This window comes from Litoreibacter halocynthiae, assembly GCF_004365635.1.
Lineage (GTDB): Bacteria > Pseudomonadota > Alphaproteobacteria > Rhodobacterales > Rhodobacteraceae > Litoreibacter > Litoreibacter halocynthiae.
Window position 1 is genome coordinate 1 of sequence record NZ_SOBH01000002.1, and the last position, 113131, is coordinate 113131.

The window sequence follows — 113131 nt, forward strand, 5'->3', positions numbered from 1 at the left end:
AGGACGTGGAGGCCGCTAATGGCAGGGAAACCCTACAAGGGCCACAAGAAGGGGGCTGGGCGTCATGTCCAGCTTCCTGAGTGGCTTCAGGCGTCTGAGGCGTGGGCAACGCTTAGGCCCGGGCCTAGGGCGCTCTACATTGAGCTAAAGCGCCGCTTCAACGGATCGAACAACGGGCGCATCGTTCTGAGTCACAGGGATGGCGCAAACGCTCTCAATGTGAACCGCAACACCGTCGGACCTTGGTTTCAGGAATTAGAGCAGCGTGGCCTAATTCACATGACGCGAGCGCCGCACCTTGGCCCGTCCGGTATCGGCAAGGCGTCCGTTTGGGCGCTCGATGAATTGCCAACGGATAGCATGAAGCCAGCTCGAAAGGCGTTCATGGCGTGGAGGCAAAAACAAAACCCCCGCACAAAAAACAGGACACCCCGTCCTAGTGACTATGACAGTGGGCAGTCCAAACAGGGGCAAGCAGGAGTAACCGTCCTAAAAATTGTGACGCGTTAGGCGAAATCTCGTTTCAGCGCGTCCCAAAAAACAGGACATATATACATCTAGCCATAGGCAGGACCGAATGAGCAAAGAACCAACGAAGTCAAACAGAGAGGCAAGTGTCTCCCTTGTTTGGAATGAAGACCAACGCAGCCTCTCAATTGAAGAGGTCGAAGGCTCAAGGGTCATATCAAAAGCCGTCGGCCACACTCAAACGGTGGCTGGTCTAATCAAACAGCTCGCCACCCTTGGCTCATATGGCAAAGCCGTGGACGAAGACGCGACCAACTTTGTTCTTGGCTATGTCGAAGCGATGAAGCCAAGGGACGCGACCGAGGCGTTATTGCTGGCACAGATGGGTGCAGCCCACCAAGCAACAATGATGATGGCGCGACGATTGAACCACGTCGAGAATATACCCCAACAGGATGCAGCAGAGCGCGCCTTGAACAAGCTGGCACGGACCTTCTCAACACAGGTCGAGACTTTGAAGCGATATCGCAGTACCGGGAAGCAAGTTGTGCGTGTCGAGCGTGTGAACGTCGAAAGCGGCGGACAGGCCATTGTGGGCGACGTGAGCCACGGGGGGAGGGCTGAACATGAAAAGTGACGGTAACCCCACAGACCCCACTCAGAGGCTCAGAGAAGCGCCCAGATGCCGCGCCATGGCCAAGAGTACCCGCCAACGCTGCAAGTGTCCTTCTAAGCGAGGGTGGAACGTCTGCCGCCTGCATGGCGCTGGCGGTGGTGCGCCTTCGGGTTCAAAGCATCCAAACTATCGGCACGGGATGCGCACGAAAGAGATGGATACTGTACGAAGCTTAACCGCAATTCTTGGCAAGTGTGCGCGGGACATGGTAGATGGCGTGAAATCGTCGACAATATCCTAGTAAAAGGCTGGGATTGTGAGAGAGAGCCAATGAAACGTATGCTAATCTTGGCAGCCATCGTCTCGATCTATGTCACCTCTGCATGTGCAGAAACTGTCTGCCTGAAGACAAAGCTGATCTACGATGGTAACGAGTACAAACGGGTCGAAGACATCTGTACGAGCGGTGAGCTTGTGGAGGTGCCGCGAGATTCCGCAGGAATGAGGCGGGCATTAGAAACCGACGCATCCAAAGAAAACAAAGCCAAGCGAAACAAGGCGCGCTGGGAGGAGTTCTTGTCTACTATGGATGACAAACCCGAAGATTGAACACTTCGTAACTTTAGCCGCCCTCTATACCGACTCTAACACGGGAATGAAGCCGCTAATGCGTACTGAATGAGTGTTCTTGCAGTTTCATGTCGTGTTGCTGGGTTCTCGTCTAGGTAGTTAACAACTACGTCGAGAATTTGCCCGTTTTCCGCGTTCGGAGGGATGCAAAACCCTAATGCAACGCTGGACTTTAGATCAAACTCTGATTGCGGGATTTTGTCAGGTGAAGTAGCGACCACCCCAACCAATGCTCCCCACTTCATAGCTTCGACCGAGCCGAAAATGAAGCCATAGCAAAACCCTTGCTGCACCTGTCCGGTCTGGTTGGTGCAAGCTGAGTAAATATCGTTACCTGTGAACGGTGCTGCGACAACGGGAGAACCTAAGGCAAGGCCTCCCAAAAATGCCACTGAGAGAATAATTCTCAATACACCCCCCTTTCCTGAATTTCGAAGCTAGAGCCTGCTAACCTACGCTGACACAGTCATTCAGTCACTGTCTAATGCATCTTTGAGAACCCCACCGCCTTCCCGAACCACCTGCATTTTCTCAGCAGGAAACGGACGAAGGAGCGCCAAGGCTTCATCAGAGGAGCCAGTCATCCAAGTCTCGTAATCTTCCGGCGCTAGGATAACGGGCATCCTATTAGGGTGAACAGGTCGGACAATCTCGTTTGCAGTGGTCGTGATAATTGTATGGGTTAGCAAGTTTAGTTTGTCTTCGGGAAGGCCCGGCTGCACTCCGCGCCACATTCCAGCAAATGCGAATGGTGGCCGCGCTTCATCGCCCTTCAATGCAAACCAATAGTTGGTAGCTGGATTCCGCCCCTTGGCTTCTCGAAAACTGGTCGCAGGGACCAAGCAACGGCGCTCCTGAAAGCTCCCCTTCCAGAACCCGCTGCTCGCTACTTTATCGGCGCGGGCGTTGTTCCAAGCGTCGGGCGAAATCGGCTTACCCGTTTTCTTGGACATCTTCGGCGTCAGGAAGCCCCAACTCATGTTTAACAATTCACGCTGGCCGTCGCCACTTAAGCGGACAACGGGGGCGTCATACTTAGGCCAAATCGCCGTGAGTGGTCGCGCGTTCCCCAGCCTATCGTTCTCTGGCTTCACATCGAACAACTGACGCATCGCCTCTGTCGCAGTCGTCGAGGAATACAGATTGCACATTCTATGCCTTCTCGTTTCGCCAAATCCACTTGGCAATTCTCTTCACAGGACGACGAACGGTCAAGTTTTCTAACTCTGAGACTAATGGGATGACGTAGGTAACGTTGAGATATTCGCTCGTTCTACATTTCGAGCAAGGGAAAGGTGGAACATGTAATTGATGGTCAGGCCCTACCACCTTCAACAAGTCATGCGCCCAATAGTTTACTGAGCGTCGGCAAAGGTTGCATCGCACAGTAAGCAACTGATTCAGATTAGCGGCATCGCGCATCCTACGGTTTCGGAATGGGTTAGACGATGGGCGGCTTGCGGGCATAGATTGCAATTTAGAACATGAAGTGAACACTCATCAAGGAAGTTCCTCGTACACCGAGGTACGTCCAAGTACACAAACCGTTTTATTAATCGCCTCTATAATATATCACCAGACAGAAAGATAAGGGTGGACTAAAGGGTGGTCTGAGATAGGGGACATCTACCTAACACTATGCAAATAATAACTTTTTTTATTTTATGTGGTGCGGTCGGAGGGACTCGAACCCTCACTCTTGTTACAGAACAGCGACCTCAACGCTGCGCGTCTACCAATTCCGCCACGACCGCAAAATCACAGGGGATGTGGGCGGCGTTCTAGCCTGCCCCCCCGCCCTTGTGAAGCGCAAAAACGCATCCATTGAAAAAGGCCGGAGATGCATCACATCTCCGGCCTCAAATTTACACTGGTAAGCGTCGCTTATGGCTCGACTTTGAAGATCGGCAAGGCCGACGCGGGCTGCACCTGGGGTAGGGCCTGCGCGTTGTTGCCACCCAACGTGAAGGACGCTTTGCGCAGCAGCGCGTTGCGCTCCGGCTGGCCCGGCGCGAAGACGGGGGTCGCCCCGTTCTCGATTGCGGTCAGCCCCATGTCATACCATGGCAGCGCCAGATCGGCGCGTTTGGATACGCCAAATCCTTGTGCCAGATGGTGGCCCATCAGCTCGCTATAGGCTTGCTCGCCCAATACCGACAGCAGCAGTGCCGATCCCAAAGCCACATCCATGTTGTCCGTACGGTATCCGACCGACAAACAGATTTTGGCGGTGCCGGACAGCTGAACCGGCGACATTCCGGAACCAAGCACAAATCCCGACACGTCTTGCAAGACAGCCGTATGTGGCTTCAACGACAGGGCTGCTACGTGCTCTTTCAACGCGGGCCCAAACCCTTCGCATTGCTGCGCGATCTGGTCTGGGGTGAAGCCTTGGATTTTGGCCGACAGTTGCTCGCCATCGGCGATGGCATAGGTCCGTGCAAGGCAGAACTGCTCGTTCAAGGCCAGATTGGCGTCCACCATTGTCGCGGTGGTCAAGAAGCCGCCATTGGTCGAGGTCAAAAGCGACACCTGATTGCAATGCGACGCCAGCGACACTGCGGTGGTTGTCCCCATAAAGCTAGGCAGTGATCCCGTCTGCGGGGTTCCCTCGGCGCCGGCAACGGCTGTGACCGTGGTTGTCGTCGTGGTTGTTCCACCCAAGACCTGCGGTTGCAGGACTTGCGGCTGCGGGGCCACGACAACCGTCGTAGCTGGCGCGGCCAAGGCGGCACCGGCGGTTGCAACGCCAGCCGCCTCGTTGCGGTAACGGGTCAAAAGACCGCGCGGGCCAGTCGGGCTTGCTGCGATCAGCTGCGTTGTTGCGACACCGCCCGCAAGCGCACGGTTGTAGCTTTGCAGCAGGAAGTTCTTTTCGTAATCGGTCAACTGTCCCGTCGCGGGGTAGCCCATATGCGCCTGATAGTTGGCGATGGCTGCGCGGGAGTTCCGGCCGAGCACACCGTCCGGCGTCCCTGCAGGGAAGCCGAAATAGTTTAGCGATGTCTGGATTTCGCGGCGTTCCTGACGCACGTAGGACGGAACCGTCGCGGTTCTCTTTTTGGTGTAGGTTTTTCTGCGGACAACCCGCTTTTGCTTGCCTGCGTTGCGCACGATCGCCGAGCCGACAACCCCTGCAACGATCCCGGCAGCGAAGTCACCACCATCCGCAGAGACGCGAGTCGCAGGCACCGTGATCAACGCCGCGGCAGCACAAGCCATTGTAATATTTTTGATAAACATGCATTTCCTCCTAATACGCAACTAAAACACTTTCCTTAGCGTAACATGCTGACCAAAGTTTGACCTAGAAAAAACGCGTTAAATCAGGCGAAAGCCTCAGGAGAAAAGCCAATACCATGGTGGAATGGATCACAAGTGACGGGTTAACGGACTATGCAGAGGCGGTTGCCTTCATGGAAAACCGTGCCAATGCGATCCATCTGGGTACAGCGTCTGAATGCATCTGGCTGGTGGAACACCCGCCACTCTACACTGCGGGCACCTCTGCAGATGTGGCCGATCTCGTGTCGCCCGACCGCTTTCCCGTGCACCAAACGCGGCGCGGCGGCCAGTACACCTATCACGGGCCCGGCCAGCGCGTGGCTTACGCCATGCTGGACCTGAACAAGCGGGGCCGTGATGTGCGGAAATACGTGCAGAATCTGGAAGCATGGGTCATCGCGACACTGGCGGAGTTCAACGTGACAGGCCATATCCGCGATGGCCGCGTCGGTGTCTGGGTCGAGCGTCCGGACAAACCGCTTCAACCGGACGGCACCTTGGCCGAGGACAAAGTGGCCGCCATCGGCGTGCGTCTGCGCAAGTGGGTCACATTTCACGGACTGTCGATCAATGTCGAGCCGGACCTTGAGCATTTCAGCGGCATCGTCCCTTGCGGGATCAGCCAGCACGGGGTGACGTCGCTGGTTGATTTGGGCCTACCCGTTACAATGGGCGATCTGGATGTCGCGTTGCGACAGCAGTTCGACACGGTATTCAACCATTAATCAGTCGACAGCTTCAGTGAAGGCGCTGGCGACCAAGCTCGCGGGAAAACAAGGCTTCCACCTCGTCGCGCGTCAGGGTTGGTCGCGCGGCGCTCGTGTCTTCGGGCAGCGCCATATGCGGGGCCGGCAGCAGGTTTGCCATCTGTTCAAGCAATTTCGTCATGCTATCTCTCCGTTTTGCTTTTCAGCCCCTGACTAAACACACGGAAGAAACGCGCCGAGAGTTTCATAAGAATGCGCATTTCTACGAAACTTCCATTAAGTCATTGTTGTAAAATGATTAAATCAGTAAGGCACACGGTGTCTCTGTAGGTTCACTTCGCTTTTGGGTTTGCTACCGCTTCGATCGTCCTACTTTGAAGGCGTGACATTGAAACCTCGCATTCCCCACGGCCCATACAATCACTGGCCTTAGAATTTTCTTTATGCAATCGTCAGACACACGTAGACGATGGAACCCTTTGATATGACTTCAAACTCTGACATCGAACACATGATCTCCCGTGTCGCTTTGGGCGACCGTTCGGCGTTCTCCGACCTGTATGATGCAACCAGCGCGAAACTTTTAGGCGTCGCGTTGCGTGTGTTGAAGAACAGGGCCAGCGCCGAGGACGTCTTGCAAGAGACATTCATGAAGGTCTGGCGATACGCAGATAGATATTCATCAAACGGAATGAGCCCAATGACTTGGCTAATCACCATCGCCCGCAACACAGCCATCGACCGGCTGAGGGCCACAAAGAACGATAGTGACGTCGCTGATGTGATGGACACGATGCCTGCGTCCGGCCCGACGCCGGAGCAATCCGCCGTGGCCTCCAGCGACGCGCGCCAGATTATGGGTTGCATGGAGCAGTTAGAGGCCGACAAGCGCGACGCCGTGCGCGGGGCCTATCTAGACGGGCTAAGCTATGCCGACCTTGCCGCGCGATTTGATGTGCCACTGAACACCATGCGCACTTGGTTGCGCCGCAGTTTAATCAGTCTTCGGGAGTGCATGGCCCAATGACCTCCGATCCCGAAACCCCGGAAGAAGATCGCGCCCTTGCCGCAGAATACGCTTTGCGTCTGCTTTCCAAGGACGAAGAAGCCGCGTTCGAGGCGCGAATGCTCGACGACCGACACCTTGAAGAATTGGTCGCCGAAACTGTGAACCAGTTCGCCCCGCTCGCGGATGAAATCGCCGAAGAAACGCCATCGCGTGCGGTCAAAGCCGCTTTGCTTGCCGACCTGTTCGGCGAGGCCCCTGCTGCGACCTCCCTTTGGGAACGGGTCGGGTTGTGGCGCGCTGCAAGCTTTGCCGCAACGGCTGCGGCGGCTGTGATGGCGGTCATGTTGATCACACAATCGGCCCCCGGCCCTGCCCCACAACTCCCCGCGGCCGAGCGCGGCGCGCTCTTTGTGTCGGAAATTGCGGCGGGCGATGACAGCCTACGGGTTCTGGCGGTCTATGACGCGGACACCGGCAGTGTGCAGGTCAATCGCACCGCAGGCTCTGCGGCACCGGATCGGGCGCTGGAGCTTTGGGCCATTGCGGGCGACAATCCACCTGTGTCTTTGGGTGTTCTGCCAGTGGGCCAGAAAGGCCAGCTGGTCTTGCCTGAAAACCTGCGCGGCGACGTTTCCAGCCTTGTGCTTGCCATCTCGGACGAACCGCTGGGCGGCTCCCCGACGGGTGCGCCGACTGGTGCAGTGCTGGCGGTTGGTCAGGTCACAGACATCTAGACCTGCGCAAATGGTCGGGTTTGCATCCGGCCATTCGCATAAAATGCGACATTTTGCGCGAGTTTCAGGTGGTTGAAACATTGCCCCTCCCGCCTATCGTCTCTAAAACAGCAGGATAAACATAAGGGGCGAGTCTGCCCCGATCTTCTTGCGGGGACCAACAGCCCTGCGCAAACGAGTGGAAACGGGAGAATCGCATGGCCGACGCCGCCATCCAGGAACATGACCACGACGAGCGGGGATTCTTCACCCGCTGGTTCATGTCCACAAACCATAAAGATATCGGGATCTTGTATCTCTTCACCGCCGGCCTGATGGGCTTGGTGTCTGTCCTCTTCACCGTCTACATGCGGATGGAGCTGATGGAGCCCGGCGTTCAATACATGTGTCTCGAAGGCGCACGTCTGACAGCTGCCGCTGTTGCTGACTGTACCCCGAACGGCCACCTCTGGAACGTGTTGATCACCGGCCACGGCATCTTGATGATGTTCTTCGTCGTGATCCCTGCCCTTTTCGGCGGCTTTGGTAACTACCTGATGCCATTGCAAATTGGCGCGCCTGACATGGCGTTTCCGCGCATGAACAACCTGTCCTACTGGATGTATGTGGCTGGCTGTTCGCTGGCCGTGGCATCCCTGCTAACGCCCGGCGGCAACGACCAGTTGGGCTCTGGTGTGGGCTGGGTGCTTTATGCGCCGCTCTCCACCTCCGAGGCCGGCATGTCCATGGACTTCGCCATTTTCGCGGTTCACCTCTCCGGTGCCTCCTCGATCCTTGGTGCGATCAACATGATCACCACCTTCCTGAACATGCGCACCCCCGGCATGACGCTGCACAAAGTGCCGCTATTCTCTTGGGCCATCTTCGTGACCGCATGGCTGATCCTTCTGTCCCTGCCCGTTCTGGCCGGTGCCATCACCATGCTGCTGACAGACCGGAACTTCGGCACCACCTTCTTCCAACCTGAAGGCGGCGGCGACCCGATCCTGTATCAGCACCTGCTGTGGTTCTTTGGCCACCCCGAAGTGTATATCATCATCGTTCCGGGCTTCGGCATCATCAGCCACATCATCGCGACCTTCTCCAAGAAGCCGGTCTTCGGTTACTTGCCGATGGTCTATGCGATGGTGGCAATCGGCGCGCTTGGCTTCGTCGTGTGGGCACACCACATGTATACAGTCGGCATGAGCCTGTCGCAGCAGTCTTACTTCATGATGGCCACTATGGTGATCGCGGTGCCAACCGGCATCAAGATCTTCTCGTGGATCGCCACTATGTGGGGCGGCTCGATCGAGCTGAAAACGCCAATGCTGTGGGCCTTCGGCTTCCTGTTCCTGTTCACCGTAGGTGGCGTGACGGGCATCGTACTGTCGCAGGCTGGCATCGACCGTGCCTATCACGACACCTACTATGTTGTGGCACACTTCCACTACGTGATGAGCCTTGGTGCCGTGTTCTGTATCTTCGCAGGCATCTACTTCTATCTGCCGAAGTTTTCGGGCCGCATGTATCCTGAATGGGCTGGCAAGCTGCACTTCTGGGCAATGTTCATCGGGGCTAACCTGACGTTCTTCCCGCAGCACTTCCTGGGCCGCCAAGGCATGCCACGTCGCTACATCGACTACCCGGACGCCTTCGCCTACTGGAACTATGTGTCGAGCTGGGGCGCGTTCCTGTCCTTCGCGTCGTTCATCTTCTTCATCGGCGTTCTGTTCTACACCCTGAAATGGGGCCGCAAGGTTACCGAGAACAACCCGTGGAACGAGTACGCAGACACGCTGGAATGGACCCTGCCCTGCCCACCACCAGAGCACACGTTCGAGATCCTGCCGAAACAGTCGGACTGGGACAAAGGCCATAGCCATTAACCGGCCATGCCAATCCAACGTATAAACCTGACAAAAGGGGCCTCGGATTATCCCGAGGCCCTTTCTACTTACGACGGCAGCGCGCCTGTCTACCGCGTTGTCCTCTGGCCCCACCGCTCCCTGCCCCGTGGCGGCTTCGTATTCTTCATCGCGATCACCTGCTTCATGCTGTCGATCCCGCTGCTACCCCTGATCGGCACCGCCGCTATCTGGGTCTTGCTGCCGTTTCTGGTCCTGACGGTCACCCTGCTCTGGGTCTTCATCATGCGCAGTTACCGCTCCGGCCAACTGGTAGAGGAGTTGAGCCTCTGGCCCGACCACATCACCCTTGTGCGCCGCGAGCCGGATGGCAGGCGGCAGGACTGGTCAACCAACCCATATTGGGTCGAGGTGATATCCCATGACAAACCCGTCGCCGCCTACCTAACCCTACGCGGTGGCCCGCGTGAGGTAGAGCTGGGCGCGTTCCTGACGCCCGAGGAGCGGCTCGAGCTGAAGGAAGAACTGGAGGAGAAGTTGCGGTTCTTGGCGGTTTAAACCGCTATTAACAGACTCGGGCCCCACGAATCTTACAACTCGTAATGGCGGCATCAACTTGAGCAAAGGCCTGCTGGATCGACTTGTCATCCAGCGCTTGAAGCCGGACTTGGAATACTTTTTCGACACCATTCTTGCACTTTACCTTCACAGTCCCGTTTTGCACCGGACCTTTGAATGAAAGCGTGACATCTACGGCTGGTGGGTTGGCAAGATTCCACGCGGTGCGCTTTGCAGAGGCTTGTCCGGCGGCATTCAAATGACCCTCCTTACCAAGGTTGACTTCGGCTTGGCGGAAAGCAGTTACCTTGGCGCTGCGGTCATAGATGGTTGCCGCAGGGAACTTTTTCCCTGCATGGCTGGGCCATATCTGAAATAGCTGCCCGTCGCCGGTGATCGCAATCGAAAGTCCAATCATAATAAAACTCCAATAAAATTTAACGATTTAATATCGGGAGTATGCCCCAAGCGGCACCAATTTCAAAACTTATCTGCACCTGCTGGCTGGCAACAATCAGCGCAGCCCCAAGCCTTCGCCTAAGCGGTTGATGTTAGAGACTTCTGCCGGATGACTGTTTGGGTTGGCTCGAACTGCCTTTACCCTGAGTAAAAGGACGCAAGTAAAAACCTGCGCCCATCCGAGCATCGCACATCTTGGAAATTAAGCCCGAACACAACGGACAACTAATCTGGGCGCATTGAGTGCCTTGACCATAAGCGTCATTGTGGAGCAGCTATGTTGAAGTCAGCTTGGCGAAGGCAGTCAGTTGGCGCGCCGATCCCGGCTAAACTTATACCAACAGGCAAACCTGAAACGTCCCTACCCCAACCGCGTCTTCACCATCGGGCCAACGGCGCCGAAATCCATCTGGCCTGTATATTTGCCCTTCAGCACGCCCATAACGCGGCCCATGTCGCGGATACTTTCGGCGCCCACGTCTTTGATCGCGGCATCAACTGCCGCTTCTGCTTCGGTGTCGGACAGTTGCGCGGGCAGGAAGTCCTCGATCACCTTGACCTCGGCCAATTCGCGCTCTGCCAGTTCCAGCCGCCCGCCCTCTTCATAGGCCCGCGCGCTTTCTTGGCGTTGCTTCACCATCTTGCCGAGAATCGCCAAAATCTCAGGGTCGCCGACGCTTTTGCCATCCACCCGCAGGGCGATATCCTGGTCTTTGATCGCCGCGTTGATCAGCCGCAAAGTGCCAAGACGCGCGGCGTCCTTGGCCTTCATAGCCTCTTTTAGCGCGTCAGTGATGCGTGTGCGCAGATCCTGAGTCATAAGGTGCCTTCCCTGAAACCTCGTAAGTCGGGTCTTTTACCCAAAACGCCTGCACATCACAACAGCGGCTTTGCGTAGTACAAAAAGGCCCTCAGCCGTGGTTGACGCCCCGCGTCGCCGCCCGTAGATATCGGCAAGTTTTACACCAGCTTTGTGGGAGAAGCCGCCATGACCGCCAAACCGACAGCCTGTCTTGTTCTGGCCGATGGCACCGTGTTTTACGGCCACGGCTTCGGGGCCACAGGACAGACCACCGCCGAGCTGTGCTTCAACACCGCGATGACCGGCTATCAGGAAATCATGACCGACCCGTCCTATGCAGGTCAGGTCGTGACCTTCACCTTCCCCCATATCGGCAACACCGGCGTGACACCCGAAGACGACGAAACCACCGATCCCGTTGCCGAAGGCATGGTTGTCAAATGGGACCCGACCCAGCCGTCCAACTGGCGCGCCACCGGAGAGCTGACCGATTGGCTGGCCAAGACAGGCCGCATCGGCCTTGGCGGCATCGACACCCGCCGCCTGACCCGCGCCATCCGCTCGCAAGGGGCTCCGCATGTGGCGATGGCCCATGATCCCGAAGGCAATTTCGACCTTGAGGCGCTGGTCGCCGCCGCCCGTGGTTTCGCGGGGTTGGAAGGTCTGGACCTCGCCAAGGACGTCACCTGCGCGCAGTCCTATACATGGGACGAGCAACGCTGGGCATGGCCCGACGGCTTCACCAAGCGCGAGGGGCCGGGTCACAAGGTCGTGGCCATCGACTATGGCGCGAAACGCAACATCCTGCGCTGCCTCGCCTCTGCCGGCTGTAACGTCACCGTTCTGCCGGCTTCGGCCACCGCGGAAGAGGTGCTGGCCCACAACCCTGACGGCGTATTCCTGTCCAACGGACCGGGCGATCCGGCCGCAACGGGCGAATATGCCGTGCCAATGATCAAAGGCGTGCTGGAAAAGGACATTCCCGTTTTCGGTATCTGTCTTGGTCACCAGATGCTGGCGCTCGCCCTAGGCGCGAAAACAATCAAAATGAACCACGGCCACCACGGCGCCAACCACCCAGTGAAGGATTTGGATACCGGCAAGGTCGAAATCACCTCGATGAACCACGGCTTTACCGTGGACAGCCAGACCCTGCCAGACGGCGTGCTGGAGACGCATATCTCGCTATTCGACGGCTCCAACTGCGGCATCCGCATGGCCGACCGTCCGGTGTTCTCTGTGCAATACCACCCCGAAGCCTCCCCCGGACCGCAAGACAGCTACTACCTGTTCGAGCGGTTCGCAGCGGCCATGGCGGACAAAGCCAGCGTCTCCGCTTAACCGACCCTTAACCTAGATCATCCAGAGTTCCGGTGTATATGCTGCGCCGGAGACCGCGAGATGAATGCGCCACTCAAAGCCCCTGTTCGGATCGACGCGCATCCCGAGCAGCGGGTCTTTCTTGACGCTCCCCTTCCTGACGGGGGTGATAGCAGTCATCCCCTGCTGGGAAAGTTGCTGGTAGATCAAGGGCTTATTACTCCTCCGCAGCTTCTCATCGCCCTTGCCCTGCAAGCGCGTCAAAACGTGCCCTTAGGCGAAATCCTGATCGCGCAAGGCCATGTCGCGGAAGAAGACATCCTGCGCATTCTAGCCAAACAGCACGGCACCCATCTGGTAAATCTCGAAGCTTCCCCACCTGATCCAAGGCTTGCGGCGCTCCTCGTTGCAGAGGATTGTTTGCGGCTGGGCTTCATGCCATGGCGACGACGCGGCGACCGCGTGGTGATCGCCACCGCCCACCCCGAACGGATCGGCAGCATTCGCGTGAAGCTGCCGCTCGAGATGAGCGATGCAAAATTCGTGCTGGCCGCCCATAGCGACGTTCAAAATGCTATCCACACCCAATACGGCGACACCCTCGCCACGCAGGCCGAGCACCGCACAGCGCCGCAAGACAGTTGCCGCAACTGGTCCACAGGTGCGATGCGGCTCGTATTGTTGACGGTGGCAGCGCTTTCGGTTGCGGGCGCGCTCTTCGCGCCCGTGTGGCTCATCTGGTCCGTCTTCGGGGCCGCAAGTCTGGCGCTGGCCCTCAACAGCACGCTGAAAGCTGCCTGTACCGTTATCGCGCTGAAAAAGCGCCCGCTCCCTGCTCCGCCGGAGCGACCGCGCCCCGCGCTCCGCCTTCCCAAAATATCGATTCTGGTGCCGCTGTTTCGCGAACGCGACATTGCCGGTGCCTTGGTCAAACGCCTCGCCCGCCTGTCATATCCGCACGAACTATTGGAAATCTGTCTGGTGGTGGAGGCATCAGACACCGTCACCGAAAACGCCCTCACCAAAGGCGGATTACCCCGCTGGATGCGGGTCGTGCGGGTGCCAAAAGGCGGCGTTCAAACCAAGCCCCGCGCGTTGAACTATGCGCTGGATTTCACCTCTGGCTCCCTTGTTGGGGTCTATGACGCAGAAGATGCGCCGGATGCCGACCAGCTTCATCAGGTCGCCCGAAAATTTGCAGAAGGCGGCGCGGATTTGGCCTGCGTTCAAGGAATCCTCAGCTTCTACAACGCCAAAACAAATTGGCTATCGCGCTGTTTTTTCTTCGAATATGCGGGCTGGTTTCGGGTCATGCTGCCAGGATTGCAAAAACTGGGCTTCGCCATCCCGCTAGGTGGCACCACGCTGTTTTTCCGCCGCGACGTATTGGTTAAACTCGGCGCATGGGACGCCCATAACGTGACCGAGGACGCCGATCTGGGCATGCGCCTCGCACGGCGCGGATACCGGTGTGAAATGATGCAGTCGGTCACTCAGGAAGAGGCAAACAGCCATGTCTGGCCATGGGTCAAACAACGCTCCCGCTGGCTCAAAGGCTACGCGGTGACGTGGTGCGTCCACATGCGCAAGCCGGTCTTGTTGTGGCGCGAGCTGGGGACGTGGAAGTTCATCGGGTTTCAAATCCTGTTTCTAAGCACGCTCATGTCGTTCTTCTTGGCCCCCGTTTTATGGTGGAGTCTTCTGACTTTCCTGTTCGACTGGCCGAACCCCGTATTCGACCCGATGCCCAAAGCCTTGGTCATCGGGGCGTCAGGATTCTTTTTATTGGCAGAACTCGTGACTTTGGCGGTCTTTGTCACAGCCACGGCAAATATCGGGAAACGGCCTCATATCGGGTGGATTCTCACCCTGCCCGCCTACTTCATCTTCGGCACGGTAGCCGCCTATAAAGGGCTGGCAGAGCTTTTGTTCAATCCGTTTTACTGGGACAAAACAGAACATGGCATGTTCGGTGGGGCCAGCGACGGCTCACTCGGCAATGATCGCCCCTGCGTCGATTCGCAACCGCGTTTGGAAGGCGATGGACAAATGGTCCCGCAGCGCTTTTGACGCCGCAGCCCCGTCCCGCGCCTCGATGGCTTGCACAATCGCCAGATGTTCCGCCAAAGCCACCTCGCCGCGCCCTTCGGCCGCCAGCGACGTCGTGGCAAGCAGCGCCATCGAGCGGTAAACAAGGTCCAGCTGCTGCACCAGAAACTGGTTATGCGACGCCAGATGGATTTGCCGGTGAAACCGCCGGTTGGCTTGCGACAGCTTTGAGGGGTCCGACAGAAAGGCGTGGTCCTCCTCGACCATGGCATACAGCACCTTAACTTCTTCCATGGCGGCATGTTGCGCGGCCAGTTCCGCCGCCAGCCCTTCCAGTGCGGTGCGCACGGTATACAGCTCTGCCATCTGGTTGTGGTCCAGTGACGCCACGATCAATGACCGTCCGTCGCGTGTCAGCATCGATTGCGTCTCCAGCCGCTGCAAGGCCTCGCGGATCGGCGTACGCGACACCCCGAACCTGTCCGCCAATTCGCTTTCCACCAAACGGCTACCCGGTTTGTATATCCCGGTGTCAATCGCGTGCAGGATCAACCCGTAAGCGTCGTTTGGGGCGGGCATTTCAATGGACATTTTTCGCAACTCTCACATTTGTTGCGCCAAGCTAGCCGCCCCCCCCATACGGTTCAACCTTTCACGGTTGCACAGCGACGCATCTGCGCTAGGTTCCCAATCATGCCAGCTGAACACTTCACACATGTCAAAACTTGGGTCTTTGACCTCGACCACACGCTATACCCGCCCGATATGCAGCTTTTCGACCAGATCGAGATTCGCATGATCGACTGGGTTATGCGAGAACTCGGCGTGGACCGTGATGAGGCCAACCATCTGCGCGCCAAATACTGGCGCGAGCACGGGACAACCTTGGCGGGCCTCATGCGCATCCACGGGGTCGCTCCAGAAGGATACCTAATTGATGTGCACGACATCGACTTCACCGTTCTGACGCCCGACCCGCATCTGCGGGACGCCATCACCAGCCTGCCAGGTCGTAAAATCATCTACACCAACGGCACGGCACCTTATGCAGAAAATGTCATAAAATCCCGCGGCTTATCAGGCATATTTGATGCAATCTATGGCGTTGAGCATGCGGATTTCCATCCCAAGCCGGACCATGCCGCCTTCCAACAGGTCTTTGCACAAGACGGGCTTGATCCGCGCACATCCGCGATGTTCGAGGACGACCCGCGCAACCTCGCCGTGCCGCATGCGTTGGGGATGCGCACGGTGCATGTGGCGCCCGACCCTCTGGCGCATGACCACATTCACCACCACACCGACGACCTGCGCGGCTTTCTGACCCAGCTGACCCGCTGACACTTGGCGAGTGCCCGCCCGAGGCATAGGTTACACCCCATGAGCACAGATATCTTCATCTCCGGTGGCGGCGTTGCCGGCCTGACTGCGGCCTGCCTGTTCGGCAGCCAAGGGTTCAACGTCACCTGCGTCGACCCTGCCCCACCGATCACTGAACGCGATGCGGATGGTGCAGACCTGCGCTCCACCGCGTTCTTGCAGCCCGCCATTCCTGTGCTGGAAATGGCAGGCGTCTGGCACCAGCTCAGCCCCCATGCGATGCCGTTGCAAACCATGCGGATCGTGGATGCAGGCGGCGAGGACGCCGAACCCCGCGCCACCCGTGATTTCAACGCCTCCGACATCTCGGAACTGCCCTTCGGATGGAACCTGCCCAACTGGCTGATCCGCCGCGAACTTGTCGCGCGGCTGGCGGAATTGCCCAACGTGGAGTTCCTCCCCGGCACCGCCTGTACCAAAATCTTCACACGCTCGGCCTCCGCCAAGCTGTGGCTCAGCGATGGGACGACGCGCGATGCACAATTGGTGATCGCCGCCGACGGTCGCAATTCCCTCATTCGCGAGAGCATGGGAATCGATGTCAAAACAACGCGCTACGGACAGAAGGCACTGGCCTTCGCCGTGACGCATCCGATCCCCCACAACAATGTTTCAACGGAAATCCACCGCACCGGCGGGCCATTCACCTTGGTGCCCTTGCCAGATCATGACGGCCAACCAAGCTCCGCCATCGTGTGGATGGAAAAGGGCCCCGAAGCCGCCCGTCTCGATGCGTTGCCCGAGGTCGCCTTCAACCAAGAGATGTCGGAGCGGTCCTGCCACCTTTTCGGGCCGCTCACCTTGGCCTCGAAGCGCACGCTCTGGCCTATTATCAGCCAAATCGCCGAGCGGTTCAGTGCCGAGCGCGTGGCCTTGATCGCCGAAGCCGCCCACGTGGCCCCGCCCATCGGGGCGCAGGGTCTGAACATGTCGCTGACCGACCTGAGCGAGTTGCTGGAGCTTGTTCGCCTTCACCCGCTTGGCAGTAAGACGATGCTGGATGCCTATGACAAAAAACGGCGTCTGGCTGTGAAGGCACGGGTGATGGGGATAGACCTGCTGAACCGCACCTCCATGTCACAAACGACATGGATCAGGGATCTGCGCTCGGCGGGTATCGGGGCGATCCATGACGCCGCCCCGATCCGCAAATCGCTTATGAAACTGGGACTTGGCGCCCGTTAAAGCACCGTGTCCATGATCTCCTGCAACGCTTTCAGCGTGCCATCGACGTCATAGAGCTTGTCGAGGCCGAACAGCCCGATGCGGAAGGTGCGGAAATCGTCCGGCTCATCGCATTGCAGCGGCACGCCAGCGGCGATCTGCACCCCGATGGCCAGAAACTTGGAGCCGTTCTGGATATCGGGATCATCGGTGTAGCTGACCACAACCCCCGGCGCGCCGAACCCATCGGCGGCGACCGAAGCGATCCCCTTGGCCTTCAGCATATCACGCACGCCGTTGCCCAGCTTCCACTGCGCCTCGCGCAGCTCCTCGAAGCCGTATTCGCGGGTTTCCAGCATGGTGTCGCGGAACGCCCGCAGCCCGTCGGTGGGCATGGTCGCGTGGTAGGCATGGCCGCCGCCCTCGTAGGTTTCCATGATCGTCAGCCACTTTTTCAGGTCGATGGAAAAGCTGTCGGATGTGGTCTCGTCGATTTTCTTGCGCGCCGCCTCAGACATGCACACAATCCCGGCGCAGGGCGTGGACGACCAGCCCTTTTGCGGCGCGGAGATCAGCACATCCACGCCCGTCGCCTTCATATCCACCCAAGCGCAGCCCGACGCGATGCAGTCCAGCACCATCAACGCGCCAACCTCGTGAGCGGCGTCGGCCATGGCCTTGATGTAGTCATCCGGCAGGATCACACCGGCGGAGGTTTCTACATGCGGCGCAAACACCACGGCAGGTTTTTCCTCAAGGATGCGCGCCACCACTTCGTCAATCGGGCACGGAGCGAAAGGTGCGCGGGTGTCGTTGCCGGTTTGGCGGGCCTTCATCACGGTCGCCTCGGACGGCAGGCCACCCGCCTCCATGATCTGGCTCCAGCGGTAGGAGAACCAGCCGTTGCGTACGACCAAGGCGCGTTGGTCGCGGGCGAATTGACGGGCTACGGCCTCCATCCCGTAGGTGCCGCCACCGGGGACAAGAGCCACGCTATGGGCGTTGTAAACCTCTTTCAGCATTTCCGAGATATCGGTCATCACCTTCTGGAAGTTCTCGGACATGGAGTTGAGCGAGCGGTCGGTGAACACCACCGAGAATTCGCGCAGACCTTCGGGATCGACGTTTTCGAGCAATGCAGACATAGGGAGACCTCCTGAGTTTCAGGAAGAAATTAGGGGGGATTGGGGGGGGATGCACGAGCTATTTTTCAGATGCGACGACTGGTCTTACTCGCCCGCCGGAGCCGAAAACCACGCCAGCCAGACTTTCATCGAAAGTCTGCACACAAATCCTCAAAGAGGATTTTCCGCCTCAAAGCGGCCCCGACAACCGCTCCTCACTCAGCAGCACGTTGGCCTCCACATCTCCGACCCCCGGCAAGGTCATAATGCGGCGGCGTAACACGCGCTCGAAGTCGGACAGGTCGCGGGCGACCACGCGCAGGCGGTAGTCGTAGAGGCCAAGGACGTGCTGCACAGTCTGCACCTCGGGGATCGCCGTCACCGCCCTCTCGAAATCCTCCAGGCTGACGCGCCCCTTGGTGGCGAGCTTCACGCCAAGGAACACGGTGACGCCAAAGCCCAACGCCTCCGCGTCCAGATCGACGCGGCGGCCCGCCAGCACGCCCTCGTCCTGCAACCGCTTGATGCGCCGCCATGTGGCGGGCTGGCTCAGACCAAGGTCACGCCCCAACGCCCCCGCGCTGAGTGTGGCATCCGCCCCAAGCGCCCGCAGGATGGCGAAATCCGTCGCATCCCAAGTCATATTGGCAAGGTCTCGGTGGTTTTGATGGTGGCCACATGCATCAGCGGCTCCAGTTCCGCGATATGCGGCAGGGTCAGGATCTGGTTGCGGTAGAGGCTTTGGTAATGCGTCATGTCGCGGGCAATCACCGACAGGCGCAGGTCGACGCGGCCCAGAAAGGTCTGGATGGCGATCACTTCGGGGATTTTCCGCGCGGCCTCTTGGAACTCGTCGAACGCGCGCGGGGCGGTCTTGTCCAAGGTGAAGCGCAACGAGACCTCCACCGCGAAGCCCAGCTTCGTCCAGTCGATCACCGCATGTTGCCCCTTGAGTATCCCCTTGGCGCTGAGCTTTTCCAACCGCCGCGCGGAGGTGGCGGGTTGCATGGCGCAGCGCTCCGCCAGTTCCGACACCGGGGCGGTCGGATCGGATTGCAAATAGCGCAACAGGCGGCGGTCAGCGTCATCAAGCATGAATTTTTACTAAATCAATATCTTGACGAATGCCAGCTAACATATTTCCGCAAAATACCGTCACTTCAACTCTGGCTCCTGCCCGCCAGACCGGTATGTTGGCGGCAATCGAAACCAAATCATAAGGACGCCCGATATGCGCGTTTACTACGATCGCGATTGCGATGTTAACCTGATAAAAGACAAAAAAGTTGCCATCCTTGGCTATGGCTCGCAAGGCCACGCCCATGCGCTGAACCTACGCGACAGCGGCGCGAAGAACCTTGTGGTTGCGCTGCGCGACGGCTCCGCCTCCAAAGCGAAAGCCGAAGGCGAAGGCCTGAAAGTCATGGAGATCGCCGAAGCCGCTGCGTGGGCCGACGTGATCATGTTCACCATGCCCGACGAATTGCAGGCCGAGACCTACAAGAAATACGTCCACGACAACATCCGCGAAGGCGCGGCTATCGCATTCGCCCACGGCCTGAATGTACATTTCGGCCTGATCGAGCCGAAAGAAGGCGTCGACGTCATCATGATGGCCCCCAAAGGCCCCGGCCACACCGTGCGCGGCGAGTTTACCAAAGGCGGCGGCGTGCCTTGCCTCGTGGCTGTCGACAAAGACGCGTCCGGCAAAGCGCTGGAAATCGGTCTGTCCTATTGCTCCGCCATCGGTGGTGGCCGCTCCGGCATCATCGAGACCAACTTCCGCGAAGAATGCGAAACCGACCTGTTCGGCGAGCAAGCCGTTCTGTGTGGCGGCTTGGTCGAGCTGATCCGCATGGGCTTCGAGACACTGGTGGAAGCCGGCTACGCGCCCGAGATGGCCTATTTCGAGTGCCTGCACGAAGTGAAGTTGATCGTGGACCTGATCTACGAAGGCGGCATCGCCAACATGAACTACTCGATCTCCAACACGGCGGAATACGGCGAATACGTCTCCGGCCCGCGCATCCTGCCTTACGACGAGACCAAGGCGAAGATGAAAGCGGTTCTGACAGACATCCAGAACGGCAAGTTCGTGCGTGACTTCATGCTGGAAAACGCGGTTGGCCAACCGTCCTTCAAGGCAACCCGTCGCATCAATGACGAGCACCAGATCGAAGCTACGGGTGAGAAACTCCGTGGCATGATGCCGTGGATTTCCGCTGGCAAAATGGTCGACAAAGCGAAGAACTAATCGTCCCACAGTTCGGCTCTGGTCGAACTATGGGCTGCAATCGGAAAAGGCGTCTCGCAAGAGGCGCCTTTTTCATTTACCGCTGGTGCCATGAGCACACCGTCCCCCGAAAATCCCGGCCTTTTCAACTGGCTTCTTGTGATCACCCTTGGTGTCATCTGGGGTGGTGCGTTCATGTCCGTGCGCCTCTCGCTCGACGGGTTCGGGCCATGGACCGTCGCCGCATGGCGCACCGGACTGGGTGGTATAGCCCTCGCCATCATCGGCGCGATGTTGGGCCAAGGCATGCACAAAATCCCATCTGTGCGGGCGTGGATATTCGCTGGCATCATCGGTGCAGGCGCGGTCGCCCTGCCCTTTGCCCTGCTCAGCTGGGGACAGCAATTCATCCCCTCGGCCTTTGCGGGCGTCGCCATGGGCGCGGTGCCTTTGCTGGTGCTACCGCTGGTCTATCTGTTTTCCAAAGAGGAAGGCATCGGCCCCCGCCGCGTGTTGGGGATGCTGCTGGGCTTCGTCGGGTTGTTCATACTGGTCGGCCCCGGCGCGGCCGCATCCACGGGTCACGAGAACGAATGGTTGGGCCGCATCGCCTGCCTTGCTGCCGCAGGATGCTATGCTGCGGGGTCGGTGGTCACCCGCCGCGCGCCCAAAATGCCACCGATTGCCTTCGCGACGGCAACGCTATTGTTGGCCGCCGTCATTCTGGTGCCGATCGCTGCCCTCACAGAAGGCTGGCCAAACGATTTCCCCGCAACCCCGACCGCAGCGCTGATCTATGTCGCGCTGTTCCCGACAGCCTTGGCAGCCGTCATCCGCGTCCGTGTGATCACCACTGCGGGGTCCCTGTTCATGAGCCTGACAAGCTACCAAGTGCCGGTCTGGTCCGTCATTCTGGGGGTGAGCTTCATGGGAGAAACCCTTCCCCCACAACTGTTTTTCGCGCTGGCGATCATTCTTGCGGGCATCGGCCTCAGCCAGTCGCGTGCACTGATGGCGATGATTAGGCGGTAGCGGATTGCACCGCAGACACGACGCCACCCACGACCTGCGCCAGCTTGCCCTCGTCCTCGCATTCGGCCATGACGCGGATCAACGGCTCGGTACCTGACTTGCGGATGAGCAAGCGGCCATTGCCAACCAAGGCGGCTTCGGCGTCAGCAATCGCGGCCTTTACGGCGGCATCTTCCAGCGGGGTTTGCCCTTCGCCATAGCGCACGTTTTCCAGCAGTTGCGGGCATCGCTCGAATTGTTTGACCAACGCGCTCGCAGGCTTGTCCAACTGCTTCATCGCCGCCAGAAATTGCAGCCCCGCGACCAAGCCGTCACCGGTGGTCGCATAGTCGGTCATCACGATATGGCCCGACTGCTCGCCCCCCAGATTGTAGCCGCCTTCGCGCATACGCTCGACGACGTAGCGGTCGCCGACATTGGTGCGTTCCAGCCGGATACCATGGCTGTCCAAGTGCCGCTCCAACCCCAGATTGCTCATCACAGTGGCCACCAAGGCACCGCCTTTCAGGCGCCCCTCCTCCGCCCAACGGGTCGCCATCAGCGCCATCAGCTGGTCGCCATCGGCGACGGCGCCGGTTTCGTCCAGCATCATCACGCGGTCGGCGTCGCCATCTAGGCAAATGCCCACATCCGCGCCATGGGCCACAACGGCCTCGGCGGCGGTGCGCACGTCGGTCGAGCCGCAGCCTTCGTTGATGTTGAACCCGTTTGGCGAGACGCCAACAGGGATCACCTCGGCTCCAAGCTCCCAAAGCACTTCAGGCGCGGTGGCGTAGGCGGCCCCGTTCGCGCAATCAATCACGACCTTTAACCCTTTCAGGGTCATGCCATTGGGCAAGGTGGATTTGACCCGCTCGTTATAGCGGAACCGCCCGTCATAGATGTGCTTGGCACGGCCGATATTGTGCGACTGGGCAGGCTGGATTTCATGCTCCAACAGTGCCTCGATGGCCATTTCATCCTCGTCGGACAGCTTAAATCCGTCGGGGCCGAAGAACTTGATGCCGTTGTCGTAATGCGGGTTGTGCGAAGCGGAAATCATCACGCCCACATCCGCGCGCATCGAAGTTGTCAGCATACCCACCGCAGGGGTCGGCACAGGCGAAAGCAGCAGCACATCCATACCGGTTGAGGTGAAGCCAGCCGTCAGCGCGTTTTCGAACATATAGCCGGACAGGCGCGTATCCTTGCCGATCACGACGCGGTGGCGGCCTTGATCCTTACGAAAGTACCGCCCTGCAGCAGCGCCCAGCTTCAGCGCCATTTCGGCGGTCATAGGATAGGTGTTTGCGCGGCCGCGCACCCCGTCGGTGCCGAAGAATTTCCGTGCCATATTGGGCGTTCCTGTCATTGGTCCCGCGATTTCCTCGCGAAGATTGTGGTTATGTGTGCATGGCCCGCCAGAGGGCGAAGGCCTGCTGATGCGCCTCTATATCATGGGCACGGATGATCTGAACACCCTGCCGGATGCCCTCCAACGCCACGGATACCGAGCCTGATGCGCGGTCTTCCGCCCGTTCCACCCCGGCAATGTTACCAATGAAGCGTTTTCGTGAAACCCCGAGCAGCACCGGACAGCCCAACATATGGAACAGGCTAAGGCCGCGGATCAGCGCCAAATTATGCGCCTGCGTCTTGCCGAAGCCCACACCGGGGTCGACGATAATGCGGTCTTTGGACACGCCAGCCGCTTCGGCGGCGGCAACCCGTTCGGCCAGATGGTCATACACATCCAGCAGGACATTCCCGTATGTCGGGTCTTTTTGCATCGTTTCAGGGTCACCCTGCGCATGCATCAGGCAAACCGGCACGCCGGACCGCGCGGCCGTGGCAGGCATCGCGGCGTCGTAGGTCATCGCGGAGACATCGTTGAGCATGGTGGCCCCCGCAGACAACGCGGCTTCGGCCACCACGGCCTTGCGCGTGTCGATGGAGATCGGCACCGCTACCCCAGCGGAGCGCAGCGCGGTGATAATCGGCGCAGTGCGCGCCACCTCTTCGACCTCGGGCACCAATGCGGCCCCCGGACGGGTGCTTTCCCCGCCAATGTCCAGAATGTCGGCACCGGCAGCGACCATGGCTCGGGCGTGGGCAATCGCGGCGTCCGGTGCGGTGAACTTTCCGCCGTCCGAAAAGCTGTCCGGCGTGACGTTGAGCACACCCATCAAGGCCGCGCGGTCTTTCGGCAGGCCGGGCAACACGCGTGGCACCCTCAGTTGATCCAGCAAGGCCGTCGGCAATTCAGCGACAGGCATCAGGGCGTGATGGGCACCGCGCTCCAGCGGCTCCACCATGTTGAACCACAACGGGCCGCCATGCAGCGGCACCGCATCCGCGGGAAGTTTCGGGTCGGTTTGGATGATCGGGCGAAAATAGACTGACATGGGCCGTACTTACCGCAGCAATGGCCCCGATGCCAACAAGTCGGGCAAGGTGATCACCTCCCCTGCTCCGCGCGCCATATCCCCGATGGAGACAGTGCGGGTTGCGGCGAACTCTCCGGCCAGCCAGTCCGCCAGAACCACTGCGTCGGTTGTGTCGGCGTCCGGCCCATCGGTCGCGTCCAGCACCAGCTTCGACGGGGCCCAAACGCTCATCTGGCCATGTTTGATGGCCCAATCCAGCTCCGTTCGGGTCGACACCACGACGCAGCGACGATCCCGCGCGGCCAAGACCCATGCGTTCTGCTCCAGCGCCAACAGGTCGATGCGGCGTTGTGCAGCCGGATGATCGGCTTGTGGCGCGGGGGTCGCGCCCATCGGAACGCACAGAATTACGGGGACCGCACTACTTTCCAACGCGTCCAAGGCAGCCGTCAGGTTATCCGACCCGATCACGTCATTGCCCAAAAACGCCACCAGCGGTGCGACATCCGTCGCGTGCTCCGCCACGCCTTTCATCATTTCGCGGTCCCGCACGATCTCGACGCCAAGCGCACCCGGTCCGCGATCAAGCTTCTCGATGCGCACGAAGACCCGCGCGGCGCGGGGGTCGGCCAGAATATCCTCGGCCACTTTGGCGGCCAGCGTTTCCAGCAGGTTAAGCCGTTCGGCCTGAAGCTCGCGGTCAATCGCTTCGGTGATGGTGTCATAGGACAGAATCTTGTCCACATCGTCATCCACCCCGCCGGCGCCGGTCAGCTCGGGCAGACGCACCTCGACCACGACGTTGAAGCAGATGCGTTGCAGGGTGCCACGTTCTTGCTGGAAGGCCCCGATCTCGACCTCGCGAATATGGTCGCGCAGGGAGATGCGGTCGCGCAATTCGCTGCCAGAGGTTGCCTCGGCACGCTCGGACGGGTGCGCGAAGGCCAGTCGGATGTCGGAACTCATAGGGCGGGCCTTCCGGTCGCAAAGCAGTGTTGCGCGTTCTCTAGCAGCCGAAGCCACATCCCGAACAGGCCAATTGCGACCTTTTTACTGCTGTCTACGAGGCTTAGGAGCGTGCGTAGAACAGGTGAACCCCATGACGCGCCGTGCGGCGGAACTTGGACGCCCAACGCGGGTTCACGGCAGTCGTGTGGTAGAACGTGGCCCCGCCAGAAAGTTTACGCGGTGCGCCGTTCAGCATCATGCGCGCAATTTTGCCCACACGGTCAAACGCGCCGGGCTCGCTGATATGTTTGGGACGCCCGTCGCAGGTATAGGTGAACTGGCAGGCGTATTTACGGCCTGTGCCTTGCTTGATCACGCCACAAACGGTGTCGGGAAAGCGCGAGGAAGATACACGGTTCAAGATTACTTCGGCCACGGCGATCTGGCCTTTCACGGTTTCCCCGCGCGCTTCGAAATACAAGGCTTCGGCCAGACAGCGCCATTGTGGTCCGCCGGTGGCGGCAGGCAAAGCGCGCAGCGTGCTGGCGTCGGTGATCAATTTGCCGGAGCCCACGCCTTGGCGCCCAAGAGGTGTAGAGATCTTAATCAGGCGTTCCGGCTGCAAAGACGCCAGACCTTCCTGATGGACACGCTCGGCATTAAGCAACGCCGAGTTGAAGGCCAGCGACGCCCCAGCAGAGGAGGATGCGACACCGTCCGCGGATGCGGACCCCATCGACAAAACAACGCACACGGCTCCAGCCGCTTTGATCACTGCACTACAAAAACCCATTACGCTCTGCCTTGGGGCCTTACCCCATTTACAACGGACGCCAGATGACCGTCAGCCGCGTGATTTAGTGCGGGAGCGTTAAAAAATCTACCCATTGGTCAAAACCCGCGTCACTTAGCCCACATTTGAACCAAATTCCTCAAGATGTAGTAGGAACATCCTAGAGCGGGACAAATCCTTCATCTTCGGGAAATTCGAACATGTCGTCTTCTTTGACCGGTTGGCGAATCGCCAGCTGGGCTGCAGCCAAGCGCGCAATCGGGACCCGATATGGCGAGCAGGACACGTAATCCATCCCCAAAGACCGGCAAAACGCGATGCTTTCGGGGTCGCCGCCATGCTCCCCGCAGACCGACAAAGTCAGCTTGGAGCGCACATGACGCCCGCGCTCGGACGCAAGTGCCAGCAACTCGCCGACCCCGTCCTGATCGAGTGCCAGAAACGGGTCTTCGGGGAAGACACCCTGGTTCACATAGTCCGACATGAAGCGCCCCGCATCATCGCGCGACAGCCCGTAGGTCATCTGGGTCATGTCATTCGTCCCGAAGCTCAGGAAGCTGGCATGGGTCGCGATGTCACCGGCGCGCAAAGCGGCGCGCGGGGTCTCCACCATCACGCCGAGGCGGTATTCCAGCTTCTGGCCGGTTTCGCTCATCACATCCGCCGCGACCGCATCGATACGGGATTTCACGATCTCCACTTCGCGCTTGGCCGAGACCAGAGGGATCATCACCTCCGGCACCACAACGGCCCCCTCCGAGGACGCCTCTATCGCCGCCTCGAAGATCGCGCGGGCCTGCATTTCGTAAATCTCCGGCACCGTGATCCCAAGGCGCACGCCGCGCATCCCCAGCATCGGGTTGACCTCGGACAGATCATCCACACGGGCTTGCACCTCACGCGCACTCATATCCAGCGCGTCAGCCAATTCCACGATGCCCGCGCGGGTCGAGGGCAAAAATTCGTGCAAGGGCGGATCGAACAGACGCAAACACACGGGGCGCGGTGCCATAATGCGGAACATATCCGCAAAGTCCGCGCGTTGCATCGGCAGCAAGCGCGACAAGGCCGCCGCGCGGTCCTCGGTGTCCTCGGCAAAGATCGCTTCGCGCAACACGGTCAGACGGTCTTCGTCAAAGAACATATGCTCCGTTCGGCACAGCCCGATGCCTTCGGCATTGAACAGGCTTGCCACTTCGGCATCCTCGGGCGTGTCGGCATTCGCTCGCACGCCAATGTCGCGCATCTCGTCGGCCCATGTCAGCAGCTCGCGGAACGCGCCGCCAATGCCGGCCTCGATCATCGGCATGGCCCCCGCCAAGACCTGCCCCTTGGTGCCGTCCAACGTCACCATATCACCTTCGGAAAACACCCGCCCGTCAGACGCGGTCAGCGTGCGGGCCTTCGTGTCGATGTCAACGTCGGTCGCTCCGGCCACACAAGGCAGCCCCAGCCCGCGCGCAATCACGGCGGCATGGCCGTTGGCCCCGCCCCGTTCCGTCAGGATACCCTTGGCGGCGTGCATGCCGCGCACATCCTCGGGGCTGGTTTCACGGCGCACCAGAATACACGCCTCGCCCTGTGCCGCAGCGGTCTGCGCGGCGAACGAGTCAAACACCAGCTTGCCCGTGGCAGCCCCCGGGCTGGCGGCAATCCCGCGCGCAATCAGGTCACGCTTCACCTTCGGGGCCACCTGTTGGTGCAACAGTTCCGAAATCGCGCGCGGCTCGATCCGCAACACCGCATCTTCGCGCGATATGATATCGTCATTGGCCAAGGCGGTGGCCACAGCCACTTCCGCGCGGGCCGACCGCGGGGTGTTCACCGCATCAAGGATGAACAGCTTGCCCCCCTCCACGGTAAACTCGATCTGCATTTCCTCGCGCAGGCCGGTACGGCCGATATCGCCCAGGCGGCACAGCTCCGCGTAGACATCCGGCTGCGACTCCTCCAGCGACGGGCCGCGCTCGTCGCGGGTCAGATACATCGTGTCGTCATGCGGCCCGCTCAACGCGTCGCGGCCTTGGCTCTGGCGCTTGTAGCGGCCCACTTCCTGCGGATCACCACTGTCGGAATTGATGAACTGGATCACACCAGAGCCGCTCTCGCCCTTGCCCATGCCAAACGCCATACGCTGCACGACCAGTCCCAGCCCTGCGTTTTCCGGCGCGCCTTTGGACATACGCAGAAGTCGGGCGGAAGTCCCCTCCCACGCCCGCGACATGGATTTCAACACGTTGAAAAGCTGGACTTCCACATCCTGCGGGAAGGCTTCCTCGGTTTCGTCTTCATAGGCGGTCAGGGCTTTGTCGACGGTCAGGTCCGGGATATCGAACATCTCGTCATCCAACCGCGCCACGTCGACAGCATAAGAACGGATAAACGTCAGATGCAGCGCCGCTGCGGCTTTGGAACCCAGCTTCGACGCAAAAAACGCCTCGTTCGTGCGATTCATGCCGATATTCAGGATCGTCCCCGGCCCGCCCCAATCGGGCTGCACGGGAGACGAACGCACGGAGAGCACCGGCCAGCTGCCGAAATGCTCCAGAAGCCGTTTCATTTCAGGTTGTTGGCCACTGGCAATCGAGCGCACTGTCGGGGTCGAGATCGCCACAGTATCCGGCACCGGCATATCCAGCCTGATAAGGCGCTGCAGGCATTTCGCCCGCGCGCCATGCAGCTTCCGGTGGATAGCAGCGGTGGGCGTAATCAGCTCAAAGTTCAAATGGTCCAGCATACTGCGGCGCAGCATAGGGAACTTAAGTGTTCAAACAAGGGCGACGCGCCGGCACACCGCAGATTTTTGGCAGATGTTACCCTTCGATCTTGGTCAGATCGGCCACCCCGCCGCAAATGGTGCGGATGCGGTGCAGCAGGCAAAGCCGGTTGCGGCGCACGATCTGGTTGTCCGAGTTCACCTGAGTGGCCTCGAAAAACGCATCAATCGGCCCGCGCAGCTTGGCCATGGCCGCCATGGCGGTGGTGAAGTCTTCCTGCGCCATCGCGGGCTTGATCGTGGCCTCGGCTTGGTCGAGCGCCGCGAACAGCGCCTTTTCCTCGTCGCTTTCGGCGAATTTCGGATCGGGGTCCAACTCGTAGGACACGCCGTCCTTCTCCTCCTCCGCCGACAAGATGTTGTTGGCGCGCTTAAACCCCTGAATCAGGTTCTCGCCATCGTCGGTTTTCAACGTCTTCGAGAGCGCCTCTGCCCGCTTCACCAGAAGGGTCAGATCCTCACTGCCCTCCATCGCGATGCATGCATCAATGATGTCGTGACGGATACCCTTGTCCTTGAGGAAGACCTTCAGACGGTCGTGGAAGAAGGAAAGGAGGTCATCACCATTGTCTTGCATCCCTGCAGTAATTTTCTCAACAGCTTCTCCCGGAGAGTCTTCACCGCGTTCCACGACGGCATGCAGCGCCGCACCAAATACGCCATGCTCGGCAATCTCGTTAAGAATGTCGCGCAAAGATTGCATATCCTGATCCGACGCATCGCCTTCGACCAGTCCCATTTCAATGCGCAATAGCTGCTCATCAATGAAACGGGTCAGCTTGAGCGAAACTTTATTCTCCAATACCAACCGAATAACCCCCAACGCGGCCCTCCGCAGCGCAAACGGGTCTTTCGAGCCTGTGGGCTTCTCGTCAATCGCCCAGAACCCCGTCAGCAGGTCGATCTTGTCGGCCAAAGCGACCGCTACAGACACCGGTGCAGTTGGAACATCATCCGATGGACCTAGCGGCGAGTAATGTTCCTCGCAGGCCGCAGCAACCTCGGCCGGAAGCCCTGCCGCCTCACTGTAATATCGCCCCATAAGCCCTTGAAGTTCTGGAAACTCATAAACCATCTCGGACGACAGATCGGCCTTGGCGACCCGCGCCGCCTGCTCTGCCAACTCGGGATCAGCCCCCACAGCCGGAGCAATCTCCCGCGCCAATGCGGCGATGCGCTCGATACGTTCTTTCTGCGACCCCAGCTTGTTGTGGAAGGTCACATTCTCCAACGCATCAATCCAAGGCTGCATCCCCGCCTTCGCTACACGCAGATCATTCTCCCAGAAGAACTTCCCGTCTGCCAAACGCGCCGACAGAACCCGCCCGTTGCCCGCCAGAATGGTCGCACCCTGATCGGCGGTTTCGATATTGGCGACGGTCACATATTGCTCGATCCGGCCCGTCTTGGGGTTCTTGACCGAGAAGAACTTCTGGTGCTCTTTCATCGAGGTTTTCAGCACCTCCGGCGGCAGGTCCAGGAACTGCTCCTCGATCTTGCCCAGCAGGACCACTGGCCATTCAACCAGCCCTGCGACCTCGGTCAAAAGCCCGCGATCCTCGACCACCTCCATGCCTTGTGCGAACGCCTGATTCGTGGCCTCCGCCCAGATGTGATCGGCCCGCTCTGAGGCATCCAGAACCACCTTGGCCCGCCTTAGCTTCGCCGCGTAATCATCGAAAGATGTTACCGAAAATGCATCCGGCGCCATGAAGCGGTGGCCGTGCGTGGTGTCGCCCGACCTGATCCCGTCGATATCCAGATCAACGACCTCTGCACCAGCCTCATCGGACAGAATGCACAGAATGGAATGCAACGGACGCACCCACCGCAAAGTACCGTCCCCCCATCGCATCGACTTCGGCCAAGGGAAATTGCGCACGGTCTGCTCCAGCACCTCCGCCACGATCTCGGACGCAGGGCGACCCGGCTTGTCGATCACGGCGAACCAGACTTGGCCCTTCTTGTCGTCGCGGGCCTCCAGCTGGTCCTGCGTCAATCCGACCCCGCGCAGGAAGCCCGCTAGCGCCTGCTCCGGTGCGCCGACCTTGGGGCCTTTGCGTTCTTCCTTGACGGCGGGCGACGCGGCCAGCAAGCCTTCCACCGACAGCGCCAAGCGGCGCGGCGTCGAGAACGCACCGGCGGAGGCATAGGTCAGCCCCGCCTCGACCAAGCCATCGGTGACCAGTTTTTTCAGATCAGCGGCGGCCTTGCCCTGCATGCGGGCGGGAATTTCCTCGGAGAAGAGTTCGATCAGAAGATCAGGCATATCAGTTGCTTTCTGTCGGTCGTGCCGGGCATTCGGGGCCGACGGCGGTGCCGTCATAGGCCTTTTGCCCGCAATCATTGAGCTGCTGCCACACATAGCCGCGCCCGTCCTCGAAGATGACCACGATGCGGTCCACCCCGTATTCGATGTTTTCCTTGCCAAGGAAGGCCAGCGCGGTGCCGTCTTCCAGCGCCGTCCCTATTTCGGTCGCGTTGAAGCAGTCAAACCAGTCGGGCGCGGTCAGGGGGATCGCCCCGTCGGCCAACTGATAGGTTTCCGTCAGCATGGAATGGGACATGGGCGTGCTGAAACACGCGCGGTAGCGGATGGGCGAAGACGTGGCGTCGATCGCTGTGATCTCGTCCGCGATGATCTCCTCCGGCTCGCCCGTGACGACGGAAACCAACTGCACCGCGTCGGGCGTCTCCACCTTCGCGTAGTAGTGGTAGACCTGCAGGTAGTAGAGGCTCGCGCCTGCAATCAATGCAATGACCATCAGCCCGATCCCGATATATTTGCCATTCATGCCGCGTTTTCCGGCGTGTAACCGCCCGCTTTTGTCTGCACGAAGGCATCCGCACAGGCCACCGCCAGCGTTCGCACCCGCCCGATATAGGCTTGGCGTTCGGTGACCGAGATCACCCCGCGCGCATCCAGCAAGTTGAACACGTGCGACGCCTTGATGGCTTGATCATAGGCGGGCTGCGCCATGACGATGCGGCGTCCAGTTTTGGGGTCGTCTGCGGGCTGGGCGAGGATGCGGGCGCACTCGGCCTCCGCGTCCTTGAAGTGTTGCAGCAGCGTGTCGGTGTCGGCCACGTCGAAGTTCCAGCGGGCATATTGCGCCTCCGCCTCGCGGAACACGTCGCCATAGGTCAGCGGGATCGGCGCGTCGGGGTCGTTGAAGGGCATCTCGTTGCCGTCGTCGAAGCCCAGAACATACATGGCGAGGCGCTCCAGCCCGTAGGTCAGCTCGCCTGACACCGGCTTGCAGTCATGCCCGCCCACCTGCTGGAAATAGGTGAACTGCGACACTTCCATGCCGTCGCACCAGACCTCCCAGCCCAAGCCCCAAGCGCCCAGCGTCGGGCTTTCCCAGTCGTCCTCGACGAAGCGGATGTCGTGCATCTTCATGTCGATGCCGATGGCCTCCAGCGAGCCGAGATACAGCGCCTGCAAATCCGGCGGCGAAGGTTTGATGATCACCTGATACTGGTAGTAGTGCTGCCAGCGGTTCGGGCTGTCGCCATAGCGCCCGTCGGTGGGGCGGCGGGACGGTTGCACATAGGCCGCAGACCACGGCATGGAGCCCAGCGCGCGCAGCGTCGTGGCGGGGTGGAACGTCCCTGCCCCCACTTCCATGTCATAAGGTTGCAGCACCGCGCAGCCCTGCGCCGCCCAGTAGCTTTGCAGACGCATAATGATCTCCTGAAAGGAGCGCGGTTTTTGCAGCTTTTCGGCCATGATGCTCGCCCTGAAGTTCGTTTGGCCTCTCAATAGGCAACCCGTGTGGGGGGGTCAATCAACAGAACCACCCAAAGAACCCCGTGAACACGACCTTTTCAGATGCGCCCGCCGCCCTAAGTGATAACTTGCGCCAGATAAGATTCGGGGCGGCACGCAGATCGCCCGTCGGACCAATGGGGATTTGAGTATGTCGCGCAGTATTTTTGCAGCCTTGTTTCTGACAGCGTCAGGCGTCGCGTTTTCCGCCGCAGCCCAGTCTTGGGTGCAGGTTGAGGCGCTACCAGACCTGCGCACCGCCGAGGAGCGTGCACGGGCGTATAGCTCGGCGCTGAAGGATGTGAACGGGTTTCGCCTGCGCTCCGGCTGGTATGCCCTGACGCTTGGCCCCTACAGCGTTGCCGAGGCGCAATCCAAGTTACGCGAATTGCGCGGCGCGGGCATCATCCCGCGCGACAGCTATATTTCCGACAACGGCCCGTACCGCCAGCGGTTCTGGCCCATTGGTGCTGGTGCAACAAACATTGCGCCCGCAACACCGGTGCAACCTGCACCAGACACGACTGCGCCAGAAGCGATCCCGACACCTGTGGTTCCGGCAGCCCCCGTTGATCTAGACGAAACCCCGCGCGAGGCCCGCGCCTCGGAAGCGCTGCTAAGCCGTGACCAGAAAAAAGAGCTGCAAGTCGCTATGCAATGGTTCGGCTTCTACAACTCCGCCATCGATGGCTCTTTCGGACGCGGCACGCGCGGCTCTATGGCGGAATGGCAAAAGAACAACGGCTATGAGGTGACAGGCATCCTGACCACCAAGCAGCGCAAGGTGCTGATGGACAATTACACCAGTGCGCTGGCCGCATTGGGTCTGGGTCAGGTCAATGAGGTAAAAGCCGGCATCGAGATCACCATGCCGATCGGCCTCGTGGAATTCGACAAATACGAATACCCGTTTGTGCAGTACCGCGAAAAAGACGGCTCCGGCATCGAGGCGTTGCTGATCTCGCAACCCGGTGACGAAAACACGCTGTTTGGCCTCTACGAGATCATGCAAACGCTGGAAATCGTACCGCTGGAAGGCGAGCGGTCCAAAGGACGGCGCTCTTTCACCCTGACGGGGCAAGGCGACGACATCCATTCCTACACCTATGCCCGTGCCGAAGGCGGCTATGTCAAAGGCTTCACGCTGGTCTACCCCCCCGCCAAGGCGGCTGACATGGCTCGGGTGATCGAAATTATGCAAGACAGCATGGTCATCACCGAAGGCACCCTGACACCTGATTTGTCGGATGCAGCTGCGCAAGGGGTGGATCTTTTGTCGGGCCTCGACGTGCGCAAGCCTGCGCTGTCACGGTCCGGATTTTATGTGGACGGGCGCGGCCATGTTCTGACCACCGCCGAGGCTGTCGCGTCTTGCGGTCGCATCACGCTCGATGACACCTACGAGGCCACCGTCAAGGCCACAGGCAACGGCTTGGCCCTGCTGGAGCCGTCGACCAGCCTTGTGCCGCTCAACTATGCCCGTTTTACGACGTCGATCGGTCGTCTGCGCGCCCCGGTTGCCGTGGCGGGATATTCCTACGAAGGGGCGCTGGACGCGCCAACACTGACCTATGGCACGCTGGAAGACCTCAAAGGTCTTGGGGGCGAAGCCGAACTGTCCCGTCTGGACCTTGACGCCCTGCCCGGTGACGTTGGCGGGCCGGTGCTGGATATGACCGGAGCTGTCTCCGGCATGTTGGTCGACCACGATCTGACCGGCAAAGCCCTGCCCAGTGCGGTGCGCTTTTCGTTGAAAGCCAGCGAGCTGGCAACCTTCCTCAGCGAAAACGGCATCACCGCCGCAGCCTCCGAGGACACAGCGCAACTGGACGCCGAAGATATCGTGGTTTTGGGCACAGATATGACCGTGCTCGTCGGCTGCTGGGAATAAGCCTTGGGCTAATCCCCTTACGTTCGGGCCTTCTCGAAGGCCTCCCACGCGGCTTCGAACTTGGCAAAGTTAAAGCCCTTCTCGCGGGCCGGACCCAGCACCAGATGCTCGGTGTCCTGCATCTTTCGGATCGCAGCTTCCAGATGGTCGATCACCTCCGGCGGCACGACCACGGCCCCGTGCCGGTCCGCATGAACCAGATCACCGGGACGCACGGTCAAACCGAACACCCTCACCGGCACGTCCAGCGCGGTCACATGCACGAAGCCGTGGCTCGGCCCGATGCTGCCCGCCACCACCGGATAGTCCGGAGCCATGTCACCCAGATCACGCATGACCCCGTTTGTTAGCGTGCCGGAAATGCCGAGCCCTTTGTGAACCTCGGTGTTGACCTCGCCCCAAAAAGCTCCGACGGCGTTCGGATAATCCTCGTCCTCAACCACGCAGACGGAGGGCTGTGGCGCCTCCGCCATTTGCTTGTAGTAGGCCATGCGCCGCGTGCGGATGACCTCTGATGGTTCAGTCGGAGGCAATACAGCGGCAATTTTCGCGGTGCTCGCATAGCCCACGACCACGCCGGTCGGCTCGTTGATCAGCATCGTGCCACGGGTGAAATCGTTAAAACCCCGTTTGCCTTGGGCAACCTCAATGGCGTTGCAAACCGTCGGCGTGTCGACGCTGCGCAGCAGAGTTAGCAAACTGTCGTTCATGATATCTCCAGCCAGCGGTTCAAGGCCGCGTTTGTCGCGTCGGGTTGTTCAAGTGTGGGTAAGTGACCTGCACCGTCGATAATCTCCAATGTCGCACTGGACACGAGCGAGCAGATCAGCTCGTGGCGATGGATCGGGCACAAAGTATCCTCCCGCCCGCACAGTGCCAGTGTCGGCACCTCGATCTGACGCAGCGTGTCTTGTTGGTCGGGCCGCGTTTGCAACGCGTGGGACTGACGCACGAACACCTCCGGCCCAAGGGCGTCCGCCATGTCCATGCACAGATCAAGGATGGCAGCACGGTTCGGCCCGTCCGCCAGATAGCGCGGCTTCATCTCGTCGCGCATGATGGTGCGCAACTCACCTGCTTTTGCCCGCGCGATCTGCGGCTCGCGGCCCTTTGCAACTGCATCGGCTTCGGCCTTGGGGTTGGTGTCCAGAAACGCGATCCGGTCGATCCGGTCGGGCGCTTGGCGAAACGCCTCCATCGCCACGATCCCGCCCATGGACAGTCCGGCCAGCGCAAAACGTGGTGGCGCATGGGCCAGCACCTCCGCCGCCAAGTCCGCCACGTTATCTGCCCCGCCAATCGGTGCTACCTGCACCGCACGGTCGACGGAGAACGCAGCGATTTGAGGCGCGAACAGTCGCGCGTCGCACATCATGCCGGGCAAAAAGACAAGCGGCGTCATCGCACCTGCGCCGCCCCTTCGGCCAATGCGCCCAGCTTGGCATAGGCAATCTCAGGGTCTACTGCGCCAAAGCCCGCAAAGGTACCAAACCCGCAATCGGATCCTGCAACGACCCTATCCGCGCCGACGATATCCACGAAGCGACGAATACGTTCTGCCACCAGATCAGGATGCTCGACGAAGTTCGTCGTCGTGTCCACCACGCCCGGCACCAGCACCTTGTTGTCCGGAATATCCGCCTTGCGGTCGCGGAACACGGCCCATTCATGGCCGTGGCGCGGGTTGGAGGTCTCGAACAACACATAGCGCGATTTGGTCGCCATCAACGTGTCGAACATCTTGGACATGGGGATGTCGCAGACATGCGGGCCCTCGTAATTGCCCCAGCAGATATGCACCCGCACCTTCTCGGCGGGCACGTCTTGCAGCGCATGGTTCAACGCCTCCACATGGCTGGCCGCGACCTTCAGGAATTCGTCATCCGACAGATCGTTAAACAGCATATGCCGCGACAGGGCCAAGTCGGGGCAATCCAGTTGCAGGTCAAGGCCCGATGCCACGATGGTCTCGTATTCCGCCTTCATGGCGTCGGCCAACGCGGCCAGATAAGCCTCCCGCGTTTTGTAGTGGTCGTTTTGCAGGAACAGCGAAATCACCCCCGGCGACGCCGCGTTCATGAAGCCCCGCTCAACGCCATGCTCCGCCATCGCAGCCTTGAGATTGCTGATGTCCTTTTCCAGCTCCCCCTGCCCCTTGGACTTCACCTCGCCCACACACATGGGCCGCGCATATTGCGGCGTGCCGCCGTCATCGGCCAGACGCTTCAGGAAACTGGGGAATTTCTTCAAATCAGCAGGCGCGTTGCGCGGGCTGTCGCCGTCAAAGCCGGTGTAGCGGTCCTTGACATAGGTGGCATAGCTGATCTTTGAGGTTTCCCCATCCGAGACGATATCCACCCCAGCGGCCTTCTGCTTGGCCACGGTGTCGCTGACCGCTTCTGTCATCGCTTTATCGAAAGCGTCTGCGTCGTAGTTCTCGCCATTCTCGCGGGCGAAAATGAAATCGACCACCTCTTGCGTGCGTGGCAGCGACCCCACGTGGGTTGTTTTGACGTTCATCTGGTTTCCTTTCAATCTTTACGCGCCATCAGAACCGAGTGGCGGTTGCAGTCCGGGTCCTCGGCGATATAGGCCGTAAGACGCAGCCCGTTTGCGTCTAGAATTTGCACATATTCCATGGGTGACAGGCTGGCGTGGTAAACCGTGTCGCCTGCCACGTCTCCCGTCGTCTCGCCTGCGTCCGGCCCGACGGTCACCATCAACGTGCCCCCCTTGTTGAGATGCGCTGCCAGACGGGGCAAGCAGGCGCGTTGTTCGTCCTGCGTCAGGTGGAAGAAGCTGTTCCACGCGATGATCGCGTCAAAGCGCTTGCCCAAATCCAGCGCACGCATGTCGCCTTCACGCCAATCCCCGTCAGGCCAGCGCGCGCGGGCGATATCAAGCATCGCGTCGGAGAAATCGACGCCTGTCAGATCAAAACCCTCGGCGATGAGCCAACTTGCGATTGGCTCACCAGCGCCGCAGCCCAGATCCAATACGCTACCTTTATGCGGCACCGCCGCCCCGAAACGCGCCAACCAGCGCGCCTCGTGAAGCGTCCGTGTTCGCGCCTTGTCATAGGCATCAGCATTGGCCTCGTAGACCGCTTGCGTTTTATCCGAGAGGGCGGTCATCCCTTCCAGGTTGCTCCGGCGGCGTCGTCAGTGGCAACCACGTGATACAGCGACGCCTCTCCGGTCATTGACGGCACGGCGGTGTGCATCAGGTTTTCAGGCACCGACATGGTGTCGCCGGGGGCCAGAGTGACCGACCCGCCGTCATAGTCGACGCGCCAGTGGCCATGCATGGGCATCAGCACCGACGGGCGGTCATGCTTGTGCTTCTCCTCGGAAGCACTTTCGCGGGTGATCAGATCGACTTCGAAACCGGGCTTGTCGCGGATCAGGCCCTTTTCGCCGATCACCTTGACCGGCTTGCCGCTGCGCCCTAGCGCCTTCATGTCGAGATAGCGCCGCACATAGCCGCCGATCACGTCCATCGGGGTGGGTTTGTCGACCTTGTCCAACTCGTCTTGCGTCAACAGCGGCATGGGCTTGATGCCGTCTGGCAGGTTTTGGCCCTTCTTGCTGTCGTAGAGCTTGCCGTTGTCGCCCAGCACCAAGCCGTGCGCCTTGGCGTCCTTGATCACATGCGGCGCCCAGATCACGCCACCGCCCGCGTCGTCACCGCCCAGAATGGCCATGATCATCCCGTAATCCGTGCCGATATTCTCGAAGCCGCGGAAGATGTTTGTGGGGATGTTGAAGATATCGCCCTCCTCCATCACCACTTCGCCCAGATCGCCATGCTCGCCCCAGAAGAAGCGCCAGCGGCCTTTGAGGATGAAGAACACCTCCGCCGTGCGGTGATTGTGAAGCGAGTTGCGGCAATGGGGCGGCTGGCCCGCGGCGCCGATGTTGAACCCGTGGGGGATGGCGATATGGACGTGCTGGTCGGGGGATTCAGAGACCCCGCCGCCGATGATGGTGAAGTTTTCCTTCTGGTCGCTGCCCGGCGTGTGGGCGTCGATGAAGGCGGTTTTGCAGGGTTGCAGATCGCCGTAGCGAACGATGCGGGCTTCCATGTCTTGAGGTGTCATGATGTGTTCCTGACTGAAATTATATAGGGATGTTTTTGACTTGCGCCCACCCTGACGGCGGGCGCAAATTCAGCCTGCGCGCCCTGCGGCTCTCCAAGAACCCGTGCACGGGCAAAAGCGAGCGGGCGCGTTGCAACATCACTGCGCGCCTTGATGCAGCAATATCTGCTTCCAGATCGCCACTTCGTCGATCAGCGTGAACTCGCGGCGCAGGCCCCATTCACCCCATTCGGCGTGGGTGATGCCCATGACGTGCACCTCGGCCCCTGACGGTGCGCCGAAATAGCCCGGCCCGCTATGCTTGCCGGTCAGTGACCAACGCACGGCGGCACGGTTGGGCGTGCCAGCGTCGGAGCGGCCGATGACATGGTGGATTTCAAACTTGGCCGTCGGGAAGCTTGAGCGCAGGCGCATCCAGTCGGTCTCGGGGAAGTCCCAAGACCAGCCGTTGCGCGCGCCCCAATGCTCGGTGCAGACCGCGCGGTCGTATTCGCTGCGGATGACGGTGAAGTCCTTGTCCATGATCCGTTGCAGGATGCCTGCCAGCTTGGCACCCCACTCGTTGTCATTGCCGCGTCCCATGTAAGGGCCGTCAACGTCATGCGACGGATGGAAAGGCCGCGTACACTTATCCGGCCCGCCTTCCTGCTCGATCTGCCACGCGGCGTAGTCTTTCGGGTCCCAGCCCAACTGCCGTGCGATGCCGCCGACGTCGCGGATCAGCCATTCGTCGTCGATGACATCATCCTTGGCCGCGCAATCGGCGATGGTGCGGACCTGAAACTTGCGCCCTGTCGGAGGCCCGAACGCCCCGTGACCCGTATGCGTGCCGCCCGTCACAATGCGGTGCGAAGACAGGTAGCGGTCGCCGTCTTGCGACCAGATCACGTCCTCGCCCAGCAGGTAGCGGTCGGGGAATTCGGCTAGCGTCGCCAGCGTCCCGTCTATCACGCTTGCGTTGCCCGTCACCAGTCCCGACGGGAACCGCATCGGGATCTCCTTGCCGTAATAGTGATGCAAGGTGGCAAGGCCGCGGTCCTCCCAAATCTCTTTGGTGATCTTGATAATGTAGTCCGGCAAGTCCTTGAACTGATTCGAGAAGCCCTTCATTCGTGCTGTCCTGTCTGGAGCAATATCTGTTTCCAGATCGCTGTTTCATCAATCAATGTGTATTCACGGCGGATGGTCGGCTCGCCGGTGCCGAAAGGGCCAAACTCGGCGTGGCTGATGCCCATGATGTAGACCTCGGCCCCCGTAGGCGTGCCGAAGCGACCCCAGCCGGAATGCCTGCCATGAAGCGACCAGCGGACCGCCGCGCGCGGGGGCATCAACGGGTCGTCGCGGCCGATGACATGGTCAATGGTGAACGCCGCATCCGGAAACGCCGCACGCAGGCTCATCCAGAACTGGTCCGCCTCGGCCCATCCCATCGCATCATGCGCGGCTGGGTAATGTAACGCACAGGCGCGGTCATAGCGTTTGGGGATCACCTGCATGTCTGCCGCCATGATCGAGCGCAACGTATCAGCGTAGCGTTCGCCCCATTCGTTGTCGTTACCCGTTCGGGTGTAGGGTCCGGGCACGTCATTGGCGGGGGTCATGGGTTTCACACAATGCTCCGGCCCACCCTCGCGGGCGATAAGGTCGCGGGTCCAGTCGACAACATCCGCCCCCATCTGCTGCACGATAGCGGACTGGTCGCGCACCAGCCATTCGTCATAGACCGCGTCATCACGGATCGCGCAGTCGGCAAGGATGCGGTAGGCAAAGCGCCGTCCGGTGGGCGCGCCATACATGCCCGGATGTGTATGCGTAGCGGTGCAATAGAGGCGGTGCGAGGACAGGAAGGCGTCGGAGGTTTCGGTGGCACCTTCGGGGTCATCGCACCAGATCACGTCCTCGCCCAGCAACTCACGGTCGGGGAACTCGGCCAGCGTCGTCATGGTCGCAGCAATGACCCGCGAATTGTCGACCACCACCGACGCCGGAGACCGCACGATCAACCCGTCCGCATATCGCTTGCGCAGGGAGCCGATTTCGCGGTCCTCCCAGATTTCCTTGGTGATACCGATGATGAAATCGGGAACGTCACGCCATTTGCTGTCAAAGCCGCGCATATCCTATCCTTTTGCCGGAGCGGTCGATCCACGCAGGATCAACGCCCCTTCCAGTTTCGCCCTGTGCGCAGGGCGCGTGGGGTCCTCTATCCGCTGCATCAGCGCCTCGACTGTCTGCGCGACCATTCGGTTGATCGGCTGGCGGTAGCTGGTCAGATCGTAAGCGGGCCACGCAGCAATCGGCACGTCGTCGAAGCCTGCGACGCTGATATCTTCGGGCACCCGCAACCCCAATTTGAAGCGCAATGCGTCCATGACGGCGAACGCCATGTGGTCGTTGCACACGAAAATGGCCTCGGGCCGGTCAGTGCCTGCGCACATCTCCAGCGCCGCGGCGCGAGCGTCGGCATAGATGAAGTTGCCGACCTCACGCGACGACAATTCCAGACCAGCGGCGGCCAAGCCGTCACGGAAGCCGTGTTCGCGGTCCCGCTGGGTGGATGCACCCTCGAATCCGGCGATGTAGCCGATGCGGGTATGACCAAGCTCCGCAAAATGGGTACCGATTGCGAAGCCGCCACCGTAGTTGTTGGTGGTGACCGCAGACATGCGCGGGTCGTCCTGCTCACGGTTGAACAGCACCACGGGGATGCCGTGTTCCGCGCAGCGGGTGCTGAGGCTGGAGGACATGGACACCGAGGCCAGCACGATCCCCTCGACCTGATGATCCAGAATTTCCTCCATGACCGACTGCACGTCATCGCCCGCTGTAGGGGACGCCATGAACATCAGCACATGATACCCTCGTTCTTGCAGGGCGTTTGACAGCCGCTCCACCGCTTCGGGGTAGAACTGGTTTTCCAGATAGGCGACCACCAACCCGATCATTCGGCTTTTGCCGGTGATCATCGCGCGGGCCATGGCATTGGGACGATATCCCAGCTCCGCCGCAGCCTTCTTCACCTTCGCTGCGGTCGCCGGCGACGCGGAGGCGCCACGGGTGAACACACGGCTGACAGCCGACTGGCTGACCCCTGCGCGTTCAGCGACCTGAAGGGAGGTGATTTTGCGTGGCATCAATCTGCCGTCCATCCGCCGTCGATCAGCATGTGGGTCCCTGTCATTAGCGCAGATGCATCCGAGGCCAGATAAACCACCGGCCCCATAATGTCGGTGACCTCGCCCACGCGGCCCAGCTTGATCTTTTCCTCGATCCATTTGACCCGTTCGGGGTTGTCGAACGTGCTTTCGGTCAGGGGCGTGCGAATGAAGGTCGGGCAGATGGTGTTGACGCGGATACCCTGCGGCCCCCACTCGATCGCCATGGCTTTGGTGAAGCCTTCCACCGCGTGTTTGGTGCCGCAATAGACCGCGCGGTCGATACCGCCGACATGGGCCATCTGGCTGGTGATGTTGATGAGCGAGCCGGGCTTTCCCTCCGCTATCAGGCCTTTGGCCACGGCGGTGGTCAGGAAATACGCGCCCTTGAAGTTCAGATCCGACACGCGGTCGAAGTCATCTTCCTGTGTTTCCAATGCGGGGCTGTGGATGGCGAGGCCGGCGGAGTTCACCAGTATGTCGAACGGGCGAGCTTGCGTCACGGCGGCTTGCATGGCCGCGATGTCCGACACGTCCAACGGCATCGTTTCCGCCTTGAAACCCGCCTCGCGCAATTCTTGCGCGGTGGTTTCCAATTTCTCAGCGGAGCGTGCTGCCAGCGTGACTTCGGCCCCCGCCTCGGCCAGTGCTACGGCACAGGCAAGACCTATGCCAGAGGACGCGCCTGTGACCAGCGCGCGTTTGCCGGAGAGGTTGAACGAGGGTGTCTTGGGAAGGCTCATTCTGCGGCGTCCTTGTAAGGCGCTGCCCCGCCATAAGGCACATTGATGCCACCATAGCGGCGCACGCGGACGTTGCATTGCTCGGCATGACCGACAAAACCTTCCAAGAGGCACAGACGCGAGCCGTAGGCACCGATCTCGGCGGCAGCTTCATCGGTCGTGATCTTCTGATAGCTATGTGTTTTCAGATACTTGCCTACCCATAAGCCACCCGTATACCGCCCCGCCTTTTTGGTGGGCAGCGTGTGGTTTGTGCCGATCACCTTGTCACCATTGGAGACATTGGTGCGCGGCCCGAGGAACAGAGCGCCGTAGCAGGTCATGTGTTCAAGGAACCAGTCGTCGCGGTCGGTCATCACCTGCACATGCTCGGATGCGATGTCGTCGGCAACGGCCAGCATCTCGTCATAGGTGTCGCAGACGATCACCTCGCCGTAGTCTTCCCAGCTTTTGCCAGCAGTGTCAGCCGTGGGGATAATTTTCAGCAGGCGTTCGATCTCGGCCAGAGTGTCTTTGGCGAGTTTCTCGGAGTTGGTCAGCAGCACGGCGGGCGAGTTGTAGCCATGCTCCGCCTGCCCCAGCAGGTCGGTGGCGCACAGCTCGCCATCTGCGGCGGTCTCGTCGGCGATCACCATGGTCTCGGTCGGGCCTGCGAACAGGTCGATACCAACGCGGCCGAACAATTGGCGTTTGGCTTCGGCGACAAATGCGTTGCCCGGGCCGACCAGCATATGGACAGGCTCTATCGTTTCGGTGCCGATGGCCATGGCTCCGACGGCTTGGATACCACCCAGCACGTAGATCTCATGCGCGCCGCCCATGTGCATCGCGGCGATCACCGCCGGATTCGGCTCGCCCTTAAAGGGTGGCGTGCAGGCCACAATGCGCGGCACTTTGGCGACGCTGGCGGTGGCGACGGACATGTGGGCGGAGGCCACCATGGGGAACTTGCCACCCGGCACGTAGCAGCCCACCGATTGCACGGGAATATTCTTGTGGCCAAGGATCACGCCCGGCATCGGCTCGACCTCGATATCAAGCATCGAGTCCCGCTGCGCCTGCGCAAAATTGCGCACTTGGTCTTGCGCAAACCGGATGTCAGCCATGTCGCGGTCGGACACCTTGGCGATAATGGACTGGATGTCTTCGTCGGACAGACGGTAGCTGGCAGGGCTATAATTATCGAACTTCTCGGCCATTTCCCGCACCGCTGCGTCGCCACGGGCTTCAATCGCCTTCAACCCGTCTTCGACGATGGCACGTACCTTGGCGTCATCTTCTGCACGGGCAGCTTCGGAGCGGGCGGTTTTCAGGTGGCGAATGGTCATTGTCTTGCGTCCTTATTTCGGATGTTGCGGCGTGACGGTGCCGTCGTCGTAATGCTCCCAACCGTGGCCATCGAATACGTCGCGGCCCAGCTGGGCTAAAACTGAGGGGAAATCGACGGAGACCCAGTTGTCCTTGATCCGCCCGTCCTCGACCTTCCAAAAATCCATGTAATGGATTTTGACCCGCTTGCCGGTCGCCTCGATCCCCATGAACGTGCCGGAATGGGTCGCTTCGATATGACCGAAGCACGACGCCCATTCGCCTTCGCAAATGAAGCGGTCGGTTTTGTAGTCCCGCTCTGTAAACGCGGCGCGAATGGGCAATTGCCAGTTGTTGCGAAACGCCTGCAAATCCGGCTTGGTGCCGCAGCCCTGGTTGCCCATCCAGCGGAAATCTTCGTGGAAATGGGCGGCCATGTCGTTGGAATTGGCCCCAAGGGCTGCCTCCATCCGCAAGATGACCTGACGGGTTGCCTCGGCCTGTTCTGTCGGTGTCATTACAGCGCAATCCTTTCGCCCGAAGCCGTGTCGAACAGGTGGCAAATGCTGGCCGGAATGCTGGCCTGCACGACGTCACCTATCTCGGCGCGGTATTCCTTGTTGGTCTTGATTGACACCAAAGCGCCGCCAAGCCGCCAAGTGATCATCGACGCCTCTCCCAGCAATTCGATCGAATACATCGGCGCGGAGATTTGCCCGCCTGTGTCGACGATCTCTGCATCCTCGGCACGAAAGCCCAGCGTGACGTTGCCGGACGGACCGGTGGGCAGGCCTTCGACCCTGATGCCCTCTCCGGTAAAGGTGCCACCCTCCAGCGCGCCTTCGACAAGGTTCATTGCGGGCGAGCCAATGAAGCTGGCCACAAAGGTGTTGGCAGGCATGTCATAGATATCCGTCGGCGTGCCGACCTGCTGGATCTTGCCTGCGTTCATCACCACCACACGGTCCGCCAAGGTCATGGCCTCGATCTGGTCGTGGGTCACGTAAACAGTCGTGGTCTTCAGTTTCGATTGCAGGTTTTTGATCTGCGCCCGCGTGCTGACACGCAACTTGGCGTCGAGGTTCGACAACGGCTCGTCCATCAGGAACACCGTGGGCTTGCGCACAATCGCGCGTCCCAAGGCGACCCGCTGGCGTTGGCCACCGGACAGCTCGGCGGGACGGCGGTGCATGAAGTCTTCCAGTTCGGTCATATGGATCGCCTTCATCACCATCTCGTCGTGCTTTTCCTTCGGCACCTTGCGCACGCGCAGCGGGAAGCGGATGTTCTCGTAGACAGTCAGGTTCGGGTAGAGACCGTAGGACTGGAACACCATGGAGATGTCGCGGTCCTTCGGCTCCAGATCGTTGACGACACGGTCGCCTAGAATGATCTCGCCATCGGTCACATCTTCCAGCCCTGCAATCATCCGCATGGTCGTGGACTTGCCGCAGCCTGATGGCCCCAGCAGCACAAGGAATTCCTCATCTGCAATGTCGAGGTTGAAGTTGTCGACACCGATGAAGGAGCCCCAACGCTTGTTGACGTTTTTGAGTTGAAGTCTGGCCATTGTGAGCCCCTTTATCCTTTGACGGCGCCAGCGGTCAGCCCGCTTACGATTTGACGTTGGAAGAACATAACCATCACGAAAAGCGGCGCCGTCGCAGAGACAACTGCCGACACGGCGAACATGACGTTACCCTTGGTTTGTGTGGTGCCAAGGAAACTTGCGATCTTGGGTATCATGGTCTGGTTCTCTTTGCTCAGCAGCATGGTGGTCACGGCAAAGTCGTTATAGGCCAGCAGGAAGCTGAACAGACCCGTCGTGATGACCCCCGGCCACATCACCGGAATGATCACGTGGCGGAAAGCCTGAAACCGCGTGCAGCCATCGACCATGGCGCTTTCGTCCAGATCCTTGGGGATGTTCTTGAAGAACGAATGCAGCATCCACAGGGTAAACGGCTGGTTGATCGCCACCAGCACGATCACGGTCGTGTAAAGATGGCCCCAAAGGTTCCATTCGAAGAACGGCAGCAGGTAGCCCGAGACCAGCGTGATCGGCGGCATGGCGCGGAACATCAGCGCGAACAGCAGGAACCAGAACGCATAGCGGTGGGTCGAGCGCGCAAGGGCGTAGCCCCCCAGCGTGCCGCAGGTCAGCGAGACGGTCACAACGAACACACATACAATCGTGGTGTTCAGCGCCGCACGCCAGAATTCTTCCTGCACCCAAGCGCCCTCATAGCCGGCACCGGTGAAGCTGCCCCCGGTTTCGGCCTGTGTCAGGGTGCCGAACAGGGCATTGGCCCAATTGGCCTTGGAGAAGAAATCCCCCTCGACCTTGAACGATCCCCACAGCGTCCACAGGAACGGGAAGGCGGCGACGAGCAGCCAGATCACCAGAAACGAGGTCGCCATGATCCGGATCGTGGGTGGTTGGCGTGTAGCTTTGCTGGACATATCTTGCCCCCCTACTTGCGGTCAAAGTCGCGCCATGTCCGAACAAGGACCGGCGAGAGAAGTATGGCAATGCCGATGATGGTCAGCACCGATGTTGCAGCGGCCGAGGACAGCAAGCGCGTCTCGCCCCCAAGGTCGTTGTAGATCGCATAGGACAGCGACGTGGCATGCGCCGAGGCCTGAAAACTGACAATCGGCTCGAACACCCTGAAGTTGTCCATTAGCTGGATCAGCGCCACGAAGGTCACCAGCGGCAACAGATGCGGCACCACGACAAATCGGATACGCTCCCAACGGGTTGCCCCGTCAACCATTGCGGATTCCAGCGTGTCGGTGTTGACCGTTTGAAGCCCCGCATAGAACACGACGAAGGCGAAAGGGGCCGCGTGCCAGACCCCGTAGACCATAAGCATGATCCACATCAGCCCCGTTGACGCCTTGACCGATAGGTTCGGGTCATCCGTCAGCCATTGCAATCCGGTCCCCAGAATACCGCGCGCATCCACCATCCAGAACAGGATCAGCGACCCCACAAGCGGTGTCACGATCATCGGCAGCAGCGAGAAAAAGATCGTCGGGCCTTTCAGGGCCTTGGCGACGGAGTTGACGGCAATGGCGACGAAGAACCCCAAAAGGATGGTCAGCGGCGTCACGATGGCCGTGTAGGTCAAGGTAAACCCCAACGCCTTGTAGAATGGCAGGTTCATCAAGCTGCGCCCGAAATCCGGCAGCCCGTCCGAGTTCACCCAAGCCGCAGCCACTTCGCCAAAGGCCAGATGGTTGCGGTCTGTGTAGATGTCCAATCCCGCGAATTTGCCCAAGGGCTCGGCTTCGCGGATAGCGGCGGTGGCCTCTTGGTCGACCGAGGTTTCCATCGTGCAGCCGAACGGCCCGCAGTTTTTGACCTGAACGACTACCTGCTCATGGGCGGAGTAAAAGGACTGGCTGACGACCGACACGATCGGAAAGGCGATAAAGGCCAACATCAACAAGGTGGACGGGAGAACGAACCAGAAGAATGAACTGTGTTTCATAGCTTGAGCTGCCTGTTGTGAATGGGGGCAGTGAAAAGGGCGCGACGCGTGACGGTGTCAGGGCGGCGCGCCCTTTTGGAAGAGACGACTTACTTGACGTAGCCCTGCTCTTTTGCGGCAGCTGTGTAGGCCGCTTCGATGTCGGCGAGCGTCTGCTCGGCGCTTTCCTTGCCAGTCAGGAAATCTGCAATGTTGTCACCGGACGCGGTGTGCAGCAGACCCATGTAAGGCAGCATCGGGTAAGGCTTCGATCCGGCTTTAACCGCGGCCAGAACACCTTCAGAAACCGGAGCGGGCTCATAGCCCTCAATCAGCCAAACTGCTTGGTCCATGGTCGTGTCGTTCAACGTCGACGGTGCCACGGCGTGGGCCAGTGCTTGGAACGTCGCAGCGGCATCTTCGTCGCTGATGTTTTTCGCAACAGTCCAGCCATCCCACCACAGGGTGGTTGCAGGAACGCCGCTGTCACCAACCATGAGCGGGCCTGCGACTTTGGTGTTCTCGTAAACCTGCGGCTCGGAGCCTTCTGTATCCATCAGGTTCTGCATCCGGCTGCCCCACATATGCATCAGCGCGACATTGCCAGCTTCCCATTCAGCCTGCGTGCCGTTGGAATCGTGGGTCAGGTAGTCGGGGTTCATGTATTCGGTCAGCGCCTTCATCATCTCCAAAGTAGCAACACCTTGCGCGTTGTTGATCGAGATGTTGGCAGTGCCCGGCTCGAAGAATTCACCGCCATGGCCAATATACATGTTGTTGAATTCCTGCGCGAGGTTCCAACCGGCCGCATATGGACCGCCGACGGGGTTTTCCATGATGCCTGCATCGCGGATGGCTTTGGCAGCGACGAGGACTTCGTCGTAAGTGGATGGAACCGCAAGGCCAACTTCTTCCAGAACGTCGGACCGGTAGGCCAATGTTTGCGCGTTTGCCATGAAGGCAACAGCCATGACTTTGCCGTCAACTGTGATCAACTGGCGCTGCGGGATGTCTTTGCCGTATTCCGCGACAAGGGCGTCCAGCGGCTGGATGACGTCTTCGTTGATCAACGCTACGATGGACGAGTTGGCAACAATCGCACTGGTGTATTCGGCTGGGTTGCCGGACATGCCAGCCACATTCAGTGTTTGGTGGTCGGCAGTCAGGTTTGCCTCGATCGTTGCACCAGTGCATTCAGCTGCGGCAGTGGCGACAGTCTGGATGGCAGGAAATTCGTTGCCGATGATGTTCACGCGGCCACTGTCGATCGTGCAAGCAGCGCTCGCAGCACCGGCAGCGACGACAAGGGCGCTCGCGGCGACCGTCGATTTGATAAAGGTTTTCATTGCGGATTCTCCCGTTGTTGGCAGTAGTTCCGTGCCTCCCGCGAAGGGGATCACCGGATTTTTTGTAATAGTTGGCCGGACCGTTAATCGGCCCTGACTTCCCCAACGGTAACGAAAGTTGAATACGCTTGCAATAATTTTAGTTTCGCCCCCGCAAACCCCATCCATCTAGACATGCGCGCTGGCATGGTTCACAAAAATTCCAACACGAAAACCGCAGTTTACTTGGGGATAGGCCGGCGCACGGGTGTCTGCATCACTGCCTTGGCAAACGGCATTCCGACGCTCTGTGTGCCTAATGCTCACCAACTCTGATTCTATCTAAAGCGCGAATCTGATGAGGCCGATTCTGCGGCGAAATCTTGCATTTTCGACTGATTACCCCACTTTTCTTCAATAAAATCCGGATTGCTGAGCTTTCAAACCGCATCGGCAACGACTCTCGCGCCAACGGGCTGATAGGTCGCACGGTCAGCGGGTTTCCAAGTGCATCCGAATAGGTGGCCCCGGCGCGCGTCAGATGCTGACCGAGGTGCCAGACCTATGGCCAAAAAGCCAATTCAACCTAGCCGGCAGGCTTTGCATGCGAATGCAACTACAAGAAGATTTCTCAAACAGAATATTTGCAGGCGGCAGATCAAAGATCAGCCGAGCGCGGTCTCCGGCGTCACATGGATCAATGTCGGCCCGTCAGTGGCTAGCGCTTCTGTTACCGCGTGCTGGAACGCCTCCAGTGAACGCGGGTCAACCGCGCGGGCGCCATAGGCTTCCGCCAGCTTGCAGAAATCAGGGTTGCGGGCGACCACCGCATTGGGCGCGATCTGCGCATGGATCATGCCGTCCTCGATCTCTTTCAGCTTGCCATTGTCCCAAACGATGATCGGCAGGCTCAAACCCAGCTCCACCGCCGTCGCCAGTTCCTGAATGTTGTACTGAAAGCCGCTGTCGCCGTTGACCGAGATGACCGGATTGTCCCCTGCCCCCACCTTGCCACCGATGGCCGCTGCCAGCGCGTAGCCCAATGTGCCGAAGCCCGACGGGTGATGCCAGTGGCCGGGGCGGTCCATGGGAAAGGTCTCATTGGCGACATAGGCGAATTGCGTCATGTCGGAGAAGATCATCGTCTCGGGGGGCAGCACCGTGCGCAGCGCGTCCACCAGCGGGACGATCCCCGGGCGGTCCGCATCCGTCTCGGCGCGCCACTTCGCCCGCATGGCGGTGATCGCAGCCGCATCCCAATCGCTGCCGGACGGCTCCATCGTCGCCAGAAGCGCCTCGCAGAAGACCGTGCAATCGGCCAGCACAGGATCGGTCACATTGTGGCGATCCATCAGCATCTGAGGGTCAAGGTCAACGCGGATCATCGGACAGTCATGGCCGAGCGGGCCGCGCCATAGGTCGCATTCGGACAGCTCGCTGCCAAGAACCAACACCAGATCAGCCTGCGCCATGATTTCGGCGCTACCCGGGCGGCTCAAACACGCGCCAAAGCTCAACGGTGCGTCGTCTCCATACAGGCCACGGCCCGCATTGGTCATGAACACGGCAGCCCCTGCACGGGTCGCAACCTCCGCAGCAAGCCCCCCCGCGCGACATGCGCCGCCGCCAAGGATCACCACCGGTCGCTTGGCTGCTGACAGCATCCCCGCAATGCGGGCGATCTGGTCAGAATTAGGGGCATCGAACGCTATCTGCACCGACCGGTCCGCTGCGGGCGCGGCCTCCGCTTCCAGCAACGCAATCGGCACATTCATCAGCTTGGGGCGCGGACGCGAGGTCTTGAACTCCAGCAGCGCGCGGTCGATCAGGTGGTACGCGGCGTTCGCGGTGCGCGGGGTTTCCGACCAGTCCGCAACGGTCGCACCTGCGCCCTCTTGGTCCAGCATCTGGTGCAACTGGCCTCGGGTCGCCACCGTCTCGTCAAGGCAGGACGCAATCACCAGCAGCGGCACGCTATCCGAATAGGCCTGCCCCACGGGGTTCATGATGTTGCACAGCCCCGGCCCCGTGATCACGTAAGCCACACCGGGTTTGCCGGTGGCCCGCGCATAGCCGTCCGCCATGAAACCTGCGCCCTGCTCGTTGCGGGCCAGCACATGGGTGATCCCCGCCTCCTCGATCCCGCGATACATTTCTTGGTTATGCACACCGGGAATGCCGAAAATGACCTCCACGCCACGGGACTTCAACATATGCGACAGCTGTGCGCCGAGCGGTTTGGTGGACATGTCAGGCTCTCCAGAAACGAATGGTGAAAATTGCGTAGACGGCCAGAAGCTCCAACCGACCGATCAACATGCCAGCAGCCAGCAGCCACTTTGCGGTGTCGTTCAACCCCGAGAAGTTGCCAGCTGGCCCGATCTGGCTGCCTAAGCCGGGGCCGATATTGGCCAAGGCGCTGGCTGCACCGGACACCGAGGTGATAAAATCCAGTCCGGTCATGCCAAGCAGGACCGACAGCATCCCCATCGAGACCACAAACATCACAAAGAACGACATCACCGAGGACAACACATCCTCGCTTACGGGCTTGCCGTCATAGCGCGGCTGGAACAGGCCGTGCGGCGAGTGGATGCGGCGCACCTGCGCCTTGATCGAGGCGAATAACAACTGGTAGCGGAAGATTTTGACCGAGCACGCGGTCGAGCCGGCGCAGCCGCCGATCAGACCCAGAAAGAAGAACACCGCCACCGCAAGGCTGCCCCAAAGCTGGTAGTCCACGCTGGCATAGCCCGTGCCGGAAATGATCGACACCACGTTGAACAGCCCCTCGCGAAACCCCTCCTCCGGATGATCACCGAAGACGAACAGGCGGAACACGGTAAACAACAAGGTAAAGCCCAGAATGGTCGCCAGATAGGCCCGCAGCTGGCTGTCCCTCAGCAATGGCTTGGCCGAACCGGAGAGCAGCTGCACGTAGCGCACAAATGGCAGCGACCCCAAGATCATGAAGAACGAGGCCACATATTCCGGTGTCCCCTGAAACGCTCCGAACGAGGCATCCGATGTCGAAAACCCGCCGGTCGACATGGTGGTCAACGCGTGGTTGATCGCCTCGAAAGGGCTCAACCCGACAATGACATAAGCAACGGCACACGCGATGGTGAGACCGATATAGAAATAGGAAATCTGCGCGGCAATCTGCACCGCCCGCGGCAGCACCTTGCCCATTGTGTCGAACGCCTCGGACCGGAAAATCTGCATCCCCCCGACCCTAAGTTCGGGCAGGAACACCATGGCGACTACGATGATACCGATGCCGCCGAACCATTGCAGCATCGACCGCCATAGCTTCAGCCCGTCCGGCAAGGCCTCCAACTGGGTAAATACCGTGGAACCGGTGGTGGTTAGCCCTGACATGGCCTCGAAAAACGCATCGACATAGCGCGCCTCGGTGGCCCCCAGAAACATCGGTAACGCGCCAAAAATCGGCAGCGCCAGCCAGACGCCTGTGGTCAGCAAAAAGGTTTGCTGGATGGACAACCGGTCGCCCACCCCGTTGGAAGATGCCAGCGCCATCAATACGCCAATCCCCGTGGTGATGATCGCGCTTTCGGCAAAAGCGGGCCAATGCCCGTTGCCCACCCACAGGTCCAAAGCCATCGGAATCAGCATCGAAGCCCCGAGGCAGGCGGTAAGCAGGCCAATCACATAGGCCACTGGGCGTGCGTCAAACATAGCGCCAAGGCTTGGAGCGGTGCTGGCAAACTGTCAAGCAGTGCCGTGACATAAGGCCAACTTCGGTGCTCTGTTGAGTAGGCATTCAGGGCTTACTTTTGCCGACACCTGTCGGCCCCTGTTGCGCTCAGTTTGCCGCGTATAGACTGCCTGTTGATGTCGCAAGGAACGCCTTGAGGCCGATCTCCTCTTGCTTCAAGAACCCCGTTGCCGGCAGTGCGCCATCACGCACCATTTCGATAATCGAGACAACCGAGCCAGCGGTCGTCCACGAAATCGCGGTGCGCTGTTTACCTGCAACTTCGACGGGGCGATACGCACGGACGAATTCGCGGCGCTGCAACTTTCCGTCGATCGTGCCCTCGGCAGAAGCATGTACATAGACAATATCGTCTTCAACGGGCGGCTTCGCATTGATCAAAATCTCGCCCGCCTCTTTGCGGCGGTCCCGCATCAAAAGCTCGTGGAAGAAGAAATTCATCAACTTCGCATGGCCCGGATATCGCATGGTTTTATAGTCGATATTCGCGACTTTACCCAGATAGGTCTCGCACATGGTGCCCAAGCCGCCCGAGGTGGTGAATGCCTCAAGCTTCATGCCGTCGATATAGATGTCTTCCATCCATTCCATCGGCGACACGAGCTTGCGCGCGCCATCCTCGATCACTTCGCAGTCATTCAGGTATTCATTCACCACGCCTTCGGGGGACCAGTTGAAGGAATAGCCCATCAAACCGGTCGGGTTCTGTGGCAATGCGCCAACACGCATCTTGCACGAACGGCATTCATCCAACTGGGCAATCAATGACGCGCCGACGATCCCGATAAAACCGGGTGCAAGTCCACATTGCGGCGCCATAAGGCCCTTTGAAGTCTTGCTCAACTCTATGACACGGTTTGTGGTCGGCACATCTTCGGTCAGGTCGAAATAGTGAATACCCGCACGATGGGCAATTTCGGCCACCGAAATGTTCAGATGGAATGGCAAACACGACAGAACGGCATCCTGTTTGGTAAAAACCGCTTCAACAGCACTTGTATTCGTCAAATCCAGCGCCACTACCGGAAACGGCAGATCACCGCGGGTCGCCAGATCAATGCCTGTTACGTCAAAGCCTGACCCATGCAACAACTCGGCCGCCAGACTGCCAACCTTGCCCAACCCCAAAACTGCAATCTTCTTCATCCAACAAATCCTTCGCGTCTTTCAGACACGATCAAATCCTATTCCACTGCCATCCAAAACGGCAATAATTGACGCAAATCGCTAAAGTTTTGACTTTTCAGCAACGACCAAAGATAACATGGAGTATGGATGATCTAGACCACCAGCTTTTGCAGCTTCTAACCAAGGACGCGCGCGCGTCAGCGACAGTTCTTGCCCGCACCCTTGGCGTCTCGCGCGGTACAATTCAAAACCGCATTGACCGGTTGCAGCATCAAAACGTGATCAAACGGTTTACCGTTGAGCTGTCAGCAGGCAAGACAGATACGCAAGTGAGCGCCTTTACCCTGATCCGGTTGAAAGCGGACGACGGGAAGGCCACCATTCAATCTTTGCGACGTATTTCTGCGATTTTGGACATCCACACCCTAAGTGGAAGCTTTGACCTTGTCGCCGAGGTGCGGGCGTCTTCGCTGTCAAACCTGGATACCGTTCTGGACTGTATCCGCGCCTTGCCCGAGGTCGCGGAAACGCAAAGCCATATCCGGCTCTCCTCCAGTAAAGCGGACAATCGGTAACAGCGCAGCATTTGCACAAAGGCTCCAGCCTACTTTGTGCAGACACCCCGCCATGGTCTTGACCCGCTTCCCCAGCAGGCGTATCCAAGCCCCCGTGGCGATTTGTTACCGGATTGCGGGCCACGTTAAATATGCTGCTAAAGAGGATGGATTGCTATGAGCCTCCCCCTTTTCCCGGTGGAGGCTTTTTATTTGGGCAATGCCCAACAGAGGATGACATGACAAAAGACTGGTCCCCCCGCACGAAATCCGTCCACAGCGGCACCCGCCGTTCCCAATATGGCGAAATGTCCGAAGCGATTTTCCTGACCCAAGGTTTCGTCTATGACAGCCCCGAGCAGGCCGAGGCCCGTTTCATCGAGAGCGGCCCCGACGAATTCATCTACGCCCGCTACGGCAACCCCACCGTGCGCATGTTCGAAGACCGCATCGCCGCGCTGGAAGGCACCGAGGACGCCTTTGCCACCGCGTCGGGGATGGCGGCGGTAAGCGGCGCGCTGACCTCCATGCTGAAGGCGGGCGATCATGTGGTGTCCGCCAAGGCGCTGTTCGGCTCGTGTCTCTATATCCTAGAGGATGTGCTGACCCGTTTCGGGGTCGAAGTTACCTTTGTCGACGGCACCGACCTTACCGCGTGGAAAGCCGCCGTGCGTGATGACACCAAGGCGGTGTTTCTGGAATCCGTCTCCAACCCGACGCTGGAAGTCATCGACGTCAAGGGCGTGGCCGAGATTGCCCATGCCAAAGGCGCAACCGTGGTGGTCGACAATGTCTTTGCAACGCCCGCGTTTTCCAAGGCAGCCGAGCTTGGCGCCGACGTCATCGTTTATTCCGCCACCAAGCATATCGACGGTCAGGGCCGCTGCCTTGGCGGCGTGATCTGCGGCACCCGCGAGTTCATCCGTAAAACTGCCGAGCCTTACATCAAGCACACCGGCGGGGCGCTATCGCCGTTCAACGCGTGGGTGATGCTGAAAGGTCTGGAAACCCTGCACCTGCGCTGCAATGCTCAAGCCGAAAGCGCGTTGTTCATTGCAGAGGCGCTGGAAGGCCACAACAAGCTGGACCGCACGCTGTATCCTTACTTGAACTCCCACCCGCAACAGGCTGTTGCCAAAGAACAAATGGGCGCTGGCGGCACGGTGATCTCGCTGGATATTCAAGGCGGCAAGGACGCGGCATTCCGTTTCCTCAATGCGCTGGATATTATCCTGATCTCCAACAATCTCGGCGACAGCAAGAGCATCGTGACCCATCCAGCCACCACCACGCATCAACGCCTGAGCGACAAGAAACGCGCCGAGTTGGGCATCACCGATGGTCTTGTGCGCATCTCTATCGGCTTGGAAGACAAGGCCGATCTGTTGGCCGATATCCGCACCGCACTAGACGCGGTCTAGGCCAAAAAGGTCGGTTTTCCTTTGTAACGTCCGCGTGCCGCCCCATATAGTGGCGCACGCCGACGCCGCATCCCGAGGAGGGAAAGCCATGAACGTCCACACCCCCGAGCCGACCCGCGAGGAGGCCGAAGCCGCCCTCGCCCTGCTGCGCCAATGGGCGGGCAAGGTCTCCCCCATCGAGGTGGCCGATCTGGACCCGCTGGTCTCCCGCTTGATCCCCGGACAGGAGTTGGCGAACTACCCCGCGCTGGCCCGCGCCTACCCCGAAGAATTCGCCGTGGACGAGGCCTACAAGGCCACCATGCCCGACCTGCAAAACGGTCCCTCCTCGCTGATCCGTGGGGCCAAACAACATATCCAGCATGTCGGCATCTCCAACTTCCGCCTGCCCATTCAGGTCCACACCCGTGACGGCGATGACCTGACGCTGGAAACTTCTGTAACAGGCACTGTGTCGCTGGAAGCCGAGAAGAAGGGCATCAACATGTCCCGCATCATGCGCAGCTTCTACCGCCATGCCGAGCAGACCTTCAGCTTCGAGGTGATCGAACAAACGCTCGACGCCTATAAAACCGATCTGGAAAGCTTCGACGCCCGCATCCAGATGCGGTTTTCCTTCCCGATGAAGGTGCAATCCTTGCGCTCGGGTCTTGAAGGGTACCAGTATTACGACATCGCTCTAGAGGTGGTCGACACCCAAGGCACCCGAAAGAAAATCCTGCATTTGGACTATGTCTATTCCTCTACCTGCCCTTGTTCGCTGGAGTTGTCTGAACATGCGCGCCAGTATCGCGGCCAACTGGCCACGCCGCACTCTCAACGCTCCGTCGCGCGGGTGTCGGTGGAGGTGGACAGCACGCAGACCTGCCTGTGGTTCGAGGACCTGATCGAGCTCTGCCGCGCCGCCGTACCCACCGAGACGCAAGTGATGGTCAAGCGCGAGGACGAGCAGGCCTTCGCCGAGTTGAACGCCGCCAACCCGATCTTCGTCGAAGACGCCGCGCGGTCCTTCTGCGAGCAATTGCAAGCCGACCCCCGCATCAAGGATTTCCGCGTGATCGCCTCACATCAGGAAAGCCTGCACAGCCACGACGCGGTGTCGGTGATGACCGAAGGCCCTACATTTGCGGCAGACAGTCTGGACCCCAAACTGTTCAACACGCTGTTTCATGTGGGCTGACGGCGTTGGGATTTGAACGACGGCTATCCGGACGAGGCGGGCATTGCCCCCAGCGTGACCAATGGCTGCTTTCGAGTGGCTGCAAATACCGCGAAAAACACCATGGGCTTTAAAAAGGGTGTGGGGTTAACCGTTTTGAGTCGGTCCATTAGGGGTTGCGGCCGGGCTTGTATAATATACCCACAAGGAAATTATATTATCCGGCATTGTATCAGGTGACCTCGTCGTGCACGCAGACGAGAAGGACGATTACTGGACGCTGCAATCCAGTCCGTTGCAAAAGCAACTTGAACCACTACTGAAGACAGAGGCTATCGACGGTGTTGAGCCGCTTGGAAATCAGTTTGCCATAGACTCGAAAGAATCCGTACCCGAACTGCTGAAGCAACCGCTATTTGGACAGCCAGCGTTGACATCCAGTGAACTTGGCAGAGCACGATCAGCTCCTACAGTGTTAGGTCCGTTGAACACTTACGCGCTGCTTGACGCGGCCCGGTTACCATTCATATTAACTGAGCTGCTTGAAGCGTCGGGGCTGACCAGCCAATCCCTGTTTGACGGCAAAGCGCAGGAAGAGATGGGGGAACAAGCTCCATATCTCGTGCAGCTTGAGGAGGCGAACAGCTTTACCAGAAAGCTTTTCACTGACGGGAGTGGTATGAACGGTCTTTGGGGATTAGGTCTAGGAATCTTTTTGCGATCACGGAGCTCATTTGCATCCGTTAGAAAGCACATGCGCAAGATGACCCGCGTTCAGATCGAAAAAGACAACACATGGAACTACTTTCGATTCTGGGAACCGAAAATGGTCCCTTATTTCCTACGCGGTACGGATGTTGCGAACCAAGAGGCATTTTTGGGTTTTGATCTTGAACTCCATACTATTGATCACGCGGGGACATGGTTAAGAATGTATCTGGTTGGAGAACCAAGGCTCACGCCGCCCGCTCGCATTATCATCAAAGATCGCGATAAGACCTCATTCCAGCGCTACGGTCGCAGGCAATATGTCCACGATCTAAAAGACTGGCTGTATGACAGCTTTGGCAACCCTTCCAAGATTGAAGATACTGAAAGGTTTTTAAGGCGCGAGATTAGGGCAGCGCATAAAGGCTTCCGCACAACTGATAAGCGCATCATTGCTCATTGTGTGGCCGCATCTTGGCTTCTGGGAGAGAGCGCCATGACTACTAAGCGCGTAAAAACTTCGGACGTTTTGGTTAACGCGCGCGGTGCTAAGCAGCTTTATGACAGAGCGTATAAGTACCGCTACATGGTCGAGGATTAGTAATGACTTATCAGCCCAGCTTTGAAGACATGCTCTACCTAACGCGGGAGAACCCAAACCTGTTTTCGAACCCCGGAAACCTCGCGGAGGTCGCCCAAAACTACGGCGGCTCAGATGCGGTGTCGGTCATAACCCGAGAGTCTGCCTCTGCAGCCGCATACCAAGATTACCTAGAACGGGGAGGTGACGTCCTGACGGAAAGCCCAGTACCTATCCCACCCGAAGTTCAGCCGACCCCTCCATTTGAGCAGGGCTCTGAAGTTTCGGAAGCATCACAAGAATGCCCGTGCAAAAAAGAAAACATCATAGTTTTGGGATCAGAACAGTATTATAATTCATTCTGGCTCAAGATGATGTTCATGTCCCCAGCATTCAGTGTAGCCGCTGGTTACAAGCTGCCCCCACGTTGGAAGGCTGCAGATAGGACCACGGTACTCTATGTCCGACACGGCTATGTACGGCCTGAATTCTTGGCGTTGGAAGCATTGCGCGACACCCATGGCATCAACCTGGTGCCGCTCAACAGCGTTGGTCAACTGACAGCATATGTAAACAACCGTATGCACGAAGGCGAAGAGTACAAGGTACAACATCTCGTGTTCTTAGCGCACGGGCTGTACGATCGGTTGGCTTTGAATTTCTGGAAGACTCCGCTAATTGATGTCAGAAAAAGAAATATCGACGCGTTCAACGCATCTGCTTTCGATCGGGGCGGCGCCATTTATTCCTATGCCTGCAGGACCGGCACATGGGTCGATCAGGAAGCATTCTCAAGCGCCGCTCAAGCCGAACCTCAAAACAGCATAGCCCAATACATGGCGGACCAATGCGGCGTAAAAGTCTATGCATTCATGACACGCACATTGTTCAAGCAGTGCATCCGCGACCCCGCCGACAGTGACTCTATTACCGTAAGTCTTGTCGAGAGGCGGGAAAGCCAGGAGGGCCAGATTATCAATATTTCCAGCGAACATGAAGGGTTGCCACATCCGGGGGTTGGCCATTCCGTTTTTGTATTGGATGCCCCTATCGATCCACCCGGACCCTTTGGCGGGGGGCAGCGCGAAGGCACGGCAGAATATGCACTTTGGCGCAAAGGCGGCGCGCGATATTTACCTGTTGGGGGGCAAACACCCACTGGATTGCCTAACTCAATGCGCGTCTTTGAGCCGGCATGAGGAAAACTTTCATTGTAGCAATTGTTGCAATAGCTGGGTTGGTTATTGTCGCAAAAATAGGTTGGGGAGTTTGGAAGGGCTATATGGGACAACTAGAAAATAACGAAAACTGCACATTCTACAATGAGGTGGACTATCAATTGCAATTGAAGTGGGTAAATGGCATCGCCGTTCCAGAGCCTGCAAACCCGTTTCCCGTGCGCGTAACATTTGAACTGAACGGGTTGCCACATAATATTAGCCGCATGATCTTCAACCATGGCACAGCGCCGATCACTCCACCGACATATGAAAGCGCCGAATATGTTGGACCGTTTCAACTGACAATGGACTTCCTTTTGTCAGACACCAGAAATGAATGGCCTTTCTCGTTTCATCCTGCGGTAGGCTTGTTTTATGATGACGAGCGAGCCGTTTGCTTTTGGGATAGTGGAGAGGTCGCCGAGTACATCCAAGATAGCCGAGGGCATCCACATTTCAAACTCGAATTACTCCCCTACCGGCGGGTCGATGTGATGTCCGGATATAATTTGCAGCTAGTCAAGTAGCCGAGCTTATCGTGGCATCAAGTGCCACATGCTGCGTTGCGGTCTTACTAGCCTTTTATGCGAATGATATTACTTGGCGTAGGCCGTAGTGTTCGTTTCGGATGAGTGTGAAATGTCATTTCAAGACCCTAGTCCCCCTTCAGTTTTTGGCTTATCCATAGCGAAGTGTTCGAATGCGGCTATGGACGGGGAACTACTAAGGTCATCTTTCAGCGTTCCCAATAGCCGACATTCGCTGCGGGACAGAAACATGTTGGTTTGGGCTCAGAGCAGTCAATTAACCGGGCCAGCCCACCGGGATATTGCCGGGACCGATCTTACTCACCAAATCTACCAGCATTCCGGATCACGGTGACTTGACCCGAATCCTACATATCGATACTTCCCGATATATGGATAACGCACAAGCCATCGACGCCTTCGCCGCCCTTAGCCAAGCCACCCGGCTTGATGTGTTCCGTTTGCTGGTCAAGGCCGGCGAGGTCGGCATGTCCGCCGGTGACATCGGCGACTCGCTGGGTGTGCGGCAGAACACCATGTCCACGCACTTGGCGGTCCTGACTCGCTCCGGCCTGATCCGGAACACCCGCGACGGGCGCTCCATCCGCTATTTCGTCGATATGGACGGAATGCGCGGACTGCTTGCCTTCCTGATGGAAGACTGCTGTGGCGGTCGGCCCGATCTGTGCCAACCCGTCATCGACGAAATCGCCTGCGCCTGCTGACGCCTGAACAGAACTCCCGAAAGGTTTACCATGACTGACACCCCCCTCCCCGCAGCGGCAGGCCTCGGCACCTTCGAGCGCTGGCTCTCCGTCTGGGTGGCCCTCGCGATCGGCGCGGGGCTGCTGCTTGGCAACCTCGTCCCCGGCGTCTTCTCTGCCCTCGCCGCGCTGGAGGTGGCCTCCGTCAACCTGCCCGTCGCGGTCCTGATCTGGGCAATGGTCTACCCGATGATGGTCGGCGTCGATTTCGGGGCACTGCGTCAGGTTGGCGACAAGCCCAAAGGGCTGGTCGTCACGCTGGTGGTAAACTGGCTGATCAAACCCTTCACCATGGCCGCCCTTGGCGTGCTGTTCTTCAACTACGTCTTCGCGGGCCTGATCCCGCCCGACGACGCGCAGGCCTATCTGGCTGGCGTCATCCTGCTGGGCGCGGCACCCTGCACCGCCATGGTCTTCGTCTGGTCCAACCTGACGCGCGGCGATGCGACCTACACGCTGGTGCAGGTCAGCGTGAACGACGTCATCATGGTCTTTGCCTTTGCGCCCATCGTGGCCTTCCTGCTGGGCGTTACGGATATCGTCGTGCCGTGGGACACGCTGCTGCTGTCGGTCGGGCTTTATGTCATGCTGCCGCTGCTGGCGGGCTATGTGACCCGCCAGAACCTTGTGCGCAAGGGCGGCGAGGCGGCGGTCGATGCGTTCAAGGCGCGAGTGCAGCCGTTCTCCATCCTCGGCTTGCTGATCACCGTCGTATTGTTGTTCGGCTTTCAGGGCGAAGTCATTCTTGAACAACCCCTCGTCATTGTTCTGATCGCCATTCCCCTGTTGATCCAGTCCTACGGCATCTTCTTCGTGGCCTACGGCGCGGCGCGGGCCTGGCGTATCCCCTTCAACGTCGCGGCCCCCTGCGCGCTGATCGGCACCTCCAACTTCTTCGAGCTGGCCGTTGCCGTGGCAATCAGCCTGTTCGGGCTTGGCTCCGGCGCCGCCTTGGCGACCGTCGTGGGCGTGTTGGTCGAGGTGCCGGTGATGTTGTCGCTGGTGGCCTTTGCCAACCGCACGCAACATTGGTTTCCGCAGGAGAAAGGCACAACATGAGCATCGTCATCCACCACAACCCCGACTGCGGCACCTCGCGCAATGTGCTGGCGATCATCGAAGCATCAGGAGAAGAGCCGACGGTTATCGAATATCTCCAAACAGGCTGGACACGCCCGCAGCTGCTGGCGCTGTTTGCCGCCGCCGATCTGACGCCGCGCACCGCCTTGCGGACGTCGAAATCACCGGCGGAGGAGTTGGGGCTGCTGGACCCGTCCGTCAGCGACGAGGCGCTGCTGTCGGCAATGCTGGAACATCCCGTCTTGGTAAACCGCCCGATCGTCTGCTCTCCGAAGGGTGTCCGGCTTTGCCGACCCAGCGAGGTCGTTCTGGACCTTCTCGACCGCCTGCCTCCCGGTCCCATGACGAAGGAGGACGGCGCGCCGCTGATCGATGCCCAAGGCAACCGCGTCAGTTAAGCCCCGAAACCCGCCCACAATATGTGCCTTCAACCGAAAAGCCTTGCCCCTATGACCGACACTCCTCAACTTGATGATACCCACTTCCGCACGCCTGAACGGCTTGAGGCGGGAAAGGTCAGCACCCACAAGCCGCGCATCGCCATGCTCTATGGCTCGTTGCGTCAGGGCAGCTTTTCGCGGTCCATGACCGAGGAAGCCGCCCGCGTGCTGACCCGCATGGGGGCCGAGGTGCGCATCTTCAATCCGACCGGCCTGCCCCTGCCCGATAGCGAGGACGCGGATCACCCCAAGGTGGCCGAATTGCGGGAGTTGGTGACGTGGTCCGAGGGCATGGTGTGGTGCTCCCCCGAGCGTCACGGGGCGATGACCGGCATCATGAAGGCCCAGATCGACTGGATACCGCTCAGCATGGGCGGTGTGCGCCCCACCCAAGGCAAAACGCTGGCTGTGATGCAGGTCAACGCGGGATCGCAGTCATTCAACACTGTCAACCAGCTGCGCATTCTGGGCCGTTGGATGCGGCTGCTGACAATCCCTAACCAGTCCTCGGTGCCCAAGGTGTTTCTGGAATTTGATGGCCGCTACCGGATGAAGCCTTCGCCGTTCTACGACCGCATGGTCGACGTGATGGAGGAGCTGATGCGCTTCACGCTGCTGACCCGCGACATCAAGGATGAATTGGTCGACCGCTATTCAGAGCGCAAGGAAAGCCATGCGGAACTGTCGAAGCGGGTAAATAAAAAGGACTAAGCCGCGTCTTCCGGCTCGTCGGAATAGCGTTGCAGCATCCCCGCCTGCGACATGAAGAACACGAACAGCGCAATGGGGAAGCCGAAGGTTTCGATCTTCACCCACGCGTCGGTGGACATGAAGCGCCAGACCAGTTCGTTGGCGATGGCAAGGGCTGCGAACATGGCGGTCAGGCGCTTGGTCAGGAGCATCCAGCCCTCGGGTTTCAGCGGCAGGAAATCGTCCATGACGTATTCAAGCCACGAGCGTTTCAGCAGCAGACCTATCCCCAGCATCGAGGCGAAGAAGCCGTAAACGATGGTGGTCTTGATCTTGAAGAATTTCTCGTCGTTGAAATAAACCGTCAGCCCGCCAAAGAAGATCACCATAAACGCCGTGAGCACCTGCATCCGGCTGAGTTTCCCTGTCAGTTTCCACAATATTCCCATGGAGAGCAGAAGCAGCGGCACGAACAACGCGGTCACCACGATGAAGCCGGAATATTCAGTGCCACCAATCAGGTACACCTCTTCCTTCATCTTCAGATAGGCCACGAAGAACAGCAGCACCGGCCCCAGTTCCAGTGCCGATTTCAGCCCTTGCGAGATTTTCTTCTCTGCCATGCTCTAGCCTCCTGCTTCCACGATCACCGCGCCAAGCGCGATCAGCGCCATCAATGTCAATCGGCGCGGCCCGACCTTTTCCCCCAGCACCAGCCAGCCGATCAGGGCGGCAAACACGGTCGAGGTCTCGCGCAATACCGCAGCCTCCCCCACATTGTCGAGCCGTGTTGCCATCATGATTGCGCCAAACGAGAAAAACGCCACGAAAGCGCCCAGCACGCCGCGCTGCATCAGCGGGCCCAATGTCGGGCGATCGGCCATGCGCCACCAGCGGTGCGCGGCGATGGGCGGGATGAAGAACAGTCCGTCAATAAAGAAGAACCACGCAAGGAAGGTAAACGGGTCCGCCGTGGCGCGGATGCCGTAGGCGTCATAGGTGGTGTAAAGGGCGACGAACATCCCCGTCGCCACTGCCAGCCACAGCGCCGAGACCAGCGTGTCGCGGTTCACCGTGATGGTGCGCAGATTATACACCGCCAGCCCGTAAATGCCCGCCAGCAAGGTGGCGACGCCGAACCACTGAACGAGGTTGAAGGTCTCGCCAAAGAAGAAATACGCGGTGATAACGGCGAAAAGCGGACCGGTCCCGCGGACGACCGGATAGACGACTGTATAGGCGCCGCGGCTATAGGTGAAGGCCTGCAACAGCTTGTAAATCGAGTGGATCACAAACGCGATGGCGAAGATCAGCCACATATGCGGCTCCGGCCACGGGACGACGAACAGCGCGAAGGGGGCGGCGATGAGGCCGTAGCTGAAATCGATGGCCCCCCGTGACAGCCACGGGTCGTGACGGCCTTTTTGCAATGCGCCGAAGATGGCGTGCAAGAGAGCTGCGGTGAGCGCGAGGATCAGCGCCAGCTGGTGTCCGGCCTCGGTGCCCTCCAGCGAGACGAGCCATGTGCTCATGATGCAGGGACCCTCCGGGGGGAATATTTAAGCCAAGATGAAACCATGGGGGCGCGTTAACCTTAATGCGGTGTTACTCGGTGGCGGCACCCGTGAGGGCTTGTGCGAATTCCTCGGGATCGAACGGCGCGAGGTCGTCGATCTGCTCCCCCACCCCGATGGCGTGGATCGGCAGGCCGAACTTGTCCGCCAGCGCCACCAGCACGCCGCCTTTGGCCGTGCCGTCGAGCTTGGTCATCACAAGGCCGGAGACGTCGCTGATCTGGCGGAACACATCGACCTGATTGAGGGCGTTCTGCCCCGTGGTCGCATCGAGAACCAATAACGTGTTGTGCGGAGCGGTGTCGTCCTTCTTGCGGATCACGCGGACGATCTTGGCCAGCTCCTCCATCAGATCGGCGCGGTTTTGCAGGCGGCCCGCGGTGTCGATCATCAACAGGTCCGCGCCATCGGCCTCGGCCTTGGTCATCGCATCATAGACCAGCGACGCGGGGTCGGAGCCCTCCGGCGCTGTCAGCACGGGAACGCCTGCGCGGCCCCCCCAGACCTGCAACTGTTCGACCGCCGCCGCGCGGAACGTATCGCCCGCGGCGATCACTACCTTCTTGCCCGCATTGGAAAACTGCAACGCCAGCTTGCCGATGGTCGTGGTCTTGCCCGAGCCGTTGACGCCCACCACCAGCACCACCTGCGGGCGCTTGGGGTAGATCGGCATGGGTTTGGCCACCGGCTCCATGATCTTGGATATCTCGGCGGCCAGCAGTTCCTTGATTTCCTGTGTCGACAGCTTTTTGCCAAAGCGGCCTTCCGCCATATTGGCCGTCACGCGCAAGGCCGTATCAACGCCCATATCGGAGGCGATCAGCAACTCTTCGAGCGCCTCCAGCATGTCGTCATCCAGCTCGCGGCGAATGACGGTCTTTTGGTCTTTTCGGCCCAGAAGGCGCCCGAACAGGCCGGGTTTCTTGGCCGGCGCATCAGATTGGGAAGGTTCCGCCAGCGCCGCAGCGGCGTCAGGGGCGTCCAGCGCCGATGCGACATTGGCTTTGGCGGTTTCCAGATCCCGGGCCGCTTGTGCTGCGGCTTCCTCTGCGGCTTTTGCGTCTTCGGCGGCTTTCTCGGTGGCAGCCTGCGCGCGGCGGTCTGCTTCTGCGGCCTGCGCCGCGGCTAAGGCTCTTTGTTCTTCGAGCTTGGCTTCTGCCTCTTTCAGCTTTCGGGCATTCTCGACGGCTTCCGCCTCAGCGGCCTCAGCGGCGAGGCGTGCGGCCTCTCTGGCGCGCGCGTCTTCAAGCTGCGCGTCCGCTGCAGCCTGTGCTGCGCGCGCGTTTGCGGCCTTCTGTGCTGCAAGGGCGTCCGCTTCTGCTTCGGCCTCGGCTTTTCGGGCAGCCTCGGCCTCCGCCAATGCCACGGCGGCGCGTTTTTCCGCCTCCGCCTCTGCCACACGCTTGGCTTCTGCCGCTTCGGCATCCCTTGCAGCTTGTGCAGCAGCCTCCGCGATGCGGGCCTCTTCCACCTGTCGGGCGGCCTCGATTTCGGCACTGTTATCAACCGGCTCCGCGACAGGTTGCGTGTCTTCCAGCTCTTCCTCGACACCGCCATCGCCAACAATCGCGTCCAGCCCCTCCTCCAGCTTGGAGGACGATTTGAACAACTTGCTCTTGAGCTTTTTGAAAAAGGACATGGGGGACTGCGAGGCCTTGAATATTCCGACTTTACCCCACCTAACCTTTCGCGCGGTCAGATGGAAGATGTGGCGCTCAAATGCCTGTCAGGTTAGGTCTGGGCATATGAGATGGATGCTTGCGTTTTTGATGCTGTCGGCCCCTGCGGCGGCCGCCCCGCCCGATCCGATGTGCACATCTGGAAAATGGGGTCAGGTGCAGTGCATCCGCGCCGAGCATTTCGTCTTTGACATGTGCCAGTTGATCGAGGCCAGCACCAAAACCCACGGGCTGAACCCGCATTTCTTTACCCGTCTGATCTGGCAGGAAAGCCGCTTCAACCCCAACGCTCTGTCGCCTGCCAACGCGATGGGGATTGCGCAGTTCATTCGCTCGACCGCCACAGAACGCGGGCTGAAAGACCCGTATAACCCTGCCGATGCGATGGATCATTCCGCGCAGTATCTGGCGGAAATGGTTGTGCGCTATGGCAATGAGGGGATGGCGGCCATTGGCTATAATGGCGGCGAGGCGCGGGCGGAGGGGTTTTTGCAGGGCAAAGGCCTCGCCCCCGAGACCATCGACTATGTACCGATCATTACCGGACTGGAGGCCGAGGCGTGGCGCGATGCGGCCCCGACATCACATGACATGCGGCTGTCCAAAGCCGGATCCTTCCGCACCGCCTGTTACGCCTTGGCTCAAAAGCGGCAGTTGACTCCGCTGCGCAAGACCCCGCGCTACAAGCCATGGGGGGTACAAATGGCCGCCGACCGCACCAAGCAGGGTGCGCGGACACAGTTCAACACCCGCACCGCTAGTTGCCGTGGCACCGTTGCGGGCGAAAAACTGGACGTGATTTACAAAAAGCACCGCGTCGCCAAGTTGAAGGGCTGGTACATGGCCCGTATCAGCCGCAACACGCGTGGTGCTGCACAATCATTGTGCAACAAGCTCCGCAAACAAGGCTGCGCCTGCGCGGTTTACAAAAACTAGTTCAGACCGGCCATCAACGCGACTTGGCCAGTATAGTAAAACGCCCAAAGCGTGATTTGGCGCGGAACGAACGGGGTCTTTGCGCGGAACAGGTGCCATGCCAAGATCACGTCAGAGGCAATGAACAGGCTCGCCCCGAGGCGCAATAGCCAGTTGTCATGGCCCCAAGCCGCCACTCCCATGCCCGTGATCAGCACCACATAGATCGCCACCGGAATGCGCAGCGCGCCGGTAAAGGGCAGCAGCCACCACAGGCTGGAGAGCGCCAAGCCCGCCAAAACGAACATGATCAGGACGGGCGGCATTCCCGCGCCTGCCAGTAGAACGATGTAGACCGCATGGGCCAGTGCGAAAGAGACGAGACCGCCGATAAACCAACGCTCACCTTTGCGAGATAGGGCGAAGTCCCCCGCAGAGGACAGGGCCAGCGCCAAGGCCAGACCGAACTGCAAGGACGCAAAGGCTGCGAGCGCCAGAATGGCGGTGGAGGCCGTCTTGACCAGCCCGCCGATCCAATGCGGGTCACGGTAGCAATAGTAGCCGCCGTAAGCAGCTGCACACAGGGCAGACACAATAAAAAGCAATGACTTAGACTTCGTCGCTAAAGTGCTTTATCACCAATCGTATCGGGTTTGGCGCGGCTTGGCCCAGCCCGCAGATGGACGCGTCGCCCATAGCAACGCACAGCTCCTCCAGCAGCGGTTGGTCCCATGTGTTGGCCTGCATCAGCTTCACGGCCTTCTCGCAGCCCACACGGCAGGGCGTGCATTGCCCGCAGCTTTCATCCTCGAAAAACCGCAGCATGTTCAGCGCGGCCGCCTTGGCGGAGTCCTGATCCGACAGCACCACCACAGCCGCCGAGCCGATGAAACTGCCCAAAGGTTGCAGCGTATCGAAATCCAGCGGCACGTCGTTGATGCTGGCCGGCAGCAATCCCGAAGACGGCCCCCCCGGTTGGTAGGCCTTGAATACATGGCCCTCGGACATGCCACCCGCGGCCTCGATAATATCGGTGATAGTCGATCCCGCGGGTAGCAAATACACACCCGGCTTTGCCACACGCCCTGAAACCGAATAGCTGCGCAGGCCGGTACGACCGTTCTTCTCGGTCGTGTTCAGCACCTCTGGCCCCTCGCGGCAGATGCGCGCGATCCAGTGCAGGGTTTCGACGTTGTGAACCAGTGTTGGTTGGCCAAACAGCCCCACCTGCGCCACGTAAGGCGGGCGGTGGCGCGGCAAGCCGCGCTTGCCTTCGATGGACTCGATCATCGCGCTCTCTTCGCCGCAAATATAGGCCCCCGCACCACGGCGCAGCTCGATATAGCCTTCGGGAACAAGCCCCGCTTGCTCCAGCGCTACGATCTCGCGGCGCAGGATTTCCAGAACGGCGGGGTATTCGTCGCGCATATAGATGTAGCAGCGATCCGCCTCGACGGCCCAAGCGGCGATCAGCATGCCCTCAAGGAACAAATGCGGCTTCCGCTCCAGATAGTAGCGGTCCTTGAAGGTGCCGGGTTCGCCCTCGTCGCCATTTACGGCCAGATAACGCGGGCCTGCATTGCCGCGCACAAAGCCCCATTTGGTGCCGGAAGGAAAGCCCGCGCCACCAAGACCGCGCAAGCCGCTTTCCTTGATCAGCGCCTGCACATCTTCCCAGTCGCCGTCGTCTCGCAAGGTTAAGAGCGCCGCGTAACCCCCTGTATCCTTGTATATATTATAAGTTTCATAATCGGAGATATGTGCGTGAGTGTGATCCGCCGCGATCGCTGCCTTCACTTTGTCGACAGTTGCATGATCCACATGATGATGCCCCAGTTCCAGCACAGGTGCGGTGTCGCACCGCCCCATGCAAGGCGCACGCAGCACGCGCACTTGGCTTGCATCCAACCCGTCCTCCAAGGCCGCCTTCAATGCTTGCGCGCCCGCCAACTCGCAAGACAGCGAGTCGCAAACACGGATTGTCAGCGCGGGGGGCGGCGTCTCCCCCTCTTTGACCACGTCGAAATGGGCATAGAAGCTGGCGACCTCGTAGATCTCGGCCATGGACAGGCGCATCTCTTCGGCCAGCGCGCGCAGATGCGCGGCGGATAGGTGGCCATGCTTGTCCTGAATCAGGTGAAGAAATTCGATCAGCAAATCGCGGTTGCGCGGGCGTTCTCCCAGCAAGGATTGCACCTCGGCCAGCGCGGCGTCATCATATTGACGTCCCTTGGTGAACTTGCGTCCCCGACCCTTGCCCGATTTCCACACGCCCTTGCGTTCATCCAGCGCCATGATGCTCTCCCGATCTTGCTTAGCGTAAACCTAGTCCGTGACACCGCCATTGGGATACGCAAAAACGACCTCTATGGACGTTCCTGCGCAGCCTTTGCCGCAAATTTTCAAAAGGCTTCCATGATTTGGGCGCATTCATACTATCTAGGAAGCACCGACGCGCTTAATTAGGGACCGATTATCAATGCCACGCTCATTTCTGGCCTTCACACTCGCCACGCTCTTTCCCCTGCCGTTTCTGGTGGCGGGCGCGTTGTTTGGCGGCTGGGCCGTGTGGATCGCGCTGTTTTACATCACCCTGTTTGTCGCCGGTGTCGACGAGTTCATTCCCGCTCTGACCCGCGACGGCGAACCGGCCGAGGATGACGAGGCCGATCTGTTGTCACTGGTCTTGGTCGGCGCACATTTCTTCTTGCTGTTCTTGATGGTCTGGGCCCTGTCCGGCCACGGCACGAGGCTGTTTTCGCTCAGCGGCTTGGCCTTGTTTGCGGCCACGGGCCTGTTCATGGGGCAGGTCAGCAATTCCAACGCGCATGAATTGATCCACCGCGGCGCGCGCGGGCTGCGGCGGGCCGGAAAATGGGTCTATATCTCTTTGCTGTTCGGGCATCATGCCTCTGCCCATCCACTGGTGCATCACACCCATGTGGGCACCCCGAACGACCCCAACACCTCGCGGATGGGCGAGAGCTTCTACAGTTTTGCCCGTCGCGCTTGGCTTGGCAGCTTCAAAGCCGGCCTGAAAGCCGAGGAAGCGCGGCTTGCGCAGATCGGGGCCGGACGATGGGACCGACGCAATCCCTATCTGCTGTATATCGGGGGGGCGGTGCTGATGCTGCTGGTCTCGTTGGTCATCGCGGGCTGGCGCGGGGTGTTGGTGCATCTGCTGCTTGCGGCGTTTGCCCAGACGCAATTGATGCTGTCCGACTATGTCCAGCATTACGGGCTGGAACGCGCCCAACGGGAAGACGGCTCTTTCGAGCCTGTCAGTGCGGTTCATTCGTGGAACGCGCCGCATTGGTTGTCCTCGCTGTGGATGCTGAATGCGCCGCGCCATTCCGACCATCACGCCCACCCCGCAAAGCACTATACCGCCTTGGAAATCCCCGCCCGAGGGGAAGCCCCGATGCTGCCCTACGCGCTACCGGTCATGGCTTGTATCGCCCTGTGGCCAAAGCGGTGGAGAAGCGTGATGACCCCCCATGCCGAGGCCTGGCGCAGCGCTTGACGCCTGCCCTGGCAACCCGCATCCTGTGCGGATGAAACATCTTTGCCTTCTTGCCCTGATCGCCTGCCCTGCACAGGCGGAAACGAAGATGACCCCATCCCAGTTTGAGACCTTCACCCGCGACACCACGGTGTTTTTCAACCGTCACGACGCGCCCTACGGGGCCGAGCAATATCTGCGCGACCGGCGGGTGATCTGGAGTTTTCTGGACGGCACCTGCCAGCGCGGGATCTGGTTCGGCGAAGGCGACGAGATTTGTTTTCTCTATGATGACCAACCGGACGCGTTGTGTTGGTATTTCTTTGATGACGGCGTGCGCCAGAGCGCGCGTATTGTCGGCGATGATCCGGCGGATGATCTCGTCGTAGTTGGCAAGAGCTCCGATCCGCTGGTCTGCCCCGGGCCGGATGTTGGTGTCAGTTACCGGCCTTGAGTTGCGCCTGCCTGCGGCAGTCGCCAGAGCGGGGGCCAGCCCCCGCACCCCCGATTTTAGTGGGGCGCTGCCCCACACCCCGAGGTATTTTTGAAGCAATGATGGGGGCGGTCAGTCGTCGAACAGGCTTGGTTGGCCGGGTTTCAGAGGCTTTGGTTTTGGTGCGGCTTTGGCTGCGGCGCCGACTGGGATGCGGGCGTCTTTGAATTGCACCTCCAAAGTGGTGACTTTTTGGGCCTGTGTGCTGTTGGTGACGACTTTGTCGCCGTCCCAGACGACTGCGTAGCCGCGCTCCAGCGTCGCCTGATAGCCCAGCGTTTCGCGCAGGCGGTCAAGCTTTTCCATCTGGTCGCGCCAAGATTTGACTTGAATGCAGCCCGCTTGCGAGGCCGTGCGGGTGGTGCGCCCGAGGCGGTCGCGCTGCAAACCGAGATCGCGCTGGATACCCTTGAGGGACAGGCCGCCCGATACATGGTCAAACTGCGCGCGCGACCGCTCGGCACGGCGGTCCAGCGCAGTGTGCAGACGCCCTGCGGTTTGGGTCAAACGCGCGGTCATCCGCTCAGTCTGGCGCGCAAGAATCGACGGGCGCAACGGCGAGGCTGCTTTCTCGAAGGACAGCCGCTTTGTGGCCGTCCCTGCCTTCAGCGACGCATCCAGCCGCCCGCCTGCAAGATCGAAGCGCTGCCTAGCTGTCTGGGTGAGTTCGCTCGCGCGTGGCAGTGCGCGGGACAGATCGGTCAATCGTTGTTTGCGGGCCCCAACCATGCCACTGAGCGCCTGCGCCATGCGCGCACCGTAGCTGTCGACGGCGGCCAAAAGGTCCAGCCGCACCGGCACTGCAATCTCGGCGGCGGCGGTCGGTGTGGGCGCGCGGATGTCGGAGACGTAGTCGATCAGGGTTGTGTCCGTCTCGTGGCCCACCGCCGAAATCAGCGGGATATCCGAGGCCGCCGCCGCGCGGGCGACGCTTTCCTCGTTGAAGCCCCACAAGTCCTCGATTGAACCACCGCCGCGGGCGACGATGATCAGGTCGGGCCGCGGCAAGGACCCGCCCGGCGTCATGGCGTTGAACCCTTCTATGGCCGCTGTCACCTGCGGCGCGCAGCCCTCGCCCTGCACGGCCACGGGCCAGATAAGAACCTTGCGCGGGAAGCGGTCGCGCAGGCGGTGAAGAATGTCGCGGATTACCGCGCCTTGCGGCGAGGTCACCACGCCGATGATTTCAGGCAGGTACGGGATAGGCTTTTTGCGGGCGGGGTCGAACAGACCCTCGGCCTCCAGCGCCTTCTTGCGCTTCTCCAGCATCGCCATCAGTGCACCGACACCGGCGGGGCGGATGTCTTCGATCACCATCTGGTATTTGGACTGGCCCGGGAAGGTGGTCAGCTTGCCGATGGCCACGACCTCCATGCCTTCTTCGGGCTGCACAGCCAGTTTGGCCGCCTGCCCTTTCCAGATGATCGAGGCCAGCACCGCGCGGTCATCCTTGAGGTCCAGATAGACATGGCCGGAGCGTGCGACCATCACCCGCCCGACCTCGCCCTTGATGCGGACGCGGCCGAATTCGCCCTCGATGGTGCGCTTCACCGCACCCGAAATTTCCGAGACTGTGTATTCCGGCTCGTTGCGCCCCGGTGTGTCGTCTTCCAGAAGGTCCATGTCGTCGCTCTTGTGATGCCTGCCCGCCCAGCTTAGAACGCCCGAAACCGGAGGGGAAGCAGCGATGAACATATTGATCCTTGGAAGCGGCGGGCGCGAGCATGCGTTGGCATGGGCGGTGATGCAGAACCCCAAATGCGACCGGCTGATCGTGGCCCCGGGCAACGCAGGCATCACCAGCGTGGCGGAATGCGCAAAGCTCGACATTATGAGCCCCGACGCCGTGGTTGATTTCTCGCAGAACCACTCGGTGGATTTTGTCATCGTCGGGCCTGAAGACCCGTTGGCCGCAGGGGTGGCGGATGCATTGCGGTCTGCTGGGATTTTGTGCTTTGGGCCGTCGGCAGCGGCGGCGCGGCTGGAGGCGTCCAAGAGCTTCACCAAGGAGATTTGCGACGCGGCGAATGCCCCCACTGCCGGCTATGCGCATTTCACCGATCTGGATGCCGCGAAGGCCTATGTCGAGGAGCAAGGCGCGCCGATCGTCATCAAGGCCGACGGCTTGGCCGCTGGCAAAGGGGTCGTGGTGGCGATGGACATGGCCACCGCACTGGACGCTCTGGAAGACATGCTGGGCGGGGCTTTTGGCGACGCTGGTGCGGAAGTTGTGATCGAGGAATTTATGGAGGGCGAGGAAGCCTCCTATTTCGTGCTGTCCGACGGCAAAACCGTGCTGCCTATCGGCACCGCGCAAGACCACAAACGGGCCTATGACGGCGACGAAGGGCCAAACACCGGCGGAATGGGGGCCTATTCTCCGGCCCCCGTTTTGTCCGACGAGATTGCGGCCAAAGCAATTGCCGAGATCGTGCAGCCCACCATTGACGAGATGGCGCGGCGCGGCACCCCCTACCAAGGCGTGCTTTACGCAGGCTTCATGATCAAGGACGGGCAGCCCCGTCTGGTGGAATATAACTGCCGGTTCGGTGACCCTGAATGTCAGGTGCTGATGATGCGGTTGGGCGCGCAAGCACTGGACCTGATGCTGGCCTGTGCCGAGGAGCGGCTGGCGGAAGCGACTGTCAATTGGGCGGATGATCATGCAATCACCGTGGTCATGGCGTCCAAGGGCTATCCCGGACCTTATGAAAAAGGCTCGGTCATTGGCGGGCTTGAGGACTTGCCCGAGGACAGCTTCAACATGGTGTTCCATGCGGGCACCAAGGCCAAAGGCGAGCAGGTGACGGCCGTGGGCGGGCGTGTGTTGAGCGTCACCGCGCGTGGTGCCTCATTGTCGGAGGCGCGGGAGCGCGCCTATGCGATGGTCGAGCGGATCAACTGGCCCGAGGGGTTCAACCGGACCGATATAGGCTGGCGTGCTTTATAGGCAGGTCGGGAGGGGGCGCTGCCCCCGCCTGCGGCCCCCCGGAATATTTTGGCCAAGATGAAGCCTAAGTGGCGCTAGCCGCAGTCGAGTGCTGCGGTTAGGGACCGGCGGGTTTGATATGGCCCGACATCGCGCATTGTGAAGGATGTGCCGTCAAAGCGCGTGGCGATGACACGGCGCCAGTCGGCAGAGGCGGTGATCATCTCGACTTGACCGCCGCAGATGCGCAACCCGCCGCCGATATCGCGCTCTCCGATGCGATGGTTGGTCAGGCCCGGCTGATCGGCCACGTGCTCTAGCGTCCCGTCGCGGTAGCGCCAGATGCGCAGGGTTTTCGCCAGATGCGGGCGGTCGATAAAGGCCAGCTCTATATGTCCGTCGCCGTCCAGATCAGCGATGCCCACAGGCGCAAGCCAGCGGTTGGCACGCCCGATATGCGGGGTGGCTGCGATCTTGCCGGTCTCGTCATAAACAGCCAGTTGCGCGCCGGTATTCACCTGCGTCTCGACGACCACCACTTCAGGCTTGCCGTCGCCATCCACATCGGCCAAGCGAGGGGCCACGTCTTCAAACACGCGGTCCTCTGGTAGCCGGATTATGCGTTTGGTCCTATGCGCCCAATCCTCGACCACCAGTTCCAGCGCGCCCCATTCAATGGCATCGCCAAGGATGCCATGGGCGTAGCGGCTCGTGGGATCGGCGTAACGCGCCTCGACAAGTATGTCAGCCGCGGCAGCCCCGCCCGTAATCAGGCACGCGGCCAGCCACGCGCGGCGCGCGACACGGGGCAATAAGCGCGACGGGAGACGCCGCGCCATGCTCAGATCTGCTTTTCGGGCATACGCACCACAAGGCCGTCCAGCGCGTCGGTGACTTTCAACTGGCAGGTCAGGCGGGATTTCTCCGCGTCGGGCTCATAGGCGAAGTCGAGCATATCTTCTTCCATCGCCTCCTTGGCCGGCAGTTTCGGCACCCAGGACTCGTCTACATAGACGTGGCAGGTCGAGCAGGCGCAAGCACCGCCGCAATCGGCCTCGATGCCCGGAATGTTGTTGTCGCGCGCACCTTCCATGACGGTCAGCCCGTTGGCCACATCCACGACGTGCTCTGTGCCGTTATGCTCGATATAAGTGATTTTTGCCATCTGTCCGGCCCCTGTCTTAGCGTTTGTCACCAGCCATGTAGTGCAAGCGGCGGGGTTTTGCCAGTCCCTGCGTGGCACTGCCCTGCGGCCCGAAAGCCGCAGTGTTTGCCGCGCCATCTTCGTCGCGCTTGGCGGCGGGGGGCGTGTTGCGCTATTGTGCAGCGAACGCGGCACCAGACCGTACACATATAGGGCCGAGCAGCCATGTCCCGAATGACACCCAAACGCAGCCTTACGGCTGTCGTCTCACTTGCGGTTCTCGCAGGTTGTGGCCCCCTGCCCGGGCCGGATGTGACCAAGCTGATCTCTCCGACGCATATCACCGCCACAGACATGAAGCCCCCCGCCGACATGCCCGGTGTGTGCTGGGGCCATATCCCCGGCCCGCAAATCACCCAGATCGTGACCGACATCGTGGTGGCCACCCCCGCGCAGACCGGCCCGAACGGCGAGGAGCTTTCCCCCGCAATCTACCGCGAGGTCACCCGCCCGCAAACCTTCAACGAAGGTGACGGCCGCTGGTTCACCCGCACCTGCGACGCCGACATGACGCCCGAGTTTGTGATGACCTTGCAACGCGCCCTCTCGGCGCGCGGGATTTATCGCGGGGATATCAACGGCGTGATGGACCAGCGCACCCTGCGGGCGGTGCATGAATACCAGACGCCCCAAGGGCTCGACAGCGCTATCCTGAGCCAGTCTGCAGCCCAGCAGCTGGGCCTGATCGCGGTTGAACTGGAAATCCCTGCCACCAATGACGGCTGAAAAGACCTACCGGACACTCCACACAGGACTGTCTGGCCAAAGCCTTACCAAATCAAGCCCGCGCGATTACTTTTTGTCGCGCGCGGATTTCTCTTCTTTGGTCAGCTTGTTGTTCCACACATTGTTGCTCAGGCCCAGCTCGGCTGGCAGGGGTTTGGTCTTGCCGACGCTAACTGTGCCGCCCTTGTTCAGGAACTCCTGAATAAGCGCATCATCTGTGGTTTCTTTAGGGACATGTTTCATAAAATCATGCGTAGCAGGTCCGGAATTTCTAGGCAACACAGGCAGACCCTGCAGACAGAAAAAGGGCGCCCCGACCGGAGCGCCCTTTCATGTCTTCGGCAAGGCTGCGCCTATTCTTCGAGGCTCAGCGCCACGAAACGCGGATCACCCTCGCGGCGGATCAGCATCAGGAAGGATTTGCGCCCGCCCTCTTTGGCCTCGTCGATGCGGGCCTCCAGATCATCCACGGACGCAATCTTTTGCTGGCCAGCCTCGACGATCAGATCACCGGCACGCAGGCCTTTCTCGAACGCGTCACTGTCTTCGGCCACGTCCTTGACCACAAGACCCTCAAGCCCGTCGTCCAGACCAAGTTGCTCGCGCAGATCATCGTTCAACACGGCAACTGTCATGCCAAGGATTTTAGTCTCCTCGACATCGGCCTTATCCATGGCAACCGGTACGGCGGTGGCTTCTGCCTCTTCGCGGCGGCCCAAGGTCACCTTCAGCGTTTCCGACTTGCCGTCGCGGATCACCACCACGCGGACAGCTTTGCCAACGCTCGTGTTGCCCACCAAGCGCACCAGTTCGCGGGTGTCTTCGACCTCATTGCCGTCAAAGGTGATGATCACATCACCGGCCTTGATCCCGGACTCTTTGCCCGGACCTTCCGGCACATCCGTGACCAGCGCGCCCTTGGCATCCGCCAACTCCAACGCTTCGGCCACATCTGCGGTCACATCCTGGATACGGACGCCCAACCAGCCACGGCGGGTTTCACCGAACTCTTTGAGCTGGTCCACAACCTTGGTGACCACGTTGGAGGCCATGGAGAAGCCGATCCCGATGGAGCCGCCCGACGGCGACAGGATCGCGGTGTTCACACCGATGACTTCCGCGTTCACGTTGAACAGCGGGCCGCCGGAGTTGCCGCGGTTGATGGCAGCGTCGGTCTGGATGAAATCGTCATAGGTGCCGGACAGCGCACGGCCACGCTGCGACACGATCCCTGCGGAGACCGAGAAGCCCTGGCCCAGCGGGTTGCCAACAGCCACGACCCAGTCGCCCACACGGGCGGCGTCGCTGTCACCGAAGGACACGAATGGCAATGGCTTGTCGCTTTCGACCTTCAACAGCGCGATGTCTGTTTTCGGGTCGGTGCCGATCAGCTTTGCATCCAGTTTTTCACCAGAGAAAAATTCGATCTCGATCTCGTCAGCCTTGTCAATCACGTGGTTGTTGGTGACGATGTAGCCGTCCTCCGAAATCACGAAGCCCGACCCAAGCGCGGAGGAGCGGCGCGGACGCTGGCCCTCTTGCTGGCGATCAAGGAAGTCCTTGAAGAAATCTTCCAGCGGCGAGCCTTCCGGCACAATCGGGCGCGGGCCTTGATCCACACCAGCCACGGTGGTCGATGTGGTAATGTTTACAACCGCGGGGCTAACCTGATCGGCCAGATCCGCAAAGCTCTCGGGCATCTTGGCATTGGCGGAAATGGCCTGTGCCAACACCAGTGCCAAACCAAGCATCAACGCGGAAAATGCCCGCATGGTACCTGTTTGCCTGTTTGTTTGAGTGAGAATATCTGCTTTCACGATGTCGCTCCTTTGCGAACTCTACCTGTGCGCGAGCCCCCACCCTGAAACAGGAAGGCCGCGTCGTCCCTTTAAACTGAGCGTCTGCGCGGGTGTTATCAAGCACCTCGGCTGTCGCAATCCTTCAACTCACTGTGAGAGTTGTGTCACTGACGCGCAAGGCAACATAGCACATCAACGCGGCTGGATGGGCGAATTCATGCCGGATTACGGTCTGGTTCGCGCCGCACGGAACCGCGCATCCGCTTCTGGTGTGCCATCGTGGAAGCTGCCGAACCACTTGTCCAACGGCACCGCGCTCTCGCCGAAATTCACTGTGTGGTAGCGGTGATGCAGGTAGTGCATCAGCTTTTCCTTGCGGATCGCGGCGGCGTCGCCGAAGACCAATTCGTCAAAACCGGAATGGCTGACGGCTGGGCCAAGCGCGGTGGTCACCCCGTTGAACATCATATGCAGCGGGTGCGACGGCACGATGAGGTGGATCAGCATGCAGCTGAAGTAGATGACATGCTCCACCGGATGCATGGCCATACCCGACCACGGGCCGACATTGACGTTCTTGTGGTGCAGATAATGCACCGTGCGGTAAAGCGGTGGCCAATGGATCAGCCGGTGTATCCAGTAGAAATGGAAGTTGCGCCAGAACGGCATGAGCAGCATCCACAGCACAAACCAGACAGGGTTCGCAGCCAACCCGCTGAACGGCAAGGCGTTGTTGGCATAGCCCCACCACAGGCCCACCTCGAACAAGGACCAGACCAACACGCCGACCATGGACCAGAACACATTGTCATAGACCTGATCGCGAAACAGGAACCGCTTGTCGTTCGTCGCCATCCAGTTGGCGTTATACTTCCGCTTCCGCCCCTGCCCGCGCAAACGATACAGCCATAGGTGCAGCGCACCGGTGAACAGCCCCACCATCACCACATTGCGCAGCAGGATTTCCAACGCCCACCCCGCTGACAAGACCTGCATTCGCGCCATCTCGGGCGTGAAGAACAGGTAGGCGATGACGGTAATCAGCAGATAAACCCCGTACCAAGGCACCAAAAATCCGGGCACGCCAAAGAACCATTTGGCGACGATTTTCGGTGTCGTTGGCCAGTCGAAGAGCGGCATGAAACCGACAGGGCGCTCCGGGCGCCACTCGCCACGGCGGTCACGCTTTTGCCCGTGCTCGTCGATGTTGGTGTCGTCGTTGCTCATGCGGTCAAATTAGCCCCGCGTGGTCGTCATCAGTCAAGGTTAACTTCAAGGAGCGCTGAACGCCCCCTTGGCCAGCCACACGCACAGCACCCCAAGTGCCACCGCGGCCAGCCCCATCATTCTGCGTGTCTCGGGCGGGATTTCGGCCAATGCCTTCACGATGTCCTCCATGCGCGAAGGGGCCAGTGCAAGCACCAGCCCCTCGACCACGAGCACAAGACCAATGGCCAGTGCAATATGGGTTAGCATCAGTTTGCTGCCGCGCCTTGGTCCGACTTCAGATAGTCGAAGAATGCGTTGTCAGGGTTGATCACCAGCGTGGAGTTGTCACCCCGGATCGCCTTCTCGTAGGCATCCAGCGACCGGCGGAATTCAAAGAACTCCTCGTTCGCGCCATAGGCATCCGCAAAAATCGCGTTACGGCGGGCATCGGCTTCACCACGGGTGATGTCAGCCGACTTTTGCGCCTCAGAGACCAGCTCCACAACGGTACGGTCGGCTTGCGCCCGAACCCTGAGGGCTGCCTCTTCACCACGGGCGATCTCGTCCGCAGCTTCGCGTTCACGCTCTGCGCGCATCCGGCTGAAGGTCGATTCTAGGTTCTGCTCCGGCAGGTTGGTTTGCTTCAGACGCACATCCACAACCTCGAGACCCAGTGGACGGGCCTTTGCGCGGGCTTGCACGGTGATGCGTTGCATCAGCGCCGCACGGTCAGCGGACAAAATAGTGTTCGACGTCACACCATCCGAGCCCAGAACCTCCCGAATAACAGGGTTCAGGATGCCCTCAAGGCGATCCTCGGCGGCGGAAAGGCCACCGACACCCACAGCTTGGCGGAACTGGACCACATCAGAGACGCGGTAGCGCGCGAAGGCGTCCACGACCAGACGACGGTCATCGGAGGGCGTAACCTCGGTTGGCACGGTGTCCAAGGACAGAATGCGGTCGTCATATTTGACCACATCCTGAATGAACGGAACTTTGAAGGCGAGGCCCGGGTCTTCCTTGACAGATTTGATCTGCCCGAATTGCAGCACCAGCGCCTTTTCGCGCTCGTCCACGATAAACACCGAAGACAGGATCACGAAAATGATACCCACGAGGGCGACGAGTGACAGGGTTCCTTTGGTCATCAGTTGGACCCTCCAGTGTTAGATGTGCCAGAGTTGGACGTACCGGAGCGGATCAACTCGTTGAGCGGCAGGTATTGAACGACGCCCTGCCCTCCGCCATCGGTGGAACTGTCGAGGATGATCTTGTTGGCACCGCCATAGACCCGCTCGACCGTTTCCAGCCACAGACGCTTGCGCGTCACGTCAGGGGCTTTGTTGTACTCTTCCAGGATCGCCGAGAAGCGCGATGCTTCACCTTCGGCTTGGTTGACCTGTTGGGCGCGGTAGGCTTCGGCCTGCTCCAGAAGCTGGGCCGCTTCACCCCGTGCGCCTGCAAGTTTGCGGTTGGCATAGGTGTCGGCCTGACGTTGCAGCGTGTCGCGTTTCTGTTCGGCGGCTTGCACCTCACGGAAGCTGTCGATCACCTCACGCGGCGGGTCGGCCTTGTCGAGGTTGAGACGCACGATGTTCACGCCGGAATCATATTGGTTCATCGTGTTCTGGATCAGCTCGAGCGTGGTATCGGCAATCGACTGACGATCACGGTTCAGGATCGGCGCCAGCTCGGAGCGTGCGATAACCTCGCGCATCGCAGATTCAGACACGGCGCGGATGGTTTCACGCGGTGCGGCCAGATTGAACAGGTATTTGGCAGGGTCGTTGATGTTCCAGACCACCTGGAAGTCCACATCGACGATGTTTTCATCCGTGGTCAGCATCAGGCCACTTTCGCCGCGACCGCCGACACCGATATCCTCGGTCTGCTCTCGCGTTACGGGCAGCACTTCGGCAGTCACAACGGGCCAAGGTGCGAAGTTCAGGCCGGGGCCGCCGGTGGCGGAGTATTCGCCAAGGAACAGCTCGACCGATTGTTCTTCAGGCTTCACGGTATAGAACGACTGGAACAGCCACAGCGCAATCGCGCCCAGCGCGATCAGGCCGAACGTGCCTTTGGAGAAGCCGCCGCCGACACCACCGCCGCCTGTGCCGTTGTTGTTGGAGCCGCCACCGCGACCGCCCATCAGCACGCGCAGTTGCTCCTGACCTTTCTTCATCAACTCGTCGATCTCCGGGATCTGGGGGCTGTCGCCACCAGGTTTGCGGCCACCGCCGCCCCCGTTGCCCGAACCGTTAGATCCGCCTTGATCGTCTCCTCCGCCGCGGTTTCCACCGCCGCCCCAAGGTCCGCCATTGTTACCGGCCATGCAGCATTATCCTCTTATGAATTCTTCTACGTTCTTTGGTTATGTCTTAGGTGGGTCTCTGACCCTTCGAAATCAAGCACTTCTTACAGGTGTTTTCATGGTGACCAATTCTTCCGACATGGTCGGATGCACGGCGCAAACCTGATCGAACTGCGCCTTGGTGGCCTTCATCTTTACGGCGATGCCCGCCAGCTGGATCATCTCCCCCGCCGCAGGGGCCACGATGTGGCAGCCCAAAACGACATCGGTATTCTTGCACACGACCAGCTTCATCAACACGCGGTCCTCGCGGCCAACGAAGGCTTGCTGCATCGGCCTGAACGAGGTCGCGTAGATATCAATCGGCCCCACATCGCGCGCTTGTTCCTCGGACATGCCCACGGTGCCAAGCTCCGGCTGGGTGAACACCGCCGACGGGATCAGCTCGTGGTCGACCGGCGTCGGGTTGCCATTGAACACGGTTTCCACAAATGCCATGCCCTCGCGGATTGCCACAGGGGTCAGGTTCACGCGGTTGGTCACATCGCCAATCGCATAGATCGAGGGCTGGCCGGTCTGGCTGTATTCATCGACGACGATCTCACCACGGCGACCCACTTCCACATCGACATTTTCAAGCCCAAGGTTTTCGGTATTGGGCGCGCGACCTGTGGCATAGAGCACCTTCTCGAAATGGGTCTCCGTACCGTTGGTGGCTTTCACCGTCAGCCCGCCATCGGCCTGCTGCAAGTCCAGAATATTGGTGCCCGTATGGATCGCGATGCCCCGCGCCTCCATCATGTCGGCAATCAACCCGCGGGCCTCGTCGTCAAAGCCGCGCAGGATTTGCGCGCCGCGGTAGAACATCGTCACCTCGACGCCCAGCCCGTGCATGATGCAGGCAAACTCGCAGGCAATGAAGCCGCCGCCGACGATCAGCAGGGATTTGGGCAGCTTGTCCAGATGGAAGATGTCATCGGACACCATTGCCAGACTGGTGTCGAAATTCTCGCTTGGGCGGACAGGACGCCCGCCAGTGGCGATCAGTATATGCTTGGCGGTTTTCTTGGTGCCATCGCCCAGCGCCACGGTATGCGCATCGACGATGGTCGCGCGGGAAGCGAACGCCTCCACACCGGAATTCTTCAGCAGGTTCTGGTACACCCCTTCAAGGCGATCCAGCTCGCCGTTCAGGCGGGTGGCGAATTTGGTCCAGTCGAAGTCCCCCATGGAGACTTCCCAGCCATAGTCGCCCGCCTCGCCCATGGCGTCGCGATAGCTGGACGCGAAAACCATCAACTTCTTGGGCACACAGCCACGGATCACGCAAGTGCCGCCCATGCGGCTTTCTTCGGCCAGACCAACCTTGGCACCACCACCCGCGGCCACGCGCGCTGCGCGTACGCCGCCAGAGCCGCCACCAATAACGAAAAGGTCGAAGTCGAAATCCATCTGCGCTGTCCTTACTTAATCTGCAATGTCGACAAACAGGTTGTCCGTTTCCTGCACGTCGATTTTCTCGTGCTCCACGGTCCCGTTGTTGATATCGCGGACTTCCACAGAGCCGTCGCCATTGCCAATCACAACCACGTCACAGATGTCGATGAACAAGCCGTTCTCCACCACGCCCGGAATTTGGTTCATCACCAAGGACAGCTGGCGCGGGTTGCCGATGCGGCGCAGATGCAAGTCCAGAATGTAGTTGCCCTCGTCGGTGATGCAGGGGGACGCGCCGTTCATCCGCAGCGACGCCGTGCGGCCCAGTACATCAAGGTTGACCAATGTCTCCTCGATCAGCGCTTTGGTGGTCTGCCAGCCGAAAGGGATAACCTCCACAGGCAGCGGGAACGCGCCAAGGGTTTCGACCTGCTTGGAGACGTCCGCGATCACGATCATCTGGTCCGACGCCGTGGCGACAATCTTTTCCATCAGCAATGCGGCACCGCCACCTTTGATCAGGTTCAGGTTGTGGTCATACTCGTCCGTGCCGTCGATGGTCAGGTCCAGCCATTTGGCCTCGTCCAGCGTCACGATCGGAACGCCAACCTGTTGCGCCAGCTCGGCGGTGCGGGTGGAGGTGGCGACGCCCGTGATCTTCAACCCGTCATTGCGCACCATTTCCCCAAGACACTTTACCATCCACGCTGCGGTTGAGCCCGTGCCGAGACCGACTTTCATACCGTCCTCCACATAGTCCACCGCGCGCTTGGCGGCGACGAACTTGGCTTTATCGATGGGGGAAAGCGTGCCTGACATAGTTGCATCCTCGAGTGGTGTCCGAGGCGCTTATACGCGCTATCACCGCGAGGGGCGAGGCTTAATGGAGCGAAAAATACCGCTCCCTTTCGGAAACCTGCGTTGCAAATGCACCCCGCCCCGACTGAGGGCGCATGGAGGCCATCATACGCTGCGCAGCGCTGGCCCCGAGGCAGGGGCGCGCAGGCGTGGCGGGCGACTGGATTTTCCCGCTCGCGATCAACCTTTCCAAACAATGACGCTGTGCGGGTAGAAGGGTGTTTACGCAAACCTGCCTCAGCAACAGGCTTTCCGCATAGGCGCCGTTGGCGGTGACGATCTGGTGGTGCTCAAGCGCGAGATGCACCCAGCGCGCAATGCGGCGTCCGCGCATGAAGCGTACCCCGCGCAACTGCCCGATCAGCGCTTTGGCGGGGACCAGCATTTCCGTCGGCGCAAGCCCTGCCCCCTGGGCGACATGGCCCAGCAATATCCGGTGTTGCCCCGAGACGATCAGATCGCGCGCGGGCCGACCTGCCCCCAAGGCATCTGCTGGAATAAAAACCGGAAGGTCGGCGTCTCGCGCCTGCCGCAAGTCCACCCGCCGGTCGCATCGCCACTGCACGGGTTGCGGGCCACGATCCAGCGTCATCACCAAGTGGCCCGGCAGGACATCGCCCGCCGCCATCGGGCCATCAGGCGTCTCGATCAGCGTGATCGCATCAAAGCATGGCACGGAATTGGTTGTATAGTAGGAATGCCCCAAGGTGTTTTCGTCGTCGACGTCCTCGTAGAACGTAACCTCATATATTGTCCCTGGCACTAAAGGTTGGCTTGGCACATAGCCCACATGAACGCCGTCAACCTCGATCCGGTCAATCGTAATCGTCGTCCCGTCCGGTGCTTCGAGTTCTGCATAGCCCATGACATAGACGTCCCCCGCCTCGATCACGTTGCCCTGATCATCATAGGCCGTCCCGACCTGGTTGCCGTCCTCACCGACCGGATCACCCTCATCGGATCCGTCAAACCGGCTGTCGTCGTCGCTATACTCGACCAGATTGCGATCGGTCTTAAAATCGTAGGACGACGACAACGTAAACGTACCCGTTGCAGAATCGTACACCAACACGTCGGGGGCGTAGGTATGAAAACTGTAGTTGGCCATGGCAGTCGCTCCGGAGCATCCGAAACCCTGCATGACAGCGAAAAGCTAATTTGGGACTATAAAGAGACGCAAAATGCCGAAAGTTTTAGCCAAACCTTATGAAGCCGCGACAAGCCGGTCCAACACCGCGTCCACATGTTCAATTGGCAAAAGCACCAGCAGCAGCCGCGCCGCCACAGACACCGACACCGGCCCGGTTACCTCGTTGGAGGTGCCGCCACGCGTCGACGGCGACATGACAAGCCCGTCAATCGGATAGAGCAGCCCCGTGCTGGTCCCCGACACCTCCCCCATCGGATACAGCGAAAAGCGCGTTCCCACAGGCAGGTCGATCTCGAATGTCAGGGGCGCAAGGAAACACAGATCTTCTTCCCCCATCAAAATGCACCGCTGTTCGGGGTGGCGCACAAGGGCGGTGCAGGCGGCCAGTTGGTGATCAAGCCGACCGCCAGAAAAGCCATGTGCCAGAATGGCAGGGGCAGAGACCGACCGCAGGCATTTCTCGAAATCGGTGCTGTCCTGCTCGGCGATATGATGCACGCGGGACGGGTCCAGCTTGTGGCGCGCGGCATCACTCAGACTGTCCAGATCGCCGATCACCGCCTCGGGCTGCAGACCATACTCCACGGCAAGGTCGGCGCCGCCATCCGCGCAAACCAGAATCGGGGCCTTCTTAAGCGATTGATTCACATGGCTAAAATGTGTCGAAGCCCCACCCAAAAGTGTCATAAATAAGGGGGTGTGCACAATTCTTGCCATACTGCGTGTATTAATGGACACACTGGAAACAAACGGCAACATTTCTACGTATAATTCATCGGAAAACAGACGATTTCGTTTTGGTTCGGAAATTTCGGGGTGGTAGTTTGAGCAGGTGGTTGGGGAGAAAGTGAGTTTACCGTGGTTGGTGATAGTAAGATTCTAACAGTCTCGTATGGGACGTTTTCATGTACGCTAGAGGGGTTCGACGAGCCGTTCTCGACGATGAAAGCAATTGCGGAGTATTTCCGCGATCTGGCGGCTGATGACCGCTATTTCGGCGCGGAGCCTCCGACGCCGGATACCGAAATGCTGCACCAGATTGCAGAGCGCACGATCCAGCGCCGTGTCGCTGCCGAATTGGCAGAGAACGGGGTGATCCTGCGCCAGACCGAGGCGAGCCAGCAGCCCGCCCCAGAGGCACGCGCCCTTGCGGTCGAGATGCCGACAGCCGAGCACCGGGAAGAGCAGAGCCCCGCGCCGAAGGCAGACGTCATGTCCTCCGTTTCCGACGTGCCGGCCGCACCGCAGCAATCTCCTGTCCGTGCCGCCGTGGCCTCCACGATTGCCGCGCCGGAACATGGCGGTGGCGATACGGTTGCCGAGAAGTTGCAACGCATCCGTGCAGTAGTGGCCCGCGAAAATGCGGCCCCTGCCCCCTATAGCGAAGACCAGCACGCCGAAGAGCTTGGCGCGACCGGATTTGAGGACCTCGAAGAAGATGTCCCCAGCGCGTTGTTCGACACCCCCCTGGACACCGGTTTCGATGTAGGCTTCGAAGAGGAAGACGAAGATGCGCTGAACGCTGTGATGGCTGGCCTGACGGAAGCCGACGCCGCAGACGGTGTTGCCGAGGAAGACACAGACATCGCTGACGACCCTGTCGTCGAGGACGTTGCAGAAGACATTACTGACGACACAGACGTCGAGGCCCAAGAGGCCGAAGCTGAAGTTGCGGAAGCTGAAGCAACTGACGAAGTCGAAGCTGAAGCGACGGAAGAAGTCGAAGCCGAGGTCACTGAAGATGTGGCTGATGAAGAAGTCGAAACTGTTGAAGCCGAGGCTGCACAAGACGCCGAGCCGGAAGCCGAAGACGACGCGGCCGAGGTAGAGGTCGAAATCGAAGCCTCCGACGACGCAACGGTTGAGGATGACGACACCGAAGCCAACGCCCTGCGCGAAGCTGTGGCAGAGGACGACGCGACAGATGCGGCGCCAGAGGAAATCGAAACCCTGCGCACCAAGCCGCGCCGCCGGATCGTTGTTCAAAAAATCTCCCGTGCTGACATGGAAGCCGCTCGCGCTGCCAAAGAAGCCGAACTTCCGCCAGAGTTGGAAGCCGAGCTGATGGCCGAGCTGGCCGAAGTTGAGGCCGAAGTGGCACCTGTGGAAGAGACATCTGTCGAAAACAGTGTTGCAGAAGATGTCGCCGACGAGGCCGATATTGAAGCCGCTGTCGAGGACGAGCCACAGGACGACGATGCGGATGATATCCTGTCCCGTCTGACCGACTCGCTTGATGATCCGGCCACGGATCTGGACGACGCAACCCCTACGTCCGTTATGGACGAGGATGACGGCTCGGACGATGTGCTGAAATCCTTGATGGAAGATGCCGAGAGCGCCGAAGTCGAGGCTGAGGTCGAGGCAGAAGCTGAGACCGAAGTAGAGGCCGAGGCAGAAACTGAGGTTGAAGCAATCGACGCCGAAGCAGATGAAGCAGACGTTGAAGACAACGCTGACGAAGCTGCCGAAACCCACGCCGAAGAAGATGCTCCGAAACGTAAATCTTTCGCCGCAATGGCAGAAGACGATGCAATCGAGCGCCTGATGAGCACCACAAGCTCGCGTCTGGAAAACGATGAAAGCTCGGTCCGCCGCGCCTCCATCGCGCATCTTAAGGCCGCTGTGGCTGCGACCAAAGCCGACAGCAGTATCGCGGAAGCCGCAGACAAGCGTGACGAAGAAGAACTGGACCAGTATCGCGACGATCTGGCCCGTGTGGTTCGTCCTTCGCGCCCTGTGGCCTCCGGTGGTCGCTCTGACCGCCCGTCACCGTTGGTGTTGGTCAGCGAGCAGCGTATCGACCATCCAGCGGTCGCCCCTGATGCAGTGGCAGCTTCTGCTGCCGACATTGATGTGCGCCCACGTCGCGTGACCCGTGGCAATCTGGCCCTGCAAGAAGAGATGGAAGAGGAATTCGACGACGAGAACCTGTTCAACGAGGACACCCGGATCACCTTCGCAGAATATGCCGCGAAAGCCGGTGCACTGGAACTTCCCGACCTGCTGGAAGCCGCCGCTGCGCATTACATTGAAATCGAGGGGGCCGAGCATTTCACCCGCCCGATGCTGATGCGCAAACTGGCTCTGATCTCCGGTCCCGAAGCACCATCGCGTGAGGATGGCCTGCGCGCCTTCGGCACGCTGTTGCGGACCGGCAAGATCGTCAAAACCGACAATGGCAAATTCACGCTCTCCAAGAGTTCGCGATTTGCTTAACGAGGCCCGCTGACCGGGTCTGCTCCCGGTCGGGCACCAACCACGGGACGGGGGACGCAGCAATGCGTCCCCCGTTTCGCGTTTGAAAGAACAAATCGGTTTGCGATTGAGGCTGGCCTGCCCGAATTATTTCGATCGGCGAAATGACTTTGTCAAATACAACGCGTCGATTAAACTTGTTGCAGGACACGCCCAATAATATTTAATTTAGGGATATTCACTGTGCCAGTATACACTTACCCGAAACGCATCTGGACAACATTTTTCTTCAAGCATTGGTTCCCCTCAATTCGAACGAGGAAGCCCAAAGTTGCTGAGGCTTTCCAATACGAAGCAGGCGTTTCGGACGCTCAATTGAGAAGCGCATTTCGCTTCGGTGACACGCCTCGGTTTGTCGAAAAAAAACTAGTTAAAAGATATGCCGAGTCAAACCCCGGTAGCCGAGATATTTCCTTGAGCAAAGACTTCGTTGATGAGTTGGAAGCCGCTTTAAGCTTCTCAAAACCAAGTTGGAACGGAAAATACCACGCTCCCACCTACCTTCAAGGCGACATTTTCCTAGTTCTCGAAGCAACTGTTCTCCATGAAATGGTGCATTTTTTCCAAGCAAGTTCTGCGTTAACTTCAGTTCAATACACTCGAGAAGAAAGCAAAGCACGGCGCTTTGAGAACAAGGCATATGGAAAGCAACATATGGTGTCCGATGGATACCTTCGAAAGTACTTCCCCAAAACGTCTCTTATTCAAAGGCATTAACGAGCAACTAAGCATTCAATAATCTTGAATGTGCGCGACCGCTATTCAGATCATCGGACTAAGTCTTCGAACTCAGGTCTCTCGAAGGCGGTTTTTATTCATCCGCGTCGGGATCAGCCTGACCGATGCCCTTGAAGATGAACTTGAACGGCAGCGCCCAGACGATGCCGAGGCCCAGATAAATGGCCAACTCCACCAGAACGTTGGGCCGCTCCAGCGTGCCGACCGCCCACCACGCCACCGCGATATAGAGCGGCAGCCCGATGACAAGGATCACCAACGCCCAACGGCGACGGGCTTTGTAGCTCAGCGCCATCAGATCAATCCGAGAACGGGTCGGTGACGAGGATCGTGTCTTCACGCTCCGGCGAGGTCGACAGCAAGGCCACAGGACAGTCGATCAGCTCCTCCACGCGGCGAACATATTTTATCGCCTCCGCAGGCAGATCGGCCCAAGAGCGCGCGCCTTCGGTCGATTGCGACCAACCGGGCATGGTCTCGTAGATTGGTGTGCAGCGGGCCTGCTGGCTGGAGGCCGTGGGCAGGTAGTCAATGCGTTCGCCATCCAGCTCGTAGCCGACGCAGATTTTCAGCTCCTCGAAGCCGTCGAGCACATCCAGCTTGGTGAACGCGATACCCGACACGCCGGAAGTGGCACAGGTCTGGCGCACCAGAACCGCGTCAAACCAGCCGCAACGGCGCTGGCGTCCGGTGACGGTGCCAAACTCGTGGCCCCGCTCGCCCAGCCGCTGGCCGTCGGCGTCGTTCAACTCGCACGGGAACGGGCCTTCACCGACGCGGGTGGTGTAGGCCTTGACGATGCCCAGCACGAAATCAATCGCGCCCGGCCCCATGCCGGAGCCGGTGGCGGCCTGCCCCGCGATCACGTTGGAAGAGGTCACGAAGGGGTAAGTGCCAAAGTCGATATCCAGCAACGCGCCTTGCGCGCCTTCAAACAGGATGCGCTTGCCCGCCTTGCGTTTCTCGGCCAGCACCTTCCAGACGGGGGCCGCGAATTGCAGCACCGACGGCGCGATGGCTTCGAGCGACGCCAGCAAAGCGTCGCGGTCCACAGGCTCCAGCCCCATGCCCCGACGCAGCGCGTCGTGATGCACCAGCAGACGGTCGACGCGGGTTTCCAGCGTTTCGCGGTCGGCCAGATCGGCGACGCGAATGGCACGGCGGCCGACTTTATCTTCATAGGCTGGCCCAATGCCGCGACCGGTGGTGCCGATCTTGGTGCCGGGATTCGCGGCCTCTTCACGGGCGCGGTCCAGCTCGCCATGCACAGGCAGGATCAACGGGGTGTTTTCCGCGATCATCAGGTTGTCGCGGTTGATCTCGACGCCTTGGCCTTGCAGCAGGGCGATCTCTTTTTCCAGATGCCACGGGTCCAGCACCACACCGTTGCCGATGACAGACAGCTTCCCACCACGCACGATGCCGGACGGCAACAGCGACAGCTTGTAGACCTTGCCGTCGATGACCAGCGTGTGGCCTGCGTTGTGACCGCCTTGGAAGCGCGCGATGACGTCTGCGCGCTCCGACAACCAGTCCACGATCTTGCCTTTGCCTTCGTCGCCCCATTGCGCGCCGACAACTACCACATTGGCCATGCTGAATTCCTTGTCCCGGAGATTAAACCCGCGCCCGTATACAAGCGCTGCCGGACGGGTGAAAGCCTCAATTGGCGGGTTGCGCCACGACGCCGCGACTACTACATACCACCGGAACAATTGCGTCATAGGCCCCTGCCCCATGGAAAACATCATTCTCACCGTCCACCTGATCGTCGCCTTGTGCCTGATCGTGATCGTTCTGATCCAACGCTCAGAGGGCGGTGGCCTTGGAATGGGTGGCGGCGGCGGCGGTGGCGGCGCCATGTCGGGTCGTCCGGCAATTTCCGCGTTGGGCAAGCTGACATGGCTGTTTGGCGTCGCCTTCGTGATCACTTCGATCAGCCTGACGGTGATGGCCGCGCGCAATTCGAACAACAGCTCGGTTCTGGACACCTCTGCGGTGACCGCCCCTGCCGAGGTCGAAGCCCCTGCGGGCGAAGCACTTTTGCCACCGACCCTGCCTGCTACCGGTGATGCGCCTCTGGCCCCACCGCGCGTCGACGAATAATCCGGCGACAAAACCAAAAAACCACTAGTTCTGGGCGGTTAAGTAAAACCGCCCACATAATGTTGCGGCGCGCGGTTGCGGGAGTGCCGCGAATCCTTTATGTCTTAAATCCCGTGAGTAAGGGCATTTTCATGCCCTGAAATACCAATAAATTCAGGTTACACGGGACATATCCAGCCATGGCAAGATTCGTATTTATCACCGGCGGGGTGGTTTCCTCTTTGGGCAAAGGTCTGGCCTCAGCGGCACTTGGCGCCTTGCTGCAAGCCCGTGGCTACTCGGTGCGTCTGCGCAAGCTGGACCCCTACCTGAACGTCGATCCCGGCACGATGAGTCCGTTCGAGCATGGCGAGGTATTCGTCACTGATGATGGCGCGGAAACCGATCTGGACCTTGGACATTACGAACGCTTCACCGGCGTGGCGGCGCGCAATACTGATTCCATCTCGTCCGGTCGGGTCTATTCCACCGTGCTGGAGAAAGAGCGGCGCGGCGACTATCTGGGCAAAACCATTCAGGTGATCCCGCATGTGACCAACGAGATTAAAGACTTCATCGCCATCGGCGAGGATGAGGTCGATTTCATGCTGTGCGAAATCGGCGGCACCGTGGGCGACATCGAAGGCCTGCCTTTCTTCGAGGCCATCCGCCAGTTCGCGCATGAACGCGAGCGCGGACAATGCCTGTTCATGCACCTGACGCTGCTGCCGTATCTGGCTGCATCGGGCGAGCTGAAGACCAAGCCGACGCAACACTCCGTCAAGGAATTGCAATCCATTGGCATCGCGCCCGACATTCTGGTCTGCCGCTCCGAGCATCCGATCCCCGAGAAGGAACGCGAAAAGCTGGCGCTGTTTTGCAACGTGCGCCCCGACAGCGTGATTGCGGCCTATGACCTCGGCTCGATCTATGACGCGCCGCTGGCCTACCACAAGGAAGGCTTGGATCAGGCGGTTCTGGACGCGTTCGGCATCTCCCCCGCGCCGCAGCCCAAGCTTGGAGTGTGGGAAGACGTCTCCGACCGTGTTCACAACTATGAGGGCGAAGTGCGCATCGCCATCGTCGGCAAGTATATCCAATTGGAAGACGCCTACAAATCCATCAAGGAAGCCCTGATGCATGGCGGCATGGCCAACCGCGTGAAAGTTCGCGTGGAATGGGTCGACTCGGAGGTTTTCGACCGCGAGGACGCCGCCCCCCATCTGGAAGGCTACCACGCCATTCTGGTGCCCGGCGGCTTTGGAGAACGCGGCACCGAAGGCAAGATCAAGGCGGCACAATTCGCCCGCGAGAAGAAAATCCCCTATCTGGGCATCTGTCTGGGCATGCAGATGGCGGTGATCGAAGCCGCACGGAATTTGGCTGGCATGACCGACGCCGGATCGGAAGAATTCGACCACGAGGCCGGTAAAAAGCGTTTTACGCCCGTGGTCTACCACCTGAAAGAATGGGTGCAGGGCAACCACAAGGTCAAACGCAAGGAAACCGACGACAAAGGCGGCACCATGCGTCTGGGCGCTTATAACGCCACGCTGACCGAAGGCTCCAAGGTAGCCGAAGTCTATGGCACGACCTCGATCGAGGAACGTCACCGCCACCGCTACGAAGTCGACACCAAATACAAAGAAGCGCTTGAAGATAAGGGGCTCATCTTCTCAGGGATGTCACCGGATGGCAGCCTGCCCGAAATCGTCGAGGTCGAGGACCATCCGTGGTTCATCGGCGTACAGTTCCATCCCGAGCTGAAATCCAAGCCCTTCGCCCCCCACCCGCTGTTCCGCGACTTCGTGCGGGCGGCCAAGGACAATTCGAGGTTGGTGTAATGCCCAAAGCCTACTGGGTCGCCCATGTGAATGTCTCTGACCCCGAGGCATACGAGCACTACAAAGCCGCGAACGCGGCCCCGTTTGCGACTTACGGCGCGCGCTTCATCGTGCGTGGCGGGGCGCAGGAGGTCCGCGAAGGCACAATGAAATCGCGCACGGTGGTGATCGAGTTCCCGTCCCTTCAAGCCGCACAAGATTGTTACAACAGCACGGAATACCAAGCGGCCAAGGCGATCCGCGACCCGATCTCCGAGGGTGATCTGGTGATCGTCGAAGGCTACGACGCCTAAAGGTTGACACCGCCCCGTCCGGCCTATCCTTTATCCGCATGATTGCTAACTTTTTCCAACGGCTGACTGCCGCAAAAGACGCCTCGCTGGATGCTGGCGACGCCCGTCTTGCCCTCGCCGCGCTGCTGGTCCGTGTGGCCCGCGCCAATGACGACTACGCTGACAGCGAAGTGGCTAAGATCGACGTGATTTTGGCGCGCCACTACCCCGATCTGGACGCCTCCGGTGCCGCCGCCTTGCGCGCGGAAGCCGAAGAGATCGAGGACAGCGCCCACGACACCATAAAGTTCACCCGCTCCATCAAGGACGCGGTGGATCTGGACGACCGGATGGAGGTTGTCGAGGCTTTGTGGGAGTTGGTGCTGGCCGATGGCGAGCGCGACGCCGAAGAGGAAGGCGCGTTGCGCCTGATCGCCCCGCTTTTGGGCGTCAACGACCGCGATAGCGCCCTTGCGCGTCAAAGAGTCGAAGCCCGATTGGCATGAATGCCAACCCGCCCATGTATGCCAGCCTGCCTATGTATGACAGGCCGGAAACGGCCGCCGCCAATGACCGGTTCTGGCGCCTTATTCGCGACCAACTGGACGAAGCAGCCCCAGCGCAACTGACGCGCGACATCCCCGACCTGATGTCGCATTGGCAATCCCCTGATCTTGTCTTGTCGCAAACCTGCGGCTTTCCCTACCGCGCGCAGCTTGCGGAAAAGGTAAACCTTGTCGCCACGCCGGTGCTCAATCTCGACTGCGCGGCGGGGCACTATTATTCGGTCCTCATCGCCCACCGGTCGCGGGCTGGCGCAGCGCTGGCAGAGTTCGACGGCGCAACTGCTGCCTATAACGACCCGATGTCGCAAAGCGGCTGGGCCGCGCTCCACAGCCATATGGCCAGCGCCGGTCTGAGCTTGGGGGCAACGCTCGCGACTGGCGCGCATCGGGCCTCGGCGCAGGCGGTGGCCGAAGAGCGGGCCACAGTCGCGGCCATCGACGCGCTGACATGGCAGATGATTTGCATATGGGACGATTTCGCGACAGAGCTCTGCGTGATCGACAAAACCGCACCCACGCCGGCCCTGCCCTATATCTGCGCGCGCTCCCTGCCCGCGTCTGAAACCCTGCGCGCGCTGCAACAGGCGACCACCGCCCTCAGCGCTGCGGATCGTGCAACGCTTGGCATTTCAGGCGTCACATTGATCCCGTCCACCGCCTATCTGGCGGTACCGATCCCACCCGTTCCTGACAGGTGACTTAGCGTTAAGTCACGAAACCCCATTGCAAAACGCCAGGAATTCGGCCCTATTGCATCACTGTAAAACAATCTGCGAGTTTCCGTGTCTGCCAACACACCTCCCGTTCTAGAAATCCGTGACCTGCACAAAGCCTATGGCACACTGGAGGTGCTTAAAGGCGTTTCCCTTTCGGCACAGGCGGGTCATGTTGTGTCGCTGATCGGCTCCTCGGGCTCCGGCAAGTCAACATTGCTGCGCTGCGCCAACTTGCTCGAAGACAGCCAGCAGGGCGAAATCCTGTTCTGTGGCGAGCCCGTGACGTGGAAAAGCTCCGGCATGAACCGCCGCCCCGCCGACCACAAACAGGTCACCCGCATCCGCACAAATCTGTCGATGGTGTTCCAGCAGTTCAACCTGTGGGCGCATATGACGATTCTGCAAAACGTCATGGAAGCCCCGCTGACCGTGCTGGGCGAGGACCGCGCGGTGGTCGAACCCCGCGCCCGCGCGCTGCTCGACAAGGTGGGCATCGGCGACAAATGCGACGTCTATCCCGCCCAGATGTCCGGCGGGCAGCAGCAACGCGCCGCCATCGCGCGCGCGCTTTGCATGGAACCCAAAGCCCTGCTGTTCGACGAGCCGACCTCCGCTCTTGACCCTGAACTGGAGCAAGAGGTGGTCAAGGTGATCAAGGACCTCGCCGCCGAGGGCCGGACGATGATTATCGTGACCCATGACATGCGCCTTGCGGCCGATGTCAGCGATCACGTGATCTTCCTGCATCAAGGCAAGATCGAAGAAGAAGGCGCGCCGGACGAGCTGTTCGGCAAGCCCAAAACGGAGCGATTGCAGCAATTCCTGAGCGCAACAGTTCCGGCATAAGAAACCTTAAGAACGACTCATAAACTAGGAGAATCCAACATGAAAAACTTGATCCTTGCCACCACTGCACTGGTGATGTCCGCCGGTATCGCCTTGGCTGACGGCCACGGCAAAACCATCCGTATGGGCACCGAAGGCGCGTACCCTCCTTACAACTTCATCAACGATGCTGGCGAAGTTGACGGCTTCGAGCGCGAGCTGGGCGACGAGCTGTGCAAACGCGCCGAGCTGACCTGTGAATGGGTCACCAACGAGTGGGACAGCATCATCCCGAACCTCGTTTCCGGCAACTACGACACCATCATCGCCGGCATGTCGATCACAGCCGAGCGTGACGAAGTCATCGACTTCACCGATCCTTACACCCAGCCGGATCCGTCCTCCTATCTGGCGATGTCCGCTGATGCGAACCTGACATCGGGCGTGATCGCGGCACAGGCCTCCACCATTCAAGCCAGCCACGTGGCCTCCTTGGAAGGCGTTACTCTGGTTGAGTTCGCAACCCCTGAGGAAACCGTTGCAGCCGTCAAAAACGGCGAAGCTGACGCAGTTCTGGCCGATAAATCCTATCTCGCTCCGATTGCCGAAGCGGATGACAATCTGGTTCTGTTGAGCCAGGAGGAGCTGATCGGCGGCGGTATCGGTATCGGCCTGCGCGAAAGCGACACCGAGTTGAAAGAGAAGTTCAACAAAGCCATCCAGTCGATGAAGGCTGACGGCTCCCTGAACGCGCTGATCGTCAAGCATCTGCCAGACGGCGCAACTTTCTAAGTTACAGCTTTGGGGTGAGGCGCACCGCTTCACCCCATTACTGCTTTTTAACCCCCTAAAATCCGACCGTCCGACAGGCCACTCCATTTTTAGTTATTGTACCGACCCCACCACCCTAGAGGGCCTGTCTTGGCTCAGCTGCTACCTGACCACAGGCAAGCACATGGGGTTGTATTGGGCATTTGGCACCGTTCTGACCTTGCTTGCCATAACCGCCCCCGCAGCGCTGGTATTCGGCTTTGGCGGGGCAGTGGCCGCCCGCTCGAAGATTTTGCCAATTCGCTGGTTTGGCAAAAGCTACGTCTCGATTGTCCGCGGCGTGCCGGACATTGCCTTCTTCTTGTTCTTCGTGATCGCGCTGGATCAGGCGTTCGAGTGGATGCGCCACCAGTATATGTGCCCCGACTGGGACCAACCCATCCGCCAAGGCAACGATTTCGTCGTTTGCCAAGCGGCCAAGCTGCCCCAAGGCGACGCCCCGCAATGGGTGCATGAGGTCTACGGCTTTTTCACTGCAGTGCTGACCTTCGCCATCGTCTTCGGCGCCTTCGCCGCCAACGTCCTCTATGGCGCGATGAACGCGGTTCCCAAAGCGCAGGTCGAGACCGCCCACGCCTATGGCATGACCGCCGCGCAAACCTTCCGCCGCATCACCGTTCCGCAAATGTGGGTCTACGCCCTGCCCGGCCTCAGCAACCTGTGGATGGTGCTGATCAAGGCCACGCCACTGTTGTTCCTGCTCGGCGTCGAGGATATCGTCTATTGGGCCCGTGAGTTGGGCGGCACAAAAACCCCGCGCTTCACCGACTACCCCCATGGCGACTGGCGCTTGTGGTACTTCCTCGCGCTGCTGGTCTTCTACCTCGCCTTCACCAAACTCTCCGAGTTTGTGCTGGAGCGCGTGATGAAACGCCTGACCCACGGCCAAGCCACCTTGGGTGGCAGCCAATGACGCGTCTGGAACAGCAAACGAGCGACGCGCACGCGTCGCCCCTTCGGGAGCGCCGTTCATGAGCTGCTGGGAGACCGTACAAGCCTACGCCTTCCGCAGCATCGGCTATGGCGAGCGCCTGCTGCCGCGCGACGACTTCACCATTTGCCAGCAGTTGACCCTGATCGGCTCCGGCATGATCTGGAACATCTATTTCGGCCTTCTGGCCCTGCTCGCGGGCTTTTTCTTTGCCAATCTGGTGGCGGTCGCCAAGGCGGCGCAGAACCCGTGGTTTCGCAAGCCCGCGGACTGGTTCATCCTGATATTCCGCGGCTCGCCGCTGTTCATCCAATTCTTCCTCGCCTATTTCCTGTTCCTCAATCTCAAGCAATCCACCGGCGGCTTTGCCTGGCTGACCTCGGCTTGGGCGGGCGCGCTGATCGTGCTGTTTCTGAACACTGCCGCCTATTCGGCCGAGATTTTCTACGGTGCGCTGCGCTCGGTCCCCAAAGGCGAGGTCGAGGCAGCTGATGCTTATGGCATGGCCGGCTGGACCCGCTTTCGCCGTGTTGTGTGGCCCACAATGCTCCGCCTTGCATGGCCCGCTTACACCAACGAGGCGATCTTTCTGTTCCACGCCACCACGCTGGTCTTCTTCTCGGGCTTCCCGGCGTTCCAACAAAAAGGCGACGCGCTTTATTACGCCAGCTACTTTGCAGACAAGACCTTCAACCCCTTCGTGCCCTACCCGATCGTGGCGGGGTATTTTATTTTGCTGACGCTGGCCGTCATCTCCGCGTTCGGGCTTGTAAACAGATATTTGAACCGCCACCTACCGCAGGAACAACGGCGCAAGATCCGTTATCGCCCTCAAATCATCAGGTAAACTATGGACAGCTGGCTTCGCGACAACCCCACCGTGCGCAACATTCGCGCTGCGGTCGCAGATCTGAACGGTCAGGCCCGCGGCAAGCGTATGCCCACCCGCTTTGCCCATAAGCTGACTACCGACGGCTCGCGCATGCCGATGTCTGTGCTAAATGTCGACATCTGGGGCGAGGATATCGAAGACAGCCCGTTGGTCTTTGCCTCCGGCGACCGTGACGGCGTGCTGATGCCGACAGAACGCGGCTTCGTGCCAATGCCGTGGCTGGCCAACCCGTCCGCGCTGCTGCCGATGTGGATGTTTCTCGAAGACGGCACACCGTTTGAAGGGGATCCGCGCCACGCGCTGAAATCCGTTATCGACCGGTTCTCCGAAAAAGGCCTGCGCCCCGTTGTGGCGACCGAGCTGGAATTCTACCTGATCGACGATTCCGGCGAAGATTTGCAACCGCCGCCCTCGCCGCGCTCCGGCAAACGCCGCTTGGGCGGCGAGGTCTTGTCGATGCGCGCACTGGATATGTTCGACGATTTCTTTACCGAGCTGTATGACGCCTGCGAAGCCATGGACATCCCCGCCGAGACCGCCATCTCGGAAGCCGGCATGGGTCAGTACGAGATCAACCTCGTGCACACCGATGACGCCATGAAGGCCGCCGATGATGCGTGGCTGTTCAAGCTGTTGATCCACGGGCTTGCCCGCAAACACGGGTTTGCCGCCAGTTTCATGGCGAAACCCTATGTGGAGCACACCGGCACGGGCATGCACACGCATTTCTCGATCCTTGACGAGGCAGGCAAAAACATCTTCGACAATGGCGGCGAGGAAGGCACCCCCGCCCTGCGCCACGCCATTGCCGGCTGCGTCGCAGCCATGCCCGCCTCCATGTTGATCCTCGCCCCCCACGGCAACAGCTACGAGCGCTTCAAACCGGGCGCGCACGCCCCCACCGGCATCGCCTGGGCCTATGAGAACCGGACCTCCGCCATTCGCGTGCCCGCCGGTGCGCATCAGGCCCGCCGGATCGAGCACCGCGTCGCGGGCGGCGACATCAACCCCTATCTGATGCTGGCCGCGGTCTTGGGCGCGGCACTTGTCGGGCTGGAGGACGAGATGGAGGCGCCTGCGCCGATCACCGGCTCCGCCTACGAAGCCGATCTGCCGCAGCTGCCCACCACTTGGCCCGACGCCATCGCCGCTTTTGAAAGCTCGGAGCTGTTGCACCGCATCCTGCCGCGCCAACTGATCCGTAATTTCCTGATGACCAAGAAGCAGGAATGCCAATATTACGAGGAGCTGACCGAGGCCGAGCGCATCGACCTGTATCTCGACACGGTCTAGTTTTGTTTCCTTGGGTTTCATCTTGGCAAAAATATTCTCGCCGAAGGCATAGCCCCCCTATCCAGCTTCAAAACGCTCGGATAGCCTCACCAAAGACACGCTCAAAGAGGCACAGATGAAAATCGGCATACTAACCTGCGGTCACGCAGCCCCCGAAGTGGCAGAAAAGTTCGGGGATTACCCCGGCATGTTTCACGCCCTGCTCGACGGCCATGACTTCACTTTCGAGGATTACGATGTGGAGCATCTTCAGTTCCCTGCCAATATCCACGATTGCGATGGCTGGCTGCTGACCGGATCGCGCCACGGCGCCTATGAGGATCACGCCTTCATCCCGCTGCTGGAAACCTTCATCCGGCAAGCCTTTGCCGCGCATGTGCCGATAGTCGGCATCTGCTTTGGCCACCAGATCATCGCGCAGGCTCTTGGCGGCCATGTCGAGAAATTCAACGGCGGCTGGGCCATCGGCCTCACCGATTACAATTTCGACGACCTCGGCCCCGTGAAGCTAAACGCTTGGCACCAGGATCAGGTGCTGCGGCTGCCCGACGGGGCTAAAACCGTCGCCTCCAACGATTTCTGCGAGAATGCGGCGCTGGTCTACGACACCCGCGCCTATACCGTCCAGCCACATCCGGAATTCGGCGGGCCGATCATCGCTGAATATGTCCGCCTGCGCAAAGGCAGCGCCGACTACCCCGATGACATCATGGTGAGCGCCGCTAAAAACGCGGCCCAAGGCACGGATAACCACGTCCTCGGCGCCAAGATCGCCGAATTTTTCAAGCAACCCCGAGAGGTCGCCAATGCCAGCTAAACCCAAAGTCAAAGATGTCGATTGGATGGAGCACCTGCCCGAAGCGGCCGCCGAATACCTGAAAGGGCACCGCTTGGATGAGGTCGAATGCGTGGTCTCCGACCTGCCCGGCATTGCACGGGGAAAGGCGGTACCTGCCTCCAAGTTTGCCCGGCAATCGCAGTTCTTCCTCCCCAACTCGATATATTTCCAGACCATCACAGGTGGCTGGGGCGAGGCCGCAGGCGAAGGCGGCTTCACAGAGCCGGATATGGTGCTGAAGCCGGACATGAGCACCGCCTGCGCCGCGCCTTGGACCGGCGACTGGACCTTGCAAGTGATCCATGACGCCTTTGACCAAGCTGGCGAGCCGATCGCCTTCGCGCCCCGCAACGTATTGAAACGCGTGGTGGACCTGTACCGCAAGGAAGGTTGGGAGCCGGTCGTAGCCCCCGAGATGGAGTTCTTCCTTGTCGCCCGCAACATCAATCCGGCGGAAGAAATCGCTCCGATGATGGGCCGCTCGGGCCGCCCTGCCGCCGCCCGTCAGGCTTATTCCATGAGCGCCGTGGACGAGTTCGGCCCCGTGATCGACGACATTTACGATTTCGCCGAGGATATGGGCTTCGAGATTGACGGCATCACGCAAGAAGGCGGTGCGGGACAGTTGGAAATCAACCTGCGCCACGGCGATCCGGTGAAGCTGGCGGACGAGATATTCTATTTCAAACGCCTGATCCGCGAGGCCGCCCTGCGCCACGACTGCTTTGCCACCTTTATGGCAAAACCGATCGAGGGCGAACCGGGCAGTGCGATGCATGTGCACCACTCGGTCGTGGATACCAAAACCGGCGCAAACATTTTCACCGGAGCGCGCGGGGCGGAGACGGATGCGTTCTACCACTTCATTGCAGGGCTGCAAAACCACATGCCTTCGGTCATCGCTCTGATCGCTCCTTACGTGAACAGCTACCGGCGCTACGTCAAAGACCACGCCGCCCCGATCAATCTGGAATGGGGCCGCGACAACCGCACCACCGGTATTCGCGTACCGGTCTCAGACGCCGCGTCGCGCCGTGTGGAGAACCGCTTGGCGGGCATGGATTGCAACCCGTATCTGGGCATCGCCGCGTCCTTGGCCTGCGGCTATCTGGGGCTCAAGCAACGCAAACGCCCGACCAAGGAATTCAAAGGCGACGCCTATCAAGGCGAAGGGGAAATCCCGCGAGATCTGTTCTCGGCATTGGAATTATTACGTAATGCCAAAGAGATACATAAAGTTCTTCATCCTGATTTTACCCGTGTTTACGACATCGTGAAAACCGCCGAATATGACGAATTCCTGCAAGTGATCTCCCCTTGGGAGCGCGAGCATTTGCTTACCAACGTATGAACCTGCTGGACGCCAACGACCGACGGGGCAGCTATCCGGACGGCTGGTACGCCGAAACCGCCGACCTTCTGGACCCGTTCGCACCGTTGCGCGGCGAAACCCGCACCGATCTATGCGTAATTGGCGGCGGCTACACCGGTTTGTCCGCCGCGCTGCACGCCGCGCAAGCGGGGTTGGACGTGGTCCTGATCGACGCCCAACGGGTGGGCTTCGGGGCGTCGGGGCGCAATGGTGGTCAGGTACAATCCGGCTTTAATAAGTCCCAGCAAGCTCTTGAAAGGATTGCAGGGCGCGAAGATGCACACAAGCTTTGGGAGATGTCACAGGAGGCCATGGCGCTGACCAAGAACCTCTGCGCCACCCATGCGGCTGAGGCCCGCTTCACATCGGGCATTGCGCACGCCAACTGGCATGCCAGCGAGACACGCGACGACCACGCGGAGGCGGACTATCTGGCCGAACATTACGGCTACGACCAGATCGAGACGCTGTCGCGGGACGCGCTTTACGACATCCTCCGCGCGCCTTCGTATCAGGGCGGCACGCTGGATCACGGCGCGGGGCATCTGCACCCTTTGCGCTATGCTTTGGGGTTGGCGCGGGCCTGTGTGGCGGCGGGCGTGCACATCTTCGAGACCACCCGCGCGCATGAGATCAAAGGCACCACCGTGCGCTGCGATTACGGACAGGTTAACGCGGCGCACGTCATTCAAGCCACCAACGGCTATGGCACCGGCCTGAGCCGTCCGACCGCCGCCCGCGTCATGCCGATCAACAACTTCATCGCCGCCACTGCCCCCTTGGGTGACCGCGTGGCGGACGTCTTGCGCCGCGACATTGCCGTGTCCGACAGCAAGTTTGTGGTGAACTACTACCGCTTGAGCGAGGACAACCGGCTGCTGTTCGGCGGCGGCGAGAGCTATGGTTACCGTTTCCCTAAAGACATCACCGCTGTCGTGCGCAAGCCAATGGAGCAGGTGTTCCCACAGTTCAAAGGCATAGAGATCACCCACGCGTGGGGCGGCACGCTGGCGATTACCATGTCCCGCCTGCCCCACATCTCCTGCCCGCAATCCGGCGTGCTGGCGGCGGCGGGATATTCCGGCCACGGCGTCGCCTTGGCGGGGTTCACGGGCAAGGTTCTGGCGGATGCGGTGCGCGGCGACACGGACGGGTTTGAGCGGTTGGCACAGCTCCCCACGGGACGATTCCCCGGCGGCGCGGCGCTGCGCTCCCCGCTGCTGGCGCTTGCGATGACGTGGTATGCCACCCGCGACAGGTTGGGAATATAGCGCCTTTCCGATCTTCAAAAATTAGATTACAGATTTCCTGAAGGTTCATTTTTGGAAAAGCGAAGCTGTAATGCGTGATCTCCCGATGGAAGCCCCGAACACCTATGACGCAGAGCCGATCCCCGAAGCCGCCCGCGCGGCGATCGACGCGCTGATGCGCTCGGGCGATTTGTTCCGCTACACCGCGTCGGAAAATTCCCCCGTCACTTTGCTGGAGCAAGAGTTCGCAGCCCTTCTGGGGGCCAAATACGCGCTGGCGGTGTCGTCGTGTTCCGCCGCTTTGTTCCTTGCGCTGAAAGCGCTGGATCTGCCCCGCGACGCCAAGGTATTGATCCCTGCCTTTACCTTCGCCGCCGTGCCATCTGCGGTGGTTCATGCGGATTGTCTGCCGGTTCTGGTCGAAGTCGGTGACAATTACCGCGTCGATCTGGAAGATCTGAAACGCAAGATTGTCGATGCCGACGCGGTCCTGATCAGCCACATGCGGGGCCACACATCCGACATGGATGCGATTTTGCGACTGGCGGACCAGCACGGATTGCCCGTGATCGAAGACGCCGCGCACTCGCTTGGCACCACATGGAACGGTCAGAATATCGGCACGCTTGGCAAGATCGGCTGCTTCTCGTTCCAAAGCTACAAGATGATTAACGCGGGTGAAGGTGGCATCATGATCACCGACGACGCGGAACTGGTGGCCCGCGCCGTCATCATGTCCGGCGCGTATGAGCAAAATTGGTCAAAACATGCCATCGTGGGTGAGGAAGCGGCGAAGTGGCAGAACAAACTGCCGCTGTATAATTTGCGCATGCAGAACCTCAGCGCCTGCGTGATCCGGCCTCAACTGCCGGAACTTGCGCGGCGCGTGACGGACGGCCGCAGCAACCACGACTATGTGGCGACCCGTCTTGAGGCGAGTGGCTTCTTCACCGTTCCCGCCCCACTGGAGCCGGAGCTGCGAGCGCCGGATTCGATCCAGTTCAACCTGAATGACTTTTCCGAAGCACAGGCCCGCGCCTTCATGGACGCAACCCAAGCGCGCGGGGTCAGCACGCAGGTGTTCGGGCTGTCCGACAACAACGCCCGCGCCTTCTGGAATTGGCAATTCATCCCTGGCGAGGTACCGGACTTGCCCAAGACCCGCGCCATGCTGGCGAAGGCCTGCGACACCCGCCTGCCCGCGCGATTGGCCCGTGAGGAACTGGACTACATTGCCGACGCCCTGATCGCTGCGGCGCAAGACGTGCGCGGCTAGCTCAACACCCGCATTTTATCTTTGAGCCACGGCATCTTATGGGTGCAGTATTCGACGATGTCGCGCTGGAACAGCGGACGCATTTCGGCGGCAACGCGGGCGGGAATGTCTTGAGTGGCCCCTTCCCGCGCCATCAAGGAGATGCGGCGCGACAGCGGCTCGAACGGTGGCTCGAACACATCGACGCGGTCGATGAAGCGTTTGGCCCGCATCACGCCGAGCGGGGTCAGGATGGTCCACCCCTCACCGCGTGCGACCATGGCCATGATCGCGTGATAGCTATCCAACTCGAACCGGTGCGAGGCGTGCAGCTTGACCCGTGAGAGGTGCGAGGCGATCTGACGGCCCATCACATGGCGCGAGGTGTAGAGGATCAAAGGGTTGGCCCTGAGGCTTGCCATCAGATCGTCGCTCTCGCGCACCATGCGGCGCGGGGTGACCACAACGAACGGATCCTCCATCAGCGGGTGGACTTCGTAGGAAGGCGGCAAATCACTGGGTTCGGCGGCCACGGCCATATCCAGAGCGCGGGCTTCGAGCTGGTCCAGCAGGCGATGCGACGCGCCGGTTTCCAGCAAGAATTGCGCTTTGGGCATTTGTTCGGCCAGCCGTGTCAGCAGCGCGGGCGTCACGTCGGCATCGAAATCCTCGATCACGCCGAGGCGCAGGCGCATGCGGGCGGAGAGGTCTTTCAGGGTCAGCTCCGACGTGGCCAGCGCGGCCTCGTGCAGAATGGTCTGTGCGCGGCGCAGGAACAACTCTCCGGCTTGGGTCAGCGGCATCGGGCGCTCGGTCCGTGTCAGCAGGCGCGCGCCAAGGGCGGCTTCAAGATTGGACAACTGTTGGCTGACTGCGGACGGGCTGGACCCCAACCTGCGCGCGGCGGCGGTAATGGATGGCTCTTCGGCGGCAGCGACGAAGATTTCTATCTGCCACAAAGTTATTTTTCCCGGTGTGTCGACCATATGAAATCCTTAGCACACAGGCGCTAATCCCGATTGCCGAGGTCTCGCACCAAGCGTAAGCTACCCCCAACTCAAACCGGAGACCAGACACATGCGTGACGATAGCCCTAACTCTTGGGAGGCCCGCGCGGACGCCCATTCCTTCTACGGCTTTACCGACCTGCCCTCGATTGCGGAGCGTGGCACGGTGGTGCTGACCCATGGCGAAGGCCCTTATGTCGTCGACGTGCATGGGCGCAAATATCTCGACTCGAATTCCGGCCTTTGGAACATGGTCGCGGGGTTTGACCACAAGGGCATGGCCGAGGCCGCGAAGGCGCAATATGATCGCTTCCCGGGTTACCACTCTCTGTTCGGGCGGATGTCGGATCAAACTGTCATGCTGTCCGAGAAGCTGATCGAAGTCTCGCCCTTCAAGCGCGGCAAGGTGTTCTACACCAACTCCGGCTCCGAGGCGAATGACACGATGGTCAAGATGCTATGGTTTCTGGGCCGCTCCGAGGGCAAGCCAGAGCGGCGCAAAATCCTGACGCGCAAGAACGGATATCACGGGGTGACTGCGGTCGCGGCCTCGATGACAGGCAAGCCATATAACGAGGTCTTTGGGCTGCCGTTGGACGGCTTCATCCACCTGACCTGCCCACATTATTGGCGTGAAGGCCGCAAAGGCGAGACCGAAGCCGAGTTCACCGCACGTATGGGCAAGGAATTGGAAGACGTGATCGAGCGCGAAGGTGCTGATACAATCGCGGCTTTCGTGGCGGAACCTGTGATGGGCGCTGGTGGCGTGATCCCGCCTTCCGAAGGCTATTTCAAAACTGTCGCCCTTATTCTGAAAAAACACGGTATCCCATTGGTAGCAGACGAGGTGATCACCGGCTTCGGGCGCACGGGATCGGATTGGGGCTGTCAGGCGTATGACTTCATACCGGACGCGATTATCTCGTCCAAGAACCTGACCGCAGGCTACTTCCCGATGGGCGCAGTGATCCTTGGCCCAGAGTTGGCCGACCGACTGCAAGCGGCAGTCGAGGAGGTCGAAGAATTCCCGCATGGCTTCACCGCCTCCGGCCATCCCGTCGGCTGCGCGGTTGCCTTGAAGGCGATCGAGGTGATTATGGAAGGCTCCGACGGGGCCGCACCGCTGATCGACAATGTCCGCGCGCTGACCCCGAAATTCGAAGCCGAAATGGCCCGTTTGGCGAAGCACCCTCATATCGGGGAAGCCCGTGGCAAAGGTCTGATGGGGGCCTTGGAGGCCGTTAAGGATAAGGCCACCAAAACGCCATTCGATGGCGATTTGAGCGTGTCGGAACGGATTGCAAATACTTGCACTGATCACGGTTTGATCTGTCGCCCTCTGGGTCAGGCCGTGGTGTTGTGCCCTGCCTTTGTCATGATCGAGCCGCAGATGGACGAGATGTTCCAGAAGCTGGAGGCAGCATTAAACAAGGTGTTTGAAGAGGTCGTTTAGGCCGAAACCGCCAAGCTGACGGCCATGAAGAAACAGCCGGAGGCCGCGACGACAAAACCGTGCCAGATGGCGTTGGAGAAGCGCAGGCTTTCCCATTTGAAGAACAAGATTCCGGCGGTGTAAAGAATGCCGCCGGACGCCGCACACCATCCCGCGGCCGGCGAGGTCTCGAAGACCGACCACATCAACGCAACGCTGATCCAGCCCAAGCCCACATAGAGGGCCGCGTTCCAGCGACCCGGAGCGGACCACCGGAACAGCTTGGTAATCGCCCCGAACAACGCCAAGGCCCAGACGATCGCCAGCACCACATAGCCGAAGGCGGTCCCGATGGTAACGACGAACGGCGTATATGTTCCTGCGATTTTTAGAAAGATCGTCGCGTGATCAGCGCGGCGCAGATGGGTGCGCAGATGCTCCCACGGGGTCATGTGATAGGCACCTGAAACGGTGAACATGGCAATCAAGCCAACCCAGTAGACGCACAGCGCCACAAGCTGGCCTGTCGTTATATGGTCCCAGCGGTAGGCTAGAAACAACACGATCCCGATCAGCGACGCACCCAATCCGAGCGCATGGACCAGCCCGTCGGCGAATTTCTCGGCACGGGAATAGTCTGGATATGGGGTGTCAGGATCAGCCATGCTGCAATCATAGACCCAAAACTTAACATTTCGATGCAACCGCCACGGAAACTTCCGTGACGTCACCTTGGCTATTTGCCCATTTTTGCGACGGCCGCCTGCATGTCAGCAAGCTGTTTCTTGATCGCATCAAGCTCTGACGTGTCTTCTTTCTTGGCTTTGGTACCAGACTCGGTTTCGGCGTATTCGTCAGAGCCAGGACCGGTCCAACCACCCATCATGGACTTCATGAACGCCTCTTGCTGCGCCTTGATCTGCTCGAATCCCGGAACCGCGTTCATCGGGCTGGCGATACGCTCGACCATCTTGCTTTGGCCTTCGCGCAGCATCTCGAAGCTGGCAGCGAGGAAGTCGGGAACCATGCTTTGAGCATTGGTAGTGTAGCTGCGCACAAGGTCAGTCAACACATTGATCGGCAACACGTTTTCGCCTTTGCTTTCATTGTCGGCAATGATTTGCAGCAGGTATTGGCGGGTCAGGTCGTCGCCTGATTTCAAATCAATAATCTGAACATCGCGGCCTTCTTTGATGAAGCCGGAAATATCGTCGAGCGTCACATAATCGCTGGTCTCGGTATTATAGAGCCGCCGAGAGGCATATCGTTTAATCAACAACGGTTTCAAGTCAGCCTTACCCACGAAATATCTCCCAATATTGCAGCGCAGAAAAACGCTAGCGCAGGTGCAGAAGAAAAGAAAGGGGGCGCGGAACTTGCCGCCAAGTGCTCATCGGCCTTGCAATGCAGCCATAAACTGCGCAATCCTCGCCCCGTCGATGTATTTTAAGACCAACACATTTTAGAAGGACATGCCTCATGGTGAATTATGAAGGCCAAGTTATCGCGATCCGCAGACTGTCTGCCGAGGTTGATGTCGAACTGACCAAACTCCTCGGACGCACCGAGCCAATGAAAGCCGGAACGGCGGCCCATGCTGATCTTGCCCGCAAGATTGACCAATGGCGTGGAAGTGCTGCGGCGATGCAAAAGGCCGTACGTTCCAAGGAAGGTCTGCTGAACAAATCGCATGGCAGCAGCTTGAAGAAGCACGGCAATTACGAAGTCAAACAAAGCTATGCCAGCCAGATGGGCAATATGAGCCGTCTGCGGAAAGATTTGCTGGCCCTGCTGAACAAGATCGCCGATTTGATCAACGCGGCCACCACCCCTGTCAGCGACGAAGTGGCAATCATGAACGGGGTCAAATCCGCTCTGAAAGCAATTACCGAAGGCGGTGATGATATCGTGCTGACCCAGCAGCAGACCCAGACGCTGACAGCCCAGATCAGCAAGGCGAGCGGTCCGATGGAATCTATCGAAGGCTACAACCCGAACCAACCGGTGGGTTTGCTTACGCTGGCATTGGTGATGTTCGTGACCGCGAAGAAACTTCTGGGACGCAACAGCAAAGCCTAGCCCCTTCCCTATCGCGCAATAAAAAGGGGTGGGCACAAGGCCCACCCCATAAATCTGTGCGCTTTAGGGAGGATAAGCGCCAGTGTTTTAGTACTTAAGCTTAAGCTACTTTAGCAGCTTTTTTAGCGGAAGCAGCCAGTTCGTCTGTTGCTTTTTTAACAGCAGCCGAAGTGTCTTCCTGGATGTCTTTGCCAGCAGCCATCAGCAGCTCAACAGTTTCCATTTGCACTTTTTTCGCAACTTCAGCGAAAGCAGCCATGTGCTCAGCGGAAGTTTCAGCAGCTGCAGAAGCGAAGTCGGAAGCGGCTTTTGCGTAGTCAGCAGGCTCTGCTTGGGCTTTAGTCACGCCGGACATTTTTGCCAGAGTTTCTTTGGTCCATTTGGAAGACAGGTCAGCGGAAGTCGCTGCTGCGTCCAATGCAACTTTGGACATTTTTTCGCCCAGAGCAGCAGAGTTTTTAACTGCTTCGTTGTAAGCGGACATGTCTACCGGGAAGGCAGCTGCCATGTCGGAGAATACTTTTGTGAAGTCTTGTGTTTTGTTAGCCATGGTCATGGTCTCCAGTTATGTGGGCCAATTGCGGCCCGATGTTTTGTTTGCGTCTGCAGCATATGTACGTGCTGCACTGCGGCATTGCAAGTACTTTCTGCACTGCAGCATAAATTTTCTCTCCCCTCGAAAACCACCCCTAAAACGGACAAGGCGCGGAGCGATTTCTCGCGTCCGCGCCTTAGCAGTAAGGGCCTTCAGGTAGCCTAACCCTTGTTGGATTTCACCTTAACATATGTCCCCGGAGCTGGGCCAAGTATCGGAAATTGCTCACTTCCTGGCTCTCGTGCTGGTACCATCTTGGAGGATTTCTCTGCCAACCACGCATCCCAGCGCGGCCACCATGAGCCTTCATTGAAGGTCGCGCCAGCCCACCAGTCATCTTGCGTGCCGGTCATGTCTTTGTTGGTATAGTGGCCATATTTTTTCTTCGATGGCGGGTTGATGATGCCCGCGACATGGCCCGACTCAGACACAATGAAGGTTTTGTCCTCGGATCCGAACTGCTTGATTCCCGCGTAGGATCCCCGCCAGGCCGCGATGTGATCCGTTTCACACGCGACAGCACAGATCGGCAGCTCGATATCCGCCAGCGACAAAGTCTCGCCCGACAGTTCCATCGTACCTTTGGCCAGCTTGTTGCCCTGACACAGCTCACGCAGATACTCGACCACAAAGCGCCCGGGCAGGTTGGTGCTGTCGCCGTTCCAATAAAGAAGGTCAAAGGCCGGAGGCGCCTCCCCCAGCATGTAGCTGCGGATTGCGGGGCCGTAGACCAGATCGTTTGCCCGCAGGTAAGAGAAGGTGCGCGACATGAAGAAGGAATGCAGGAAGCCCTTATCAGCCACCTGACGCTCGATCCCGTCAACGAAATCATCCTCTAGGAAAACGCCCATCTCGCCGGGATCTTCAAAATCGGACAGCATGGTGAAGAACGTGGCGGATTTGACCGTCTTATCCCCGCGCTTCTTCATCAAAGCCAAGACCAGCGACAGTGTGGTGCCTGCGATGCAGTAACCGACGGCGTTCAACTGCTTCTGGCCGGTGATTTTCTTCACCTGCTCGAACGCGGTCAGATAGCCATCATCCACATAGGTGTCGATGCCCACATCGGCATAGCTTTCGTCAGGATTGACCCAAGAGACGATAAACAAGGTATGCCCCTGATCGACGACCCACTTGATCAAGGAGTTCTGCGGCTTCAGGTCCATGACGTAGAATTTGTTGATCCAGGGCGGGAAGATCACGATCGGGGTCGCATGGACCTTTTCCGTGGTGGGTTTGTACTGGATAAGCTCGAACATATGGTTGCGGAACACGACCGAGCCTTCGGTCGCCGCAATGTTCTCGCCCACCTTGAAGGCGGTCTCATCTGCCAGACTGACCAGCAGGTCTCCCTCATTGGCCTCGATGTCATGCACGAGGTTTTCCAACCCCTGCACCAGCGATGCCCCATCGGTCTCGACCGCTTTGGACAAGGCTTCGGGATTGGTTGCCAGAAAGTTGGTTGGCGCGAACATGTCGACGATCTGCTGGGCAAAGAACGAGACCCTGCCCTTTTCGTGGTCGCTCAGCCCTTCAAGATTCTGCATCGCGTCGGTGATCGCCGCCGAGGAATACATGTATTGCTGCTTGATGAAGTTGAAATAGGGATGCGTATCCCAAAGCTCCGACTTGAACCGGCGGTCGGTCGGCCCTTTGTCCTCGGGGGCTGCAATCTTGCCATGCACGAAGGGCTGCTGGGCCTCTACATAGTGTTTTAAAGATTTCCCCCAATAACTGACTTGTTGCTCAAGAATTTTGGAAGGGTTGTTCATCATTTCGGCCATATAGGCCGCGGCAGCTTGCATGTAGACCTCTTGGCCGGGGGCTTGCAAACCCGGGTCAGCGGACTTTTTCTTGCCCATCGCCGCAACCAAACGTTTGGACAACTCGTCCATCTTGGAAAGATTCGCATTGAGGCGCTCAAGCTTCTCTGCCGCGGCAATATCGTCCGGTGTGTCAGTTTTGGTTGTCATTTTAAGCTTTCCACAATACCTTGATGCTGCACCTGCGAAGTATCGTCCGCTAGCTTGGGAGGCAAAGCGACGAATTGACGTAGGGACAAGTTTACGCTCGAAAGGAGCCTCCTGTGAAGTATATGGCAACTTATGACCTGATGGAAACGATGCGCGTTACCAATCAGTGGTTGGGGGCAACAGCGGAAGCTATTGGCGCCCATCCTGCGGTGGCATTGGCCCCCAATCCGTTTTTCAAAATGCTCGGCGCTTGGGGTGAAGTAACCGAACGCACATTCGCGCGAATGGTGACGAAACCTGCCTGGAATATCGCCTCGGTTGTAGGCGAAGATGGCCGCGATCACCTTGTGAAAATCGAGCATGTCGTAACCAAACCGTTCGGCGATTTGATCCATTTCAACGTCACGGACCGCCCGTTGAAAGACCGCAAAATCCTGCTCGTCGCCCCTATGTCCGGCCACTACGCAACGCTGCTACGCTCTACCGTTGTGAGCCTACTGCCAGAGGCTGAAGTCTACATCACAGACTGGCACAATGCCCGGGATATTCCGGTTAGTTCCGGCAAGTTCGACATTGAAGACTACACGCTTTATATTGTTGATTTCATGAAGGAAATGGGTCCAGATACGCATTTGATCGCAGTGTGTCAGCCAGCCCCGCTTGCCTTGGCTGCGACGGCCTATCTTGCCGAAGAAGACCCAAAGGCGCAGCCGCGTTCCTTGACCCTGATTGGCGGCCCTATTGACCCCGATGCCGCTGCGACAGACGTCACCGACTTCGGTCGTCGCGTCACCATGGGGCAGTTGGAAGAAACTGCAATCCAGCGTGTCGGTTTCAAGTACAATGGCGTAGGCCGCATGGTCTATCCGGGCCTGCTGCAATTGTCCTCGTTCATTTCAATGAACTCAGATCGTCACGCCAGTGCTTTCAAAGAGCACATCATGGCGGTGTCGCGAGACGACATCGGCGCGCAAGCGAAACACAATAAGTTCTACGACGAGTATCTGGCTGTCATGGACATGACCGCAGAGTTCTATCTTTCGACCGTCGAACGCATCTTCAAAGGCCGCGAAATTGCCGAGAATCGGTTCACCGTAAATGGCAAAACCGTGGACCTCGGGAAGATCACTTCGGTGGCTGTGAAGTCGGTCGAGGGCGCAGAGGACGACATTTCGGCCCCCGGTCAGTGCATTGCAGCATTAGACCTTTGTACTGGTTTACCCGACAGCAAGAAGGCCTCTCACGTCGAGCCAGGCGCGGGTCACTATGGTATTTTTGCCGGTAAAAGCTGGCGCAACAACATCCGCCCGCTTGTTCTGGACTTCATCGACGAGAACTCGGACGCGCCCAAGCCCGCCAAGCGGACCAAAAGCAACGTCGCTGTGCTTAAGAAAAAGAACGCCTAGGCGGCAAGCCACTGCTTCAAGGCGGCATTGACCGCCTCGGGCTGCTCCAGCGTCGGCAAATGTCCGGCATCCGGCACGACAACCAATGTTGCCCTGAAAATTAGGTCCGCCATGAATTGATGGCGGGCCACAGGGCACAGCCGGTCATGCTCACCGCATAAAATCAGCGTCGGTATCTTCAGCTTGCGCAGGACATTCTGCTGGTCGGGCCGGCGTTGCAGCGCCCGCGATTGCCGCAAAAACACCCCCTCCCCCATATCCAGCGCCATATCCATCACCAGATCCAGAACCGCCTGCCGCCCGGCACCAGGGGCAAGATAGTCAGGTTTCATTTCCTCGCGCATCACTTCGACCAGTGACCCGGCCATCACCCGCGCGATCTGCGGCTCGCGCGCGGCGGCATAGGCCGGAGTTTCGGCCAGCGCGTTGGTATCCATCAAAGCAAGCCGTGTGACGCGGGTCGGTGCGCGCCGCACCACCTCCATCGCTACGATCCCACCCATGGACAACCCCGCCAAGGCGAAGGTCGGGGGGGCGCTCGCAAGAACCTCGGTCGCCAGAGCCTCGACTGTTTCATGCGCGCAGATTGGTGCGAGATGGATCGCCCGATCCCGCCCGAGTGCCTTGATCTGGGGGCCATAGAGCCGCCCGTCACACATCATTCCCGGCAAAAAGACAAGGGGTTCAGGCATGATATCCTCCCTGAATGGCCATATCCGGCCCGCAAATGGCAAGGTTGCTCGAAAATGTAGGAAAAAGAAAATTATAGGGCATTTTTACAAGCTTAAGATTCGAAAACCGTTCGATTTTGAAAGCCAAAAGCCCATTGGACCACCCCAATTGGCAGCGTTTTTTACATGTCATCCAGCTCTCCCTAGCTGTCTCAACTTGTCTGCCAAACCGCGGCGTGATGCAATTGCCAATCACGGCATGTTAGCAACAGGCACTCCATCTCTCAGGAATCTCGGGTTGCGCAATTCCGCGAAAACGCGGGAAATCCGCGTATCGGGCCACCCGCGCGGATCGGTCTTCGTCCGGTTCGGCACCCGCCACCAACAATTTGCCACGCGGCGCGATATAGCTGGAAATCGTGCGGCGGGGCGTGGCTTCCCATGTCAGGTTGAAGGCTGCAAGCTTCGGGAAATACCACTGCTCCGAATAGGGCAGATGATCGTGAATCCAATAGGCCAGATCCCGCCAGTCACGTCCCCGCGCGTACTGATCCGCAAACCAGGGGATCACGATGGTCGCCCCGCCTATCGGCGACGAGGCCGAACAGTCCCAGATATGGCATTCTCCGGGATAGTCATTGCGCGCGCAGTTCAGCTTGTTCTCGTTGCCAAAACGGTTCAACTCCGGCGAACGGTAGCCGGAACGTATGGTGACACAGCCGAAAGTTTCATGCAGCGGATCTAGAAGGTCGCGACAAAAGGCACGGCCCACCTCAAGCGTCAGTTCCACATTTTCGGGGATGTTTTGAATTTTATGGAAATTGCCAATCTCCGAATACAGAAACTCCCGCATGAAGAAATACTTGGACAAACGCTCCCGCCCCAATGTCTCTAGCGACCACATGGAGGCGGGCTTGCGTTTCATCTTGGCTCAAATATTCCCGCCGGAGGCAGCGGCACAGTCGATTTCGACCACTCCAAACATGACGAAAGACACCCGGTGACCCATATCCTACAACCCCTCTATCCAGGATTTCATAAGCGCCACAGTTTCATCAGTCTGACCCGGGCTCAGGATATCTCCGGCAATCACGTGATTGAACGGATCATCCCCCTCGCCCATCTCACGCGGTG

The 113131-nt window shown here is 59.7% G+C and carries 111 protein-coding genes, 1 tRNA gene, 1 pseudogene and 1 riboswitch (1 of these 114 cut by a window edge); of the genes and pseudogenes, 48 read left to right on the forward strand and 65 right to left on the reverse strand.

Annotation, left to right across the window (positions count from 1 at the left end; genetic code table 11):
- Positions 1-577 precede the first annotated feature (577 nt).
- Complete coding sequence (locus BDE40_RS07190; RefSeq protein WP_134013799.1) at positions 578-1105, forward strand: hypothetical protein; 528 nt, start codon at positions 578-580, stop codon at positions 1103-1105.
- A 309-nt stretch (positions 1106-1414) separates the two neighbouring features.
- A complete protein-coding gene (locus BDE40_RS07195) occupies positions 1415-1693 on the forward strand; it encodes a hypothetical protein (protein ID WP_134013800.1) in 279 nt (92 codons plus the stop codon).
- A gap of 35 nt (positions 1694-1728) precedes the next feature.
- Here the strand turns inward: BDE40_RS07195 and BDE40_RS07200 are convergent, their stop codons facing one another.
- From BDE40_RS07200 to BDE40_RS07215, 4 genes are all read right to left on the reverse strand, one after another.
- A complete protein-coding gene (locus tag BDE40_RS07200) occupies positions 1729-2124 on the reverse strand; it encodes a Rap1a/Tai family immunity protein (RefSeq protein WP_134013801.1) in 396 nt (131 codons plus the stop codon).
- 60 nt (positions 2125-2184) lie between these two features.
- Complete coding sequence (locus BDE40_RS07205; RefSeq protein WP_134013802.1) at positions 2185-2865, reverse strand: SOS response-associated peptidase; 681 nt, start codon at positions 2863-2865, stop codon at positions 2185-2187.
- A 516-nt stretch (positions 2866-3381) separates the two neighbouring features.
- A tRNA-Leu gene (locus BDE40_RS07210) sits at positions 3382-3468 on the reverse strand.
- A 130-nt stretch (positions 3469-3598) separates the two neighbouring features.
- Complete coding sequence (locus tag BDE40_RS07215; protein ID WP_134013803.1) at positions 3599-4957, reverse strand: peptidoglycan-binding domain-containing protein; 1359 nt, start codon at positions 4955-4957, stop codon at positions 3599-3601.
- 107 nt (positions 4958-5064) lie between these two features.
- Here BDE40_RS07215 and lipB point away from each other — a divergent pair.
- Positions 5065-5724, forward strand: a pseudogene (lipB, locus tag BDE40_RS07220) (lipoyl(octanoyl) transferase LipB); the annotation flags it as partial.
- A gap of 13 nt (positions 5725-5737) precedes the next feature.
- On the opposite strand, the gene BDE40_RS18185 reads toward lipB, so the two are convergent.
- The gene (locus tag BDE40_RS18185) at positions 5738-5887 is read right to left on the reverse strand and encodes a hypothetical protein (RefSeq protein ID WP_162848049.1); all 150 of its coding nucleotides are present in this window, start codon (positions 5885-5887) and stop codon (positions 5738-5740) included.
- A gap of 303 nt (positions 5888-6190) precedes the next feature.
- Between BDE40_RS18185 and BDE40_RS07225 the strand changes: the two genes are divergently transcribed.
- The 4 genes from BDE40_RS07225 (at position 6191) to BDE40_RS07240 (ending at position 9854) form a co-directional block, all read left to right on the forward strand.
- Positions 6191-6733, forward strand: a complete 543-nt coding sequence (locus BDE40_RS07225; protein WP_134013805.1) for a sigma-70 family RNA polymerase sigma factor — start codon at positions 6191-6193, stop codon at positions 6731-6733.
- The gene (locus BDE40_RS07230; protein ID WP_134013806.1) at positions 6730-7449 is read left to right on the forward strand and encodes an anti-sigma factor; all 720 of its coding nucleotides are present in this window, start codon (positions 6730-6732) and stop codon (positions 7447-7449) included. The genes BDE40_RS07225 and BDE40_RS07230 overlap by 4 nt, the downstream gene beginning before the upstream one ends.
- 197 nt (positions 7450-7646) lie before the next feature.
- Complete coding sequence (ctaD, locus tag BDE40_RS07235) at positions 7647-9317, forward strand: cytochrome c oxidase subunit I (protein WP_134013807.1); 1671 nt, start codon at positions 7647-7649, stop codon at positions 9315-9317.
- 6 nt (positions 9318-9323) lie between these two features.
- On the forward strand, positions 9324-9854 hold the full coding sequence (locus BDE40_RS07240) for a DUF2244 domain-containing protein (protein ID WP_134013808.1): 531 nt from the start codon (positions 9324-9326) through the stop codon (positions 9852-9854).
- Between the two features lie 7 nt (positions 9855-9861).
- On the opposite strand, the gene BDE40_RS07245 is transcribed toward BDE40_RS07240, so the two are convergent.
- Both BDE40_RS07245 and BDE40_RS07250 read right to left on the reverse strand, forming a co-directional pair.
- Positions 9862-10272, reverse strand: coding sequence for a hypothetical protein (locus BDE40_RS07245; RefSeq protein WP_073139423.1), 411 nt, complete (start codon positions 10270-10272; stop codon positions 9862-9864).
- Between the two features lie 402 nt (positions 10273-10674).
- Positions 10675-11133 (reverse strand): GatB/YqeY domain-containing protein, encoded by a 459-nt coding sequence (locus BDE40_RS07250; RefSeq protein WP_134013809.1) that lies wholly within the window; start codon positions 11131-11133, stop codon positions 10675-10677.
- A gap of 168 nt (positions 11134-11301) precedes the next feature.
- Here BDE40_RS07250 and carA point away from each other — a divergent pair, with 168 nt between their 5' ends.
- Entirely contained in the window at positions 11302-12456 is a 1155-nt protein-coding gene (gene carA / locus BDE40_RS07255) for a glutamine-hydrolyzing carbamoyl-phosphate synthase small subunit (protein WP_134013810.1), read from the forward strand.
- Positions 12457-12516: 60 nt separating this feature from the next.
- Positions 12517-14505, forward strand: coding sequence for a glycosyltransferase family 2 protein (locus tag BDE40_RS07260; protein WP_134013811.1), 1989 nt, complete (start codon positions 12517-12519; stop codon positions 14503-14505).
- On the opposite strand, the gene BDE40_RS07265 is transcribed toward BDE40_RS07260, so the two are convergent.
- Positions 14425-15063, reverse strand: a complete 639-nt coding sequence (locus tag BDE40_RS07265) for a GntR family transcriptional regulator (protein WP_246030383.1) — start codon at positions 15061-15063, stop codon at positions 14425-14427. The genes BDE40_RS07260 and BDE40_RS07265 overlap by 81 nt on opposite strands.
- Before the next feature lie 114 nt (positions 15064-15177).
- Between BDE40_RS07265 and BDE40_RS07270 the strand changes: the two genes are divergently transcribed.
- The gene (locus BDE40_RS07270) at positions 15178-15825 is read left to right on the forward strand and encodes a pyrimidine 5'-nucleotidase (protein ID WP_134013813.1); all 648 of its coding nucleotides are present in this window, start codon (positions 15178-15180) and stop codon (positions 15823-15825) included.
- 39 nt (positions 15826-15864) lie between these two features.
- Positions 15865-17049 (forward strand): UbiH/UbiF family hydroxylase, encoded by a 1185-nt coding sequence (locus BDE40_RS07275; RefSeq protein ID WP_134013814.1) that lies wholly within the window; start codon positions 15865-15867, stop codon positions 17047-17049.
- Here BDE40_RS07275 and BDE40_RS07280 read toward each other — a convergent pair.
- From BDE40_RS07280 to BDE40_RS07290, 3 genes are all read right to left on the reverse strand, one after another.
- A complete protein-coding gene (locus tag BDE40_RS07280) occupies positions 17046-18173 on the reverse strand; it encodes an aminotransferase class V-fold PLP-dependent enzyme (RefSeq protein WP_134013815.1) in 1128 nt (375 codons plus the stop codon). The two genes, BDE40_RS07275 and BDE40_RS07280, sit on opposite strands and share 4 nt — an antisense overlap.
- 169 nt (positions 18174-18342) lie before the next feature.
- Positions 18343-18795 carry an Lrp/AsnC family transcriptional regulator gene (locus BDE40_RS07285; RefSeq protein WP_134013816.1) on the reverse strand — a complete coding sequence of 151 codons (453 nt, stop codon included), beginning with the start codon at positions 18793-18795 and terminating at the stop codon, positions 18343-18345.
- The gene (locus BDE40_RS07290) at positions 18792-19247 is read right to left on the reverse strand and encodes an Lrp/AsnC family transcriptional regulator (protein WP_134013817.1); all 456 of its coding nucleotides are present in this window, start codon (positions 19245-19247) and stop codon (positions 18792-18794) included. The genes BDE40_RS07285 and BDE40_RS07290 overlap by 4 nt, the downstream gene beginning before the upstream one ends.
- Before the next feature lie 136 nt (positions 19248-19383).
- Here BDE40_RS07290 and ilvC point away from each other — a divergent pair, with 136 nt between their 5' ends.
- Both ilvC and BDE40_RS07300 read left to right on the forward strand, forming a co-directional pair.
- Positions 19384-20406, forward strand: coding sequence for a ketol-acid reductoisomerase (ilvC, locus tag BDE40_RS07295; RefSeq protein WP_134013818.1), 1023 nt, complete (start codon positions 19384-19386; stop codon positions 20404-20406).
- 90 nt (positions 20407-20496) lie between these two features.
- The gene (locus tag BDE40_RS07300; protein ID WP_134013819.1) at positions 20497-21417 is read left to right on the forward strand and encodes a DMT family transporter; all 921 of its coding nucleotides are present in this window, start codon (positions 20497-20499) and stop codon (positions 21415-21417) included.
- On the opposite strand, the gene glmM is transcribed toward BDE40_RS07300, so the two are convergent.
- The 8 genes from glmM to BDE40_RS07340 form a co-directional block, all read right to left on the reverse strand.
- The gene (gene glmM / locus BDE40_RS07305) at positions 21407-22750 is read right to left on the reverse strand and encodes a phosphoglucosamine mutase (RefSeq protein WP_134013820.1); all 1344 of its coding nucleotides are present in this window, start codon (positions 22748-22750) and stop codon (positions 21407-21409) included. The genes BDE40_RS07300 and glmM overlap by 11 nt on opposite strands.
- A gap of 49 nt (positions 22751-22799) precedes the next feature.
- A complete protein-coding gene (folP, locus tag BDE40_RS07310; RefSeq protein WP_134013821.1) occupies positions 22800-23801 on the reverse strand; it encodes a dihydropteroate synthase in 1002 nt (333 codons plus the stop codon).
- 9 nt (positions 23802-23810) lie between these two features.
- Positions 23811-24749: a dihydroneopterin aldolase gene (locus BDE40_RS07315; RefSeq protein ID WP_134013822.1), complete on the reverse strand. Its 939-nt coding sequence runs from the start codon at positions 24747-24749 to the stop codon at positions 23811-23813.
- Positions 24750-24852: 103 nt separating this feature from the next.
- The gene (locus BDE40_RS07320) at positions 24853-25524 is read right to left on the reverse strand and encodes a cell wall hydrolase (protein WP_246030384.1); all 672 of its coding nucleotides are present in this window, start codon (positions 25522-25524) and stop codon (positions 24853-24855) included.
- Between the two features lie 160 nt (positions 25525-25684).
- The gene (locus BDE40_RS07325) at positions 25685-28261 is read right to left on the reverse strand and encodes a putative PEP-binding protein (RefSeq protein WP_134013823.1); all 2577 of its coding nucleotides are present in this window, start codon (positions 28259-28261) and stop codon (positions 25685-25687) included.
- A gap of 76 nt (positions 28262-28337) precedes the next feature.
- Positions 28338-30569: a glycine--tRNA ligase subunit beta gene (gene glyS / locus BDE40_RS07330; RefSeq protein ID WP_134013824.1), complete on the reverse strand. Its 2232-nt coding sequence runs from the start codon at positions 30567-30569 to the stop codon at positions 28338-28340.
- Position 30570: 1 nt separating this feature from the next.
- Positions 30571-31095: a DUF6446 family protein gene (locus tag BDE40_RS07335; protein ID WP_134013825.1), complete on the reverse strand. Its 525-nt coding sequence runs from the start codon at positions 31093-31095 to the stop codon at positions 30571-30573.
- Complete coding sequence (locus BDE40_RS07340) at positions 31092-32033, reverse strand: glycine--tRNA ligase subunit alpha (protein ID WP_134013826.1); 942 nt, start codon at positions 32031-32033, stop codon at positions 31092-31094. Before BDE40_RS07340 ends, BDE40_RS07335 begins: the two co-directional genes overlap by 4 nt.
- Positions 32034-32223: 190 nt before the next feature.
- On the opposite strand from BDE40_RS07340, the gene BDE40_RS07345 reads away from it, so the two are divergent.
- Entirely contained in the window at positions 32224-33963 is a 1740-nt protein-coding gene (locus BDE40_RS07345) for a serine protease (protein WP_134013827.1), read from the forward strand.
- Positions 33964-33980: 17 nt separating this feature from the next.
- On the opposite strand, the gene BDE40_RS07350 is transcribed toward BDE40_RS07345, so the two are convergent.
- The 18 genes from BDE40_RS07350 to BDE40_RS07435 all read right to left on the reverse strand — a co-directional run bounded on the left by BDE40_RS07350 (position 33981) and on the right by BDE40_RS07435 (position 52954).
- Entirely contained in the window at positions 33981-34673 is a 693-nt protein-coding gene (locus tag BDE40_RS07350) for an RraA family protein (protein ID WP_134013828.1), read from the reverse strand.
- Positions 34670-35365 (reverse strand): alpha/beta fold hydrolase, encoded by a 696-nt coding sequence (locus tag BDE40_RS07355; RefSeq protein ID WP_134013829.1) that lies wholly within the window; start codon positions 35363-35365, stop codon positions 34670-34672. Before BDE40_RS07355 ends, BDE40_RS07350 begins: the two co-directional genes overlap by 4 nt.
- A complete protein-coding gene (locus tag BDE40_RS07360; protein WP_134013830.1) occupies positions 35362-36483 on the reverse strand; it encodes a cobalamin-independent methionine synthase II family protein in 1122 nt (373 codons plus the stop codon). The genes BDE40_RS07355 and BDE40_RS07360 overlap by 4 nt, the downstream gene beginning before the upstream one ends.
- A gap of 11 nt (positions 36484-36494) precedes the next feature.
- Positions 36495-37097, reverse strand: a complete 603-nt coding sequence (locus BDE40_RS07365) for a class I SAM-dependent methyltransferase (protein WP_134013831.1) — start codon at positions 37095-37097, stop codon at positions 36495-36497.
- Positions 37094-38062 (reverse strand): cupin domain-containing protein, encoded by a 969-nt coding sequence (locus BDE40_RS07370; protein WP_134013832.1) that lies wholly within the window; start codon positions 38060-38062, stop codon positions 37094-37096. The genes BDE40_RS07365 and BDE40_RS07370 overlap by 4 nt, the downstream gene beginning before the upstream one ends.
- Before the next feature lie 138 nt (positions 38063-38200).
- Positions 38201-39172, reverse strand: coding sequence for a nuclear transport factor 2 family protein (locus tag BDE40_RS07375; protein WP_134013833.1), 972 nt, complete (start codon positions 39170-39172; stop codon positions 38201-38203).
- Positions 39169-40179, reverse strand: coding sequence for a nuclear transport factor 2 family protein (locus BDE40_RS07380; RefSeq protein WP_134013835.1), 1011 nt, complete (start codon positions 40177-40179; stop codon positions 39169-39171). Before BDE40_RS07380 ends, BDE40_RS07375 begins: the two co-directional genes overlap by 4 nt.
- 3 nt (positions 40180-40182) lie before the next feature.
- The gene (locus tag BDE40_RS07385) at positions 40183-41196 is read right to left on the reverse strand and encodes a LacI family DNA-binding transcriptional regulator (RefSeq protein WP_211342415.1); all 1014 of its coding nucleotides are present in this window, start codon (positions 41194-41196) and stop codon (positions 40183-40185) included.
- Positions 41196-41960, reverse strand: coding sequence for an SDR family NAD(P)-dependent oxidoreductase (locus BDE40_RS07390; RefSeq protein WP_134013836.1), 765 nt, complete (start codon positions 41958-41960; stop codon positions 41196-41198). Before BDE40_RS07390 ends, BDE40_RS07385 begins: the two co-directional genes overlap by 1 nt.
- A complete protein-coding gene (gene hisD / locus BDE40_RS07395) occupies positions 41957-43288 on the reverse strand; it encodes a histidinol dehydrogenase (protein WP_134013837.1) in 1332 nt (443 codons plus the stop codon). Before hisD ends, BDE40_RS07390 begins: the two co-directional genes overlap by 4 nt.
- A 12-nt stretch (positions 43289-43300) precedes the next feature.
- A complete protein-coding gene (locus BDE40_RS07400; RefSeq protein WP_134013838.1) occupies positions 43301-43786 on the reverse strand; it encodes an ester cyclase in 486 nt (161 codons plus the stop codon).
- Positions 43786-44838 (reverse strand): ABC transporter ATP-binding protein, encoded by a 1053-nt coding sequence (locus tag BDE40_RS07405; protein WP_134013839.1) that lies wholly within the window; start codon positions 44836-44838, stop codon positions 43786-43788. The genes BDE40_RS07400 and BDE40_RS07405 overlap by 1 nt, the downstream gene beginning before the upstream one ends.
- 11 nt (positions 44839-44849) lie before the next feature.
- A complete protein-coding gene (locus tag BDE40_RS07410) occupies positions 44850-45731 on the reverse strand; it encodes a carbohydrate ABC transporter permease (RefSeq protein WP_073139539.1) in 882 nt (293 codons plus the stop codon).
- An 11-nt stretch (positions 45732-45742) separates the two neighbouring features.
- Complete coding sequence (locus BDE40_RS07415) at positions 45743-46765, reverse strand: carbohydrate ABC transporter permease (protein ID WP_134013840.1); 1023 nt, start codon at positions 46763-46765, stop codon at positions 45743-45745.
- Positions 46766-46854: 89 nt separating this feature from the next.
- Positions 46855-48090: an ABC transporter substrate-binding protein gene (locus BDE40_RS07420; RefSeq protein ID WP_134013842.1), complete on the reverse strand. Its 1236-nt coding sequence runs from the start codon at positions 48088-48090 to the stop codon at positions 46855-46857.
- 644 nt (positions 48091-48734) lie between these two features.
- On the reverse strand, positions 48735-50318 hold the full coding sequence (locus BDE40_RS07425) for a thiamine pyrophosphate-binding protein (protein WP_134013843.1): 1584 nt from the start codon (positions 50316-50318) through the stop codon (positions 48735-48737).
- 1 nt (position 50319) lies between these two features.
- A complete protein-coding gene (locus BDE40_RS07430; RefSeq protein WP_134013845.1) occupies positions 50320-51768 on the reverse strand; it encodes a TrkH family potassium uptake protein in 1449 nt (482 codons plus the stop codon).
- A gap of 127 nt (positions 51769-51895) precedes the next feature.
- Positions 51896-52954 carry a saccharopine dehydrogenase family protein gene (locus BDE40_RS07435; RefSeq protein ID WP_134013847.1) on the reverse strand — a complete coding sequence of 353 codons (1059 nt, stop codon included), beginning with the start codon at positions 52952-52954 and terminating at the stop codon, positions 51896-51898.
- A 125-nt stretch (positions 52955-53079) separates the two neighbouring features.
- On the opposite strand from BDE40_RS07435, the gene BDE40_RS07440 reads away from it, so the two are divergent.
- The 10 genes from BDE40_RS07440 (at position 53080) to arsH (ending at position 62100) form a co-directional block, all read left to right on the forward strand.
- Entirely contained in the window at positions 53080-53511 is a 432-nt protein-coding gene (locus BDE40_RS07440; RefSeq protein WP_134013849.1) for an Lrp/AsnC family transcriptional regulator, read from the forward strand.
- A gap of 84 nt (positions 53512-53595) precedes the next feature.
- Positions 53596-53673, forward strand: a riboswitch (SAM riboswitch).
- A 56-nt stretch (positions 53674-53729) separates the two neighbouring features.
- On the forward strand, positions 53730-54911 hold the full coding sequence (gene metZ / locus BDE40_RS07445; protein WP_134013851.1) for an O-succinylhomoserine sulfhydrylase: 1182 nt from the start codon (positions 53730-53732) through the stop codon (positions 54909-54911).
- Between the two features lie 88 nt (positions 54912-54999).
- A complete protein-coding gene (folE2, locus tag BDE40_RS07450) occupies positions 55000-56091 on the forward strand; it encodes a GTP cyclohydrolase FolE2 (protein WP_134013853.1) in 1092 nt (363 codons plus the stop codon).
- Positions 56092-56317: 226 nt separating this feature from the next.
- The gene (locus BDE40_RS07455) at positions 56318-57379 is read left to right on the forward strand and encodes a DUF4123 domain-containing protein (RefSeq protein WP_162848050.1); all 1062 of its coding nucleotides are present in this window, start codon (positions 56318-56320) and stop codon (positions 57377-57379) included.
- Positions 57380-57381: 2 nt separating this feature from the next.
- Positions 57382-58557 carry a hypothetical protein gene (locus BDE40_RS07460; protein WP_134013856.1) on the forward strand — a complete coding sequence of 392 codons (1176 nt, stop codon included), beginning with the start codon at positions 57382-57384 and terminating at the stop codon, positions 58555-58557.
- Positions 58554-59105, forward strand: coding sequence for a hypothetical protein (locus BDE40_RS07465; RefSeq protein WP_134013858.1), 552 nt, complete (start codon positions 58554-58556; stop codon positions 59103-59105). The genes BDE40_RS07460 and BDE40_RS07465 overlap by 4 nt, the downstream gene beginning before the upstream one ends.
- A 392-nt stretch (positions 59106-59497) precedes the next feature.
- Entirely contained in the window at positions 59498-59830 is a 333-nt protein-coding gene (locus BDE40_RS07470) for an ArsR/SmtB family transcription factor (protein WP_134013860.1), read from the forward strand.
- Positions 59831-59860: 30 nt separating this feature from the next.
- Positions 59861-60928 carry an ACR3 family arsenite efflux transporter gene (gene arsB, locus BDE40_RS07475; RefSeq protein ID WP_134013862.1) on the forward strand — a complete coding sequence of 356 codons (1068 nt, stop codon included), beginning with the start codon at positions 59861-59863 and terminating at the stop codon, positions 60926-60928.
- Positions 60925-61347, forward strand: a complete 423-nt coding sequence (gene arsC / locus BDE40_RS07480) for an arsenate reductase (glutaredoxin) (protein ID WP_134013864.1) — start codon at positions 60925-60927, stop codon at positions 61345-61347. The genes arsB and arsC overlap by 4 nt, the downstream gene beginning before the upstream one ends.
- 51 nt (positions 61348-61398) lie before the next feature.
- Complete coding sequence (gene arsH / locus BDE40_RS07485) at positions 61399-62100, forward strand: arsenical resistance protein ArsH (protein WP_134013866.1); 702 nt, start codon at positions 61399-61401, stop codon at positions 62098-62100.
- Here arsH and BDE40_RS07490 read toward each other — a convergent pair.
- The 3 genes from BDE40_RS07490 to ftsY form a co-directional block, all read right to left on the reverse strand.
- The gene (locus BDE40_RS07490) at positions 62097-62702 is read right to left on the reverse strand and encodes an inner membrane-spanning protein YciB (protein ID WP_134013868.1); all 606 of its coding nucleotides are present in this window, start codon (positions 62700-62702) and stop codon (positions 62097-62099) included. The genes arsH and BDE40_RS07490 overlap by 4 nt on opposite strands.
- Positions 62703-62705: 3 nt before the next feature.
- Positions 62706-63611, reverse strand: a complete 906-nt coding sequence (locus BDE40_RS07495) for a DMT family transporter (RefSeq protein ID WP_134013870.1) — start codon at positions 63609-63611, stop codon at positions 62706-62708.
- A gap of 73 nt (positions 63612-63684) precedes the next feature.
- A complete protein-coding gene (gene ftsY / locus BDE40_RS07500) occupies positions 63685-65292 on the reverse strand; it encodes a signal recognition particle-docking protein FtsY (RefSeq protein ID WP_211342416.1) in 1608 nt (535 codons plus the stop codon).
- Positions 65293-65398: 106 nt separating this feature from the next.
- On the opposite strand from ftsY, the gene BDE40_RS07505 reads away from it, so the two are divergent.
- The gene (locus tag BDE40_RS07505) at positions 65399-66268 is read left to right on the forward strand and encodes a lytic transglycosylase domain-containing protein (protein WP_134013871.1); all 870 of its coding nucleotides are present in this window, start codon (positions 65399-65401) and stop codon (positions 66266-66268) included.
- Here the strand turns inward: BDE40_RS07505 and BDE40_RS07510 are convergent.
- Entirely contained in the window at positions 66265-66852 is a 588-nt protein-coding gene (locus tag BDE40_RS07510) for a lysoplasmalogenase family protein (protein WP_134013872.1), read from the reverse strand. The two genes, BDE40_RS07505 and BDE40_RS07510, sit on opposite strands and share 4 nt — an antisense overlap.
- A 4-nt stretch (positions 66853-66856) precedes the next feature.
- Positions 66857-68542, reverse strand: a complete 1686-nt coding sequence (locus BDE40_RS07515) for an NAD(P)H-dependent oxidoreductase subunit E (protein ID WP_134013873.1) — start codon at positions 68540-68542, stop codon at positions 66857-66859.
- 184 nt (positions 68543-68726) lie between these two features.
- On the opposite strand from BDE40_RS07515, the gene BDE40_RS07520 reads away from it, so the two are divergent.
- The gene (locus BDE40_RS07520) at positions 68727-69770 is read left to right on the forward strand and encodes an alkane 1-monooxygenase (RefSeq protein WP_134013874.1); all 1044 of its coding nucleotides are present in this window, start codon (positions 68727-68729) and stop codon (positions 69768-69770) included.
- Positions 69771-69801: 31 nt separating this feature from the next.
- Entirely contained in the window at positions 69802-70203 is a 402-nt protein-coding gene (locus tag BDE40_RS07525; RefSeq protein ID WP_134013876.1) for a hypothetical protein, read from the forward strand.
- 111 nt (positions 70204-70314) lie between these two features.
- Here BDE40_RS07525 and xseA read toward each other — a convergent pair whose 3' ends face one another.
- The gene (gene xseA / locus BDE40_RS07530) at positions 70315-71865 is read right to left on the reverse strand and encodes an exodeoxyribonuclease VII large subunit (RefSeq protein ID WP_134014705.1); all 1551 of its coding nucleotides are present in this window, start codon (positions 71863-71865) and stop codon (positions 70315-70317) included.
- A gap of 64 nt (positions 71866-71929) precedes the next feature.
- Here xseA and purD point away from each other — a divergent pair, with 64 nt between their 5' ends.
- Positions 71930-73192: a phosphoribosylamine--glycine ligase gene (gene purD / locus BDE40_RS07535; protein WP_134013878.1), complete on the forward strand. Its 1263-nt coding sequence runs from the start codon at positions 71930-71932 to the stop codon at positions 73190-73192.
- Positions 73193-73266: 74 nt separating this feature from the next.
- Here the strand turns inward: purD and BDE40_RS07540 are convergent, their stop codons facing one another.
- Positions 73267-74010: an FG-GAP repeat domain-containing protein gene (locus BDE40_RS07540; RefSeq protein ID WP_134013880.1), complete on the reverse strand. Its 744-nt coding sequence runs from the start codon at positions 74008-74010 to the stop codon at positions 73267-73269.
- A 2-nt stretch (positions 74011-74012) separates the two neighbouring features.
- Positions 74013-74336 (reverse strand): 2Fe-2S iron-sulfur cluster-binding protein, encoded by a 324-nt coding sequence (locus BDE40_RS07545; RefSeq protein ID WP_134013882.1) that lies wholly within the window; start codon positions 74334-74336, stop codon positions 74013-74015.
- Positions 74337-74540: 204 nt separating this feature from the next.
- On the opposite strand from BDE40_RS07545, the gene BDE40_RS07550 reads away from it, so the two are divergent.
- Positions 74541-75101 carry a peptidoglycan-binding domain-containing protein gene (locus tag BDE40_RS07550; RefSeq protein ID WP_162848051.1) on the forward strand — a complete coding sequence of 187 codons (561 nt, stop codon included), beginning with the start codon at positions 74541-74543 and terminating at the stop codon, positions 75099-75101.
- A gap of 66 nt (positions 75102-75167) precedes the next feature.
- Here the strand turns inward: BDE40_RS07550 and BDE40_RS18190 are convergent, their stop codons facing one another.
- The 10 genes from BDE40_RS18190 to BDE40_RS07595 all read right to left on the reverse strand — a co-directional run bounded on the left by BDE40_RS18190 (position 75168) and on the right by BDE40_RS07595 (position 84555).
- On the reverse strand, positions 75168-75344 hold the full coding sequence (locus tag BDE40_RS18190; RefSeq protein WP_162848052.1) for a hypothetical protein: 177 nt from the start codon (positions 75342-75344) through the stop codon (positions 75168-75170).
- A 110-nt stretch (positions 75345-75454) separates the two neighbouring features.
- A complete protein-coding gene (locus tag BDE40_RS07555) occupies positions 75455-76873 on the reverse strand; it encodes a DegQ family serine endoprotease (RefSeq protein WP_134014707.1) in 1419 nt (472 codons plus the stop codon).
- A 252-nt stretch (positions 76874-77125) separates the two neighbouring features.
- Complete coding sequence (locus tag BDE40_RS07560; protein WP_134013884.1) at positions 77126-78127, reverse strand: sterol desaturase family protein; 1002 nt, start codon at positions 78125-78127, stop codon at positions 77126-77128.
- Positions 78128-78172: 45 nt separating this feature from the next.
- A complete protein-coding gene (locus tag BDE40_RS07565) occupies positions 78173-78376 on the reverse strand; it encodes a DUF2065 family protein (RefSeq protein ID WP_134013886.1) in 204 nt (67 codons plus the stop codon).
- The gene (hflC, locus tag BDE40_RS07570) at positions 78376-79260 is read right to left on the reverse strand and encodes a protease modulator HflC (RefSeq protein WP_134013888.1); all 885 of its coding nucleotides are present in this window, start codon (positions 79258-79260) and stop codon (positions 78376-78378) included. The genes BDE40_RS07565 and hflC overlap by 1 nt, the downstream gene beginning before the upstream one ends.
- Positions 79260-80444: an FtsH protease activity modulator HflK gene (hflK, locus tag BDE40_RS07575; RefSeq protein ID WP_134013890.1), complete on the reverse strand. Its 1185-nt coding sequence runs from the start codon at positions 80442-80444 to the stop codon at positions 79260-79262. The genes hflC and hflK overlap by 1 nt, the downstream gene beginning before the upstream one ends.
- Positions 80445-80516: 72 nt before the next feature.
- Positions 80517-81875: a glutathione-disulfide reductase gene (gene gorA, locus BDE40_RS07580; protein ID WP_134013892.1), complete on the reverse strand. Its 1359-nt coding sequence runs from the start codon at positions 81873-81875 to the stop codon at positions 80517-80519.
- Positions 81876-81890: 15 nt separating this feature from the next.
- Positions 81891-82679, reverse strand: coding sequence for a ribose-5-phosphate isomerase RpiA (rpiA, locus tag BDE40_RS07585; protein ID WP_134013894.1), 789 nt, complete (start codon positions 82677-82679; stop codon positions 81891-81893).
- Positions 82680-82740: 61 nt separating this feature from the next.
- A complete protein-coding gene (locus BDE40_RS07590; RefSeq protein ID WP_162848053.1) occupies positions 82741-83826 on the reverse strand; it encodes a Hint domain-containing protein in 1086 nt (361 codons plus the stop codon).
- Between the two features lie 96 nt (positions 83827-83922).
- Positions 83923-84555: a thiamine diphosphokinase gene (locus tag BDE40_RS07595; RefSeq protein ID WP_246030385.1), complete on the reverse strand. Its 633-nt coding sequence runs from the start codon at positions 84553-84555 to the stop codon at positions 83923-83925.
- Between the two features lie 171 nt (positions 84556-84726).
- Here BDE40_RS07595 and BDE40_RS07600 point away from each other — a divergent pair, with 171 nt between their 5' ends.
- Positions 84727-87087: a hypothetical protein gene (locus BDE40_RS07600; RefSeq protein ID WP_134013899.1), complete on the forward strand. Its 2361-nt coding sequence runs from the start codon at positions 84727-84729 to the stop codon at positions 87085-87087.
- A 222-nt stretch (positions 87088-87309) separates the two neighbouring features.
- A complete protein-coding gene (locus BDE40_RS07605; protein ID WP_162848054.1) occupies positions 87310-87843 on the forward strand; it encodes a hypothetical protein in 534 nt (177 codons plus the stop codon).
- A 94-nt stretch (positions 87844-87937) separates the two neighbouring features.
- Here the strand turns inward: BDE40_RS07605 and BDE40_RS07610 are convergent, their stop codons facing one another.
- Together BDE40_RS07610 and BDE40_RS07615 are read right to left on the reverse strand one after the other, a co-directional pair.
- Positions 87938-88159: a DUF2842 domain-containing protein gene (locus tag BDE40_RS07610; RefSeq protein WP_134013903.1), complete on the reverse strand. Its 222-nt coding sequence runs from the start codon at positions 88157-88159 to the stop codon at positions 87938-87940.
- Positions 88160-88163: 4 nt separating this feature from the next.
- Complete coding sequence (locus BDE40_RS07615) at positions 88164-89459, reverse strand: adenylosuccinate synthase (RefSeq protein WP_073139640.1); 1296 nt, start codon at positions 89457-89459, stop codon at positions 88164-88166.
- Positions 89460-89601: 142 nt separating this feature from the next.
- On the opposite strand from BDE40_RS07615, the gene secG reads away from it, so the two are divergent.
- The 14 genes from secG to BDE40_RS07685 all read left to right on the forward strand — a co-directional run bounded on the left by secG (position 89602) and on the right by BDE40_RS07685 (position 102855).
- Positions 89602-89970, forward strand: a complete 369-nt coding sequence (secG, locus tag BDE40_RS07620) for a preprotein translocase subunit SecG (RefSeq protein ID WP_134013905.1) — start codon at positions 89602-89604, stop codon at positions 89968-89970.
- A gap of 179 nt (positions 89971-90149) precedes the next feature.
- Positions 90150-91793 (forward strand): CTP synthase, encoded by a 1644-nt coding sequence (locus BDE40_RS07625; protein WP_073139646.1) that lies wholly within the window; start codon positions 90150-90152, stop codon positions 91791-91793.
- A complete protein-coding gene (locus BDE40_RS07630) occupies positions 91793-92086 on the forward strand; it encodes a DUF1330 domain-containing protein (RefSeq protein WP_134013907.1) in 294 nt (97 codons plus the stop codon). Before BDE40_RS07625 ends, BDE40_RS07630 begins: the two co-directional genes overlap by 1 nt.
- A 38-nt stretch (positions 92087-92124) precedes the next feature.
- Positions 92125-92571 (forward strand): tellurite resistance TerB family protein, encoded by a 447-nt coding sequence (locus BDE40_RS07635; RefSeq protein ID WP_134013909.1) that lies wholly within the window; start codon positions 92125-92127, stop codon positions 92569-92571.
- Positions 92568-93329, forward strand: coding sequence for a phosphate/phosphite/phosphonate ABC transporter substrate-binding protein (locus BDE40_RS07640; protein ID WP_246030386.1), 762 nt, complete (start codon positions 92568-92570; stop codon positions 93327-93329). Before BDE40_RS07635 ends, BDE40_RS07640 begins: the two co-directional genes overlap by 4 nt.
- Before the next feature lie 84 nt (positions 93330-93413).
- Positions 93414-94193 carry an ABC transporter ATP-binding protein gene (locus BDE40_RS07645; protein ID WP_134013911.1) on the forward strand — a complete coding sequence of 260 codons (780 nt, stop codon included), beginning with the start codon at positions 93414-93416 and terminating at the stop codon, positions 94191-94193.
- 39 nt (positions 94194-94232) lie between these two features.
- Entirely contained in the window at positions 94233-94964 is a 732-nt protein-coding gene (locus BDE40_RS07650) for a transporter substrate-binding domain-containing protein (RefSeq protein ID WP_134013913.1), read from the forward strand.
- A gap of 85 nt (positions 94965-95049) precedes the next feature.
- The gene (locus BDE40_RS07655; RefSeq protein WP_134013915.1) at positions 95050-95916 is read left to right on the forward strand and encodes an ABC transporter permease; all 867 of its coding nucleotides are present in this window, start codon (positions 95050-95052) and stop codon (positions 95914-95916) included.
- 58 nt (positions 95917-95974) lie between these two features.
- A complete protein-coding gene (locus BDE40_RS07660) occupies positions 95975-96781 on the forward strand; it encodes an ABC transporter permease (protein WP_134013917.1) in 807 nt (268 codons plus the stop codon).
- 3 nt (positions 96782-96784) lie between these two features.
- Complete coding sequence (locus tag BDE40_RS07665; RefSeq protein ID WP_134013919.1) at positions 96785-98119, forward strand: glutamine synthetase family protein; 1335 nt, start codon at positions 96785-96787, stop codon at positions 98117-98119.
- A 115-nt stretch (positions 98120-98234) separates the two neighbouring features.
- Positions 98235-98936, forward strand: a complete 702-nt coding sequence (locus BDE40_RS07670; RefSeq protein WP_134013921.1) for a type 1 glutamine amidotransferase — start codon at positions 98235-98237, stop codon at positions 98934-98936.
- Complete coding sequence (locus tag BDE40_RS07675) at positions 98926-100308, forward strand: glutamine synthetase family protein (protein WP_134013922.1); 1383 nt, start codon at positions 98926-98928, stop codon at positions 100306-100308. Before BDE40_RS07670 ends, BDE40_RS07675 begins: the two co-directional genes overlap by 11 nt.
- Complete coding sequence (locus BDE40_RS07680) at positions 100305-101600, forward strand: NAD(P)/FAD-dependent oxidoreductase (RefSeq protein WP_134013923.1); 1296 nt, start codon at positions 100305-100307, stop codon at positions 101598-101600. The genes BDE40_RS07675 and BDE40_RS07680 overlap by 4 nt, the downstream gene beginning before the upstream one ends.
- Positions 101601-101670: 70 nt before the next feature.
- On the forward strand, positions 101671-102855 hold the full coding sequence (locus BDE40_RS07685; protein ID WP_246030387.1) for a DegT/DnrJ/EryC1/StrS family aminotransferase: 1185 nt from the start codon (positions 101671-101673) through the stop codon (positions 102853-102855).
- On the opposite strand, the gene BDE40_RS07690 is transcribed toward BDE40_RS07685, so the two are convergent.
- A complete protein-coding gene (locus BDE40_RS07690) occupies positions 102852-103820 on the reverse strand; it encodes a LysR family transcriptional regulator (RefSeq protein WP_134013924.1) in 969 nt (322 codons plus the stop codon). The genes BDE40_RS07685 and BDE40_RS07690 overlap by 4 nt on opposite strands.
- A gap of 91 nt (positions 103821-103911) precedes the next feature.
- On the opposite strand from BDE40_RS07690, the gene BDE40_RS07695 reads away from it, so the two are divergent.
- A complete protein-coding gene (locus BDE40_RS07695; protein WP_134013926.1) occupies positions 103912-105294 on the forward strand; it encodes an aminotransferase in 1383 nt (460 codons plus the stop codon).
- Here the strand turns inward: BDE40_RS07695 and trhA are convergent.
- Both trhA and phaR read right to left on the reverse strand, forming a co-directional pair.
- A complete protein-coding gene (gene trhA, locus BDE40_RS07700) occupies positions 105291-105938 on the reverse strand; it encodes a PAQR family membrane homeostasis protein TrhA (protein ID WP_134013928.1) in 648 nt (215 codons plus the stop codon). The genes BDE40_RS07695 and trhA overlap by 4 nt on opposite strands.
- Before the next feature lie 71 nt (positions 105939-106009).
- Entirely contained in the window at positions 106010-106576 is a 567-nt protein-coding gene (gene phaR, locus BDE40_RS07705; RefSeq protein WP_246030388.1) for a polyhydroxyalkanoate synthesis repressor PhaR, read from the reverse strand.
- 176 nt (positions 106577-106752) lie between these two features.
- Between phaR and BDE40_RS07710 the strand changes: the two genes are divergently transcribed.
- Positions 106753-107352 carry a hypothetical protein gene (locus BDE40_RS07710; protein WP_134013930.1) on the forward strand — a complete coding sequence of 200 codons (600 nt, stop codon included), beginning with the start codon at positions 106753-106755 and terminating at the stop codon, positions 107350-107352.
- Positions 107353-107452: 100 nt separating this feature from the next.
- On the opposite strand, the gene BDE40_RS07715 is transcribed toward BDE40_RS07710, so the two are convergent.
- The gene (locus BDE40_RS07715; protein WP_134013931.1) at positions 107453-107902 is read right to left on the reverse strand and encodes a phasin, PhaP; all 450 of its coding nucleotides are present in this window, start codon (positions 107900-107902) and stop codon (positions 107453-107455) included.
- 206 nt (positions 107903-108108) lie between these two features.
- Positions 108109-109920, reverse strand: coding sequence for a PHA/PHB synthase family protein (locus BDE40_RS07720; RefSeq protein WP_134013933.1), 1812 nt, complete (start codon positions 109918-109920; stop codon positions 108109-108111).
- 113 nt (positions 109921-110033) lie between these two features.
- Here BDE40_RS07720 and phaZ point away from each other — a divergent pair, with 113 nt between their 5' ends.
- The gene (phaZ, locus tag BDE40_RS07725) at positions 110034-111326 is read left to right on the forward strand and encodes a polyhydroxyalkanoate depolymerase (protein WP_134013935.1); all 1293 of its coding nucleotides are present in this window, start codon (positions 110034-110036) and stop codon (positions 111324-111326) included.
- Here the strand turns inward: phaZ and BDE40_RS07730 are convergent.
- The 3 genes from BDE40_RS07730 to BDE40_RS07740 form a co-directional block, all read right to left on the reverse strand.
- A complete protein-coding gene (locus tag BDE40_RS07730; protein ID WP_134013937.1) occupies positions 111323-112018 on the reverse strand; it encodes an alpha/beta fold hydrolase in 696 nt (231 codons plus the stop codon). The genes phaZ and BDE40_RS07730 overlap by 4 nt on opposite strands.
- Positions 112019-112259: 241 nt before the next feature.
- Positions 112260-112901: a hypothetical protein gene (locus tag BDE40_RS07735; RefSeq protein ID WP_134014711.1), complete on the reverse strand. Its 642-nt coding sequence runs from the start codon at positions 112899-112901 to the stop codon at positions 112260-112262.
- Between the two features lie 108 nt (positions 112902-113009).
- Positions 113010-113131, reverse strand: the 3' portion of a protein-coding gene (locus BDE40_RS07740) for an alpha/beta hydrolase (protein ID WP_134013939.1). 859 nt of this gene lie beyond the right edge of the window; only the last 122 of its 981 coding nucleotides appear in the window; its start codon lies beyond the right edge, outside the window — the gene reads right to left on this strand; the stop codon is at positions 113010-113012.

Excerpts from the sequence above, each read along its gene's own strand:
- BDE40_RS07230 (WP_134013806.1), top strand. The coding sequence starts at position 6,730 with ATGACCTCCGATCCCGAAACCCCGGAAGAAGATCGCGCCCTTGCCGCA.
- BDE40_RS07370 (WP_134013832.1), bottom strand. The coding sequence starts at position 38,062 with ATGACACCTCAAGACATGGAAGCCCGCATCGTTCGCTACGGCGATCTG.
- BDE40_RS07285 (WP_134013816.1), bottom strand. The coding sequence starts at position 18,795 with ATGACTTGGGATGCGACGGATTTCGCCATCCTGCGGGCGCTTGGGGCG.
- BDE40_RS07225 (WP_134013805.1), top strand. The coding sequence starts at position 6,191 with ATGACTTCAAACTCTGACATCGAACACATGATCTCCCGTGTCGCTTTG.
- BDE40_RS07340 (WP_134013826.1), bottom strand. The coding sequence starts at position 32,033 with ATGGCCGAAAAGCTGCAAAAACCGCGCTCCTTTCAGGAGATCATTATG.
- BDE40_RS07465 (WP_134013858.1), top strand. The coding sequence starts at position 58,554 with ATGAGGAAAACTTTCATTGTAGCAATTGTTGCAATAGCTGGGTTGGTT.
- BDE40_RS07630 (WP_134013907.1), top strand. The coding sequence starts at position 91,793 with ATGCCCAAAGCCTACTGGGTCGCCCATGTGAATGTCTCTGACCCCGAG.
- hisD (WP_134013837.1), bottom strand. The coding sequence starts at position 43,288 with ATGACCATTCGCCACCTGAAAACCGCCCGCTCCGAAGCTGCCCGTGCA.
- BDE40_RS07670 (WP_134013921.1), top strand. The coding sequence starts at position 98,235 with ATGAAAATCGGCATACTAACCTGCGGTCACGCAGCCCCCGAAGTGGCA.
- folE2 (WP_134013853.1), top strand. The coding sequence starts at position 55,000 with ATGAACGTCCACACCCCCGAGCCGACCCGCGAGGAGGCCGAAGCCGCC.
- BDE40_RS07440 (WP_134013849.1), top strand. The coding sequence starts at position 53,080 with ATGGATGATCTAGACCACCAGCTTTTGCAGCTTCTAACCAAGGACGCG.
- xseA (WP_134014705.1), bottom strand. The coding sequence starts at position 71,865 with ATGGACCTTCTGGAAGACGACACACCGGGGCGCAACGAGCCGGAATAC.
- BDE40_RS07190 (WP_134013799.1), top strand. The coding sequence starts at position 578 with ATGAGCAAAGAACCAACGAAGTCAAACAGAGAGGCAAGTGTCTCCCTT.
- trhA (WP_134013928.1), bottom strand. The coding sequence starts at position 105,938 with ATGGCTGATCCTGACACCCCATATCCAGACTATTCCCGTGCCGAGAAA.
- BDE40_RS07415 (WP_134013840.1), bottom strand. The coding sequence starts at position 46,765 with ATGAAACACAGTTCATTCTTCTGGTTCGTTCTCCCGTCCACCTTGTTG.
- arsH (WP_134013866.1), top strand. The coding sequence starts at position 61,399 with ATGACCGACACTCCTCAACTTGATGATACCCACTTCCGCACGCCTGAA.
- carA (WP_134013810.1), top strand. The coding sequence starts at position 11,302 with ATGACCGCCAAACCGACAGCCTGTCTTGTTCTGGCCGATGGCACCGTG.
- BDE40_RS07610 (WP_134013903.1), bottom strand. The coding sequence starts at position 88,159 with ATGGCGCTGAGCTACAAAGCCCGTCGCCGTTGGGCGTTGGTGATCCTT.
- BDE40_RS07405 (WP_134013839.1), bottom strand. The coding sequence starts at position 44,838 with ATGGCCAGACTTCAACTCAAAAACGTCAACAAGCGTTGGGGCTCCTTC.
- metZ (WP_134013851.1), top strand. The coding sequence starts at position 53,730 with ATGACAAAAGACTGGTCCCCCCGCACGAAATCCGTCCACAGCGGCACC.
- BDE40_RS07710 (WP_134013930.1), top strand. The coding sequence starts at position 106,753 with ATGGTGAATTATGAAGGCCAAGTTATCGCGATCCGCAGACTGTCTGCC.
- BDE40_RS07590 (WP_162848053.1), bottom strand. The coding sequence starts at position 83,826 with ATGGCCAACTACAGTTTTCATACCTACGCCCCCGACGTGTTGGTGTAC.
- BDE40_RS07690 (WP_134013924.1), bottom strand. The coding sequence starts at position 103,820 with ATGGTCGACACACCGGGAAAAATAACTTTGTGGCAGATAGAAATCTTC.
- BDE40_RS07595 (WP_246030385.1), bottom strand. The coding sequence starts at position 84,555 with ATGACACTTTTGGGTGGGGCTTCGACACATTTTAGCCATGTGAATCAA.
- BDE40_RS18190 (WP_162848052.1), bottom strand. The coding sequence starts at position 75,344 with ATGAAACATGTCCCTAAAGAAACCACAGATGATGCGCTTATTCAGGAG.
- BDE40_RS07360 (WP_134013830.1), bottom strand. The coding sequence starts at position 36,483 with ATGAACGTCAAAACAACCCACGTGGGGTCGCTGCCACGCACGCAAGAG.
- arsC (WP_134013864.1), top strand. The coding sequence starts at position 60,925 with ATGAGCATCGTCATCCACCACAACCCCGACTGCGGCACCTCGCGCAAT.
- BDE40_RS07650 (WP_134013913.1), top strand. The coding sequence starts at position 94,233 with ATGAAAAACTTGATCCTTGCCACCACTGCACTGGTGATGTCCGCCGGT.
- BDE40_RS07335 (WP_134013825.1), bottom strand. The coding sequence starts at position 31,095 with ATGAATGGCAAATATATCGGGATCGGGCTGATGGTCATTGCATTGATT.
- BDE40_RS07325 (WP_134013823.1), bottom strand. The coding sequence starts at position 28,261 with ATGCTGGACCATTTGAACTTTGAGCTGATTACGCCCACCGCTGCTATC.
- BDE40_RS07420 (WP_134013842.1), bottom strand. The coding sequence starts at position 48,090 with ATGAAAACCTTTATCAAATCGACGGTCGCCGCGAGCGCCCTTGTCGTC.
- BDE40_RS07410 (WP_073139539.1), bottom strand. The coding sequence starts at position 45,731 with ATGTCCAGCAAAGCTACACGCCAACCACCCACGATCCGGATCATGGCG.
- BDE40_RS07665 (WP_134013919.1), top strand. The coding sequence starts at position 96,785 with ATGGACAGCTGGCTTCGCGACAACCCCACCGTGCGCAACATTCGCGCT.
- rpiA (WP_134013894.1), bottom strand. The coding sequence starts at position 82,679 with ATGTCAGGCACGCTTTCCCCCATCGATAAAGCCAAGTTCGTCGCCGCC.
- BDE40_RS07685 (WP_246030387.1), top strand. The coding sequence starts at position 101,671 with ATGCGTGATCTCCCGATGGAAGCCCCGAACACCTATGACGCAGAGCCG.
- BDE40_RS07425 (WP_134013843.1), bottom strand. The coding sequence starts at position 50,318 with ATGTCCACCAAACCGCTCGGCGCACAGCTGTCGCATATGTTGAAGTCC.
- BDE40_RS07515 (WP_134013873.1), bottom strand. The coding sequence starts at position 68,542 with ATGGCGCTGGATGAACGCAAGGGCGTGTGGAAATCGGGCAAGGGTCGG.
- BDE40_RS07350 (WP_134013828.1), bottom strand. The coding sequence starts at position 34,673 with ATGAACGACAGTTTGCTAACTCTGCTGCGCAGCGTCGACACGCCGACG.
- BDE40_RS07275 (WP_134013814.1), top strand. The coding sequence starts at position 15,865 with ATGAGCACAGATATCTTCATCTCCGGTGGCGGCGTTGCCGGCCTGACT.
- BDE40_RS07355 (WP_134013829.1), bottom strand. The coding sequence starts at position 35,365 with ATGACGCCGCTTGTCTTTTTGCCCGGCATGATGTGCGACGCGCGACTG.
- BDE40_RS07205 (WP_134013802.1), bottom strand. The coding sequence starts at position 2,865 with ATGTGCAATCTGTATTCCTCGACGACTGCGACAGAGGCGATGCGTCAG.
- BDE40_RS07245 (WP_073139423.1), bottom strand. The coding sequence starts at position 10,272 with ATGATTGGACTTTCGATTGCGATCACCGGCGACGGGCAGCTATTTCAG.
- BDE40_RS07265 (WP_246030383.1), bottom strand. The coding sequence starts at position 15,063 with ATGCCCGCCCCAAACGACGCTTACGGGTTGATCCTGCACGCGATTGAC.
- hflK (WP_134013890.1), bottom strand. The coding sequence starts at position 80,444 with ATGGCCGGTAACAATGGCGGACCTTGGGGCGGCGGTGGAAACCGCGGC.
- BDE40_RS07635 (WP_134013909.1), top strand. The coding sequence starts at position 92,125 with ATGATTGCTAACTTTTTCCAACGGCTGACTGCCGCAAAAGACGCCTCG.
- glmM (WP_134013820.1), bottom strand. The coding sequence starts at position 22,750 with ATGGCACGGAAATTCTTCGGCACCGACGGGGTGCGCGGCCGCGCAAAC.
- BDE40_RS07215 (WP_134013803.1), bottom strand. The coding sequence starts at position 4,957 with ATGTTTATCAAAAATATTACAATGGCTTGTGCTGCCGCGGCGTTGATC.
- purD (WP_134013878.1), top strand. The coding sequence starts at position 71,930 with ATGAACATATTGATCCTTGGAAGCGGCGGGCGCGAGCATGCGTTGGCA.
- BDE40_RS07400 (WP_134013838.1), bottom strand. The coding sequence starts at position 43,786 with ATGACACCGACAGAACAGGCCGAGGCAACCCGTCAGGTCATCTTGCGG.
- BDE40_RS07565 (WP_134013886.1), bottom strand. The coding sequence starts at position 78,376 with ATGCTAACCCATATTGCACTGGCCATTGGTCTTGTGCTCGTGGTCGAG.
- BDE40_RS07560 (WP_134013884.1), bottom strand. The coding sequence starts at position 78,127 with ATGAGCAACGACGACACCAACATCGACGAGCACGGGCAAAAGCGTGAC.
- folP (WP_134013821.1), bottom strand. The coding sequence starts at position 23,801 with ATGTCAGTCTATTTTCGCCCGATCATCCAAACCGACCCGAAACTTCCC.
- BDE40_RS07280 (WP_134013815.1), bottom strand. The coding sequence starts at position 18,173 with ATGTCTGCATTGCTCGAAAACGTCGATCCCGAAGGTCTGCGCGAATTC.
- BDE40_RS07290 (WP_134013817.1), bottom strand. The coding sequence starts at position 19,247 with ATGCTTGATGACGCTGACCGCCGCCTGTTGCGCTATTTGCAATCCGAT.
- BDE40_RS07345 (WP_134013827.1), top strand. The coding sequence starts at position 32,224 with ATGTCGCGCAGTATTTTTGCAGCCTTGTTTCTGACAGCGTCAGGCGTC.
- BDE40_RS07715 (WP_134013931.1), bottom strand. The coding sequence starts at position 107,902 with ATGGCTAACAAAACACAAGACTTCACAAAAGTATTCTCCGACATGGCA.
- BDE40_RS07540 (WP_134013880.1), bottom strand. The coding sequence starts at position 74,010 with ATGGCGCGGCGTCTCCCGTCGCGCTTATTGCCCCGTGTCGCGCGCCGC.
- BDE40_RS07470 (WP_134013860.1), top strand. The coding sequence starts at position 59,498 with ATGGATAACGCACAAGCCATCGACGCCTTCGCCGCCCTTAGCCAAGCC.
- BDE40_RS07315 (WP_134013822.1), bottom strand. The coding sequence starts at position 24,749 with ATGAGTTCCGACATCCGACTGGCCTTCGCGCACCCGTCCGAGCGTGCC.
- BDE40_RS07675 (WP_134013922.1), top strand. The coding sequence starts at position 98,926 with ATGCCAGCTAAACCCAAAGTCAAAGATGTCGATTGGATGGAGCACCTG.
- secG (WP_134013905.1), top strand. The coding sequence starts at position 89,602 with ATGGAAAACATCATTCTCACCGTCCACCTGATCGTCGCCTTGTGCCTG.
- BDE40_RS07615 (WP_073139640.1), bottom strand. The coding sequence starts at position 89,459 with ATGGCCAATGTGGTAGTTGTCGGCGCGCAATGGGGCGACGAAGGCAAA.
- glyS (WP_134013824.1), bottom strand. The coding sequence starts at position 30,569 with ATGCCTGATCTTCTGATCGAACTCTTCTCCGAGGAAATTCCCGCCCGC.
- BDE40_RS07660 (WP_134013917.1), top strand. The coding sequence starts at position 95,975 with ATGAGCTGCTGGGAGACCGTACAAGCCTACGCCTTCCGCAGCATCGGC.
- BDE40_RS07695 (WP_134013926.1), top strand. The coding sequence starts at position 103,912 with ATGCGTGACGATAGCCCTAACTCTTGGGAGGCCCGCGCGGACGCCCAT.
- BDE40_RS07460 (WP_134013856.1), top strand. The coding sequence starts at position 57,382 with ATGACTTATCAGCCCAGCTTTGAAGACATGCTCTACCTAACGCGGGAG.
- BDE40_RS07680 (WP_134013923.1), top strand. The coding sequence starts at position 100,305 with ATGAACCTGCTGGACGCCAACGACCGACGGGGCAGCTATCCGGACGGC.
- ctaD (WP_134013807.1), top strand. The coding sequence starts at position 7,647 with ATGGCCGACGCCGCCATCCAGGAACATGACCACGACGAGCGGGGATTC.
- BDE40_RS07365 (WP_134013831.1), bottom strand. The coding sequence starts at position 37,097 with ATGACCGCCCTCTCGGATAAAACGCAAGCGGTCTACGAGGCCAATGCT.
- BDE40_RS07640 (WP_246030386.1), top strand. The coding sequence starts at position 92,568 with ATGAATGCCAACCCGCCCATGTATGCCAGCCTGCCTATGTATGACAGG.
- BDE40_RS07550 (WP_162848051.1), top strand. The coding sequence starts at position 74,541 with ATGTCCCGAATGACACCCAAACGCAGCCTTACGGCTGTCGTCTCACTT.
- BDE40_RS07250 (WP_134013809.1), bottom strand. The coding sequence starts at position 11,133 with ATGACTCAGGATCTGCGCACACGCATCACTGACGCGCTAAAAGAGGCT.
- BDE40_RS07260 (WP_134013811.1), top strand. The coding sequence starts at position 12,517 with ATGAATGCGCCACTCAAAGCCCCTGTTCGGATCGACGCGCATCCCGAG.
- BDE40_RS07195 (WP_134013800.1), top strand. The coding sequence starts at position 1,415 with ATGAAACGTATGCTAATCTTGGCAGCCATCGTCTCGATCTATGTCACC.
- BDE40_RS07385 (WP_211342415.1), bottom strand. The coding sequence starts at position 41,196 with ATGCCACGCAAAATCACCTCCCTTCAGGTCGCTGAACGCGCAGGGGTC.
- arsB (WP_134013862.1), top strand. The coding sequence starts at position 59,861 with ATGACTGACACCCCCCTCCCCGCAGCGGCAGGCCTCGGCACCTTCGAG.
- ilvC (WP_134013818.1), top strand. The coding sequence starts at position 19,384 with ATGCGCGTTTACTACGATCGCGATTGCGATGTTAACCTGATAAAAGAC.
- BDE40_RS07545 (WP_134013882.1), bottom strand. The coding sequence starts at position 74,336 with ATGGCAAAAATCACTTATATCGAGCATAACGGCACAGAGCACGTCGTG.
- BDE40_RS07435 (WP_134013847.1), bottom strand. The coding sequence starts at position 52,954 with ATGAAGAAGATTGCAGTTTTGGGGTTGGGCAAGGTTGGCAGTCTGGCG.
- hflC (WP_134013888.1), bottom strand. The coding sequence starts at position 79,260 with ATGACCAAAGGAACCCTGTCACTCGTCGCCCTCGTGGGTATCATTTTC.
- BDE40_RS07520 (WP_134013874.1), top strand. The coding sequence starts at position 68,727 with ATGCCACGCTCATTTCTGGCCTTCACACTCGCCACGCTCTTTCCCCTG.
- BDE40_RS07490 (WP_134013868.1), bottom strand. The coding sequence starts at position 62,702 with ATGGCAGAGAAGAAAATCTCGCAAGGGCTGAAATCGGCACTGGAACTG.
- BDE40_RS07720 (WP_134013933.1), bottom strand. The coding sequence starts at position 109,920 with ATGACAACCAAAACTGACACACCGGACGATATTGCCGCGGCAGAGAAG.
- BDE40_RS07505 (WP_134013871.1), top strand. The coding sequence starts at position 65,399 with ATGAGATGGATGCTTGCGTTTTTGATGCTGTCGGCCCCTGCGGCGGCC.
- gorA (WP_134013892.1), bottom strand. The coding sequence starts at position 81,875 with ATGGATTTCGACTTCGACCTTTTCGTTATTGGTGGCGGCTCTGGCGGC.
- BDE40_RS07525 (WP_134013876.1), top strand. The coding sequence starts at position 69,802 with ATGAAACATCTTTGCCTTCTTGCCCTGATCGCCTGCCCTGCACAGGCG.
- ftsY (WP_211342416.1), bottom strand. The coding sequence starts at position 65,292 with ATGTCCTTTTTCAAAAAGCTCAAGAGCAAGTTGTTCAAATCGTCCTCC.
- BDE40_RS07390 (WP_134013836.1), bottom strand. The coding sequence starts at position 41,960 with ATGAGCCTTCCCAAGACACCCTCGTTCAACCTCTCCGGCAAACGCGCG.
- BDE40_RS07270 (WP_134013813.1), top strand. The coding sequence starts at position 15,178 with ATGCCAGCTGAACACTTCACACATGTCAAAACTTGGGTCTTTGACCTC.
- BDE40_RS07380 (WP_134013835.1), bottom strand. The coding sequence starts at position 40,179 with ATGCGCGGCTTTGACAGCAAATGGCGTGACGTTCCCGATTTCATCATC.
- BDE40_RS07375 (WP_134013833.1), bottom strand. The coding sequence starts at position 39,172 with ATGAAGGGCTTCTCGAATCAGTTCAAGGACTTGCCGGACTACATTATC.
- BDE40_RS07430 (WP_134013845.1), bottom strand. The coding sequence starts at position 51,768 with ATGTTTGACGCACGCCCAGTGGCCTATGTGATTGGCCTGCTTACCGCC.
- BDE40_RS07625 (WP_073139646.1), top strand. The coding sequence starts at position 90,150 with ATGGCAAGATTCGTATTTATCACCGGCGGGGTGGTTTCCTCTTTGGGC.
- BDE40_RS07495 (WP_134013870.1), bottom strand. The coding sequence starts at position 63,611 with ATGAGCACATGGCTCGTCTCGCTGGAGGGCACCGAGGCCGGACACCAG.
- BDE40_RS18185 (WP_162848049.1), bottom strand. The coding sequence starts at position 5,887 with ATGACGAAATTGCTTGAACAGATGGCAAACCTGCTGCCGGCCCCGCAT.
- BDE40_RS07730 (WP_134013937.1), bottom strand. The coding sequence starts at position 112,018 with ATGCCTGAACCCCTTGTCTTTTTGCCGGGAATGATGTGTGACGGGCGG.
- BDE40_RS07240 (WP_134013808.1), top strand. The coding sequence starts at position 9,324 with ATGCCAATCCAACGTATAAACCTGACAAAAGGGGCCTCGGATTATCCC.
- BDE40_RS07735 (WP_134014711.1), bottom strand. The coding sequence starts at position 112,901 with ATGTGGTCGCTAGAGACATTGGGGCGGGAGCGTTTGTCCAAGTATTTC.
- BDE40_RS07320 (WP_246030384.1), bottom strand. The coding sequence starts at position 25,524 with ATGGGTTTTTGTAGTGCAGTGATCAAAGCGGCTGGAGCCGTGTGCGTT.
- BDE40_RS07555 (WP_134014707.1), bottom strand. The coding sequence starts at position 76,873 with ATGCGGGCATTTTCCGCGTTGATGCTTGGTTTGGCACTGGTGTTGGCA.
- BDE40_RS07300 (WP_134013819.1), top strand. The coding sequence starts at position 20,497 with ATGAGCACACCGTCCCCCGAAAATCCCGGCCTTTTCAACTGGCTTCTT.